The sequence below is a fragment of the Nitrospirae bacterium YQR-1 genome, from assembly GCA_039908095.1.
Taxonomy (GTDB): Bacteria; Nitrospirota; Thermodesulfovibrionia; order Thermodesulfovibrionales; family Magnetobacteriaceae; genus Magnetomonas.
Window position 1 is genome coordinate 1 of sequence record JAMOBJ010000012.1, and the last position, 87,846, is coordinate 87,846.

The 87,846-nt window shown below is 42.1% G+C and carries 75 protein-coding genes and 1 pseudogene; 29 read left to right on the forward strand and 47 right to left on the reverse strand.

Translation table 11 applies throughout. The annotated features are described in order from the left end of the window. Positions 1–136: 136 nt before the first annotated feature. A complete protein-coding gene (locus tag H7844_07590) occupies positions 137–1,783 on the reverse strand; it encodes a DUF2079 domain-containing protein (protein MEO5357144.1) in 1,647 nt (548 codons plus the stop codon). Positions 1,784–1,862: 79 nt separating this feature from the next. Here H7844_07590 and H7844_07595 point away from each other — a divergent pair, with 79 nt between their 5' ends. From H7844_07595 to H7844_07610, 4 genes are read left to right on the forward strand one after another with little or no spacing between them, the layout of a single operon-like run. After that, complete coding sequence (locus H7844_07595) at positions 1,863–3,125, forward strand: oligosaccharide flippase family protein (protein ID MEO5357145.1); 1,263 nt, start codon at positions 1,863–1,865, stop codon at positions 3,123–3,125. Position 3,126: 1 nt separating this feature from the next. After that, positions 3,127–4,353 (forward strand): glycosyltransferase, encoded by a 1,227-nt coding sequence (locus tag H7844_07600; protein ID MEO5357146.1) that lies wholly within the window; start codon positions 3,127–3,129, stop codon positions 4,351–4,353. 1 nt (position 4,354) lies between these two features. Then, positions 4,355–5,869, forward strand: coding sequence for a radical SAM protein (locus H7844_07605; protein ID MEO5357147.1), 1,515 nt, complete (start codon positions 4,355–4,357; stop codon positions 5,867–5,869). A 54-nt stretch (positions 5,870–5,923) separates the two neighbouring features. Continuing rightward, entirely contained in the window at positions 5,924–6,859 is a 936-nt protein-coding gene (locus H7844_07610) for a glycosyltransferase family 2 protein (GenBank protein MEO5357148.1), read from the forward strand. 66 nt (positions 6,860–6,925) lie between these two features. Here H7844_07610 and H7844_07615 read toward each other — a convergent pair whose 3' ends face one another. The 4 genes from H7844_07615 to H7844_07630 form a co-directional block, all read right to left on the reverse strand. Further along, positions 6,926–8,599: a response regulator gene (locus H7844_07615; GenBank protein MEO5357149.1), complete on the reverse strand. Its 1,674-nt coding sequence runs from the start codon at positions 8,597–8,599 to the stop codon at positions 6,926–6,928. A 134-nt stretch (positions 8,600–8,733) separates the two neighbouring features. Beyond that, positions 8,734–9,108, reverse strand: a complete 375-nt coding sequence (locus H7844_07620) for a very short patch repair endonuclease (GenBank protein MEO5357150.1) — start codon at positions 9,106–9,108, stop codon at positions 8,734–8,736. A gap of 35 nt (positions 9,109–9,143) precedes the next feature. Beyond that, the gene (locus H7844_07625) at positions 9,144–9,716 is read right to left on the reverse strand and encodes an HNH endonuclease (GenBank protein MEO5357151.1); all 573 of its coding nucleotides are present in this window, start codon (positions 9,714–9,716) and stop codon (positions 9,144–9,146) included. Then, positions 9,716–10,708 (reverse strand): DNA cytosine methyltransferase, encoded by a 993-nt coding sequence (locus H7844_07630; protein MEO5357152.1) that lies wholly within the window; start codon positions 10,706–10,708, stop codon positions 9,716–9,718. Before H7844_07630 ends, H7844_07625 begins: the two co-directional genes overlap by 1 nt. 445 nt (positions 10,709–11,153) lie before the next feature. On the opposite strand from H7844_07630, the pseudogene H7844_07635 reads away from it, so the two are divergent. After that, positions 11,154–11,243 (forward strand): annotated as a pseudogene (locus H7844_07635) (prepilin-type N-terminal cleavage/methylation domain-containing protein). A 598-nt stretch (positions 11,244–11,841) separates the two neighbouring features. On the opposite strand, the gene H7844_07640 reads toward H7844_07635, so the two are convergent. Then, positions 11,842–15,819 (reverse strand): response regulator, encoded by a 3,978-nt coding sequence (locus tag H7844_07640; GenBank protein ID MEO5357153.1) that lies wholly within the window; start codon positions 15,817–15,819, stop codon positions 11,842–11,844. An 89-nt stretch (positions 15,820–15,908) separates the two neighbouring features. Here H7844_07640 and H7844_07645 point away from each other — a divergent pair, with 89 nt between their 5' ends. The 3 genes from H7844_07645 to H7844_07655 all read left to right on the forward strand — a co-directional run bounded on the left by H7844_07645 (position 15,909) and on the right by H7844_07655 (position 17,531). Then, complete coding sequence (locus H7844_07645; protein ID MEO5357154.1) at positions 15,909–16,316, forward strand: bacteriohemerythrin; 408 nt, start codon at positions 15,909–15,911, stop codon at positions 16,314–16,316. 433 nt (positions 16,317–16,749) lie between these two features. After that, positions 16,750–17,214, forward strand: a complete 465-nt coding sequence (locus H7844_07650) for a hypothetical protein (protein MEO5357155.1) — start codon at positions 16,750–16,752, stop codon at positions 17,212–17,214. Next, positions 17,214–17,531: a TRL-like family protein gene (locus H7844_07655; GenBank protein ID MEO5357156.1), complete on the forward strand. Its 318-nt coding sequence runs from the start codon at positions 17,214–17,216 to the stop codon at positions 17,529–17,531. The genes H7844_07650 and H7844_07655 overlap by 1 nt, the downstream gene beginning before the upstream one ends. 125 nt (positions 17,532–17,656) lie before the next feature. Here H7844_07655 and H7844_07660 read toward each other — a convergent pair whose 3' ends face one another. After that, a complete protein-coding gene (locus tag H7844_07660; GenBank protein MEO5357157.1) occupies positions 17,657–18,574 on the reverse strand; it encodes a response regulator in 918 nt (305 codons plus the stop codon). Between the two features lie 338 nt (positions 18,575–18,912). Between H7844_07660 and H7844_07665 the strand changes: the two genes are divergently transcribed. The 10 genes from H7844_07665 (at position 18,913) to H7844_07710 (ending at position 28,597) form a co-directional block, all read left to right on the forward strand. After that, on the forward strand, positions 18,913–19,626 hold the full coding sequence (locus H7844_07665) for a PASTA domain-containing protein (GenBank protein MEO5357158.1): 714 nt from the start codon (positions 18,913–18,915) through the stop codon (positions 19,624–19,626). Continuing rightward, positions 19,626–20,285, forward strand: a complete 660-nt coding sequence (gene rpe, locus H7844_07670; protein ID MEO5357159.1) for a ribulose-phosphate 3-epimerase — start codon at positions 19,626–19,628, stop codon at positions 20,283–20,285. The genes H7844_07665 and rpe overlap by 1 nt, the downstream gene beginning before the upstream one ends. Continuing rightward, positions 20,275–21,348 (forward strand): tetratricopeptide repeat protein, encoded by a 1,074-nt coding sequence (locus H7844_07675; protein ID MEO5357160.1) that lies wholly within the window; start codon positions 20,275–20,277, stop codon positions 21,346–21,348. Before rpe ends, H7844_07675 begins: the two co-directional genes overlap by 11 nt. Positions 21,349–21,420: 72 nt before the next feature. Continuing rightward, complete coding sequence (locus tag H7844_07680; GenBank protein ID MEO5357161.1) at positions 21,421–21,924, forward strand: CDP-alcohol phosphatidyltransferase family protein; 504 nt, start codon at positions 21,421–21,423, stop codon at positions 21,922–21,924. Continuing rightward, positions 21,917–23,206 carry a DUF512 domain-containing protein gene (locus tag H7844_07685; protein MEO5357162.1) on the forward strand — a complete coding sequence of 430 codons (1,290 nt, stop codon included), beginning with the start codon at positions 21,917–21,919 and terminating at the stop codon, positions 23,204–23,206. The genes H7844_07680 and H7844_07685 overlap by 8 nt, the downstream gene beginning before the upstream one ends. 6 nt (positions 23,207–23,212) lie before the next feature. After that, entirely contained in the window at positions 23,213–24,052 is an 840-nt protein-coding gene (locus tag H7844_07690; protein ID MEO5357163.1) for a shikimate dehydrogenase, read from the forward strand. A gap of 168 nt (positions 24,053–24,220) precedes the next feature. Then, complete coding sequence (gene mdh, locus H7844_07695; GenBank protein MEO5357164.1) at positions 24,221–25,153, forward strand: malate dehydrogenase; 933 nt, start codon at positions 24,221–24,223, stop codon at positions 25,151–25,153. A 152-nt stretch (positions 25,154–25,305) separates the two neighbouring features. Beyond that, positions 25,306–26,550: a thermonuclease family protein gene (locus H7844_07700; protein ID MEO5357165.1), complete on the forward strand. Its 1,245-nt coding sequence runs from the start codon at positions 25,306–25,308 to the stop codon at positions 26,548–26,550. A gap of 98 nt (positions 26,551–26,648) precedes the next feature. Continuing rightward, positions 26,649–27,065, forward strand: a complete 417-nt coding sequence (gene ndk / locus H7844_07705) for a nucleoside-diphosphate kinase (protein ID MEO5357166.1) — start codon at positions 26,649–26,651, stop codon at positions 27,063–27,065. Positions 27,066–27,136: 71 nt separating this feature from the next. After that, complete coding sequence (locus H7844_07710) at positions 27,137–28,597, forward strand: DUF4139 domain-containing protein (protein MEO5357167.1); 1,461 nt, start codon at positions 27,137–27,139, stop codon at positions 28,595–28,597. A 233-nt stretch (positions 28,598–28,830) separates the two neighbouring features. Here the strand turns inward: H7844_07710 and H7844_07715 are convergent, their stop codons facing one another. From H7844_07715 to H7844_07770, 12 genes are all read right to left on the reverse strand, one after another. After that, the gene (locus H7844_07715; GenBank protein MEO5357168.1) at positions 28,831–29,760 is read right to left on the reverse strand and encodes a glycosyltransferase family 2 protein; all 930 of its coding nucleotides are present in this window, start codon (positions 29,758–29,760) and stop codon (positions 28,831–28,833) included. A 73-nt stretch (positions 29,761–29,833) separates the two neighbouring features. Continuing rightward, complete coding sequence (locus tag H7844_07720) at positions 29,834–30,793, reverse strand: NAD-dependent epimerase/dehydratase family protein (protein ID MEO5357169.1); 960 nt, start codon at positions 30,791–30,793, stop codon at positions 29,834–29,836. Positions 30,794–30,808: 15 nt separating this feature from the next. Next, positions 30,809–31,834: an alpha-ketoacid dehydrogenase subunit beta gene (locus tag H7844_07725; protein ID MEO5357170.1), complete on the reverse strand. Its 1,026-nt coding sequence runs from the start codon at positions 31,832–31,834 to the stop codon at positions 30,809–30,811. Then, entirely contained in the window at positions 31,834–32,820 is a 987-nt protein-coding gene (locus H7844_07730; protein ID MEO5357171.1) for a thiamine pyrophosphate-dependent dehydrogenase E1 component subunit alpha, read from the reverse strand. Before H7844_07730 ends, H7844_07725 begins: the two co-directional genes overlap by 1 nt. Before the next feature lie 19 nt (positions 32,821–32,839). After that, on the reverse strand, positions 32,840–34,477 hold the full coding sequence (rfbH, locus tag H7844_07735; protein ID MEO5357172.1) for a lipopolysaccharide biosynthesis protein RfbH: 1,638 nt from the start codon (positions 34,475–34,477) through the stop codon (positions 32,840–32,842). Positions 34,478–34,535: 58 nt separating this feature from the next. After that, entirely contained in the window at positions 34,536–35,312 is a 777-nt protein-coding gene (gene rfbF / locus H7844_07740; GenBank protein MEO5357173.1) for a glucose-1-phosphate cytidylyltransferase, read from the reverse strand. Positions 35,313–35,443: 131 nt separating this feature from the next. After that, a complete protein-coding gene (gene gatC, locus H7844_07745) occupies positions 35,444–35,731 on the reverse strand; it encodes an Asp-tRNA(Asn)/Glu-tRNA(Gln) amidotransferase subunit GatC (GenBank protein ID MEO5357174.1) in 288 nt (95 codons plus the stop codon). 13 nt (positions 35,732–35,744) lie between these two features. Next, entirely contained in the window at positions 35,745–37,856 is a 2,112-nt protein-coding gene (locus tag H7844_07750; GenBank protein ID MEO5357175.1) for a DUF3553 domain-containing protein, read from the reverse strand. Between the two features lie 67 nt (positions 37,857–37,923). Continuing rightward, positions 37,924–39,741, reverse strand: coding sequence for a glutamine--fructose-6-phosphate transaminase (isomerizing) (gene glmS, locus H7844_07755; protein MEO5357176.1), 1,818 nt, complete (start codon positions 39,739–39,741; stop codon positions 37,924–37,926). A 3-nt stretch (positions 39,742–39,744) separates the two neighbouring features. After that, positions 39,745–41,130 carry a bifunctional UDP-N-acetylglucosamine diphosphorylase/glucosamine-1-phosphate N-acetyltransferase GlmU gene (glmU, locus tag H7844_07760; GenBank protein MEO5357177.1) on the reverse strand — a complete coding sequence of 462 codons (1,386 nt, stop codon included), beginning with the start codon at positions 41,128–41,130 and terminating at the stop codon, positions 39,745–39,747. A 50-nt stretch (positions 41,131–41,180) separates the two neighbouring features. Further along, positions 41,181–42,239 carry a trypsin-like peptidase domain-containing protein gene (locus H7844_07765; GenBank protein ID MEO5357178.1) on the reverse strand — a complete coding sequence of 353 codons (1,059 nt, stop codon included), beginning with the start codon at positions 42,237–42,239 and terminating at the stop codon, positions 41,181–41,183. A gap of 27 nt (positions 42,240–42,266) precedes the next feature. Next, entirely contained in the window at positions 42,267–43,019 is a 753-nt protein-coding gene (locus tag H7844_07770) for a YebC/PmpR family DNA-binding transcriptional regulator (protein ID MEO5357179.1), read from the reverse strand. Positions 43,020–44,030: 1,011 nt separating this feature from the next. Here H7844_07770 and H7844_07775 point away from each other — a divergent pair. The 6 genes from H7844_07775 to H7844_07800 all read left to right on the forward strand — a co-directional run bounded on the left by H7844_07775 (position 44,031) and on the right by H7844_07800 (position 52,022). Next, positions 44,031–44,777 carry a methyl-accepting chemotaxis protein gene (locus H7844_07775; protein ID MEO5357180.1) on the forward strand — a complete coding sequence of 249 codons (747 nt, stop codon included), beginning with the start codon at positions 44,031–44,033 and terminating at the stop codon, positions 44,775–44,777. A 40-nt stretch (positions 44,778–44,817) separates the two neighbouring features. After that, positions 44,818–45,183: a response regulator gene (locus H7844_07780; protein ID MEO5357181.1), complete on the forward strand. Its 366-nt coding sequence runs from the start codon at positions 44,818–44,820 to the stop codon at positions 45,181–45,183. Positions 45,184–45,224: 41 nt separating this feature from the next. Next, the gene (locus H7844_07785) at positions 45,225–45,491 is read left to right on the forward strand and encodes an STAS domain-containing protein (protein MEO5357182.1); all 267 of its coding nucleotides are present in this window, start codon (positions 45,225–45,227) and stop codon (positions 45,489–45,491) included. 15 nt (positions 45,492–45,506) lie between these two features. Then, positions 45,507–47,666 (forward strand): chemotaxis protein CheA, encoded by a 2,160-nt coding sequence (locus H7844_07790; GenBank protein ID MEO5357183.1) that lies wholly within the window; start codon positions 45,507–45,509, stop codon positions 47,664–47,666. Between the two features lie 64 nt (positions 47,667–47,730). Next, the gene (locus H7844_07795) at positions 47,731–49,821 is read left to right on the forward strand and encodes a methyl-accepting chemotaxis protein (GenBank protein MEO5357184.1); all 2,091 of its coding nucleotides are present in this window, start codon (positions 47,731–47,733) and stop codon (positions 49,819–49,821) included. A gap of 128 nt (positions 49,822–49,949) precedes the next feature. Next, entirely contained in the window at positions 49,950–52,022 is a 2,073-nt protein-coding gene (locus H7844_07800) for a hypothetical protein (protein ID MEO5357185.1), read from the forward strand. A gap of 43 nt (positions 52,023–52,065) precedes the next feature. Here the strand turns inward: H7844_07800 and H7844_07805 are convergent, their stop codons facing one another. Continuing rightward, on the reverse strand, positions 52,066–52,614 hold the full coding sequence (locus tag H7844_07805; GenBank protein MEO5357186.1) for an FHA domain-containing protein: 549 nt from the start codon (positions 52,612–52,614) through the stop codon (positions 52,066–52,068). A 152-nt stretch (positions 52,615–52,766) separates the two neighbouring features. Here H7844_07805 and H7844_07810 point away from each other — a divergent pair, with 152 nt between their 5' ends. Further along, positions 52,767–53,027 carry a hypothetical protein gene (locus H7844_07810; GenBank protein ID MEO5357187.1) on the forward strand — a complete coding sequence of 87 codons (261 nt, stop codon included), beginning with the start codon at positions 52,767–52,769 and terminating at the stop codon, positions 53,025–53,027. Between the two features lie 167 nt (positions 53,028–53,194). Continuing rightward, positions 53,195–56,311, forward strand: coding sequence for an EAL domain-containing protein (locus H7844_07815; GenBank protein MEO5357188.1), 3,117 nt, complete (start codon positions 53,195–53,197; stop codon positions 56,309–56,311). A gap of 8 nt (positions 56,312–56,319) precedes the next feature. On the opposite strand, the gene H7844_07820 is transcribed toward H7844_07815, so the two are convergent. The 17 genes from H7844_07820 to H7844_07900 form a co-directional block, all read right to left on the reverse strand. Continuing rightward, positions 56,320–56,766: a hypothetical protein gene (locus H7844_07820; protein ID MEO5357189.1), complete on the reverse strand. Its 447-nt coding sequence runs from the start codon at positions 56,764–56,766 to the stop codon at positions 56,320–56,322. Between the two features lie 62 nt (positions 56,767–56,828). After that, positions 56,829–58,913, reverse strand: a complete 2,085-nt coding sequence (gene rnr, locus H7844_07825) for a ribonuclease R (protein MEO5357190.1) — start codon at positions 58,911–58,913, stop codon at positions 56,829–56,831. 41 nt (positions 58,914–58,954) lie between these two features. Then, a complete protein-coding gene (locus H7844_07830) occupies positions 58,955–59,956 on the reverse strand; it encodes a hypothetical protein (GenBank protein MEO5357191.1) in 1,002 nt (333 codons plus the stop codon). After that, on the reverse strand, positions 59,953–60,636 hold the full coding sequence (locus tag H7844_07835) for an ABC transporter ATP-binding protein (protein MEO5357192.1): 684 nt from the start codon (positions 60,634–60,636) through the stop codon (positions 59,953–59,955). Before H7844_07835 ends, H7844_07830 begins: the two co-directional genes overlap by 4 nt. 13 nt (positions 60,637–60,649) lie before the next feature. Further along, entirely contained in the window at positions 60,650–61,813 is a 1,164-nt protein-coding gene (locus tag H7844_07840; GenBank protein ID MEO5357193.1) for an ABC transporter permease, read from the reverse strand. Beyond that, positions 61,813–62,112, reverse strand: a complete 300-nt coding sequence (locus H7844_07845; protein MEO5357194.1) for a hypothetical protein — start codon at positions 62,110–62,112, stop codon at positions 61,813–61,815. The genes H7844_07840 and H7844_07845 overlap by 1 nt, the downstream gene beginning before the upstream one ends. Before the next feature lie 9 nt (positions 62,113–62,121). Beyond that, entirely contained in the window at positions 62,122–62,616 is a 495-nt protein-coding gene (locus H7844_07850) for a nitrous oxide reductase accessory protein NosL (protein MEO5357195.1), read from the reverse strand. 110 nt (positions 62,617–62,726) lie between these two features. After that, positions 62,727–63,620, reverse strand: coding sequence for a hypothetical protein (locus H7844_07855; protein ID MEO5357196.1), 894 nt, complete (start codon positions 63,618–63,620; stop codon positions 62,727–62,729). Further along, positions 63,592–64,734: a DUF354 domain-containing protein gene (locus H7844_07860; GenBank protein ID MEO5357197.1), complete on the reverse strand. Its 1,143-nt coding sequence runs from the start codon at positions 64,732–64,734 to the stop codon at positions 63,592–63,594. Before H7844_07860 ends, H7844_07855 begins: the two co-directional genes overlap by 29 nt. Then, entirely contained in the window at positions 64,727–65,818 is a 1,092-nt protein-coding gene (locus H7844_07865; GenBank protein MEO5357198.1) for a hypothetical protein, read from the reverse strand. Before H7844_07865 ends, H7844_07860 begins: the two co-directional genes overlap by 8 nt. Positions 65,819–65,837: 19 nt before the next feature. After that, positions 65,838–66,875 carry a hypothetical protein gene (locus H7844_07870; protein ID MEO5357199.1) on the reverse strand — a complete coding sequence of 346 codons (1,038 nt, stop codon included), beginning with the start codon at positions 66,873–66,875 and terminating at the stop codon, positions 65,838–65,840. Between the two features lie 7 nt (positions 66,876–66,882). Next, on the reverse strand, positions 66,883–67,923 hold the full coding sequence (locus tag H7844_07875) for a hypothetical protein (protein ID MEO5357200.1): 1,041 nt from the start codon (positions 67,921–67,923) through the stop codon (positions 66,883–66,885). 24 nt (positions 67,924–67,947) lie between these two features. Continuing rightward, the gene (locus H7844_07880; GenBank protein MEO5357201.1) at positions 67,948–70,044 is read right to left on the reverse strand and encodes a radical SAM protein; all 2,097 of its coding nucleotides are present in this window, start codon (positions 70,042–70,044) and stop codon (positions 67,948–67,950) included. A gap of 19 nt (positions 70,045–70,063) precedes the next feature. Beyond that, on the reverse strand, positions 70,064–70,738 hold the full coding sequence (locus H7844_07885; GenBank protein ID MEO5357202.1) for a hypothetical protein: 675 nt from the start codon (positions 70,736–70,738) through the stop codon (positions 70,064–70,066). A 221-nt stretch (positions 70,739–70,959) separates the two neighbouring features. Next, positions 70,960–72,825 (reverse strand): hypothetical protein, encoded by a 1,866-nt coding sequence (locus H7844_07890; GenBank protein MEO5357203.1) that lies wholly within the window; start codon positions 72,823–72,825, stop codon positions 70,960–70,962. Then, complete coding sequence (locus tag H7844_07895; GenBank protein ID MEO5357204.1) at positions 72,822–74,312, reverse strand: glycosyltransferase family 39 protein; 1,491 nt, start codon at positions 74,310–74,312, stop codon at positions 72,822–72,824. The genes H7844_07890 and H7844_07895 overlap by 4 nt, the downstream gene beginning before the upstream one ends. A gap of 269 nt (positions 74,313–74,581) precedes the next feature. Then, the gene (locus tag H7844_07900; protein MEO5357205.1) at positions 74,582–76,138 is read right to left on the reverse strand and encodes a glycosyltransferase family 39 protein; all 1,557 of its coding nucleotides are present in this window, start codon (positions 76,136–76,138) and stop codon (positions 74,582–74,584) included. A 177-nt stretch (positions 76,139–76,315) separates the two neighbouring features. Between H7844_07900 and H7844_07905 the strand changes: the two genes are divergently transcribed. Together H7844_07905 and H7844_07910 are read left to right on the forward strand one after the other, a co-directional pair. Next, the gene (locus H7844_07905; GenBank protein ID MEO5357206.1) at positions 76,316–76,582 is read left to right on the forward strand and encodes a ribbon-helix-helix domain-containing protein; all 267 of its coding nucleotides are present in this window, start codon (positions 76,316–76,318) and stop codon (positions 76,580–76,582) included. Then, a complete protein-coding gene (locus tag H7844_07910) occupies positions 76,563–76,976 on the forward strand; it encodes a putative toxin-antitoxin system toxin component, PIN family (protein MEO5357207.1) in 414 nt (137 codons plus the stop codon). Before H7844_07905 ends, H7844_07910 begins: the two co-directional genes overlap by 20 nt. A gap of 133 nt (positions 76,977–77,109) precedes the next feature. On the opposite strand, the gene ilvC is transcribed toward H7844_07910, so the two are convergent. The 10 genes from ilvC to H7844_07960 form a co-directional block, all read right to left on the reverse strand. Next, positions 77,110–78,123: a ketol-acid reductoisomerase gene (gene ilvC, locus H7844_07915; protein MEO5357208.1), complete on the reverse strand. Its 1,014-nt coding sequence runs from the start codon at positions 78,121–78,123 to the stop codon at positions 77,110–77,112. Between the two features lie 51 nt (positions 78,124–78,174). Beyond that, complete coding sequence (gene fabD, locus H7844_07920) at positions 78,175–79,107, reverse strand: ACP S-malonyltransferase (GenBank protein MEO5357209.1); 933 nt, start codon at positions 79,105–79,107, stop codon at positions 78,175–78,177. Then, the gene (locus tag H7844_07925; GenBank protein MEO5357210.1) at positions 79,107–80,309 is read right to left on the reverse strand and encodes an FAD-binding protein; all 1,203 of its coding nucleotides are present in this window, start codon (positions 80,307–80,309) and stop codon (positions 79,107–79,109) included. The genes fabD and H7844_07925 overlap by 1 nt, the downstream gene beginning before the upstream one ends. 36 nt (positions 80,310–80,345) lie before the next feature. Then, a complete protein-coding gene (locus tag H7844_07930; GenBank protein MEO5357211.1) occupies positions 80,346–81,128 on the reverse strand; it encodes an electron transfer flavoprotein subunit beta/FixA family protein in 783 nt (260 codons plus the stop codon). 177 nt (positions 81,129–81,305) lie between these two features. Next, positions 81,306–82,463: an acyl-CoA dehydrogenase family protein gene (locus tag H7844_07935; protein ID MEO5357212.1), complete on the reverse strand. Its 1,158-nt coding sequence runs from the start codon at positions 82,461–82,463 to the stop codon at positions 81,306–81,308. Between the two features lie 109 nt (positions 82,464–82,572). After that, positions 82,573–83,916 (reverse strand): TldD/PmbA family protein, encoded by a 1,344-nt coding sequence (locus H7844_07940; protein MEO5357213.1) that lies wholly within the window; start codon positions 83,914–83,916, stop codon positions 82,573–82,575. After that, positions 83,916–84,287: a 6-carboxytetrahydropterin synthase QueD gene (queD, locus tag H7844_07945; protein MEO5357214.1), complete on the reverse strand. Its 372-nt coding sequence runs from the start codon at positions 84,285–84,287 to the stop codon at positions 83,916–83,918. The genes H7844_07940 and queD overlap by 1 nt, the downstream gene beginning before the upstream one ends. A 12-nt stretch (positions 84,288–84,299) precedes the next feature. Beyond that, positions 84,300–84,815, reverse strand: coding sequence for a hypoxanthine phosphoribosyltransferase (gene hpt, locus H7844_07950; protein MEO5357215.1), 516 nt, complete (start codon positions 84,813–84,815; stop codon positions 84,300–84,302). A 17-nt stretch (positions 84,816–84,832) separates the two neighbouring features. Further along, positions 84,833–85,561, reverse strand: coding sequence for a molybdopterin-binding protein (locus H7844_07955; GenBank protein MEO5357216.1), 729 nt, complete (start codon positions 85,559–85,561; stop codon positions 84,833–84,835). Positions 85,562–85,730: 169 nt separating this feature from the next. Then, on the reverse strand, positions 85,731–86,420 hold the full coding sequence (locus tag H7844_07960) for an endonuclease V (protein MEO5357217.1): 690 nt from the start codon (positions 86,418–86,420) through the stop codon (positions 85,731–85,733). 702 nt (positions 86,421–87,122) lie between these two features. On the opposite strand from H7844_07960, the gene H7844_07965 reads away from it, so the two are divergent. Next, positions 87,123–87,752 (forward strand): N-acetylmuramoyl-L-alanine amidase, encoded by a 630-nt coding sequence (locus tag H7844_07965; protein ID MEO5357218.1) that lies wholly within the window; start codon positions 87,123–87,125, stop codon positions 87,750–87,752. Positions 87,753–87,846: the final 94 nt, after the last annotated feature.

The window sequence follows — 87,846 nt, forward strand, 5'->3', positions numbered from 1 at the left end:
GTGACTGTTTTATCATTAGCGCTGAATTGCTGCGTTGTTTTTGCCGCTATTGTGGATAAATTATTTGCCGTGCCTGAGGCTGTGCCTGTGGAGTTTGAACCTACCGTGAATGTGATAAAGTCGGGATAAAATCTGCTTATGGGCTATTACCTATGTTTTTCATAAACACATACACCTGATCAACTTCAAAAACAACTCTAAAATTTTCCGATTGTCTGAGCTTTTCAAACTCACGCATATAATCGGCGTTATTTACAGAGTCATAAAGAAAGAGGGGTCTTTTTAAATCCAGTATAATGTAGCCGGCCTGCTGCCACATGCGCGGAAAAACCTCAAGACTATCCCTGTTGGCAATATCCCCTCCATATGCATTGTTTTGGCAAACTACTTTAACATTTCCGTCTTTTGGAATTATTGCAACAGCCTTGCTGAGGGTTTCCTCATGAGGGCCGATTATATAGTTTCTTCTGTGCCATGTGTCTGACCACCCCTGTTTAAGAAAATTAAGCGAAACAGGAGAAGGGCTGTGTGCAATGTTAAACGTAGCTACCATTATTAATATAAAAAGTAATACCGAACCAGTAAAGTTTTTCCCATATCTGTCATTTAGTCCCTTCAGCGCAATTGTGAGAGAGACAAAAACCGGAGCAATATTTGCTACACTGTAATGAGAATCCAAAGATGAGTGCAAATGATTTACAGATAAAAAAGAAATAATAAAAAACGGCACAGCAGGGATAAGTTCCTTTAAACGCAAAAATGGGATAAATAAAAAAGGTAAAAATTGAAAAATTACAAAAAACACTTTCCTGTCAATAAACTTTAAAATACTGTGAAATAAAACTGAGGGATTGTGTAAAGCCTCTCCGATATATGAGAAATTATCCATAAAAGATGCAAGATTTTTTGGAAGCAGCACAAAGATATAGAACAGTGCCGCAGAGATAAGCACTAAAAAAACCATCGCAAATATAATTGCAGGGCGCCTCCCCTTTTTGTCAAAAGCAACATAAAAAGAAAAAAACAACGCACCGATTATAAAAGTCTCTTTTGTTAATGCCCCTGCTGTTATTGCAATTAAGGCTGCCGTATGTCTGCCCCTTAATGAAAACCTGTATGCCCAAAGACAGAAAAACAAGTAAAAAAAATCAGGATGAAAAACTGAAATCGTATTAAACTCCGTCTGCGGGTACAAAAAGAAAATGACTACAAGCACAATCAGCCATACCCTGTCCTCAATATACATTTTAAAAATAGAAAAAAGAGCAATGACCGAAAGTGTCATAAACAAAACCTGTGATAACACAACAATATGTACGGATGGATAAAATTTAAAAAGCAGCCCGTACATTAACAGTATCGGTTGGAAATGTCCGGCCAATGAGGCTTTTATCGCATCCGGCAGCGTGTTGGATACTGAAATTCCCCAAATTTTGTGGCCGAAAATTCCCATGTCAAAGTAATTTGTGTTAAAACTCTCAAAGCGTAAATATGCCATAACAGCAAAAACAACAAAGTACAATACACTAATAACTATGATGATTTTTTTATAATGAACAGCTGAAAACTCTTTGATCTTATCCGGCATATGCAGCCTGCCTTTAAAAGACAACAGAAAAAAAGCAAAACCGGTTAACAACCCCAGCAATGGCATAATGATATATCTGTAAAGGGCAATATTTTTATTGAAAGCCGTAGTAGGCAGATGATTTCCCTCTATCGCTATATACAATAAAGAGACATGCAAAACAACAATAGCAATAATTATCAGTGTTTTTCTCATCTTTGTAAAAAGAACTAAGAATAAAAATGTTAGTAAATAGTATAATTAAATTTGTTTGTTAATGCAATCAGGACAATCTGTGAGAAAAAACAGTTTAATAAAAAGTGGTTTGCTTATATTTACCGGCATGTCTGCCGGAAATGTTATAAATTATCTGTTTCAGGTGACAATGGGACGTGTATTGGAGGTACGCTCATTTGGCGAGATGAACGCTCTTTTTTCCATCTTTATGATTATTGGAATACCCTCTACAAGCATTACATCCTACCTTGCAGGTGTTGTTTCACGCCACCTGGCTCAAAACAACCTTACCCATATCTTAACGTATAAACGCAGGGCTTATGCATGGACGGCTGTATTTTGCATGGTTGTTTTAACGGCAGGGTGGTTATTTATGCCGCAATTTATGAATTTTACTGAAATAACACAAAAATCAGCAGTAGTATTTTTCCTGCTCTATTTGGCAATTTCCATGAGTCTGCCTGTCAATCTTGGATTTATTCAGGGTTTTAAATTTTTTTCTTTTTTCAGCATATTCTCCGGTGGATTCCCTCTGGTAAAATATGTCATATGCACAGGGCTGGTCTTATTGGGATTTGGACTGACAGGTGTAATGGCAGGAATGTTTTTCACACTGTTAATAATGACGTTTGTTTTATTTCTAAGAGTTGAAAAAGCGATTAATCCTGATCTTTGCAATACCACTTATGTGTATAAGGAGAAAACCTCAATGGACTTTTACCATATTTTTATTTCTTATCTTGCCTATGCACTACTGACCCAAACGGATATCTTTCTGGTTAAATGCTATTTCTCCTCTTATGAAACCGGCATATTCAGCTCCGCCTCCATTATCGGAAAAACCGTTTTATACATTCCTCAGGGGATAGTTTTCAGCCTGTTTCCAATCGTTGCCCACAGTAAGGCCAAAGATGAGAACACTTTGAATCATCTGGTTAAGTCTGTTATATTTACGGCTGTTCTGTGTCTGCCGTTTTTAATTGCTTTAGCTTTTTTTAGAAATCCCATAGTGTCAGTACTTTTTGGAAATAGATACATGGCCTCAGGAGAGTTGATTACTCTGTTAGCATTTGCAATGTTTCCGTTTGCCATTATTTCCGTTTGCCTAAACTACAGTCTTGCCCTTAAAAAATATCTGTTTTCATATATAATGCTGGTTATCTCTCTTGTTCAGATTTCAGCTATAGCACTATACCACACAACCCTTCTTCAGATTGCCAAAGTAATTTTGCTTTGTGGTATCAGCTGTGTTATAATTTATTTTATAGTTTTGGTTATACAATTAAAAGGAAAATCTGAACCGATAAGCGCTGATTCATAAAATGGAACTTCACACAAAATTTAACACTGTGGTTATTTCAACTTACACGTTTATTTATGATGGGATAAGAAACAGCAATTCTGGACCTGTAGTGCCGTTAATAAACTACTTTGTACCCAGAGCCGAAACACTTTACCTTCTTGAACAGCCCCTACCTGGAAGCGACTTTACAGACACCAGAGTCACGGTTTTCCACGAGGGTAAAACAGAAGAAAAAATCATAAAAAACCACTTTTCCCCATGGCGGGCACAGAAAAGGCTAAACAGTAACAAGACCTACATCGGGCTGAAAATCAGGGATGTTTTTTCAAATTTCACCTTTCTGGCAGACAATTACAAGCATTTGAAAGCAGACCTGTTTATCGGCCTTGAGTGTATTAACGCACTTTTTGGCGTCTTTTTAAAACATTTAGGGCTTGCTAAAAAAGTGGTTTATTATATCTTTGACTGGGCGCCGGATCGCTATAAAAATCCGTTAATGAACAATACATATATATGGCTGGACAAAATGGCCACATACCACTGTGATTATACATGGAACATAACCTATACCATAGAAGAGGCTAAAAAGAATATTCTCAATTTCTCTCCTAAAAAGATGTCCCGTCAGTTATATGTCCCCTATTGCGTTGACTTTGATAAGCGGCGCATACTTAAAAATGATGAGATAAACGGCAATCTGATAGTCTATGCCGGCGGGCTCATAGAGGAAAACGGCCCCCAAATTCTTATAGAAGCCTTCAGAATCATTCTGGAGAGATTCCCTGAAGCAAAACTCCTGATAATAGGAGGCGGCCATATGGAAGCAGCCCTGAGAAACAGGGTATCCGTCTGTGGCATGGATGGAAGCGTGGAAATAACAGGATATATAAAGGAAGATGAAAGAGTTACAGAGCTGCAACGTCGTGGTGCTGTGGGTGTTGCCCCATATCCCATCATAAAGGGTTCAAGAAAACCATTTGGTGATGTTATTAAAATAAGAGTCTATTTTTCATGCGGCCTGCCGGTAGTCTCAACCCCGGTGCCTCCGGTTACTAAAGAGATAGCGCAGGAGAGACTCGGACTGGTCACTGAGAATGACTCCCCTGAGTCACTTGCAGCAGCAATTTCAACTTTTCTGTCCGACAAGGACTTCCTGTACCAAACCAGAGAAAGAGTAATCGAAAAAGCAATGAAAAGCACCTGGGATGAAAACTTCAACAGTGCTTTAAAGGAAATGGAATATTAATATGCACAAGAGCAATGGATTAAAAATAATGCTTACCAATCCGGCGGTAAAAGAAAAAATAGATGATAAAAAGGAGCGTTATTTTATAAAGGCCGGCAGCCGGTGGCCGTGGAGCTACATTAAAAGAATCAACGAGGAATGCGTACCGCCTTTTCCCTTCTATCTTGCTTATTCTGCACAAATTTTAAGAAACGAAGGATTTGATGTCTATACCCTTGACGGCGTTGCACTGAACATGGAAAAGCCTGTTTTCATTGAAAAGGTACTTACGGTAGCTCCTGATGTGCTTGTCATTGAGACAGCCGCTCACGCATTCATGCACGATGTTAACCTCGCCAAAGAGTTAAAGTCTAAGCTCTCTTCCAATCTAAAGATCATTTTCACCGGCCCCCATGCCACAACTTTTGCCAATGAAATTATGTTAAATTACCCTCACATAGACATAGTACTCAGGGGCGAATACGAATTCCTGCTCCTTGAGGTCGTAAAAAGGCTGCAAAACAATGACAATTTAAGGATTGACGGCGTTGCTTACAGAGATAACGGAAATCTGGTTGTATCCGGCAAAAAGGGCTTTATTGAGGATATAAACAAACTGCCTTATCCGGCATTTGAACTCTTTCCATCTGAAGAGGCACCTGATATTACCAGGTACGGAGACGGTATATGCACTTACAAACCGGCGGTAACACTTCACTCATCAAGAGGATGCCCCTTTAAATGCAACTTCTGCCTGTGGAATCAGGTTATGTACGACAACAGGAAGTACCGTATGTTTTCTCCTGAAAGAGTTGTGGATGAGATGTGTTATGTTATAGAGAATTTTGGTGCAAAGGAGATTTATTTCGATGACGATGATTTTTGCATAAATAAAAAGCATGTTGTTGATATATGCGATGAAATCAAAGCTCGTAAGCTTAAAATAAAGTGGTCGTGCATGGGGGATGCGATAAGCACAGATGAGGAGATGTTAAAAGTTATGGCGGAGGCCGGCTGCATATTTATGAAGTTTGGGGTAGAAAGCGGTAATAAAGATATTCTGAGGCAGATGGGCAAACCGCTGGAGCCGCTCAAAGCCATACAGACGGCGGAAATCTGCAGAAAATATGGTATCATGACACACGCTACCTTTGTCTTTGGCCTTTATGGCGACACCATGGATTCGATGAGGGAAACCCTTGCACTTGCCAATAAAATCAAATTCGATTATGCTCAGGCCTCTATAGCCACACCGCTGCCAGGCACCAGACTGTATGATTTACTCATTGACAGCGGCAGGATTAAGGATATGGATTTTAATAATTTCGACGGAACCAGATCATGTGTTGTTTTATCCGAACACCTTAGCCCGCAACAGGTGGTAGCTTTCAGGAAAAAGGCTATAAAGTCAATGGTTTTGCACAAGATGGCCGACCCGATATGGTGGAGAAATTTTATCAGAAGGAATGCTATACTTTACAAAGAGTATGGTCATGAGAAGGTGTTTTCACCCATTTACACATTGTTTAACTTATAATGAAAAAGCGCTTGCCGGCAGGTGCATTAAATAATAAGAATAATAAGAAAAAATATGAAGACAATTTCAATAGTGATTCCTGTGTATTGTGAGGAAGAAAACATTAAAAAGTTTTACGACCGCATCGCAGCTATAAAAACTCCTGAGAGTTGTGAAATTATCGAATATGTTTTTGTGGATGACGGCAGCACAGATAGTACATTTATAGTTCTAAAGCATTTAGCAACATTAGACGGAAGGTTAAAAGTAATCCGGCTTTCAAGAAACTTCGGTAAGGAGACCGCTCTGACAGCAGGGGTAAAGGCGGCAAAAGGAGATGCCGTTATAACAATGGACGGAGATTTGCAGCATCCTCCTGAGTTAATTTCAGATATGGTACAAATGTGGAGAGCAGGCAAGGATGTGGTTATAGCAGTAAGAGAAACCAGCACTCACAGCTCTTTTATAAGAATGTGTGGAGCACGGATTTTTTACTGGATAATGAATAAAATATCCGCTATAGATATGGAAGCAAACAGTACTGATTTCAGGCTTATTGACAAAAAAGTGGCTGAGGCATTTTCAACGATGACCGAACAGGCACGTCTTTACAGAGGGCTTATCAACTGGCTTGGATTTGAAAAAGGATTTATCCGCTTTGAAGCCGACAAACGGCATGGCGGCTCCGTTATGTATTCGTACAGAAAACTTATCGAGCTGGCTTTAAACAGTTTCACATCATTTTCACTGTTTCCTCTTAAAATAGCAGGAATTCTTGGTATCTTAATATCCGTCTTCAGCGCTGTTTTGACGGTAATTATATTTGTAAGCAGATTTTTGTACAAATCGCAATATTTCTCACCACTATCCATCGTTGTTGTAAGCAACACTTTTCTGATAGGAGTTGTATTAATCTGTATGGGACTTATCGGAATCTACACAGGTAATATCTACAAAGAGGTTCAGAACAGGCCGCTGTTTATTGTAAAAGAAACTATCAATATGGATTAATGACTACAGCCATATGTCTTGTCTTAGTCAGTTTTGGCAGCGGCAACGTGAGGCAGCGTTAAGCTGTTAAATGGAAACGTCTGTGCCGTCTCCTTCCTGGCACTTAAACTTATTAAATCTGTCAACAAGTTGCTGGAATTTCATGTTATTGGGGTCTAAGTCGTTTATTCTCTCTATGTATTTTTCACACTTGTATAAGTAGCGGTCGTCTCTGCCGGTTTTCTGCAAGTAGTCGATTATTGCCCTGAGGGCATTTAAGTTTATAGTGAAATTTGAGGGCAGCCCGTCTGCGGCTTTTTCAAATAAACCTATTGCCTCAATAAGCATCCCCTTGTTGATTAAATCAACGCCCTTGTTATTGATTCCTATAATCTCCGCCTTCGTATCTGCTACAAAATCAACCCCCTCATCAGCCATATTTAAATCCCTGAATGTTTCCTGAACCTTACTCAATACGCTGTTGTCGGAGTGATTGTTCTTTACGACATACTTCATTAATTCCATGCCCTTGTCTTTTTCACCAAATTTAATATAGGTCTCGGCTATTTCAATAGCTAATTCCGGGGACACTTTGCAGTCAAGTTTCTTGAAAATTCTCTCAGCCTCCTTTAAAGACTCCATAGACTTACCTTGTTGGCCGGTTTCAGAGTATATGTGGCCCTCTATGAGTGTTGCCTGAAGTAACACCTCGTCAGTGCCGGCAAAGTCTGTCTTGACTTCTTCTATCATCGCAAGAGCTTTTCTTGTATCATTTTTCTTAACAAAGACCCTTGCCAGTTGTGTGTAATCGGATGATTCTTTAAAGAGAGAGGTCTTGCCTAGTTTAACGGCAGATTTAAAAGATGTCTCAGCCACATCGAAATCCTTATTTTTAAGTGCTACGTTGCCAAGCGCTCTTTGCCGGAATATTGCCCTGGGCGATATGCTTGCAGCCTCTTCTAAAAGCTCCTGAGCACCCCTTTTGTCCCCTAACTCCTCCAATGTTCTGGCAAGCCAGTCGTAGGCTGGTATAAACATATCGTTTTCATCAATAAGCGACCTGAATGTATTGCGGGCATCCATGAATCTTCTTGTGAAAAAATAAACCTTTCCCATATTAAATACCGCCCATACCAGCCTGTACTTACTTAATACCAGTAAATACACCTTCTCAGCGTTTTTGTAATCACTGCTTACCATATAGATTTCACCTTTGACTTTTAAAATATCCATGACATATTTTGGATGGTTTTTCATTAACTCGTCACACAAGGTGATTGCACCTAAGAAATCCTTATACATTATAGCTCTGTCAATATCTGCAAACAACTGTTTCCTCTCATCGGCTGCTTTAATCCGTGCTATAAGGTCCTTAGTCGTGAAAGGTTTTACCAGATACCCATCCGGCTGATAATCCATAACACCCATTACCATCTTTAAGGTATTTTCAGCTGTTATCATTATAAACATTGATGAATACCCTATTTTCTTTTTATATGTAAGCTCCTCAAATATCTGCTGACCGTCTTTTTTATTCTCACCCAGATTATAATCGCAGAGAATTATATCATATGGAACGCGGGAGATTTTACTTATTGCATCGTTTGCATCATCGGTTATATCAACTGATTTTGCACCAAGACTTAAGAGACTTCTTCTTAAACTTTCTCTGAACTCTCTGAAGTCATCTATAACAATTACTCTCTTGTCTTTTAATACAACATCTATTGCTTGTTCCCTGTTATACAACGTTTTTGTCATTAAGCTTCCCCGTCTATGACTTTTCTATTGAACAAATCCGAACGAATCGCAGAGATAATCATACTACAAACGAATACAAATTGTAAATAACCTTAAAAAACTGGTAGTGTCTCAGTTTGAATTTCTAATAGAAGTTATCCGAGGAAATCCAAGAGTTGTTGTTTTAATTCCTCATTGTCTTTAATTTTGCATTCCCATAATACCAGCACACGCCATCCCTGGAGTTTCAAAGTTGCTTCATGCTTTGCATCACGTGTTTGATTATGTACAAGTTTGGGCTGCCAATAATTGGTTTTTGATTTCGGAGTGCGTGCGTCTTTGCAATTCGGGTCTGAATGTAGATGCCAAAAACAGCCGTGTATGAAAATAACAGCGTGGCGGCTTGGAAAAACCATATCCGGCGTGCCGGGAAGGTCTTTGCGGTGAAGCCGGAAACGATAACCCATGCGATGTGCCAATCGGCGCACAATCATTTCAGGCTTTGTGTCCTTGCTCTGTATGGCACGCATGTTGTCACTGCGGCGGTCTATAGAGATTTTATCAGTCAATATTTAAGATCAAATTTCTGACGCAGCCAATCATAAACAGATCGTTGCTCCTCAATTCCCGCACGTCTAATCTGTGTTAGTAACCAAATAGTGCTTGGCTTTTCTGTCGTGATATTCTTTGCACCCTGATTGCAGGTAGAACATAGAGCTCGCAAGTTTGATAATTCGTCTTTTCCACCATGACTACGATCAACAATGTGACCGATGTGAAGTCGAGCTTTGCGGCCAGTAAAAGGATCAATATCGCCGGGTGTAAGCCCGCACATCTGGCAGGTAAAGCCGTTTCGATCGAGAACCATAGCACGCAATCGGGTTGAAATTACAGGTGAAAATACAACAATAGACTTCTCTGGCGGCTTTTCCCGTAACAGATATTGCCCTGGTTTTAAGTCGGCACTGTCGTGGTGCGAAAGAATCGGCCAGCCTTCCTGATCTCGTAACTCTCTTAATCGGCGCCCATATTGCCCCGCACCGCTTGCTGCTTGTTGTATTTCGTGGGATTCAATAACACGGCCAATGTTGGCAAGAAGAAATTGACGTATTTTTTCCTTTGATCCCATTCTTGCCATTATGCCCAGCTTTGTTGCTTAGTTTTATAAAAAACTTGCCGCGCTGTTAAACAAGCATGGATCTGAGCTGCTACAGCACAAGCAACGGGTGGGGGAAAAGCGTTTCCCACTTGCCGGTAAGCCTGTGTTTTTTTACCTGTGAAAACCCAATCATCTGGGAATCCTTGAAGCCGCGCTACCATAGGTATAGTAAGACGTGGTGTTCCCACAAAATTAACATCTGGAGGCTCATCGGCAATGCCGAGACCATCAACACTTAACGCGGACCATGCCTTCCTTGCACGTGTTGGCCCAAGATCAGGACCGCCATGTTTCTTTGATCCACCAACAATGGTTGGTGCTATCTCGTTAGCTTGCTCGCGCCACGACAATGCACCACGCCAGCAACGTGAAACCATAAGATCAAAAAGAGTCTCTCCCACTGTTAATGGTCTTTGTTTGTTCGGGGTCGGCCATTCGAAAGCATCCGCATATTTTTCAAGAATTGCAACGAAAATAACACGGGGGCGGAGCTGTGGAACACCATAATCTGAGGCATTCAAAAGCCGCCAATCTGTTTTATAGCCAAGTTTGCCAATCTGGCCGGAGACATACTTCCGGTAGTCCTCAAAGATTGAATCAAGGATACCTCGTACGTTTTCGATCATAACAGCACGTGGGCGGATTTGCTCAATCAGGCGGATAGCAGCCGGAAACAAATTGCGTTCGTCGGCCTTGCCAAGCTGTTTACCTGCTTTAGAGAATGGTGGGCACGGTAACCCACCGGCAAGAAGATCTAATTTTTCAAACGGCGATCCATCAAATGTTTCAATGTCTTGTTCAAAAACTTGCCAATAAGGACGATTTAACCTGAGAGTATTGCAACAATGCTGGTCAATCTCCACAAGTCCTTTATGTTCAAAACCGGCAAGCTCTATCCCAAGTGCCTGGCCACCACCGCCAGCGCACAACTCTAAAGAGGTAAGTGCTTTCCCTTTAATTCTGTATTTCATTAACTGAATTATGTCGAAACTTATAAACAAAGTCAAGAGTGAATTTTACATATCTTTCGTACATTTATGACAGATTGTGTCACAACTTGACACTATTTGACAGCAACTATGCCGGCCTGCCCTATATGCATCCTGATTATTTTAGATTTTCTCTCTGGCATACATTGTGCTAAATATTTATATAGTATGCTACAATGACACTCTCAATTGGTAAAATAAACGGTTCTTTAACCGTAATACCAAGTAGCAGTCAAAAGAGTAACGAGGCGGCAAGGAGAAAGCGACCTCCCCTTAACAGGGGAATCCCCTTTGGGGAGACGTCAAGGAGCTTTCGACGAAGCCAACAAAGTTAATCGAATGAATGCAACTTGGTATAAGCAGAGTTACATGTGGAGGATTTCTTATGTTTAATGCAATGGCTTATAAAAAGACATCTGAGGGCAGCATCCGGTCAGGCAAAGGCTTCACATTGATAGAACTTTTGATAGTAATTGCAATCATAGGAATATTGACGGCCATTGCTGTGCCGGCTTTTTTGGGACAGAGGGAAAAGGCCAAAGTAAGATCAACCGAGTTCGGAGCAAAGTCTGCTGCAACAGACATACAAGCATATCTTGACGCCTATGTCGCAGGTGAGCCCTACATAATAGTGTCAGACTCCAGCGGCAACGAGGGCTGTTTTCAGTCTAACGTATCATCAGCAAGCGGACATACTTGTAATACAGCATATAGTGTATCAAGTACAGGGACCTATCCTATCTACCCCAATGGTCTGTCAACTGTTATAACCCACTTTATATCACACCATACATTTAAGGGAGACAGAAGCGCCTATACCGGAAATCCTCTGTTTATCTCCAGCTCCACCATTAACAGCGGCGAGGTGCTTGTAACACCGGTAAACAGCCGTACTGTCAGCATACTTGCATATACAACAAACTTAACAAGTCCGGTGTTTAGCCAAATGGTTATTATGCGTTAATACCAAGTTGCATTCAATCGTCTAACCTCGTTGGCTTCGTCAAAAGCTCCTGGTCTCCACTAAAGGGGAGGCCGCCGCTTTCTCCCAGCCGCCTGTGTTTACTTCTGACTACAACTTGGTATGAGGCCATACAATGGCTTCAGCAAACTCTTTATAGCTCAACTCCAATAGAGGCTGATACCTCTTTCAATTTCTCAAGGGCGTCTTCAAATTCAAATCTTGAGATAAGTGCTTTTATCTGTTTAGCTACAGCCCCGGCTCCGCAAGCCGTTAGTTTTTCCGTAATACCATCCACCATGTCAGTTGCACTTGAATCGTCATCGGCAAGCAGTGCTGCAAACTTCTTTACTTCACTTGTAAATGCACTCATGTCAATTTGTGTAAGCGTACTTCCGGCAGAGACCTCTATTGATTCCTTAACGGGGGAGGACACTGCACTGGAAATTCTCAGAAGCAGGCCTTTGAGTGTTAACTCCATTGACTCTAAAGCCTGAGGGAGCTCGTCTGTCAGTCCTTTATGCAGCATTCCCTCAACAGCTGCCGCAACATCAAACATCTCATTTGCTCCGATATTGCCGGCCAATCCCTTAACAGTATGCGCCTCACGGGTTGCAGTTTCAAAATCATTGCAGGCTATAGCCGTCTTTATCCTGCTCATAACATCTGATTGTGTCTCTGCAAAACGTGTTATCAGTTTTATTAATAAACCGGCTTTCCCCCCAACACGGCTGATGGCTGTTTTTAAATCAAGGCCTGCAATATCAGGCAGGCCGTCTTCATAAGTTTTTGACAATTGTGTAATGACAGAGATATCCACTTTTGGTTTTATCCACTGTGCTAGGGTGGTAAAGAGCTGTCCCACATCTATGGGTTTTGCTATGTGGTCGTTCATACCGGAGTGTATACATTTTTCACGGTCTCCGGCCATTGCATTGGCGGTCATGGCAATTACAGGAAGATCCTTTAAACTATCATCCTGTCTGATAGAACGAGTAGCCTCAAAACCGTCCATAACCGGCATCTGGCAGTCCATCAAAACGGCGTCATACTTTTTGGCCTTTACTTTTTCCAGAGATTGCAGGCCATTTACGGCAACATCAACCCTAATTCCGGCCTCCTGAAGTATTTCAAGGGCTAATTCCTGATTAACCTCGTTGTCCTCGACAAGGAGCACGTATGCCCCGCTCAGTGATTTTTCGGCCAGCCGGTAATCAGCCTGTCGCTTATGCTTGCGGGTACCATGAACAACCTCTTTACCAAGAGCCGACAGGATGCTGTCAAGCAATGTGGAGGGACTTACCGGCTTAACCAGCAGTCCGTCAATTTTTACATCAGTTGTTTGTTGTAGCAGCTCATCACGGCTATAGGCTGTAACCATGACAAAGGCCGGCGTATTGGCTAACCTTGTATCGGAACGAATACGGCGGATTGTTTCAACTCCGTCCATCCCTGGCATGCTCCAGTCCATAAGTACAAGTCCGTATGGCATGTTTTGAAGAGCCGCCCGCTCAAGCTCAGCTATAGCCTCTGTACCGCTGCTTACGGCAGTGGATTCAAACCTCAGAGAGGTCAGCATGGTTTTGAAAATTTCCCGTGCTCTTGCATTATCATCCACAACCAGTATGTGAAGTCCTTTAGCATCTTCAGTTGTGGCTGCTAAGTGCCTTTGTGCTGACTGAAGACCAAATTTTGCGGTAAAATAAAAAGTGCTGCCGACACCGGGCTCACTCTTTACGGCAATTTGTCCGTCCATCATCTCAACCAGCCGCTTACTGATTGTAAGTCCTAAGCCGGTGCCACCGTACTTGCGGGTCGTTGAGCTGTCAGCTTGTGAAAAAGCCTTAAAAAGCTTATTTTGTTGCTCCACACTAAGCCCAACCCCTGTGTCTGCCACACCAAAGTATAAACGCACCCCATCAGGCTCATCGGCCTCTTTTGTAACACTTATAATAATCTCTCCCTTTTCAGTAAACTTGATGGCATTGTTTGTGAGATTAATTAATACCTGACCCAGTCTCAGTGAATCTCCGACAAGGGCGGTAGGAACACTGGTATCTATATTAAACAGCAGTTCAAGGCCTTTTTCCTGAGCTTTTATGATTGACAGGTCGGCCAAATGCTCTAAGACATCCTCCAAAAGAAAATCGTGCCGCTCAAACTGCATTTTACCGGCTTCAATTTTAGAAAAATCGAGAATATCGTTTATTATACCAAGCAGATTCTTTGCCGCCGATTCAACTTTTTCTATATAATTACGCTGTTTTGTGGTTAGTTCTGTTTGGAGCGCCAAATGAGACATACCGATAATGGCATTCATCGGAGTGCGAATTTCGTGGCTCATATTGGCAAGAAAATCGGATTTCATCTTTGTCGCCTCCTCGGCGATTTCTTTAGCTGCCCTTATTTCCTCCTGTGCTCTTATGAATTCAGTAATGTCCTGAGTAACTCCATACATATCGGTAGGTTTGCCATGAGCGTTTCTTATCACGTTACCAAGAGAGTGTATCCATACAACTATCCCATCAATCGGGCGTTTATAGGCATAAACGCTGTCATGGACGGGGATAATTCCGGCAACGGCGTCATTGAAATTCTTAAGCGCAGCATTAGCCGCCTCCTCATTGCCTTCCCGCACATGTAAAAACCAGTCATCCATGATATGGTAACGGAGGTCTGGGTTTGGAATATCACCGAATATGGCAGCCGCACGCTCTGATGAGTTGTACCATCCGGAGCCGTCAAGGGGAACATGCCAGTAGCCGGCTTTTGAAAGCGCTAGTGCAGTATCTGCAAGGAAATTTGCTTTATTAATTGCCATCTCGCTGCGGATACGCTCGGTAATATCCCTGAAGACAACCACTATGCCAACCATAACGCCGTTTTTATAAATCGGATTAGTAGTATATTCGACATGGAAACAGGTGCCATCCTTGCGCCACAGTACCTCATCTGTGATATTACGGCTTTTACCGTCTTGGGTAGTACGGTATATGTGGCACTCACTCCACGGATACTCAGTGCCGTCCTCGTGGGCATAGTGGACAGCGGTGTGCATCAGTTTGCCTAGGAGTTCCTCCACAGCATATCCCAGCATTGTACCGGCGGCATTGTTGGCAAAAGCTACAATACCTGAGCTGTCAAGGCCGCAAATCCCATCCTTTATTGAAGAGAGAATCAGACGGCTGCGCTCCTCGATTTGCTCCAGTGCCGCCCTGCTTTCCTCCAACTCGTTCTTGCGCGCAAGTAGTTGTTGCTCGGATGCAGCCAGTGCCTGTGTCTGTGCCTGAGTTTTTTGAAGCAATTCCTGAGTTGCAATGCTACCCGATAGAATCTCCATGTTTAAAGCCACAAGTGGAAGCAGAGTATCAAGAAAAACAATCTGTTCTTCAACAAATGCCCCAAGAGTGCCAAGCTCAATAACTGCAATTACGCTATTGCGGTGCACAACAGGAACAACTGCAACGGAGGAGACAAACAAAGCGCCAGGCCCGATGTGAGTAGATACAACCTGACCGGAGGAAAACGATAATTCTCTGGTTGCCTTATCACATGCAACTTGCCCGATTACACCCTCACCCCAAGCAAAGGAGCGCATGGCAGCGGTATCACCGCAGGCATAGCCACCCACCCATTTCAGCTCTGTGCGAGCCTCATTACTAACATAATATGCCCCATAAATAATCCCCATAACAGGGGCGATTTTTGAAGTCAGCTCATTGCCAAAATCGGCATAAGTTGTACATTTTTGAAGTGACTGAGCGATCTCTGTAACAGATTCCTTCATCCATGTTTTCTTCGCTTCTTTGATATCAATCTGCCTCAGCGCCTCAAGAGCGACGCCTATTCTGCCAAATTCATTATTTAAACCGTGATATGGAATATCATCATTTAATTTCCCTTCCGACAACCCGATAATGCTCTCATAAAACGCCTTTAGCGGGCGCTTAAGCGAACCTGTGAATAAGTATGACAGCACGATAAGTATAATGATTCCTGAGATAGCCCCAAGCTGTGGGAACCCTGAAAAACCCGTAAATAAAAAGATGGCTGTCAATATGCAGGTAAATACCATCATACGACTGGATACTGTCATGTTTTCAAAATATTTTTTTAAGTTACTATTTTTCATAGGCTTATAATAACAGCACAAAAGGTATTGCGTTATTTTACAGGCTTATATATACTAAAGTAAAGAAAGCTGCCGAGGGAGGGTATGCAATGTCATTAGTAACGTGGTCAGAGAGTTTAAGCGTACATGTAAAAGAATTTGATGGACAACATCAGAAACTTGTCCAGCTTTTAAATGATGTTTACGACGCTGTAGCCGCAAAAAAGGGTAACGATGTATTAAGAAAAGTGCTTGGTGATCTGATAGATTATACAAAGTACCATTTTGAGACTGAAGAGAAGTATATGGACACATACGGCTACCCTGAAGGTCTCAAACATAAGCAGGAGCACAAGGATTTAACAGATAAGGTGTTGGATTTCCATGGTAAGTTTGTAGCAGGTAAGGCTATTGTGGATATCCTAGTGATGAACTTCCTTCAGGAGTGGCTGGTAAAACATATCCTTGACAGCGATAAAAAATATGGCCTTTATTTAAACACCAAAGGAGTATCGTAACGAGAATAATATAAAACAAAACACCGGTGTCGGAATATTTTTATTCAACCTGAAGATGCTTCTGCGTGGAGATATTATACCAAGTAGCAGTCAAAAGAGTAACGAGGCGGCAAGGAGAAAGCGACCTCCCCTCATAGGGGAATCCCCTTTAGGGGAGACGTCAAGGAGCTTTCGACGATGCCAACAAAGTTAATCGAATGAATGCAACTTGGTATTAAGTCTGCGGGTTATTCAATATTCTATTCACTACAGCAAAACTGTAATATAGAAATATCCATAAATGTATTATGGCTAACAAAGGCAAAAAAAATAAAACTTGACATTTTTTCGGCTTTTTGGTAGTCTTACAATCGGCATTCGTAAAATTCCATTTTGATAGCGGCAAAATTCTCAGTTTATGAGATAATATAAAGTATCTTAACAGGAGGAGTTTATGTCAAAAAAAATGACAGGGCAGTTTGATGATTTGATTGAAATGGCGGCACAGTTTGTACAAAAACAAAAAGGAGTGTGGGACCACACTGCATGGACCGATTTCTTAGCCGAGGCAAAAGCAATGGGCTATGAGATAAACGATGAGTTGAAGGCCTATCTCGGTTCTTTACTTGACTCTATGAAGAAAGTTTACAATGCTGCAATTGCAACTGAAAGCATATCCAAGCTGATGACAGGGATGGCGGAAAACACAGTTGATTTCATGAAAAAAACTAAAGGTGTATGGGACCACGATGGCTGGCAGAGCTACCTTAAAGACATTCAGAAAAAGGGCCTTGATTTAAACGATGAAACAACCAAATACCTTGGTGGTGTGCTGGAGGCTTCAAAAGAACTATATACATTTCCCCCGATTGCAAACAAGATGATGGCTAAAGCTGCAAAGAAATCAAAAGAAGCTTAATGAAGTTAATCAGTGTTGTTATAGTTTGCTTGTTGCTGCCGGTTGTTTTTGCAGGGTGTGGATACATTTCCGACGGACCCTCAGGATGGGCGGTAAATAATGTGAAGATGCCTGTAGCCAAAGGCCCTGCCATCAGCGGCTATAAAGAAGGAAAAGGATGCATCTATGCTGCCTTTGGTATGATCTCTGTCGGAGATGCTTCAATAGAAAATGCTATGAGAGCCGGCGCCATAAAAGAAGTATATACCATTGATACTCTTACTCAAAGTTTTTTTGGCACTTACACCAGACAGTGCACCATTGTTATCGGCAATTAAAAAACGGCAAATATATGATGAGCCGGTTTGATACCGGAGTCTGAGAGCAAGGGTAAAGCTATTGGAGCAGGTGGTTTTTCCCTTGCGCAACGGCTCATGCTCCAAAACAGAGCTTCACGAAACACTCACTTATTTAAAACCTGGCTTCCGGATAATGATTTTTGTGCAAGAATCATTGCCTGTTCAACTATTGTCTTGCAGTTAATTGCCGGCACTTCCCCCTCATTGGTAATTTGAGCAATAATCTCTTGAGCAAGTTTAAGTTCACGGGTACGATATTTCAGTTCTCTGTCATTTTGCAGTTTTTTTATTGCCTTTTCCACTAAGAGTATCAATTGGTCAAGATCAACCGGTTTTTTTAAAAAACTCATCGCTCCATCCCGCATTGCTTGTATCGCTGAGTGCTCATCACAATGCCCTGATATTATTATTGCCTCAAAGTCATCATTGATGCTACGCATTAGATGCAATGCCTCAAGTCCGTTCATTTTTGGCATTTTAATATCTAAAAGGACTATGTCCATCTTTATAAGAGTAAAAATAGTAAGTGCAGCCTCACCGTTTGAAGCTTCCAACACTTTCCAATCCTCTTTTTCTAATACATACTTCAGCCAGGTGCGGGGTATTCCCTCATCCTCAACTAAAAGAATGTTAGGAATAAATATTTCTTTTTTCCTCATATTGATCTTTTCTTTTGCCCGCCCAAGAGCTATAGTAAGAATATTAAGGTCTATCGGTTTTTTCAAATAGTCCAAAACACCTTCACGAAGGGCTGTTATAGCTGTATCCACATCACCATGGCCGGTAAAGACAATTATCTCTGTCTCTGCGGATATTTCTCTAATCGTACGAACTACCTCCATGCCGCCTATACCCGGCATCTTAAGGTCTGTCAGCACTATTTGAGGATGTTCCATGTGAAACAGCTCCATTGCAATTAACCCATTTTCCGCCTGTATTACCTCAAACAGCTCCTTCTCAATATATTTTGCTAAATGTTTTCTGGTTGCTTCCTCATCCTCTATCAACAAAACCTTATACATTTATAACACCTCCTGCGCAACAGCGCTAAGATTGTAATTTCACAGCCGGCAGCACTATTTAAATATTGTTCCTAATAAAAACGACTTCTAATCGAAACTAAATAAACCAGCGTATTATGCTTATATTTGCAAATTAATTCAATAAAAAAAAATACTTGAAATTACAATTGTTTTGTGATAATATTATGACTTAATCTAATGTATAAAAGCAAAGTTGTAGTTAGCAGGTTGTTTGTATATAACATCTAAATAATATTTTGCACCTGCAATAGACGGCGCGTAAAAGGGTTGATTGGTAACAGAAATTTTGTATGCATTTTAGCTGAAGGATTATAACAGTGAAAGCGTTATTAAGAATGGTTTTGTTTTTTTTCTTATTTGTGATTGTCTCTCTGGTTACAGGGTATGTTACCTTTAACGCTCTTACATCAAGTAAAAGCATAACGGTACCGGACTTAACCGGTAAAAGCCTCCTGGAGGCAACAGGGATTTTAGCCGGTGTGAAGTTATTTTTAAAAATAGAAGGTGAGGACTATGACAGCAGCGTAAAGGCAGGGCAGATAATGAAGCAGAACATTCCCCCCGGCAACAAAATAAAAGAGGGCAGAACCATATCGGTGGTAATGAGTAAGGGGCAGAATTTCACGGAGTCCGACCTCAAGGGGCTTGCCCTGGATAAGGCATACGAAACAGCAGCTCATAACAAAACTAAGATAGCCCGCGTCCTTGAGGTACACTCCGATACCCATGAAAAGGGTACTGTGATTGCCCAGAGGCCGGTCTCAGAGGAAAAAGGCAATGCTGAGGTTGATCTGCTTGTAAGTGCCGGTCATTTTGTGGAAACCTATATATGTCCGGATTTTATAGGGAAAACGACCGAATTTGCCGACAAAATAGCCGGCACTATCGGTATTAAAACAGTAATTTCCGGCTCCGGCTCTAAAATTGTAAGCCAGAAACCAAACCCGGACACTATAATCAAACGAGGGGACTCTGTTTCTCTGCAAGCAGAAGAAGAGGAACAATCCAATCAGAATGAAGAGGAATTGTAATGGTATTAATAGCGCCTTCAATACTGTCTGCTAATTTTCTGGAGTTAGGCAGGGAAATACGGGATACAGAAGCGGCCGGGGCCGACTACTTCCACATAGATGTTATGGACGGCAGTTTTGTACCCAATATAACTATCGGTTACTTTGTGGTTGAGCAGGTTAAAAAGGCGGCAACCATTCCCCTTGACGTTCATCTTATGATAGAACGGCCTGACAGATATGTAAAAAACTTTATAGATGCAGGAGCGGATATTTTAACTGTACATCTTGAATCTGACAGACACCTTCACAGGACTATCGCATGGATAAAAGAGCAGGGAGTTAAGGCCGGTGTTTCCATTAACCCGGCAAGTCCAGTAAGCTTACTTAAGGATGTAATAGAGGATGTTGACCTTGTGCTCATAATGAGTGTAAATCCTGGATTTGGCGGCCAGAAGTTTATCCCCGGGACAGTTAAAAAGTTAATACAGTTAAAAGAAATGCTCAGAGAGCACGGCGTAAACCCAATAGTGGAAATAGACGGTGGAGTATCACCTAAAAACATAAAAACGGTGGTGGATGCCGGGGCTGACATGGCAGTCATGGGTTCTGCCTTTTATACATCCGGCAACTACAGTAAAACTATAGCGGAAATACGGACTTTAACCGGTGCAAAGTAAGACGGAACGATATATAGAGAAGGCTCTGATGTACAGGGATGCCTCTGAGTATAACAAAGCCATGATGGCATACGGCAGGGCACTGAAGCTGTGTAAAAATGAAGATGAGCTGAGGCTCCGGTGTCTTTCCGACCTTGCCGACTGTCAACGTATGTCGGGTAGATTTAAAAAAGCCGCAGATAGTTATAAACAAGCACGGGATTTATCAAACGCCCTCAATGATAACACAACAGCCCTGGACTGTACCGTGGGGTGGGCGCTGGCCTTAAGAGCGTGTGGATTATGGGAAGAGGCGTTTCAAAAAATAGAAGAGGCCCATAAAGGATATATCAAGGGTGGAGACAACTCCGGTATCGCCTTTTGCACATGGGCAAAAGGCGGAACTTTCAGAATTCAGGGAGATATAAAGCAAGCCGTTGAGTTATTTGAAAAAGCGAGGGGAATGTTTGAAACACTTGAGGAAACTCCCGGTGTTGGCTACTGCCATACCGGCATAGGTGGGGCAAAGCGTGTGGCAGGGGATTTTGCCGCCTCACTAGATAACTACACAGCGGCAAACTGTATCTTTAAAAAACTACACGACCGCTTTGGAGTAGCTTATTCGTACTGCGGCATTGGCAATGCCTTACGTATGACGGGGGAGTTTTCGGGAAGCAGAAAATATTTAAAAAAAGCTCTAACCATTTATAAACAAATAGATGACATTGTGAGCTCTGCATATACCCTTTGGAGCCTTGGTACACTCTCTCTGATGCAGGGAAGGCTCTCTGAGGCCGGAGTGCACTTTTGTGAGGCTCTTAAGTGTTTCAGGAAAACGTCGGATGTGCGCGGAGTGGCGTATGTTTTTTTAGGGAAATCACAGATTGAGTTAATGTATAAAAGAAAACGTCAGGCTGCTGCATATTTGAAAAAAGCGCTAAATATAACCGGTAAGTACTCATTTGGTATAGAGCACTGTCACGGGACGGCAATAATGGCTGCATTGGACGGAAATAACGGCATATGTCACAATGAACTGGGGATTTATGACATTGGCTGCTCTTTTCCTTTCAACATACCATAAAATTTTATTTATAGAATGACTACAGAGGAAAAACAAAACATAAGTGTCTTAAACGTACCGAATGTCTTGACTATGACGAGGATAGTGGCAATTCCTTTTTTTGCCGCATTGTTGATATACAGGGAATATCGGTGGGCGCTTATTATATTTGTCTTAGCCTCGATAACGGATGCGCTGGATGGGCTGATAGCACGTCTTATGAAAAAACAAACTCAGCTTGGTAAGTTTTTAGATCCGACGGCAGATAAGTTTTTGCTTGTAACCTCATATGTACTTTTTTCGTATTACGGGTGGATTCCCACATGGCTGACAATCTGTATAATAAGCAGGGACTTAATAGTGGTTGTGGGCTGGGGGCTGCTCTATATGGTACATCACGTGGTGTTTGTAAAACCGTCTGTTTTTGGTAAATCGGCAATAGCATTTCAGATGGTGTTAGTGGCGTATGTGCTGTTAAAAATAAATTTTCAGAGTTATTTTCCTAATCCAAAACTGCTTGTTATAGCAACAGCGGTACTTACAGTGGTTTCCGGACTTCATTACCTTTACAAGGGGTTTATGTATAGCAATGGGTGAATTTATTAGTAACAGAGTATCTGCAATACAGGAAGGTTCTGTGGCAGGGCTTGCCGACATAAGGGTTTCCGATGAGATAATGTCTGTAAATGGGCATAAAATTACAGATGGAATAGATCTGGCATTTTACTCTCAGGATGATAAACTTGAAATAATCTTAAAGCGGCGCAATAAAATCATGAGTAAGAATATTGAAATAGAAAATGGAACGCCTCTGGGTATTGAAATTGAGCCTTTTAAGATAAGAACGTGTAAAAACAACTGCCGGTTCTGTTTTGTTTCTCAGATGCCAAAGGGGTTTAGGAAAACTCTGTATGTTAAGGATGAGGATTTCAGGCTATCCTTTCTCTATGGCAATTACATAACACTTTCCAATCTGACGGAATATGATAAAGCCAGAATAGTGGAACAGCGTTTAAGTCCCCTCTACATATCGGTGCACACCACAAACAGTGAGTTAAGAGCCAAACTTATGGGTAATCCGGCTCTTTCTGACATAAACAGGGAGATTCAGTTTTTTGTTAAGAATAAGATTAAACTCCACGCTCAGGTAGTATTGTGCCCTGGCATAAATGACAGTGATGAGCTTGACCGGACTCTTAACGATCTGAGAAAGCACTACCCATTTGTGCTCTCCATAGCTGTAGTACCGGTAGGTTTAACAGCTTTTCACAGGAAAAAGATTTCACCGGTTACTAAAGAAGATGCTGAAAAAGCCCTCAGGATTATAACATCACATCAAAAAAAATGTATAAAAAAACACGGGGAACCCATAATATATGCTTCGGATGAGTTATACATAAAATGCGGGGAAAAGTTCCCTCCCCTTGAGCACTATGGTGATTTGCCGCAAATAGAAAATGGAGTAGGCATGGTGCCGGCATTTATTCATAAAGCCTCACGTTTCAGAACAATTAAGTCTCCATCAAAAAGGAAGTTCATCACCTATACCGGTGTTTCTTTTTATCCATACCTGAATGAGTTTGCACTTAAACTAAGAAAGAAAACAGGCATAGACTTACAGGTAATACCTGTTGAAAATCAGGTTTTCGGCAAGACAATAACAGTGTGCGGCCTCCTTACCGGTAGGGACATATTACGCTGCATGATAGACCACATAAAGGGTGATGAAACCTTGCTCATCCCTGATGTTTCTCTGAGATCAGGTAAAAACGTGTTTCTTGACGATATAACCACAGAGTTTATCTCTGAGGCATTAAATATTAAAGTCCAAACAATAGAGTCCACTTTTGAGGGACTTATATCCGCCCTTACGGAGTGAAACAGAATGATTACAGCTAAGACAAAAATCACAGGTCTTATAGGCTACCCTGTGACTCACAGTTTGTCACCATATATGCACAACGCAGCCTTCAAGCACTTGGGGCTGGATTATTGTTACTTGTGTTTTTCCGTACATCCCGACCTTCTGGCTGAAGCTGTTTATGGCGTCAGAGCAATGGACTTTGCCGGAGCTAATGTGACAGTGCCGCATAAGGAAAAAGCCATGGCTGCACTTGACGAAATAGATGAGGAGGCACGGTTTATAGGAGCAGTTAATACGATTTTAAACAAGGACGGTAAGCTAAGCGGCTACAACACAGACGGCAGGGGGTTCATGAGATCAGTTGCCGAGGCCGGAATTTCTTTAACAGGCAAAAAAGTATTTGTTGCTGGCGCAGGCGGCGCCGCTAAGGCCATAACATACTACATTGCTCAAGAGGCCCAGTCTTTAAGTATATTTGATATCGATGAGCCAAAACTAACGGCTCTTGTGAAACATCTTAAAACGGTTAATCCAAACGTCTTTGCAGAGGGAAAAAACTATAACTTAATAGAAAGCCACGACGTTATTATTAATGCAACCCCTCTTGGGCTTAAACCGGATGATCCTGCACCTTTTGACTTCTCACTCCTGAGCAGTTCTCACATAGTTTGTGATGTAATATATAAGGATACCCCACTGATTGAAAAAGCCAAAAGCCTAAACTGCCTGACTACCAACGGTCTTGGAATGCTCTTTTGGCAGGCCGTGCTGGCTTTTGAAATATGGACAAACACAACAGCCCCCGTTGAAATTATGCGAAAAGCGCTGCTTGAGGTTTATGAAAAAAACGTAGGGAAGTAAAGGAGTACCGGCCCTGTTTATCCTTTCTTTTGCCGAATCTGCCTCTTTACCGATTTATTTTTTTGGTCCCGGGATTAAATCACGGATAGAAAAATCTTTTCATACTATAGGTTATTCCGTTATAATAACAGCTATACTTATAATCTTAATAATAAAGTTGGTATAGAGATGAACGAAAGAAAAAAGAAAGTATCAGTAATAGGTGCAGGTAATGTTGGTGCAACAACGGCACAACTATTAGCGGCGGGAGGTTTTTGCGATGTTGTGCTATTTGACATTGTTGATGGAATGCCACAGGGCAAAGCTCTTGATATTGCAGAGGCGTGCCCTTTGTGGAATTCATCGGCCGCTGTGACCGGCACTAACGATTACGCAATGATTGAAGGCTCTGACATTGTTACCGTGACCGCTGGAATGGCAAGAAAACCAGGTATGTCAAGAGATGACCTGTTAAAAATTAATGCAGACATCATAAGCGGTGTTGCCGGTGAGATATTAAAACATGCCCCCGACTCAATAGTCATTGTAGTGACAAACCCAATGGATGTTATGGCGCACCTTGTGCTAAAGACAACCGGTTTTAACTCCAGCCGTGTGATGGGCATGGGGGGGGTGCTGGACGCTGCCAGGTTCTGCTCTTTTGTTGCAGCGGAACTTAAAGTATCACCTGAGGTTATAACCTCTATGTTACTGGGCGGACACGGAGATCAGATGGTGCCGCTTCCACGCTTTACCACTGTCAGAGGCATACCGGTTACAGAATTATTACCGGCTGAAAAAATAGAGGCAATTGTGGAGCGCACCAGAAACGGAGGCGCTGAAATCGTAGCGTTACTGAAAACCGGAAGTGCCTACTATGCCCCTGCAGCTTCTATATATGAGATGATTAAATCCATTGTGCTTGATGAAAAGAAAGTGCTTCCGGTTTCGTGCTGTCTTGAGGGACAATATGCAGTGGACCACGTCTATGCCGGTGTTCCCGCTGTATTAGGTAAAAGCGGGGTTGAGGCAATCATTGAACTTAACCTCAACGATGTTGAAAAAAGCGCCTTTATGAAATCAGTCAATGCCGTAAGAAATCTTGTTAATTCACTAAGTTAGTTATAATAAGTTAATTCGTTATTTAACACCTTTTATATTTGCGAGGGGTTAAAACAGAGATAAAATGAAATTAAAAGATGATGAGCTTAAAGCTTAAATGGATAGTAATGGCTAAAACTATCCATAAGATAATTCACGGTGACAGCAGACAAATGACCCTTTTGACGGACAATTCAGTCCATTTGGTCATTACATCTCCCCCGTACTGGCAATTAAAAGACTATGGAACTGATGATCAAATAGGCTTTCAAGAAAGCTATGAAAGCTATATCAACAATCTGAATCTTGTCTGGAAGGAATGTAGCAGAGTATTACACCCAGGGTGTCGGCTTTGTATTAATATCGGTGACCAATTCGCACGGTCAGTTTATTATGGGCGGTATAAAGTGATACCGATAAGAACAGAGATAATAAAATTCTGTGAAACTATTGGGTTTGACTATATGGGGGCTGTAATTTGGCAGAAAGTCACCACCTGCAATACAACCGGCGGGGCTACGATAATGGGCAGTTTCCCATATCCCAGAAATGGTATTTTGAAACTTGATTATGAGTTTATTCTGCTTTTCAAAAAACAGGGCACTGCGCCGGTTCCGACAAAGGAGCAAAAAGAACTTTCGATAATAACAAAAGATGATTGGAATACTTATTTCTCAGGGCACTGGTACTTTTCAGGGGCAAAGCAGGACAGGCACATTGCTATGTTTCCTGAAGAATTGCCGGCCAGATTGATAAAAATGTTTTCTTTTTCCGGTGAAACGGTTTTTGACCCATTTCTTGGCAGTGGTACAACTGTACTTGCCGCCCATAATCTAGGACGTAATTCAGTCGGATATGAAATCAATTCAGACTTTTTGTCAACAATTAAAGATAAGTTGAAGATTGGACAATTAAACCTTACAGATGCTGAATATATGTTTTTGGAAGATAGAGTTATAACAGACCATCATAAAGAAATTGAAAAGTTACCATATATCTTTAAGGACCCTCATAAACTAGATAAGAAGACAGACCTTAAGAAGCTTCAGTTTGGTTCAAAAATTGATAAACACAGTGGCGAAAGAGAGGCCTACTATTCTGTCGCAAGAGTGATCAGCCCAGTGTTTGTGAAGCTTAACAATGATTTGGTTGTTCGTCTTATCGGAGTAAAAGAAAAAAAGTCTGCTATTGGACAGGCTATAAAATTCCTGCTCGAAAAAACAAAGGGGCAGAAAGTGTTTATGAAGTTTGATGAGCAGAAGTATGATAAGCAAAACAACATGCTTTGCTATCTGTACCTGAGAAACAAGACCTTCATTAATGCTCATATTGTCAAAGAGGGGTTAGTTGATGTAGATGTTGATTTTCATTTTAAATACAGGGATAAATTTCTTAAGCTGAGATCGCAAAATGGCTAAAGAGTGGATACTCAACACCGCTGGGAATATGTTTCCAAAAAGGGAGTTATATATATAATTCCATAATAATTTAAATAAAAACATAAAGGAGAATACAGATGCAGAGAACGCTTTCAATAGTCAAGCCGGACGGTGTTAAGAAAAACCTGATAGGGGAAGTGATCGGAAGATTTGAAAAACAGGGCTTTAAAATAGTTGCTCTGAAGATGATTCACATGTCTAAAAAAGAGGCGGAGGGGTTTTATATAGTGCACAAAGCCAGGCCGTTTTATGGTGAATTAACAGCTTTTATGTCTGAGGGACCTGTGGTTGTTATGGTAGTTGAGGGAGATAAGGTTATAGAGAAAGTGCGTGAGTTAATGGGAGCAACCAATCCAAAAGATGCCGCACCTAATACAATCAGGGCAGATTTTGCCTCAGATGTTGAGAGAAACATAGTACATGGTTCAGATTCGGCTGAGTCGGCCTCTTTTGAAATTCCGTATTTCTTTTCCACCCTTGAGATAGCGGGTTAACAGAGATGTTCAACTCTGCTGATAAACCGTCAAAGCAACGACAGGAAAGACTCAGGGGGGCAAGCCCTCTTGTGAGAGAGAGTTGTAAATGGAGAATGAAACTCTTCTCTTACATATCTTTCATCATTATTTTAGCAACAGCGGTTTTGAGCTACGCTGAGACGGAAGTGACACGTGCGTACTCCACAGTTGAGGAACAGAAGTCTGTAGCCCTTACAGTTTATAACGTCAACCTGGGGCTAGTTAAAGAACAACGGGTATTAAAACTACCAACCGGCAGGGTGCTGTTAAGTTATATGGATGTAGCCGCTGAGATAATCCCGCAAAGTGTAAGCATTCATACCCCCTCAGGTGAGAAGGTTCTTTCCGTGCTGGAGCAGAATTATGAATATGACCTCCTTACACCTCAGAAGCTCATTGATAAGTATGTCGGCAAAGAGGTTAAGCTCTACTATAAAAACTACTACACCGACAAGGATGAGGTAGTGAAGGCCACAGTGCTTTCAAATAACGGCGGCGTGCCTGTGTATAGAATTGGGGATGAGATAACCTATGGTCATCCGGGCCGGATAATCTTTCCGAAACTGCCTGAAAATCTTATAGCCAAACCTACCCTTCAGTGGCTGTTAAATAATGATGGAGCCTCAGGCCAAAAGGTAGAGGTTACATATCTGACAAACGGTATAACCTGGCGTGCCGACTACGTGCTGCTGTTAAACGAAAAAGACAACCATGCCGGCTTAACCGGCTGGGTAACTATTGACAACAGAAGCGGCACCGACTATAACCATGCAAAGTTAAAACTCGTTGCAGGGGATGTTAACCGTGTAACGGACACGGCGCGCAGAGATGCGCTTGCTTATAAGGCGGCGGCAGCCCATGCCGAATCAGCCACTGTTTCATTTAAAGAGGAGGGATTGTTTGAGTACCACATCTATACTCTTAACACACCATCAACCATAAAGAACAATCAGATCAAGCAGATACGCCTTTTAAAGGAAGATAACCTTAGCGTACATAAGGATTTTGTTTTCCGTGGACAGCCTCATTATTTTAGAAATCTGTACAAAGATGCGCTTCCTAAAGATAAAATAGGGGTCTATATTGAAATAGATAACCGCAAGGAAAATAATCTTGGAATTCCCATCCCCAAGGGCACTGTGAGGGTTTATAAGGCTGACAGTGACGGCAGCCGTCAGTTTATCGGAGAGGACTCGATAGATCACTCACCTAAAGACGAAAAGATCAGAGTAAAAATGGGGGATGCCTTTGACATAACCGGAGTGCGTAAGCAGACCAACTGGAAAAAACTTGAGTGGGATACATATGAGGCTTCATTTGAGATAATTTTAAAAAACCATAAGAAGGAAGACGTCAGGGTACGTGTTCTTGAACCTGTTGTCGGGCAGTGGAAAGTCCTGAATAATTCCCACAATTATAAAAAAGCGGAAAGCAATCTTTTGGAGTTTGCGATAGAGGTCCCCAAAGACGGTGAGGTTAAGTTAAATTATACTGTCACTATGAGATTTTAGGGGGCAGGTAGCAACGGACAGCAAAGACTTGTGGTATTGTTGTGAAAATATTTGCGTCTTTGCCTGTCTGAAGACTACTTGGTATGGGGCATAGTGTAGTAGCTTATTCCAATTCTAATTCATTTGTCTAACTTTGTTGGCTTCGTCACAAGCTCCTCTACGTACAAAACAGTACGTCTGTGTCGCTTGTTCCTTGCCGCCTCGTTATACTTTTGAATTAGAATTGGAATTATCTAAAAATTTATACGTTGTCTTTCCACAACCAGAGGTCTTTTTCGTACCTGCATGTATATCCATCCGACATACTCACCAATTATACCAATCAAAATCAATTGTATAGACATAAAAAGGAAAAGCCCTATAACCACCGGTGCTATCCCTACACTAAAGGAATTCCAGTAAAGCAATTTGTAAACAAAGTAAAACAGAGCCACAACTAAACTACCCGTAGCCCCAAAAATGCCTAAAAAAGTGGTAATTCGCAGAGGCAACTTTGAGTGGGCTGTTATACCGGAAAGTGCAATATTAATCAGGGCAAATATATTTTCTTTGGATTTCCCCCTCTCCCTCTTGCGATGAATGTACTCTATCACAGCCGGTTCAAACCCCGTCTCCGCCACCATACCCCTGAAATACGGAATGTGGTCATCCATTTGCCGCAAAATTTCTATTACCGTTCTGTCGTATAATCCAAATCCTGTAAAAGAGTTGTATAACCTGGTTTCTGAGATTAACGCCAACAATTTATAGTAGCAATTTCTGATAAAAACCATAATGCGGGACTCTCGCCGCTCAGTCATCACCCCTATTACCATCTTGTACCCCTCTTCCCATTTCTTTATGAATTGAAGAATCATCTCGGGCGGGTCCTGTAAATCGGCTACCAGAATTATTACGGCATCTCCGGTTGTCTGCATTATTCCATGAAAACATGACCTGGATGAACCAAAGTTTCTGGTATTAACTATTACTTTTACTCTCTTGTCAGACTCAGCTATCTTCTTAAGTTCACCTACTGTCCCGTCTGTGGAGGCATTGTCTATAAATATGTGCTCATAAGTATAATCCGGCAGAGTGTCAAAAATACCCTTTACCTGAGTATAAAGCTCCCAAACATTTTCCTCCTCATTTAAACAAGGCGTCAGTATGCTTATAAGTTTCATTTTTTTCTCATCCGCTAAGCGCTCTATTATAAAATATGACGGTATCCGGCGTCAATTTTTATGGAACAACTGTTCAATCTCCGGTTAAACTCCTCAAAATATGCTCCGATTCCCGTTTGACGGCATCCATAGAACTTAGTGCAGACTTATAACCTATAGCAGCCGCATTGTTATAGGTTGAAAAGTAAATATTTTTAGCTCCGGTTGCACTAACCTGACACAACGAGGAACCGGTTTCATACTTTAATCCATATTTCTGTGAAAAATACTCAAGAATCTCTGACTTTTGTACAGGCTTTGCGCTGATTACATCCAATGCTTTATTTATTCTCCCAACTGCCATACATCTTAGTATTAATGCGAAAAGGTCCTCAGGGGCAACGTAATCGCGGACAATGTCCACAGTGTCTGTAACTAAAACCTTTTTATTCAAAACACAGTTCAGCACATCGGTTATAAAATAGCCGTCCTTGAGGTCAATAAACCTGCTGAAATAGGAAAATACCCTGAGATCAACTATGTTGAGGTTTTCAAAAGATCTGTGCTTACACTCAGTGTAGAGTTTAACAATACCATAGTAATCCCCCGGGGCAATACGATTGATACGGATACAGTACATAGTGTTTTCCTCCGAGGGTGTCGAAAAATTACCATAAACAGCCCCGCTGCTGAAATTAATATAAACAGCATCGGGAGCTCTGTCACGTAAATACTCAATTACCATATTGTCATATTGCTCGGTAATCATAAACCACTTAGTGTAATCACCCTGGAGCTTGCCCTGAGTTCCCACACCAACACAGTTTATTACAACATCATATGAACATTTTGTGAAATCACTATAACCCTCATGAATGATATAGTCCGGCTCAGCTGATTTTCCTGTAGCGTCAAGAAAGCGGCGGACTCTCTCGGATGAGCTTGTATAAAGGTGTAAAAAAAACTCTCCTCTGTGAAGACTAAGAAAACTGTGTATCAGTCCCTTTGCAATGTGTGAGGTGCCGCCCAGTATTGCAATTTCTGCTTTTTTCATTGACCGCTGCCTGTATTATAATAATTCTTTTATGGTTTTGATTATGTCGGCGGCATCAGGATAGTAGGCCTCCTCAAGCAGCCCGGATGCAGGGGTTGGCACATCAGGAAAGTTAACTCTTTTAATCGGGGCTTTTAAGTACTTAAAAGCCTTATCGGCAACCATTGCAGCAATCTCAGCCCCTGCCCCGCCATAAGGACATGATACATCAGCAACAACCAGTCTCCCGGTTTTTTTGACGGATTCGCATATCAGCTCCTCATCCAGAGGTTTTAAGCAACGGGGGTCTATCAGCTCCACCTCTATATTTTCCGCCGATAACATCCCACAAGCCCTCATAGCGTCATAAACCATGTGAGATATTGCCACTACGGTTATATCAGTGCCCTTTCTGCGCACGATACCTTGCCCGATGGGTACCTCGTATGGGTGTTCAGGCACATATCCCAGAGAATCATAAATCCATCTGTGCTCAAAAAACATCACAGGGTTGCCGTCTTTAACAGCAGAAATCAATAATCCTTTTACATCGTAGGGGGTCGCAGGCATGAGAACTTTTAACCCGGGTATTTGAGTAAAAAGACCATGCAAAGCCTGAGAATGCTGGCCGGCCGAGCCCCATCCCCTACCAATCAGACTTCTTATCACAAGGGGCACATTTACACTGCCCCCCGTCATATAGTACCACTTGGCTGCATGGTTTATGATTTGGTCCATACACATAGGCAGAAAGTCCGTTCTTATGTGCACAAACAGCGGTTTCATCCCTGCTATTGCAGCCCCTATGGCAACCCCCGTCATTGCGTTTTCCGCTATGGGTATATCCATGACTCTTTCACATCCAAACTCTTGTGCAAGCCCCGTGGTAGTCCCAAATACTCCACCAGGGTCATCCACCCCCTCACCCATTATAAAAAACGACGGGTCCTCTGAAAGCATCCATCTGAGTGCTTCCTTTACTGCATCGGCATAGGTTATAGTTCTCAGCCCTGGTATATGTTGCAGTTCTTTATTGTCTAAATGAACCTTTGTCCATGGCATTAGTTTTTATTTCCTCTATAGTAAACATCCTCGTACAACTGACTGATATCCGGAAACCGGCTTGCTTTTGTAAACTCTAAAGAGTCCTCTATTTCGTTGTTTATATGGGCTTCCATCTCACTGACCTCTTGTTCACTTATCAGTTGTTTTTTTAAAAGAAGCTTTTTGTAAAAATCAATCGGGCACTTCTCCAGCCACTCCTGCAGCTCTTCCTCAGGGCGGCAGCCTTTTTCGTAATCATACTCCGGACCGACATGACATCTCCAGCGATACGTAATACACTCTATCAGAGTTGGGCCGTCTCCGGCATTTGCTCTCTTTACAGCCTGTTCCATCTTATCGTAAACGCTTAGAACGTCGTTGCCGTCAATTTGAACACCAGCCATATTATAGTGCCTTGCAACAGCGGCTATATCAGGGTTAGCATGACGAATCTTTTGATGCGAATTGACGGCATAAAAATTATTCTCACAAACAAATATTACAGGTAGCTTCTTCAGAGATGCAAAGTTCAAACTCTCACAAAAAGTTCCCTCATCCACTGCGCCGTCTCCGAAAAAAGCTACGGAAACACGTGCTTCTTTTCTCATTTTAAATGCCAAAGCCGAGCCCACAGCCAGTGGAATTGAACCGGCCACTATTGCCGATGTACCGGCAATACCGTCTTCAAATGAGGTTATGTGCATAGAGCCGCCCTTGCCTTTTGAACATCCCGTGGCCTTTCCATACAGCTCCGCCGTCAAATAGCGTATGTCCATGCCTTTTGCTATACAGTGTCCGTGGTTTCTGTGCGTGCTGTATATGTAATCTTCCCTGTTTAAGTGTGCACATACGCCGGCTGCCACCGCCTCTTGCCCTATACACAAGTGTATCGGTGTTTGGATTTTACGCTGCGGGTACAACTGTCCGATTTTTTCCTCAAAACGCCTGATCTTTATCATTATATAGAGTAACCAGATATTTTTTGTTTTATTAATATCTAACACTATCGCTGCCTCCGGCCAATTAACCAAGCCCTGATATGAATTTTCCGAACACCTCTGTAACGTAATTAATTGAGGATGTTTTTATCCCGGGCCACAGGCCAATCCAAAAACTGTTTTTCATGACAACATCTGTATTAGGAAGCAGTTGGTGGTACTTTTCCGATAACTTCGCAGATGAGATAACCCCGGAATTCAACACTCTTAACAACACATCAGCATCTGTTAATGCCGGTTGCCTTAACAGATTTCCTGCAAATAATTCCCTTGTTCCAATTCTATGTGATTCTAAATATTTTACAAGATTTAACTTGTTACACTTCCCATTATTTTTTACGGTGACAGGAAAACCAAACCATGCTGGCTCACAGCCGAAAGTGGCCTCAGGCAGCAACAGATAATCTCCAAAGCCTGTCAAATCATCATATAATTGTTTAAAATTATTTTTTCTTTTCTCTATAAACCCAGGCAGGCGATTGAGTTGTGCAAGCCCTGTTGCGGCCTGCCAGTCTGTTATCTTAAGATTATATCCCAGATGGCTATATACGTACTTGTGGTCATATCCAACAGGCAAGCTCCCAAATCTCCGGTCAAACCTCTTCCCACATGTATTATCTCCTCCGGTAGGACACCAGCAATCTCTTCCCCAGTCCCTGAAAGAGGTAAGGATCCTGTAAATCTCCCTGTCGTTTGTGGCAACCGCCCCACCCTCTCCCATAGTGATATGGTGTGCGGGGTAAAAACTAAATGTTGATATGTGGCCAAACGTGCCGGTAAACTTACCATTATACTTAGTACCCAGGGCATCGCAGTTGTCCTCGATAAGCCATAGATTGTACTTGTTGCAGATTTCCAGCACCTTATCCAGATTAAATGCGTTGCCGAGGGTGTGGGCTAAAAAAACCGCCCTTGTCTTTTCCGATATGCAGTCCTCAATATGCGCTGCATCAATGTTATATGTCTGAAGCTCTATGTCGGCAAAAACCGGAATTAATCCATTTTGTACTATAGGGGCTGCCGTTGTCGGAAAACATGCTGCAACCGTTATTACCTCATCACCAGGCTTTAACCGCCTGTGTCCCAGCTTATGGGATGTCAGGGCCGACAGTGCCAATAAATTAGCCGATGACCCGGAGTTAACCGTAAGGACGTGGTTTACTCCTAAAAACCCGGCAAGTTTCTTCTCAAATAAATCATTAAATCTGCCCGTGGTTAACCACATATCCAGTGAAGCATCTATCATATTAAACAGCTCCGTCTCACCTAACACTTTCCCTGATGCTGAAATATAATCCGGCAGCTGCCCGCTCTCAACAGGCCTTAAAGCACTATAATGCGTTTGCGATGAGAACCTGACAAACATTCGTAAAAGCTCATCTAACAATGCCGGTTTCAATTTGCCGTATATACCGGCGATACTGTTGAGAAAAAGTGAGAAAGGTTTTGAAACCGGTATCCTCAAATTTAATGAATTTTCAAGCCCACAGTCGTCCCCTCTTATCTCAAATTCCCATTTTCCATTAACAACAGATTCCGAAGGCAATACAGGGAATCCTAAAAACTCCGTGTCATTAAGTGTATTGGCAATAATCACTGTCCTTTGATTATTCCCCCCGCCTACGTCCCTGAGAGCAACAACTGTACCTGCGTCCATTTCCATAATATCTCTACGGCGTGCTCATGTTGATATTTCGCTCTTTAATAAACGCCATAAAAAACTATTTTCCCCAGACTTTCCATAATCTGTCCCTGGAATTATACAGAGTGTCCAGTTCAATCTTATCCCTCAGGGTATCCATTGACTTCCAGAAGCCTGTGTGTTTATAGGCTGCCATTTTATTTTCCTTTATAATATTCTCAAGCGGTGTTTTTTCCCAAACAGTGTCGTCTCCGTCAATAAAATCAAAAATCTGAGGTTCCAATACAAAAAATCCTCCATTTATCCATCCACCGTCTCCCTTAATCTTTTCGGAAAAAGAATTCACCATGCTTGCGTCATCTATCTGTAACAAACCATATTTACCGACAGGCTGCACCGCAGTTACCGTAACATAGCCGGCATGGGTTTTGTGATATTCAAGGAGGGTGTTTATATTGACATCAGATACCCCGTCTCCGTATGTCAGCATAAATGTCTCATTTCCTATATACTTTTGGATGCGTTTAATTCTGCCTCCGGTCATTGTGTCCAGGCCCGTATTTATCAGGGTGATTTTCCATGGTTCAGCTGTAGAGTCAAGAATTTCGATACTGTTGTTCATCAAGTTGATAGTAATATCTGACAGATGGAGAAAATAGTTAGCAAAATACTCTTTAATTACATAACCCTTATAACCCAGACAAATAATAAAATCGTTAAAACCGTAGTGAGAATATATTTTTAAAATATGCCATAAAATGGGTTTTCCTCCAACCTCCACCATAGGTTTTGGACGAAACTCAGTCTCTTCACTGAGCCTGCTGCCAAGCCCCCCTGCCAAAATAACCACTTTCATAGCTTTTTCATCTTCAGGCGGAGAGCAGTCTCTGAGCTTTCGACGAAACCAACAAAGCTAATCGAATGAATGCAACTTGGTATTGTTCATACGAGAAGGCCATTTTCAATTCGTGGCTGATACTACACCACCTACTCTATAATTTTCGGCACTTTATAGAAATTACCGGTTCTATCCGGCGCATTAGAAAGGGCGTCCTCTAAGGCGATGGAATCTCTCTCGATGTCTTCCCGAAACACATTCATTAAGGGGATAACGTGCGAGGTGGGCTCTATGCCGTCTGTGTTGAGTTCGTTTAGTTTTTCAACATAGAGCAAGATGTCGTTTAACTGCTTTCCAAATATTTCAAGCTCATCGGCATCTAATTTCAGCCTGGAAAGCGCTGCTATGTGTTTTACGTCACCGGTTGTTATACCCAATGTTCTCCACCTCTCATATTTTCTCTAAGTTGGCAAATTTCAGCGCAAGCCTCTTTATACCAACCTGTGGGAAATTAACCGTCACTTTTACGTCATTTTCCTCGCCGTAACAGTCCCTCACCACCCCTATGCCCCACTTAGGGTGTTTCACCCTGCATCCGGAATTGTACGGAAATTCAACCGGCTCTTTTTTGCCCTCAGGGGCCTTTGCCGAGTTGCTTGCAGGGATTGCATTTTTTTCAAGCCACAGACAACAGTCCTTTGGTATGTCTTTAAGAAAACGGGACGGTTCCTGTTCCTGAAACCTTGCATAAAGCCTCCGCCTGCGTGCCCCCGTCATAAACAATATATCCTTTGCTCTTGTCATGCCCAGATAAAACAGCCTTCTCTCCTCATCAAGCTCCTCTTCTGATTCAGTGGCCTTAAAGTATGGAATCAGCCCATCCTCAAGGCCGGTTATAAACACTACAGGAAACTCCATCCCTTTTACATTGTGGAGGGTTGTCAGAGTGATGGCACTCTTAATTGCGGTGTCGTTGTTGTTTGTTGTTGATATGGCCACCATGTCGAGAAAATCCATCAGAGGCATGTTGCCGTTTGCAAACATCAACTCCGTTATCTCACTTAGCTCGTTTTCATCAAGAATTTCTATGTAACCGGTCAGTGTGCCGATTAGCTTAATGCCGTCTGAGACGGTGTGGACTTCAGAGCTGGAAAGAGTGTCAAGAAGGGAGACAAAAGATTTAAGTTTTTCTTTAACTTGTGCCGTCAACCCTTTGGCATTACAAACATTTTGCATAGAAGCATAGAGACTGATTCCCTCTTTTTTAGCTTCCTGTTCAAGTTTAGAAATGGTGTTTGCTGAAATTGACCGTGCCGGGAGGTTTATTATTCTCCTTATACTTACGTTATCATCGGAATTGACTATCAACCTCAGATACGATATTATGTCTTTGATTTCTTTTTTCTGGTAAAAGTTTGTACCGCCTAATACCCTAAAAGGAATTCTCTCATTTTTCAGGGCATCCTCTATTACTCTTGACTGCAACGGCACCCTGTACAGTATTGCTATATCTCCAAACACATAACTACCCTTGAGGTAAAGGTCCTTTATGTTTTTTGCTATATACTTAGCCTCATCCTCTTCCGAAATAAACCAGTAATGGCAGACTTTTTCACCAGCCGCCTTTTCAGTCCAAAGCGGTTTGGTTTTTCTGTTTCTGTTTTTTTCTATTATACTGTGTGATACATCAAGAATGTTCTTTGTGAAACGATATGCCTGCTCAAGGTTTATCGCCATGGCATCGGGAAAATCCTTTTCAAATCTGTTTAATATGTTCTCACTCTCAAGCCCCTTATACTTATAAGTAGTCTGGTCATCATCTCCGGCAACAAGAATATGTCTGTTTGTTTCAGATAAAACTTTTAACAAATAGTACTGGGAATAAGTCGAGTCCTGAAACTCATCAACCATGATATAGTTAAACAGGTTTGTGTATTTTTCTAAGATGTCGGGGTTTTCCTCAAATAGCTTTATAGTGTAAATAATGAGATCGTCATAATCAAGAGCACCGGACTTTGCCATTTCATCCTGGTAACGAACATATACTTTAATCAGTTTTTCATCAAAATCAAAATTATTGGTGGAGGATAAAATATCCTCAGGCATAAGCAGGGATGACTTAAAACAACTTATCTTAGAAAGCACCCCCTTATACAGAGCCTCATAGAGTTTCATATCACTAAGGATATGTCTTATCAACCTGCACTGATCATCATTGTCATAGATAACAAAATCCCCTTTTACAGATAATCTCGACCGCTCTTCTCTCAATATTCTGCTGCATTGGGAATAAAAAGTACCTATCCATGCCTCTTCCAGGTCCTCCGAGACAATGTACGATATCCGGCTTTTCATCTCATTGGCTGCCTTGATGGAGAAGGCGATGGCAAGCATGTTTTCGTACTTTTGCTTGTCTTTTTTGTACAGATGGCTGTACTTATGAGTTATGAGCTGAGTCTTACCGCTTCCGGCTCCGGCCAGCACAAGAATTGGAGACTCCATATGCTCGATAGCCGCACCCTGCTTAGGGTTTAACTTATCAACAGATAAATGCTCAAACATAAAGTCCACTCCTTGGATTATAGCAAATTAAGTAATAACTTTGCAATGTTTTATGCCGTGTCATAATCTATTCAACTGTTACACTTTTTGCAAGATTCCTCGGCTGGTCCACATCACAGCCCCGTATAACTGCTATATGATACGCAAGGAGCTGCAAGGGAGCAGTCATAAGCACAGAATTTAAACAGGTATTTGAAAATGGTACCGAGATAAAACTATCGGCCATGGCTTTAACATAAGGATCATCATAATTGGAAACAACAATGGTTCTGCCTCCTCTGGATTTAACCTCTTCAATATTATTTAAGACTTTTTCGTAAAGGGAATCCTTTGACAGAAGAATAACCACAGGGAGCCCGTCGTCTATAAGGGCAATAGGGCCGTGTTTCATCTCACCGGCAGGATAACCCTCGGCGTGGATGTATGAAATCTCTTTAAGCTTAAGTGCACCCTCAAGAGCTATCGGGTAGAGAATCCCCCGGCCTAGGAAAAGAAAGTCATTTGACTTATGGACGGAGCGTGCCAGTTTCTCAATCTCTGCATCCATGAGCAAAATGTGCTCAAACAACACAGGCAAATGAAGCAGGTCTTTTATCAATCCGGCTGTATCTGTGTGTTTAGGGGCAAGGGAAAGGGCAAAAAGATACAAGGAAACTAACTGAGTCACAAAAGCCTTAGTTGAGGCTACTCCTATTTCAGGCCCCGAATGGGTATAAAACACGTAATCGGACTCTCTTGATGCAGTGCTTCCAACGACGTTACAGATAGTTAAAGTTCTTGCTCCACACTTCTTAGCCTCTTTCAGGGCGGCAAGAGTATCCGCCGTTTCACCGGACTGGGTTATGGAAATAAACAAATCCCCCTTCCCTATTATGGGTTTGCGATACCTGAACTCCGAGGATATATCCACCTCAGTGGCAACACGCGCCAGTGACTCAATCATATACTTGCCGCAGAGACCGGCGTGCCATGATGTACCGCAGGCGCTTATAAAGACCTTTTTTATGTCTTTTAATTCAACGGCTGTCAGGCCAAACTCATAGAGGTTAACCTTAGCTGCATCGGAGTTGACCCTGCCCGTTATTGTGTCGGCAATTGCCCTGGGCTGTTCAAATATCTCTTTGAGCATAAAATGTTTGTAGCCGCCTTTTTCAGCCATTGCAGAGCTCCACGTAATTTTTACAGGCTCTCTGTGGACGGGGGCACCGTCTGAGTTAACAATTGAAGCAGCATCTTTGGTTAAAATTGCCAAATCCCCGTCTTCCATGAAAACAACGTCCCTCGTGCTGCTTAAAAAAGCCGGCACATCGGAGGCTGCAAAATACTCGCCGTCACCAAGCCCTATTACAAGCGGGCTGTCCTTACGTGCGCATACTATTTTTTCCGGTTGTCGTTCACTGAGCACACTTAGGGCGTAGGAGCCGTTTAAACGTTTTATAGATTTTCTAAGGGCATCCTCAAGTGATACATCCTTCTCATAGTAACCGTTTATAATGTGGCAGATTACCTCGGTATCGGTGTCGGATTTAAATGTAATACCCTTGTCTAAGAGTTCTTTTTTGAGTTCTATGAAGTTTTCTATAATTCCGTTGTGAACTATTGCAATAGGCCCCACTCTGTGGGGATGAGCATTATTTTCAGTCGGAGAGCCGTGAGTTGCCCATCTGGTATGCCCTATGCCCACACAGCTCTGAGGTTTTAACTGGTTAACCTTATTGACAAGCTCGTTTATTTTTCCCTTACACCGGACTATCTCCATCTTGCTCTCCGTATTTATATAGGCCAGGCCGGCAGAGTCGTATCCTCTGTATTCAAGTTTTTTCAAGCCGTCTAAAATCAGGCCGGCTGCATTGTTTTTGCCAATGTATCCTATTATTCCACACATGGATTATTCCCCTTTAGCCGGGCGCTTTTTTAACGTCCAGCCGGCAATGTGTTGCTGTTTACTACGGGCTACGGCAAGGGTATCCTCAGGCACATCTTTTGTTATTGTGGAACCGGCCCCTACCGTGGCATTTTTATTAATTGTCACAGGGGCTACAAGCTGTGTGCCGCTTCCTATGAAAACTCCGTCTTTGATGACCGTTTTGTGCTTGTTTTTACCGTCATAGTTACACGTTATCGTCCCTGCCCCAATGTTTATATCCGTACCAAGCTCAGAGTCCCCGATGTAGGTCAGATGTGAGGCTTTGGAGTTATAGCCGATTTGGGAGTTTTTTATCTCCACAAAATTCCCAATCTTACCCTTTGGGCCTATCACTGAGCCGGGCCTTATATGGGCAAACGGCCCTATGGCGGAGTCTGTGAGAATTTTTGACTTTTCCACCACAGTTGAGTCTTTAATTACAACTCCATCTTCCAGTACCGTGTCGAGAAGCCTTACATTTGGATAAATCGTACAGTTTGAGCCTATGTGAGTATCCCCCTCAATCACCACATTTGGATAAACAACAGTGTCTTTTCCTATTGTAACACCGGGGGAGATAAACACCGAATCAATATCCATAAGCGTAACTCCGTTTCCCATCCAAAGTTCCGCTATATCTCTTTGCATAACCCTCTGTGCCGTTAAAAGTTCCTGCCTTGAGTTTATTCCTAAAAACTCCTTTTCGTTATCGGCTTTAAAAGCGGCTGTCTTAAGCTTTTCCTTTATGGATAATTCCACTATGTCGGTTAAATAATACTCACCGTTTTTTTCATTTTTCCCGATTTTTTCAAGAAGCGGCATAACAGCTGAACTAATAACATAAAATCCGCTGTTTACCTCGGTAATGCTTTTAACCTCTTCTGAGGCGTCGTTGTGCTCAACAATCCGGCTGATTTCGTTATCCACCATGCTTCTTACAATACGCCCGTATGCTGCCGGCACTGAGGCATCAAAGGTAACAACTGTAAGATCATTTCCTTTATTTACATGGAATTTTATAACATTTTCTAAAGTTTTACTTTTAATAAGTGGAGTGTCTCCGGTAACAACCACTATCAGGTCATATGAGTCATTAATACTATTAACTGCTGCCTTAAGGGCATCTGCCGTACCAAGTGGTTCTTTTTGATAAACAAACTCCACTGAACCGTCTTTTGCAATGTCTTTAATTCCCTCCGTGTGGTGCGATATTACAACAACGGTTTTCTCAACATTGGACGTTTCAGACAAACAATCCATCGAGTAGCTAATCATGGGTTTACCTAAAATCCTGTGCAGCACTTTCGGCTGAGAAGAATTCATCCTCTTTCCCAGCCCGGCCGCCAAAATTACACCGCAGATTTTCATGTTTTCAACTTCTTTCCTTCTGAATTTTTGTATCGTATTTTTCAGGCATATTATTGTCTTAACTCAACACGCATCTTAAGCTCGATGATTTTAGTGTCTCTAAGGAGCTTGATGATTACAAAATCATCAGGTTTTTTAGTGGAAAGCATTTTCATTATATCTTGCATATAAGCAACCTTAACACCGTTTACCTCAAGTATTACATCACCTCCGAGATAAACAGATGTGCCACTTATATTTACCGGTCTGTTACCGCCCCTGATACCTGCCTTATAAGCAGGGCCTCCGATAACAACCTCTGAAACCAAAATACCCCTGTTTACCGGCAGTCCGACGGCTTTGGAGAGATTTTCCCAAAGTGGCAAACCCACTATCCCCATCCATGGCCTTCTTGTTCTGCCGTACTTTATTAAGTCCGGGATAAGGCCCTTAGCAGTGTTTATCGGTATGGCAAAACCTATTCCGATATTTCCGCCTGAGGGCGTAAATATAGCCGAGTTTATACCTATCATTTTTCCCTCGGTATCGAGAAGCGGGCCGCCGGAGTTTCCAGGATTTATAGGCGTATCTGTCTGTATGACGTCCTCTATGACCCGGCCATGTTCTGTAGTGAGCGGCCTGCCGGTTGCGCTGATTATGCCGGCGGTAAGTGTGGAGTTTAGTCCAAAAGGATTACCTATAGCAAAAACCCGCTGCCCCGGCTGCAAGCCCTCGGAGTTTCCAAATTCAAGTGCCTTAAAGGTAGTGGGAGTTTCAGTTAGGATTTTTATTATAGCCAGGTCGCTGTCTGCGTCGGCACCGATAAACTTAGCCTTAAATTTTTTACCGTCATTCATGACAATGGTAATGTCCGAGGTGTCTTCAACAACGTGGTAATTGGTAACAACGTAACCGTCCTGGGATATTATTGAGCCGGAACCGGAGCCTTTTTGCGGATAAACGGAAAAGAAATCTCTCATTAATGTTGTTGTGGTTATATTTACAACAGAGGGACTGGCATTTTTGAAGACGGAAATATTTATTTCTTCCTCAGGGGTAAGCTTTGCCCCTGTTGCAATACCATGAGTTAAAACAAGTACAAGAAATATAATAAGCCTTTTAATTGTCATGTGCAGGCTGTAGAGCAGTCATAATTCTCAGGAAGCATCAGCAAGAAAGCCCTCCGGCATGTCGAAGTTGGCGTAAATATTCTGAACGTCCTCAAGCTCATCAAGGGCATCCATAAGCCTTAGCAGTTGCCCTGCTGTAGCGGAATCCACGGAAACATAATTGCCGGGAACCATGGTAATATCTGAAGAGGAGACAACAATACCGGCGGAGATAACAGCACTTTTCACTGTCTCCACAGAGTCGGGAGCAGTTATTATCTCGTAGCTTTCGTCTTCCGGCTCATTTTTCATGTCCTCAGCCCCGGACTCCAGCGCTATTGTCATCAGCTGCTCTTCAGAGGCTGCCTTTTTGTCAACAACTATAGTACCCTTTTTTGAAAACATCCAGGAAACACATCCTGTTTCACCGAGATTGCCGCCGCTTTTAGTGAGAAGTCTTCTGATTTCCGCCACAGTCCTGTTTCTGTTGTCAGTCATTGCCTCAATAAGGAGAGCTACTCCCGCAGGACCGTATCCCTCATACATTATCTCCTCATACATAGTACCAGGCAGCTCACCTGTACCCTTCTGTACTGCTCTTTTTATATTATCATAGGGCATATTCTCTTCTTTAGCTTTTTCAATAGCACCGCGAAGGCGGGCATTACCGTCGGGGTCACCACCGCCTATTCTTGCCGCCACAGTTATCTCCTTTACAATTTTGGAAAAAACCTTTCCTCTTTTAGAATCCGTTGTTGCTTTTTTTCTTTTTATCTGAGCCCATTTAGAATGCCCTGCCATCATACCCCCGGTTATATATATCTATCAATATCTATCAAAGCACACCTCACATTATAATATAAGCTGCACTAAAAATTCATTATTTTTTTTCGTTTGGTTAATTAAAATAAAAATATTGGTTTCTGCTTTGAACTTGGCTACTATTTTAACCAATTGGGCTATCTTTCATGTTTCTATCATAAGTATCTCTGGCAAAAAGTTTTTGTCATCTTCTGACTGCAGCTTGGTATTAGTATGATAGTAGTTTGCTAAGAGCGATATATCACTCTAAAAAAATATGCTTTTCAGTAGTAGAAATGATATACTGAGGATAGTAAGTAAAACATTGTTTTTATAACTGTACGGGTGTATTAATAAATTTAAAAAGTATGGGGCGGAAATAGACTAATGTTAGTTACCGTTGTTTAAAATATTAAGAGCAGGGGAGCTGTTATTTTGGTTAATGATGATAAACAGACTGTTTTAAGTGCCAATCTGAATGTTTTCAGAAGGTATTTTTTGATTATACTTGTTACTGTTGTGATAGTGACTTTTATTATTACGTACTATCTGGGGCCTACATTTTCCGAATATGCCTGCAAGGCTTTGAGTATAGGCAAAACGGCGTCGGAATCCATCTTTTACACAGCCTGGTTGTTTCTTATTTTTGTTCTGATTTTTTTTGTAAGTAGTTATACTTTAAAGGCGGCCTCTAAAAGAGTACTGAAGAGGATGGAAAAGGAAACAGACAAAATTGACCACTGTTATAAGTTATTGATAGCTAAATTGAGCAGCTATTTTATCTCACAGCGACAATTAACTAGACTTACGAACGCTCAGATGGAAGACATCATAAAATCAACGGATTCTGCATCTTTTGAGATAATTGCCCATCTTAAATCTATAGACGAGTCAATATCAGAGATGCTTCAGACCCTTGCAAGGCTAAAAAGCGAGTCTGAGGAACTATCCGACGCATCCCGCACTACAATAGAGGAAAACGAAAAAACCCTCTCCACCGTACATGATTACATGACACATCGCCTTGAGGAGGCAGATAAGGACTTTGAGCTGGGCAAAGAGCTTACGGGGAAATCTAACCACATGTCCGGTCTGATAAAGCTCCTTAAAGACATCAGCGACCAGACAAACCTTCTTGCATTAAATGCAGCAATAGAGGCGGCACGTGCCGGTGAGATGGGAAGAGGGTTTGCCGTTGTTGCCGATGAGGTAAGAAAACTTTCACAAAAATCTCATGAATCCACTGCTGAGATAGGAACTGCAATAATGGACGTTGCAAAGATTATTGAGCATAGGTTTCAGGCGGAAATAAATAAACAAGTACATGAAGCAGAGCACGATCTGTTGGTAAGCTTTGTAAAAAGCCTTGATGCCATAGGGGAGAGTTACAAAAAACTCAGCAACCTTAATGACGATATAATCGGTCAGGTAGGCGGAGTTAGCAAGGTGGTGGAAATGAAAATCCTGGAGGCATTAAGCAACATCCAGTTTCAGGACATCACCCGCCAGCAGATTGAACAAATGATGAAAGGAAACGACACTATGGATAATTATATAGGCAAACTGGAGGAAATGTTAAAAACCCCATATGAGCTTTATGATAAGTTTTTTGCCGAATTTAATATTGACGATATGGTAAAGGATTATGTGATGAAAAAACAACGTGACATTCATCATGAGGTAATTCACAGTCCAAAAAAGACACATAAAAAGGAAGCTGCCTCTCAGAGCCATGAAGAGGAGGTAACGTTTTTTTAAAAAACTATGATGATAATGCTTGATAAATAACGGGGGAGATATGGGAAAGACAGTTATGCTAATTGATGATTCTGCAACCTTACGGGAGATAGTAAGTACCACTTTGAAAAAAGCAGGGTATAACGTAATAGAGGCAAAAGACGGTAAGGACGCACTAAGTAAACTAGCCGGTAAAATCCATTTAATGATCTGTGATGTCAATATGCCTAACATGGACGGAATCGCCTTTCTTAAAGAAATAAAAAAGAATGCTACTTATAAGTTCACTCCAATAATAATGTTAACGACTGAGTCTCAAGAAACCAAAAAACAGGAAGGCAAAGAGGCCGGCGCAAAGGCATGGATTGTAAAACCATTTAAGCCTGAAGTTTTACTTTCCGCCATAGAAAAACTTATATTGCCTTAAAAAAAAGTTTAACATGTGAGGAGCAAGCAGGAGGGTGTATTATGCCTTTATCATTAGAGGGTGAACTGTCTGTTGGAAGGGCTAACGAACTAAAGGAATTGTTTATAGATTATATAAAAACCACAAAAGAGGCAGAGCTCGATCTTTCCAACATATCAGAAATAGACACGGCAGGGTTTCAATTACTGGCCGCACTTAAGAATGAAAGTGACAGGATGGGGAAAAATTTTAGGATTCTCTCTCTCAGCCCCTCAGTAGAGTGTCTATTTGATTTATATAACGTCAGAGGCTTTTTTACGGAATCCTGAGAAAAGAATAAACTTATGGGACTGGATGCAGCAAGTAAAGCCTTCTTAGAAGAGGCAACGGAAATCCTTCAGGTAACGGAAGAGCAGTTACTGTCTTTAGAGGAACTTCCAGGGGATAAAGAGACCATAAACGCCCTTTTCAGAGGTGCTCACACGATTAAGGGCGGAGCCGGTATGATTGGTCTGACCGACATAGAGCGTTTTACCCATAAGGTGGAAAGCGTCCTTGAACGGTTAAGAAACGATAAAATAAAAACAGACTCCGTACTTATCAATTTACTTCTCAGAAGCCGCGACTATATCAACGAATTATTAAAGAGAACCTTAAAAGACAATAAACCTATGACTGAGGAGTTGATGAAGACGGAGCAGGAACTCCTTGACAGTCTCTCAGTATATCTTGACGATATAAAAACAGTTATAGCAACCGGGCAGGAGGCCCCGGACACAGCAACAGCGCAAACCGAACCGGCTATCTGGCATATATCTCTCAGATTCAATAAAAATCTCCTGCGAGACGCCATGGATCCACTTTCGCTCATCAATTACCTTGGCAAAATGGGTGAAATCATCAACATGACAACAATAACACAAGGCATCCCCCCTTTAGCGGAAATGGACCCCGAGGAATGTTTTACTGGTTTTGAATTGGATATAAAAACGGATAAAAACCAAAATGAAATAGCTGGTGTGTTTGAGTTTTATACAGAAGATAACGATATCAAAATAGTTCCGCCTCACAGCAAAGTAGAAACGTATATCAGTCTGATAAATAGTTTACCGGAAGATTCATGGATGCTTGGTGAGGTTCTTATAAAAAGCGGGCTTTTAACAGAGGAGGATTTAAATAAGGCTCTCAGGATACAAAGCGAGGGCGCCATGAATCCCAATAAGGGAAAGCCTCGTATTGGAGAGGTGTTGGTAGATAGCGGCGCAGTGGAGCAGAAAGTTGTTGATGTTGCACTGAATAAACAGCAAAAGGTCAGAGAATCAATTGCCACAACAGGCACTGTATCCACAGCATCTGCAACGATAAGAGTAGATGCCGATAAGCTCGATTTACTGATAAATCTGGTAGGTGAACTGGTTGTGGCCAATGGCGGAATCAGACAGCGCTCACTTGCAGTGGGTGATGGTCCGCTGATGAAAACCTCCTCGTTTATGACAAAACTTGTAAATGATATCAGAGACATGTCTATGAAGATGCGCATGATTCCCATAGGAAGCTCATTTAACCGTTTTCACCGCCTTGTAAGAGATATAAGCAAAGAGCTTGGTAAAGAGATAGAACTTGTAATAACCGGCGGCGATACGGAGCTGGATAAGACCGTAATAGAAAAGATAAGCGATCCTCTGACTCATATAGTGCGAAACTCAGTTGACCACGGCATAGAAACTATAGAGCAACGTATAAAAAACGGCAAACCCCCCAAAGGCACAATCAAGCTTAACGCCTGTTACGAGGCCGGTACAATTGTAATTGAAATAACAGATGACGGTAAAGGTCTTAACAAACAACGTATAGTTGAAAAGGCCATAGCTGCCGGCCTGATCGACACCAATAGAAATCTGCCCGATAAGGAGATATTCAACCTGATTTTTGAACCTGGTTTTTCCACAGCGGAAAGCGTATCAAAACTATCAGGGCGCGGCGTTGGCATGGATGTGGTAAAGAGAAACATTGAGGCTTTAAGAGGCTCGGTCTATATAGAGAGCGAGGAAGGTAAAGGAACGGCGATTAGAATAAACCTTCCGCTTACGCTTTCAATAATTGATGGTTTTATGGTAGGGGTCGGAGGTAAACAGTATGTAATTCCTCTGGATATGGTAGTTAAATGTTATACTGTTGATGGAAAAAATTACTCAATGCTCAAAAAAAAGGGTTATTTCGATTTTCAGGGCAAAGTGATACCTTTTATTTCAATGTGTGAAATGTTTGGACTCGATGATTCCAAATGCAGCTTTATCGTAATCGTAACTCATGGAGGGCTTAAAGCGGCTATAGGTGTAGATGAACTCTTTGGCGATATGCAAGCTGTAATAAAATCCCTGGGTAAGCTTTATAAAGATGCAAAGGGTTTTTCCGGCGCCACTATTTTGGGGGACGGCTCTGTTGCCCTCATACTGGACATTCAGGGAATATTCAAGCTGCTTGAGTCCGAAGCACGTGTTTAAGCATAGCTTGCTTTATGCAAGTTGTTTATAAATTTGACGTTTAAAGAATTTTTGGGAGGGTATTATGAACTTTCTAAAGAACCTTAGGGTTAAATCAAAACTGATAAGCGGTTTCTTTATTGTGACATTAATTACAGTTGCTATTTCTGTAATAGCTATAATCAACATGCAAAAAATGGAAAAGAATGACGTTAGAATGTATGAGAAAATTACGGTTCCATTAGCGCTCGCAGCCGAAATCAACGACAAGTTTGGAAGCGCAAGGACAAATACGATGTCTTTAGTGTATCACGAAAAACTTGAGGATAAAAAGAAGTATTTAGAAAGAATTAGTGAGAGAAAAAAGGGGCTGGACAATTTACTGCCTGAATTAGAAAAAACTCTGGAAGGTGACGGTGATAAGAAATTTTTTAAAGAATATACGGAAGGAATGAATACATTTTTAAAAACCATATTTGATATTGCTGAAATTTCAATGTCAGGAAAGCATGAAGAAGCTGTTACTAAGTTGCAAAACGAAGGTCAGCAAACAGCGCGTGCTATCCAGGATATTATAAACAAGCAAACCAGTCATAATATAAAAGAAGCTAAGAATACCGCTGATAATAATAAAAAATTTGCTACTCAAACCACTCAAATGCTTATAATCTTAACGATAATATCGTTTGTTATCTCCATGCTGTTGGGGATTTTTATTGCAGGCGGCGTAACCAGGCCATTAGGCGGCGAACCTGCCGAGATGTCAGCTATAGCTTTAAAAATTGCATCAGGAGACCTCAGCATAGATATCGCCACAGGAAGTAACAGGAATAATCTGCTTGGCTCTATGCTTTCAATGCTTGAAATTCTGAAGGGGATATTTGCCGAAATAGATAAACTTATAAATTCGGTAAAAAACGGCAATTTGTCAACAAGGGGGGAGTCGGGAAAATATCAGGGTGGATGGCAGCAGTTAATTGATGGATTAAATAGTTTGGTAGAAGCTTTTGTTAAGCCAATAAATGTAACATCCGGGTATGTGGAAAGAATCAGCATAGGGGACATTCCGCCCAAAATAAGTGACGAATATCGTGGCGATTTCAATAAAATAAAAAATAATTTGAACGTTTTGATTGACGCAGAAAACGAAATAACCGATATAACCGAGGAGCTATCGGGGGGCAATCTAATGGTGAAGGTAGCGGAGCGCTCTGAAAAAGACAGGCTGATGCAGTCTCTTTCATCCATGGTAAGCAGATTAACCGAGGTAGTGCAGGAGGTGCAGAGGGCCTCTGAACAGGTTGCATCAGGCAGCCACGAGTTAAGCGCAACAACGCAGGAGTTATCGCAAGGGGCAACTGAACAGGCAGCCTCTGTGCAGGAGATATCCTCATCCATGGAACAGATGGCCGCAAATATCAAGGCCAATGCCGATAATGCACAGCAAACGGAAAAGATGGCTGCTAAGTCCGCAGGTAATGCTAAAGACAGTGGTGATTCAGTAGCGATGACGGCAAAGGCAATGAAAGAGATAGCAGAAAAGATAACAATAATCGAGGAGATAGCAAGACAGACCAACCTGCTGGCTCTTAATGCGGCCATAGAGGCGGCGCGAGCCGGTGAGCACGGCAAAGGGTTTGCTGTTGTTGCCTCAGAGGTAAGAGAGCTTGCCGGCAGAAGTCAGGCGGCAGCCGGTGAAATCAATAATCTCGTAAAGTCAAGCGTAGATATTTCGGCAAAAGCCGGTGAGATGTTAAACGCGTTGGTTCCAGACATTCAAAAAACATCCGAGCTGGTTCATGAGATAAGTGCCTCTTCAAATGAACAGGCAACCGGGGCCGAACAGGTTAACCTGGCCATCCAGCAATTGGATAAGGTTATTCAACAGAACGCATCGTCAGCTGAGGAGATGTCCTCAACTGCGGAGCAACTGTCGGCACAGGCCGAGTTGCTTCAAACCTCTGTTGGATTTTTCAAAACTGATGACGTAGAGATTAGACGCCAAAGGCCGATACCTGCTCAGAGAAAATCCAGACCTCAACAGGGTGCTGCTGCAAAGCCAAAAGCTATAGAGCACGAACCCGGACGAAGGGGTACAATGTCACATGTTAAACCGTTTATAGACATTGGCTCATATTCAACAGAACAGGATAATAAGGACTTTGAAAAGTATTGATACTTGAGTAGGAAAAGGTAAAAATCATCCTTTTCACGCTCAGACATTTTAACCCATAATACTAAGTTGCATTTTGACAACCGCTACCGGTAAAATATGTACAATATTGCAACCAGGGGGCTTTATATATGAAAATACATAGCACAGTGGTGTTTCTTACTTTTCTCATAGCCGTCTCAGCGGTGACTTTAACGGCAGCCTCTGACAGCGACAATACATCAAAAGGTGTTACCGTCAGACAGAGTGTCCCATTTTCAAAGACAACTCTCAGTGAAATGGAAAAGGACAATAAAAAACTCTCACCAACCGAAACACAACATGAGGTGATACCCCGCAGAACACTTCCACCTCCGGTTAAAATAGACGACCACAGCACAGAGACGCCTCAGGACGATGAGCTTAAAAACATCTTTCAGGAAAATGGTTCTTCAATAACTCCGGTTAATAAGCTCCCGACACTTGGCAGCAATTTCACCGCTATGAGCGGCAGTAACTACCATCCTCCCGATACCATGGGAGCTGCCGGCCCCGGTTATCTGGTTAGTGTCGTAAACGGGGGATTTGCAATTTATACTAAATCCACCGGTGCTTTGTACAAACAAATCACCTTAAGTTCTTTTTGGTCGTCTCTGGGCTCTGCCGCAACATATACCTTTGACCCTAAAATCTTGTATGACCAGTTTGATAAGAGATTTATCATCACCTCCGCAAGCGGCACCTCATCACCAAACTCTTATGTCCTTATCGGGGTGTCGGCAACCAGCGACCCAACCGGCACATGGTATTTGTGGTCAATAGATGTAGATAAGGACAGTGGCTCCACCCAAACCAACAACTGGGGTGACTATCCACAAGTGGGCATTGATCAAAACTACGTTTACATCACAGTTAACATGTATAATACAACCAATAATTTTCAAAACATTAAGGTGCTGGCAATAGCAAAAACACAGCTTTCAGCCTCAAACTCAACTATAACATGGACAGAGCTCGTAAAACCCACAGGAACGTCTTCAGTCACAACACCGTGTCACGTCTTTGGCACCTCACAGTCTCATTATTTTCTGGGAGAGGGCTATTATTCCTCAACAAGTACTTATTTTAAGGTCTATAGCCTGAGTATGTCAGGAAGTACCGGTACGTGGAGCGACAAGGGTTACTTAAAAGTTCAGAACAAATACACTCCGTCATCATCACTGCCCTCCGCCTCCCAGTCCGGATCCTCGATAGGGCTTGACACCGGCGATACGCGTATTTTGAGTTCCGTATGCCGCAATGGTTACATCTGGGCCTCTCACACGGTAGCAGACTCCACAAATACAAGAACCGAGGCGGCATGGTACCAGATAGATCCGTCAAAGGCCGCCGCGTCATCCATCTCAGCCGGCTCCACCGTGTCTGAGGGAAGGGTTAAGGACTCATCGCTTTCATACTTCTACCCCTCCATAGCGGTTAACACCAACAATGATGTTGCTCTTGGCTTTAGCGGCTCATCAAGCTCCATCTACGGCAGCGCCTACTACACAGCTCGCAGTTCCACCGACACGGCAGGCACCATGCAAACTGTATCACTGCTTAAAGCAGGGCTTGCCGCCTATAGTTATACCACATCTACAAGCCGGTGGGGAGACTACAGTGCCACATTTCTTGACCCAACCGATGAGTCCTTCTGGACTATTCAGGAGTACGCCGTAGGCGGTAAAACATGGGGAACATGGTGGGGAAATTTTACACTCTTATCATCCACCACTACAGCACTATCCACAGTTAAGTACTATATTCCTTATTTACACACTAATACCAATAACGTAGTGTACTGCATAGCCTCAAACAGCTCCTCCGATAACTCAACCGGCTACTTTAAAGTGACATCTAATGATAATGGTACCCTGACAGGAAAGTTTAACTCTTTTTCCACTGTATTTACTGCCGGTACTACAAACATGCTGACATTTTCAGGGCAGACAGTCTATACAGGTTCAGGCTCTGATAAAATTGACTTATCTTCAGATACAGGCACATCGGCAGCATATGGCGGCACGCTCAAGTTTGACTCAACCGGCACTTCCCTCAATTGCAAAAATCTCACAATGGGATGTTTTCAGGGTACCACTACTCCAAAGAGAAACCTTGCCGGTTTTATATGTGAGGACAACAGCACGGTAGGAGCAGGAGGGCTAAACATTGTTACCGGTTTTTAATTAATCCGCTCCAGTTGTATAAGAGGTGGCACCGGTAAAATAATTATGCTTCTTTGCCGGCTCTGCTGTAGAGCCTTTTGTAAAAAACCATCTGAAATGCCACATCTCCTATAAACAGCAGGTATCCGTCTTTAAGTAGTGTTGGGCCGTATATTCTCTTATTGTTTACAAACACTCCGTTTGTTGAATTATTATCCACTATAAGAATCTCTCCTTTGTGGCATATGATTGCACAATGCTCTTTTGATACTGTGGAGTCATGAAGAACTATAGAATTTCCAGATATTCTCCCAATTGTATTTTTGCCTTCAAATAACTGGTAATCACGGTCATTATTTGTGCTGCTAATGCCTACAATCCAGCCGTACAGAGGGTGTGGGGTGCCGCCAACCAATGATGACTTATCTGTGAGGGTAACGTAGTTTGTGATGTCTGTGAGACTTTTTGTTGTAAGAAGAGAGTCATAGCTGTTTTTCTGCACTTCTGATGCTGAAGCACTTTCTTTCTGAGTACTGCTGTCACCTTTTTGGCTGTAGTACTGATATATCTTTGTCTCGTCTCTATTAAACGGCTTTTTCTTTTCCTCTCCCATAAAATATTATTTTACAGATAATGATAGTATTTAGCAAGTTTACGAATTGACTTAAATTTACTTTTGAGGTATTTTAAATGTGGTGATATATTATGGAGAGAGCATTATGAGTAGCTATAAGAAATTGTTTGCCCTGCTGTATTAGCGCTCTGATGAGCATATTTGAGATAATAATGTTAATTTGTTTTGGCTCGGCATGGCCGTGTTCAATTTATAAATCATGTAAATCAGGGAAAAATGAAGGCAAAAGTATCCACTTTTTAATTATCGTTTTTTTAGGGTATTTGTCGGGGTTTACTCATAAAGTGCTTTATTGCTTTGACTATGTCAGCTATCTATATGTTTTAAATGGTTCAATGGTACTTATAGATATTTTATTATACATTAGAAATGGCCGCCGCACCACGGCTTAAAATAATTATTTTACATAACGATAGAAAATTATTGTAAATTGTATTAAAAAAGCTGCAAAATAGCACCTATACTAAGTTGCCTTCAGCATTGGCAAATTATACAAAGAATAAATATTTATTAAGTTGTATGTATGTAATAACAATAAAAAAAGGCAAAGGGAGTAAAAGTGGAACCGGTAGAGCAGTTTTTTGGAAACAATATGGATTATGTGTATCTTGTTTATGGATTTGCCTTTATATTTACGGGCATTTCGATAGCTGTACTAACAAAAACTGAAGGGCAGTTTAAGCCGGCAAGATTCATCTGGTTATTGTCCTCATTTGCATTTCTTCATGGTATAAACGAGTGGCTTGATATGATGTCATTTATACACCCATCTCATAAATTACTAAAGACACTGAGTTTTATTTTTTTGGTTTCATCATTTTGCTTTTTGTTTGAGTTCAGCAGAAGAACTTTGAGAATCTGTGAAAATGAAACGATGAAAAGAATTTCTCAGTACTTGCAATGGTGGTTAATGCCGGTGCTAACAACAATTATATTTATTATATCGTATTATTCAGAAAATGCGCTGCAAACAGGACAGATATTGTCACGATATTTTTTAGCGCTGCCGGGCTCTATTGCCACTGCAATCGGCTTGAAGTTGTACAGTACAGAAACAGACTTAATAGAAAAGTCAAAAGCAGATAGGTACTTTTTCCTTGCTGTAACATTTTTTATAGCATATGGTTTTTTTGCAGGATTTGTTGTTCCAAAAGGCAATTTCTTTCCTTCAAATGTAATTAATACAGATAGTTTCATATCATTTATTAAAGTACCGGTACAGGTTTTGCGGGCAATCTCAGCCTTGTTTATTGCTTTTTCTGTAATTGGTATGATAAAGCTGTTTAATTATGAAGCGAGGACAAAGTTACAAGAGATAATAGAGCAATTACATATACAACAAAAGGAAATCAGTCAAAAAGCAAAAGTCCGGGAGGTGATTAATTCGATTCTGAATATCTCATTGCTGCCGGTTTCACTACAGGAGCAGTTAAACAAAATCTTAACTTTATTAATGTCAGTGTCATGGATTTCACTTAACTCAAAAGGATGTATCTATATATGCGAGGATAGTTCTGAAACCATCAAGATATCGGCACATTATAATTTCGACAGTGAGCAATTAGATACATGTTCTGATTTGCCTTTTGGCAAATGTCTATGCGGATTAGCGGCATTAAAAAGAGAGGTTGTTTTTTCATCTGACACTGATGATGAAAAACACACAATCCGATATTCAGATATGCACCCACACGGTCATTACTGTGTGCCCATACTTTCAAATGACAGATTACTGGGGGTAATCAATGTCTATGTAGATGAGGGGTATGAACGAACCTTTGAGGATGAGGATTTTTTAAGAAGCGTTGCCAGCACGATAGCCGGAATAATTTTACGCAAGGAAACTGAAGAGAAAATAGCTCAAAACTATTTGATTCAGGATGTCATAAACACTATAATGAAACTTTCAATACAAACACTTACTTTAGAGGAATATCTTGAGAGCATACTTGAACTAATAAGCACAGTTCCGTGGCTGTCCCCTAAAAAAACAGGATGTATTTTTTTGATAGAAGATAACCCTGATGAGTTGATAATGATGACTCACAGAGGCATCTCTTTTCAGTTATTAAAAAAGTGCAGCCGTGTAACTATGGGCAGCTGTCTGTGTGGGCGCGCCGCAGCCACCGGCAAGATAGTGTTTGCATCTTCTATAGATGACCGCCATGAAGTCAGTTATGACGGGATGTCAGATCATGGGCATTATTGTATTCCTGTCAAGTCAAAGGAAAAGGTAATTGGAGTAATCAACCTGTATGTAGAGCATGGACATGTACGCACTTCATTGGAAGAGAATTTTTTAGTGTCTGTTGCCAACACGTTATCCGGCATAATAGAGCGTAAACGGATGGAAGAAAAATTAGAGTATATGGCCAACTATGACACTCTGACCGGGCTTCCCAACAGGGTGTTGTTTTTTGACAGGTTACGCCAGGAGATAAAAAGTACAGTCCGTTACGGACACTTATTGGGCGTCTTGTACATTGATATAGATAATTTTAAAGATATTAATGACTCTATGGGACACGATGTCGGAGACTTATTGCTGCAAGCAGTCGCATCAAGGCTGGGTAGATGTGTGCGCAACGCCGATACTGTATCCCGTGTCAGTGGTGATGAGTTTACTGTAATTTTACCAAACATAAAAAGCGGCTTAGATGCAGAGATAATTACAAAAAAAGCATTGTCATGTTTAAGTGAGCCGTATGAAGTCAACAATAACATTTACAACATCACAGCAAGTGCAGGTATGAGTATTTACCCGACGGATGCCGGCAATGCAGAGGAGTTGTTAAAACATGCAGATACCGCCATGTATTATTCCAAAAAATCAATGAAGAGCACCGGCACAATGTTTAACAAGGAAATGGATGAATCCATAAACAAACGGTTAAAGCTGGAAAAAGAGCTGCGTTTGGCGCTTCAGCGCGGTGAATTAGTAGTGCATTACCAGCCTCAGATAGAGCTGAGCAGTGGAAAAATTGTAGGGGCTGAGGCGTTGGTACGCTGGCAACATCCGGAGATGGGCTTACTGTACCCCGATAAATTCATATCGTTGGCGGAAGATACAGGAATAATAATGGCACTTGGTGAACAGGTACTTTCCGAGAGTTGTAAACAAAATATAATCTGGCAAAAAATGAACCTGCCGCCTGTTGTTGTTGCTGTAAATGTGTCAACCACTCAGGTGTCAAGACACTATGACCTTGCCGGTGTGGTATTTCAGATATTAAACAAAACACATATGGCTCCGGCTAACCTTGAACTGGAGCTTACCGAGAGTTTTTGTATGCAAAACGTGGATACAACGATTTCAATGTTACGCAGGTTTAACTCTAGAGGTGTTAATGTTGCTATAGATGATTTCGGCACAGGTTACTCATCCTTAAGTTATCTAAAACACCTTCCGTTTAAAAAACTAAAAATTGATAAGTCATTTATTAAGGAACTAGTAATCAATCAGGATGATTTGACGATTGTTAAGACAATTATCGACATGTCGCACAATCTCAGATTACGGGTAATAGCCGAGGGTGTGGAAACACTTGAGCAATTAGAAGTTTTACGTTCACTTGGATGTGATGAGGTACAGGGGTATCTTTTTAGTAAAGCCGTACCGCCCGATGAGTTTTCTGTATTGTTAAAGAAAGAAGAGTTTTTTTGTAATATAATTTGACAGTTATATTATTTTCCCGGTGAAACATACCTTATGATTGTTCTTCTGACGTTTAAAGCTATTGCATACACAACGCCTGTGATAAAGAGAGGTATGGAGAGCAAGTTCTCACTGAGGCTCATTTCCTCCTTTGACATATCATGTGACTTGCCTATATCATTAACCATTTTTTGGTGTGATTGTCCTGCACTCTCCGAACCGCTTTGAGCCGGAGAGCCGGTTATGGTTTTAATGTTTGTATAGATTCCATTAAAATAATTTATTGTTAGTTTAGTTAAAAAGATGCGCTTAACATTTAAGTCATGTTTTAGAATCTTAAAAGCACCGGCGCTTAAGCCATTGCTTGTTAATTCAAAGAACATCTGCAATGGGCACAGATAGCTCTCAAGTGCTTTCTCTATAGCCGCAGTGCCGGTAAGCGATTTGTATAAAGATATTATAGAATTTCTTAGCAAATGTGCATCACCACTATCACCTTTATTATATTATAACATGTTATGGAGGCTGGTATAAAAAGTTAAGACAGAGTAAAAAATATCTCTCTGTCTTCCATATCCACCCTGTCAATCCGCACATTGACAGGGGTTGCTATAGAAAACACCTTCTTTTTATTCTTTCCCTTCAGAGTCAGGCTCCTTTCCTCAAAGACATAGTAGTCATCAGACATCTGAGACACTTCCACTATGCCGTCTATAAAATGGCCATCCAGTCGTACCCTTAGCCCGCGTGTACTTGTCCCGATTACCCTGCCCGAGAACTCCTCACCCACGCTGTCTTTTAAAAACCAAACTCTCAGGGCATTAATACTCTCTCTCTCGGCTTCCTCGGCAACCCTCTCCCTGTGTGAACAGTGAAAGGCCACATCGGATAGTTTTTTAGAAAAATCTTTACTGTCCTTAGAAACTCCAGATAGTGCCTCACGCAGCACCCTGTGCACTACCAGGTCGGGATACCTTCTGATGGGAGATGTAAAGTGTGTGTAACTTTTGGATGCAAGGCCAAAATGCCCCTCATTTGTTATTGAATACCGTGCCTGCTTAAGGGCTCTTAACACCAGATAGTTTATGACCTCCTTGTAAGGGCTCTCCGATGATTTTGCAATTATTTTGGGAAAATCTGAGGCACTTATCCGGTTTTTATTCCACGATATGGTACATTTGAGAACTTTTATTATTTCATCCAGTTTCCGCTGGTCAGGCTCCTCATGAATTCTGTAAACAGACGGAACTTTAAGCGATTCCAGAAAACTACTGACTGCCTCATTGGCAGCTATCATAAACTCCTCCACTATAGAGTGGGCAAAGTTCCTCTCCGTACCAACTATACTCTCAAGCGCCCCCTGCATATCAAGAATTATTTCAGGCTCAGGGAGGTCAAAATCAAGACTGCCGCGCTGTAACCTCACTTCTCTCAACAAAGTGCACAACTGCCCCATTATCTCAAACTCCGGCACCAGTGCGGCATACTTTTTTCTCCTGCGCACATCCCCATTTACCAGTATCTCCTTAACAACCGTATATGTCATCCTCTCATCACTTCTTATCACTGATGGATAAAACCGTGCGGAGGTCCTTCTGCCTGAGTCTGAGAAATCCATCTCCACTGTAAAGGTTAAACGGTCAACTTTGGGTTTGAGGCTGCATAGCTCTTCAGAAAGCCTCTTAGGAAACATAGGAATTACTCTGTCGGAAAAATACACCGATGTGCCGCGTCTGCGTGCCTCTGTGTCAAGAGCACTTTCCCACGGCACAAAATGGCTTACATCTGCTATGTGGACGTAGAGCTTATAACCCTGCGGCTGTTTTATTATTGATATGGCATCATCAAAGTCCCTTGCCCTCTCACCGTCTATCGTTACAGTTTTAAGCGTGCGTAAGTCAACACGCTCCGTTATCATATCAGATGTGATTTCATCCGGCAAAGCCTTAGCCTCATCAGTGACGGCTTTAGGAAACCTCTTTGGCAGATGAAACTCATCCACTATCATGTCTATCTCGGATTTAGGTCCGTCGGGAGCTGTCATAATTTTTATGATTTTACCCACCGGAGGACGGCTTGAATTCCCGTAGTCTGTTATTTCCGCTACTACGCTGTCTCCGGCCTTAGCACTCAGTGTGTCATGCTCAGGTATATATAAATCAAAAAAAATTGTCTTGTTCTTTGGTTTAAGGTAACAAGCATTTCCGACATAATCAATACGGCCAAAGACCTTGTCATGAACCCGCTCAACCACCCTCACTATTGAGCCCTCACGCCTCCTGCCGTCCTCAAGTCTCACCACAACGCGGTCATTGTCCATAGCGCCGTTTGTTTTCCTGCCGGGAATGAAAATGTCTCTCTCCCCGGATTTATCCACTATGACAAAACCATAGCCACCCCTGTGGGCCTCAAAAAACCCCGTGGCAAGGCCCATCTCGGTTGCAGGCCCGTAGTGGCCGTTGTTAGTCCTGACCACCACACCCGCCCTCATCAGCTCACGCAGATACTTCTTAAGCAGACGGGTCTCCTTAGTGCTTTCACTGAGACGTCTTGACAACTCTTTGAAAGACTGCGGTTTTTTCATTGATTTCAAGTACTTCTTTAGCTTTTCTCTGTCAATCATACATAACCCTAACCGGGTAATTCCTCATATGCATTTATTTTCTAAAAAGGTGTAAACGACGTAAATACCAACGGCCATGTGGATAAAACCGCAAAAATAACCAAAAAGATGATTGAGATTACAGCCCACTTCTTTTGTACTTTATCAACAACCACCGTTATGCTGGGAATATCCCTGAAAAACTCCGAAACACCTGTGGCTATGGTAAAAGACACCGCCCCTAACAGGCTTACAAACAACGGATAGCCAACGTAGTTATACTGTCCCTTTAACACATCAAACGGGCAATGATGGGTCGGAAGCTCATAGTAGTAGATGGAGATAAAGGATATTAGCGATGCTATGGAAACTATCAAATACGGTACTGAAAGACCTGCAGCTAAGTACCTAAACACCCCTGCGTTTGTTTTAACTGAGCCAATTAAAACTGAAAGCAAGCAAAGAGTTGAAATGTAAAACACATACATCATTGGCTTAACGGGGAGAGCTGCAAGGGCTGAAGCCACGGATTTCTCCTCGCCTCCAAAAAGGGAGCCACAGCAGGAAGTTATCATCTCAGGTTTCAGGCCATTAAAATATTTAAAAGTCAAAATAAATTCAAGAAGAATCAATGGCGAGACAAACACAAGAAGTATATACTTAAACTTAACAAGTGGATAGTCCTCACCCTGTTGGTCTATGTAGTTAATAAAAAGCCACACCGAGGAAATCAAAAATGTTATAATTTTAGTGTATAACACATACCACCCTACAGGGTTGGCGTTAAGAGCGCCTGTGGCACACATGGCCCCGACAAACAACTTATGTATGTCATCTGCGGTAAATATAAAAAGAAACAATGAAAGAACCTCAATAAACAGTGCCGTGTTAATAATAGTTGAAATAAGATAGGTTTTTCTTTCAAGGGACAGTTGCAATTCCGAGCTACTTGATATGTCCCAGCTTCTTACTATAGAGAGGCCGATAAATGAGGCACAAAGTGCCATAACAGCCACAACGGCTGATGAGAGCAACAGGGCAAGTACCCCGGGATGAAGTATCACTTTATAACGACCTCTTTGAGTAAACCATCTCTCATTTCCACTGTTTTCATAACATACTTTGAATCATATATCAGGGGATCATGCGAGGCGATTATAATAGTTTTACCCTCATGGTTAAGGTTGTGGATGATTTCAAGAAAATCAATGGATAACCTCGTATCCAGGTGTGCAGTGGGTTCATCGGCAAGGATGATTTCAGGGTCATTGATAAGAGCCCGTGCAATGGCTACCCGTTGCTGCTCACCTCCGGAAAGCTGCGTGATCTTAAAATCCCTCTTGTGAACCATATTTAAATGCTCCAACACTTTATTAGCGCGCTCTTTTATTTCTGAATATGGCGTTTTAGTGGGATAGAGCGGAAGCATAACGTTTTCAAGCACTGTGATACCCCTTATAAGGTTAAACTGTTGAAATATAAAGCCAAAAGTATTTCTTCTTATCTCTGTAAGAAAGCGTTCCGGCAGTTTTGCCACATCCCTCTGTCCTACTATAATTTTACCCTCGGTTGGGCGGCACATGCAGCCGATTTGGCCCAGAAGGGTGGTTTTCCCTGAGCCGCTTGGGCCCTTAAATACTACAAACTCTCCCCTGAAGACCTCAAACGATATATCCGTAAGCGCCCTCATCTCATCAGGCAGCCCCGGATTATACACTTTGGAAACCTTCTCTACTTTTACCAAAATGTCCATTGCCCTATGTCCTCATTATTGTATCAGGGTCAGTTATCGCCGCCTTCCATGAGGGCACAACCGTGCTTACCACATAAGGGACAACTGTTAGAAAAAAAATTGAAAACACATGGTATATATTAATGTATGGGATGGGTTGAAACGGCGGAAACAACACTGACCATCCCTTCAGAACCGGCCCAAAGAGCGCTGCTCCGAATAAAAACACATGTACATAAGCAAGAATTAAACCGGTTAGAAACGACAGTAGGGAGACGACCATACCCTCATGGAACTTTAACTTCAACACATCTGAGGTTTCCCATCCGATTGCTTTAAGAATACCGATTTCCCGTCTTTCCGCTGCACTCAACCCTGTTGCCTTATCCCATACAAAAATGGCAAAGGCAAGCAGAGCACCGAAAAACATAGTGACAATAATCCCACCCCGCCAGTTAAACACGTTGTCATAGGTGCGAATTATGTCGCCTTTTAGTATAACTCTGGCATCGGGCCATGTTCTTACTATCTTTGTGGCTACTGTTTGTATCTCACTATCGTTATAAACCTCTACTATCAGGTCTGTGGCACGGTCTTTGGGAATATCAAAGAAACCAATAAGGTCTTCTCTGTCCATAATAACAAGATCGTTGGTAAACATCGCCGATACGCTGTCAAAAATACCGACAACTTTAAGGGAAACACTTCTACTGTCACCGATTGCAAGAAACATATTATCATTAAAACTGAGTTTTCTGAGTTTGGCAACACCTTTACCCACAGCACACTCTCCTTTTGTTTGAGGGAGTTTACCCTCAAGGAGTTTAAGTCCGTCAAGTTCCTTTGTCAGACCGATAATCGTATAGTTGGCATGTGTCAAAGTATCGTAATAGTATCCCCAGTAGCGGGGTTGCACACTGCCGACACCGGCAATTGAGGATATCTGCTCAATATAATTAAGCGGTACGAGATCATGGCGTCCGGCAGCCAGTTTCTGGACTATTAACTCAGGAGAATCATAAAAGACATTCATAGCCTCCACCTTAAAAGCATGTGTGAGAAACAGTATGGAACTTATAATGGCAATTAATATACTAAAGACCACAATAATGGCAAGGTTTTTATACTTTTTCCTAAGCAGGGATGAAATTGCATATTCAAGGATTTTATTGTGTCCCCATGCGGCCATTATTTCTGATTCCTCTCATTAAACATCCCGGGTGGCACAATGGAACCGGCGGGGAAGTGGTCAATAGAGGACGGAAAATCCTGAAAAGCGCTGAAAAAATCCGACTGTGACGGATGCCTCGTGTACCTGGCCTCGGTCCATATAGCCACATCTGTGAGGGTCAGTTGCCGTACCAATTCCCTCTTAGCATCAAGCCGGCCTTGTAAGTGTGTGAGAGAATAAACCGAAAACACGGAAAAAGCCAGCAGTAACAGTGTTTCAAAAAACACTATAAACATAAAGACTTTTGTTTTTACCATGGTGGCAGCTTAGTGTTTCTTCATATCGTGCTTCATAGCGCCCGGGATATCTGCAGCGGTTATTTCACTGAATTTAAGTGTCTTATCACCCTTATGGTCAAGAATAAAGCCTTTTACCTTATCCTCGGAAACCGGCACAGCCTCTGCTCCCATAGGGCCCTCTACGTTACTGCCAAAGACAAAAACCACAGAGTCCGCCTTTACGGTCTTAGCACTGTAGTAATCCGTAACGTATATGTCTGATACATCTTCCTGGGTTTTATCTTTGCGGTATTTGGCAACATCGAAGTAAAATTTCAGCATATCCTTAGGGCCGTCAAAAAAAACATATGTGCCATCTTTAAAAACTACCTGAGACACCCACTTCGGAAAGGCCTTAACAAGCATACCACAAACACCACACTTATCGTTTGTGCCGGGTTTTTTAGCATCAAAGGCCAAAAGCGATGTGTTTAATCCTAAAACAAAAAAAAATGTTACAAAATAAACAAACTTCTTTAACATGTCTCCTCCTCTCATTTTTCTCTATTATTCATATCATAATGTTTAATCGTGATAACACTAACACCATTATATCAGATATTATAAAAACAAACAATACGCCTTACCTTTTCTTACAATAATACAGCATCAACAGGGACGTCATATGGGCTGCCGCCTGAGTAATCGTCTTTTTTGGCTCTTATGAATTTTGCCGCCCTGCCCTGACGGTCGTGCCTGTCTGTTATTTTATCTTGTATGATATTATATTGGTCGGGGGTGATTCTGTATTTTTCTTTGTAGAGTTTTAAGTATTCCATGTAGAGGGGGAGGTTGTCATTTATTTTGTCGGGATTTTGGTCCCACATCGAGGATGAATAAACGCGGTACCAGATACCTCTGTTGGGCAGCCATGCGTAGCCCGACTGCATACACCAGTGAAGCCACTCGTGGACGTCTCCTAAAATTGGAGCACGTGCGGATTTTTTTATACTAAATGTCAGAGATGTTTCAGCAATTGTCGCAACAGCGTGTCTAAAACTGCTCACAAGGCTCAAGCGGGCTGATTCCTTACCTGAGATCAAACACGCCCGCTTAAAAAACGGCATACGATACCCCTTCGTTCCGTCCTCATAAATCATGTCCCAATGAAATGTTACCATCGGTATTATGTGGTTTCTCAAAACGTTCAGGGCTAATCCGTAAAAAACCGGCTCCACTATGTCGTCATCACTCATTTCGTGGAAATACTCACCGTAGATTAATCCCTTCTTATAAAAAAAGTCCATAGAGCGGCTGTTCCTTTCTATATTCTCTCCCTCCATGTACTCTACTACATCATAATCAGGCAAAACGAGATTTTTGTTATTATTCAGAAACGCTTTTACTTCCTCACTAAGGACACACACTATAACCTGAGTAGTAAAGCACGCAGGGACAAAAGACAGGGAGACCTTTACGCTTTCAAGTGCTTCTTTAAGAAACGCCTTCCTGAAGGCGTTAACAAATACCGTTAAATCTTTCTTCATTATTGCTCATAAGCCATGAGACAAACCTGTCGGAAAAACAAAGCGCATTGTTTATCTGGTTTTCGTAGAACTGCTCAGAGAGCGCTTCTTTTTTCTTTCCAAAACTACTTAATGCAGTCTCTATCAGTTGAGTTTCGGAAGATACCCATTTCATAAGTCCGACATCCATAAGAAACTTATCATAGTGGCTTACAAAAGAGCGCGTTGAAACCGTGGGCGTGCCAAAAAAAGTTGACTCCACATTTATTGTACCCCCGCCCCCGATAAAGAGGTCGCAGTAAGCAAGAAGATGCTGGATTTTTATCTTACTTTGAAGCACATGGGCAAAAGGAAAAAGCGTTTTTAGATACTCAGTTTCATAACGGGGCACAATTATTATGTTTGCCCCTGTCTTTTTATATATCTCAGGCAGCGCTGTATATAACAGAGGATACTGCTTGTCAACATATGAGGCCTTGTACTCTTCCTCACGCACAACTATGGTTGGCTTTGCAGGGTTAGCCCCTATGGAGCTTAAAATTCCTTCAAATATGTTGTACTCAGGTCTGAAATCACAAAGCCAAAGGACAGGGTCAATAAACTCATAGGAAAACACCTGTGCCGGTTCAAGAGAGAATCTGGTGAATATCTCATCCGGCACCATAAAGGGTTTGAAGACCTGTGCCGAAAGCGGGAGAGTTAAACGTGCCTGAGGGAGTGCTTTCAGAAAATTGCTTGTATAATCTGAGAGCGGAATATCATAAAAATTGACAATCGGGATTTTCAGTCCAAAGGCAACCCTGTTAGCATCCACCGAGCAGAGGCAAACCAATTTTTCCACCTTCTGTGAAGAATTGTCAGTGTCGGCATCCATGCCTGCGATGGTTTCCATAAAATCAATTTGCCTCTGCAAAGATGCATGAAGCTTTCCCTTTAACTTACCGCCGCCGAATTTTCCTATGCTGTGATATTTTATTTCATACAAATTAAGCAGGTCTGTCGTTTCCGTATAATCATCTCCCTGCCGTGAAGTCACAAACGTCTCAATGCCGCGCTCTGTTAGTTTTTCGATAATCTTGCGGAAAAACATTACGCTCTTTGGGGTGGCCAGATCAATCCATATGGCCTTACCCATCAGTTTTTTCCCACCATGGAGCAAGAGGGATCAGATCATTTTCATCAAAAACAAAACCATACTTCTTATCATAATCCTTAAGGCCGTGGGCTGGTACACAGGGTTCTTTAATCTTAGCTTTCAAGGCGCAGGTATAAAGACATTTGCTTTTGCACCCGCCCTCCCCTATTGTATTAAGAACGTCTGAAGCAGCGTCTGAGTCAAGGACGGCATCCAAAGAACCAAGCTCTCTTATACTTCCCATACACAGCTCAGGCAGCCACAGCAGACACGGATACACGTTGCCATAGGGGTCAATATCAATGGAGCGGCGCCCCATGTAGCAGTCAAAATCAACCGGCTGCCCTTCCCATACAGCACGCTGCCAGTGATACTTTGAAGCATAACGGCTACTGACAAAGCCTATCTCATTAAGGCGTCTGTATATCTCCTCCCTTATCTCCTTAGGCGGTATAAAATCACTTAATGAAAGCTCACGATTTGTTAAATTATCTATGGCATTTTTAAATCTGTCCGGGTTAAACCGCCCAAATCCCATATACAGGCCAACGCCAAGGCTCTTAGCAAACTCATACACCCAGTTTATTAAATGGTAATTTTCCATGTAAATCGTAAACTGAAAACGTACGGCCATGCCGGGAATCACCCTGAGTCTCTTGGCTGTCTCAACCGCCTTTGCAAATCCGTCTTTAAATAACCTTATGTTGCCGTAGGCTTTCTCATCACCATCCAGTGAAATATCAAGCCTGTATAGTGGAAACCGAGATGTTACGTACTTTGCCACCTCCTCATGGAGGTCAGGGTACCAGCCGCTAATGGGCGTATCTATTACCGTATCGGGAAGGTACTTATGAATTGAATCAACTGCCCGTATATATGTCGGGCTCTTATGGGGCTCACCACCGGTCAGGTGTACTTTCTTTATTGAGAGGTACTTAGAAGAGAAAAGCAAATCCAGCTCATGCGATTTTAGCTCATCCTGCCGCTTGTCAGGCAGCTTCCATATGGAGCAGTACCGGCAGTGCCCGGGGCAAAACTCCGTTAAAGTATATGATATGTCATCAATGCTGTATTTGGCTTCCATTTAATTTCCTTTTAAAAATTTAATAAACAGACCCGCCTATAAAGTGGCAGTACTTACAGTTAATACCGTGTGTGCAATTTCCGGCATTTTTCGGCTCAATCCCGTCAATTTCAGTTAAATACGCTTTGGCAGCCCTGTGGCAGGGGTTTAACTTAAGGCATTCCACCAGGTGTGGTCTTTCCTTTGTAAGTGTATATAGGTGAAAGTGGGCGCCTGAGACAAGTTTTTTATTAAAACACTCCGCCACTACACGTTTAAACATCTCCACGGCCTTTTGCTCACTTATGCTTTTAATTCTGGGTATGCTGTTGTAGTAATCTGTCCAACCTCTTTTTTCCCGTATGGTTTTAAATTGTTTAAGCTCATCAATTTCCAACAAGGTTGGGATGTACTCCACCCATTTATTTGCAAAATATGTTGAATCCGCTACAAAGGTATTCCAGTAAGACGGATTCTTTCTGCGATAGTACTGGTAATTGTGAATTATCTCCAAATCCAGAGCACATGCCACCTTTTTACCACTGCGCCATGCCTGCATACAAATATCCAGGTCATGCTGGTACTTATTAAATTTGACATCAAAGTAAAAGTTCTTGCAGTCCCGTACAAAAAGGAGCGCACTACAGAGTGTGGGCATATAGGCAGCGCCGCTTTTTATCTCCTGAGGGTCAAGCATCTGGTCTGTAAATAACCACGAAAGGCCGTCAACATCAATCCATATGCCGTCATGGTTGGGCTCGCCGCTTTCAAACACATGGCGGCAACCTACAATATCTGCGGAGAGCTCATCAGAAACCTCATAAATCCTATCTAACCAGCGGGGTTCATATATTTCCACATCATCATCAATAAAGACCACGTTCATGCTACGCTCGGAAGCATATCTAAGGAGACGGTTCATTATTGTAGGGTGGTTAAAGCTGCGGTCAAAGTTATTGTCCAGCAGGATAAACTCCGCACGGCTCAAATCCGTGGCCTTAACCGACCGTACAGCACGGCGTGTTATCAGCCGGTTGTAGTTAGGGCTGCACATTGCAATAAGTGTATCTTTGTTCATTTACTCCCTATAAAAGATGGCATTTTCTGCAATCCACATACATATTACAGTTGAATTCCGATAATTTCTCATCCCCCAAACGCTCTCTTAACAGTCCCTTAGCTTTTTGATGACAGGGGTTATATTTTAGGCAGTTTTGCAGATGAGACACCCTGTCCTCAAGCAGAAATAACTGAAAATAGCTGTCCGATTTGTACTTTTCATTTATACTCTCAGTTGCTATCTTTGTAAACATTTCTACAGAGAGTTCCTTATCAACAGTTTTCAGCCTGTCGGCACGTATGAAGTAGTGCTCCCATGTCAGGTGTTTCCATGTAACGGTTTCTGCAAACTCCTTAAATCTCAGAAGCTCCGGCACTTCTATAAGCGCGGGGATGTAGGATGCCCATTTTTTTGAAAAATATCCTGAATCGTTGTGAAACGTATCCCAAAATGTCGGGACCTTTAGCTCATAGTACTTAAGGTTGTGAATAATTTTCAGGTCGATGGCGCAGGCAGCCTTTGAGCCTTGCCGCCATGCCTGAAGGCAAATATCCAGGTCGTGGTGGTACTTTCTGTAATTAACATCAAAGTAGTATTTTCCAGGATTTTTAACAAGGAGCACGGCGCTGCAGAGCCCAGGCACATAGACGGCGCCATCAATTACATACTGAGGCTCCATCACCAGGTTATAGTACATCCACGTGCCGGTCTGCTTACACACAAAAATTCCCTCGTGATTGGGCTCTCCATTTTCGTATGTATGCACTGAGCTTACAATGTCGGCGTTCATCCTCTCTGAGACTTCATGAAGACGCTCTATCCAGTTATAATCATATACCTCAATGTCATCATCAAGAAATATGACGGTTTTTCCGGCTTCAGCCCCATACCTTAACATCCTGTTCATAATCGTCGGATGATGAAACTTTCTGTCATAATTATTGTCTAAAACTATAAACTCAGCCCTTTGTAAATCAGTCTCCTTAACCGAACCGACAGCACGCATGGAAATCATACGGTTTACCGTGGGAGCACACATAACAACGATAGTATCTTTTGTTCTCATGATGCTACTGCCATATTATCATTATTATTCATCAACGATTTTCTTCTGTGTTTTGATAAACAATATCGGGTCTTTTATGAAATCCCCTGTGTAAGGAGCCATCTCATCAGTGCCAAAACGACCGGCGTACTGATTGGCAAAGCCGTCACATATAAAGCCGTAAGCACAGAAGCGGCACTTGTCGCTTTGCTCAAAAGCAGTGCGTTTAAACCTGTGGGCTTCAAAGAGGTGCATCTCCTGCTCGGTACTTATGAGCTCTCTGATTTGCACCGACGTCTTTGGAGATGGGTTTCTTGTTTTATCGGAAAACCAGCTGCAAAAATCCCATTCGTGGGGGTCATAACTGAGTTGTGAATAGTTATAGCACTTATTTTCATGGCCTTTCATCATACAAAACGGGAAATACCGGACATTAGCTTCAAGCCCTGCCTCATCACAATAATCCAAAGCCTCACGCAGATATGGGCTTATTTCACCGTGGCTTGATTGAAAATCTATGTCCATCTTAAGAGACCAACCCTCAAAGGGATTGTAACTTATGAAATTTATAACCCGTCCACCGTGCCTGTGAGTAAACATGGCTATATCTTTTAACTGAGTCTTATTTACCGCCGTCATTGTGCAGTTTACACGCCACTTAATATCATGTTTCTGGAAATTCTCAACTGCCCCAACAACGTGCTTCCAACCGTCTTTTGATTTTGTAAGAAAGTCATAAGTATCACCAAGGGCATGAACAGAACAGAGAAAATCATAGACACCGGCCTCCGTCAGCCTCAGCACAGTATCATCATTTGATAAAGCCCTCATGTTGCTGATAAGCGAGGGTTTAAGGCCGATTTCGTTACAGTACTTAACCAACTCAATGATGTGGGGGTAAATCGTGGGCTCTCCCCCTGTGATATCAACCCATTCGTTTTTGTACTCGCTCCGGTATAGAAAGGCATCAGCTTTACACTCATCAAGTGTATGCCAGTTCTTTGCAGGTGTGTGAGCATAGTAGCAGAAAATACACTTTATATTACACAGATAGCCGACATAGAGAACCGCCCTTTTGGTAAGAACACGGTCAGTAGTAGTAGTTAACTTATCAGAGGGTTTATTTTGGAGCCCTCCGGTTTCGTAATTTACCTTTTGAGATACTATGACAGTTGATACACCCTCTGAACTATGTGTTACAACACCGTCAAAGCCTATAATGGTTTTCAAATCATAATGGCTTCCAAGGACTTCCTGAAGGTACTTCCTTACCTCGACTTCTCTGCCTACCGGCGTAATCACTATGGTATCGTAGTCGTTTATTGAATCATTCAGACTATCAGGATACTTTACGGTAAGACCATAATAAGGCTTTCCACAGAGTTCTTTATTCTTATCAACGACCATCTTCAGACTTTCACCCAGAAGCGGGGCAAGGGCATTTGAGACAGTGCCTGCTCCATATAGCGCTATTTTTTTATTGTTTTTTGAGGCGGCGGCCAGTTCAAGGATACTTAGTATAAATGTGGTCATATCATGGCGTTTGTATAACGGATGTGATTTAGGAATAAACTCAGGTAAAAAATTAACTCCGGATGAAACTCTTAAAGCCGGCACCTGAGTGTTCACCGTTGTTTTTATCTCATGCGGTAGTATAGGGTAACCAAGAGTAGCCATATTTTCCAAAAAGGCCGAATCAGGACTTTGTTCCTCTTTATTCTTGCTGTTTTTAAACCACCTGCTTATATCGTATTGTTTTATATAGCAGACAACTAATTCCATATGCACTAACATAATGGGCGAAATCTTGTTGCCGCCTGAAACAGTATAAACGCCTTTAAGTGATTCATCCTCAGTGCGTCTGATTATATCCCACATAGCAGGGATACTTACGGCGTCCAAATCCGGCGCCCAAAACAAATAATCCATACCGCAATTAAAGCTCTCAAGCAAGGCTGATTTCAGGAGCTCCTGCCGGCAGCGTACGGGGTCATTGTCATAATGCCAAAAACACAGACTCTCATAGTTAAAAAAATGTGACATTCCTATATAGAGGCCGTTTATTTTGAGAATATCCTCCGCCGTTGGTTCATGGTTGAGGGGTAGAATCAGAATTATCCTTATTTCATGTGTTTTTCTCATCTTTCATCCCTGATTAGTTTTAAGATACACAGAAAGTTTTAATATCCTCATTTAAAAACAACCGGGCCTTAATGTAGTAACACCATTTGTTTCTTAAATGCTCGATGTCAGCTTCATTTAACGAGCTCTCCGATAATAGACTATCCCCGTAAGAAAGCAGAGCCTGAGAGACCGCAGTTTTCTTTCCCTGAGACCATGCCCTTACACAAATATCGGTCACATACATGTTCCCATAGAAATGCTCATCAATTTCAATTTCCTCAGGGCGTGGAATATAGACAAGGCCCGGTGTTACCGCCGGTACGTACAAAACATCCCGGCCGTCATCTTCTATTGTAATATGTGCAGCTTTATCGGTAAGTGTGTAGCCATAGATTTTATTCCGAGTATTCTCACTTATCCCAACACACCCCACAATAGATGCGCCGGAGGCCTCTGAGGTGTTGATAAGTTTTTCAAGCCAGTCGTTGTCTTTAACCAAAACACCGCTTTTTATAATAACAACCGGTCTTCCATCTGCGTAAGCCATATAGGCCTTAATACGCTTAGAATACGGTTCATCGTTTTCATATCCGCTGTCTGCTATAAACAGTTCAGTCTTAAACAGGTCGGTCTTTTTCAAATATTCAATGGTTTTTCTCGTAACAGGGTGGTTTAAGTCAAAAGTGTTTAATATAATTAAAATTTCCTTCATTTAATCGGCTCCGTTGAAAGTCTGTTCTAAGCTATATAATTTATCGGCATAAAACCCGATTCCTTTAAATGTTTGTTTTGATTGCTTATTATAGCGGAAAGTTCAGGGGCATAAATAGTAGTAAAAGATATTTAATCTGACAGGTGCAAATTCTCCCTTGCCGCCTGTGTTTACTTTTGAATTAGAATTGGAATAACAACTATTGTGTTACTAATGGCTGCTCAAAATGCAAGATGTACGGTAAAAAATTCAACTTCAATGTTGTTTTTAAAAAAAACAGGGTATGGCGTAGTGATTGCAAATTCACCGGTTGTTGTACTGCCGGAGGGGATAAAAGGGCTCAGAAAAATTCCGTTTACGGCGTTTCTGAAAACGAACCTTGATTTATCCGTACGCTTACCGTCTATGTAAACCTCAAAATACGTCATAGGTGGTTTATACGCAAGGGCAAGCAGCCTGCCTGCAAAATTGTAATCCATACGGATACGGGCAAAGACCAAAGTGTCGGAGACGTAAACCGGCATTTTAAAGGGCTCTCCCACGGAGGCGGTTAGAGAGCCGGCAGAAGTCTCCTCATATTTTTTAGGGGTGCCGTGTTTCCTTAGAATCAGAAATTTACCGTCTGAATGAACCCGGCTGTAGCGCAGCAGTATGGTTCTGAATGTTTCCGGTTCGTAAAAAACGGGTTCCTTACCATCAAGAGAGTCATTTTTATAAATTATAAATTCAGGAGCGCGGTTGCTTTTATAAAACTCCGCACCCAGCTTATCCAACTGCGATGTGTAGGCATTGTATGATTGAAATACAGGGCGCGGGCGGTAGTTTAAATCATAAAGCTCAGTAAGAGCAATGTCAAAGGGAATAATATCCACGGTGTGGCCATTTATAAGATTGATTGTCTCCGGCGATAAACTGAAAAACTGTCTCAGCATTTTCCTGTTTTTTTCTTTGGGCGCAAACTCCTTTTCATTAAAGAGAATCTCCGTAAGTGCACTCATCTGGCTTATTGTTGTGTTTAACGGAACGATGTTTTTAGGATATAAAATAATTGTAAAAATCAGGGGAAACAACAGTGAATAAATAAAAACAAATCTCTTGAAAGTCTTTCTCATGTTTTGTATTTCTGCAAAAAAGAGAATATTAATCAGGCCCCATGTAGCAAAAAAGTCTATGGCATGTAAATCGGTATGCCTCATAAAGCCATGTTTAAAGCTGCCCAGACAGAGAGCAAAACTGAAAACTAAAAAAAGAAGGCCGTTTCCGCCACCCCGTATAAAATTGTAAATTATCAGCCCAATATAAATACACCAAAACAGTATAGCTGTTAACACTTGCCACAGCTCACCTGTTACAGAGACGGCCTCTGCATAGTAAGCCGTTAATTGCATAGAGTTTTTAAAAAAAACAAACATATCGGAAAAGCTGCCGATAAGTAAGCGCCCTGAGGCAAATAGTGAAACGATATAAAGCATAACAACAAATAATGCCTCACCATAGCGTTTCATGTATAAAAGAAAACCAGTCAGTGTGGCGGCTATAAGAATTAAAAATATTCCTAATGAAATTTTTATGTATGCAAGTACCGCAAATTGCGGAATCAACAGCAACAGATACAGATATGACGGCTTTTGCCTTTTACAGTATAAATAAGAAAAAATAAATAAATAAAAATACAGATACGGCTCAATCCGGTTTTTTGCCTGAAGAAATATAAACAGTGATAACAGTACGTATAAGTAAACGGAGGTTGAGGCTTTCACCTTTTTGAGAAAGAGCAAAAGAGCGGCAAAGAACGTAATATGAACATAAAAAGTAAAAACTACAGAGCCTATCCAGTGTGCCCTGTCAATGTAAAGAGGGGATTTCAGATATCCGATGGGACCGTATGTGCTAACGATGTCTTTGCCGAAATTGTAGTTCATAAGCAGAACCTTATTGAGGCCAACCAGATAGGAATCGTCAAGCTCTGCAGTCAGTACATGGTAAAATGGTGGTAATGTTAATATAAATAAGACGGCAAACAATAGAAATATGGTGGTTTTGCCGATAAATGTGTCTGCTTCCCGGCTGTTGCCTGTTATTATCACCGTGGTTTTTTCTTAAAGACAAGAAATTGGATTTTGTTTGCAGATGTAACATATTCGTACAAGTCCGGGTCCGGGATGCTGCCGCCCACCTTTGAATTATGCACTTTAATAATAACCGGCACGTAGTTTTGCCTCAGAAATTCAGAATAGGCCCCTGTATCAAAGGACTTTCCGCCCAGGTACTCATTAATTCCGGAAACACTTTGAGTGAAAATCCAGTCAGGAAATTCTGATGGTTGCGTTTTTATGTAATTAATGTCAAGCACTTTTAATTTTGTATAAAATATTACTGGAAATTCAGAATCCTGTGCAAGGAGTGTTTGCCCCGGTTGCGCATTTTCATTCAAAAAAGCTATCAACTCCTCAGAACGGTTAACATACGGGGTGAGTCTCTCAATAAGTATATCTTTAACCGGAAAGCGCAGCTTCTGTAATTCAAGTCTCGTATGCGGGATTAGCAGATTTTTAAACGGCAACACTGCAGCGTATCCAATAACATTTGTAAAGCACAGTACACACAGCAGAGTATAACGCAGCAAGAAAGGGGTTTTTCTCAGAATTAATGCCTGCAAAATGATAAAAACAGGGATAAGTACAATTATATAGCGAATAAAAAAGAGATAAAAATTTATAGTAAAAGACAACTGAAACGGAATAATTGCAATAATAAAAAAGAGCATTTCTTTAGAGCCGGCATTAATAATAAATTCGCTTTTTCTAAAAAAGACCGGCAGCAGAAGCAACAGCAGAGGAAACATCGTCATGTTAATTTCAATGAGGTAAAAAATCAACTTTTCATAATATGAGGAAAGCCCCACAAGCCCGGCCTGATTCCATAGGGCGGCATATAGAACCCATGCAAGGGCAAAAACAGAGACAATACCGGAGGCAATGAACAAATCAAATAGAAGTCCGGGGTATTTCTTTCTAAGCATAAAAGCTGCGGCCATAGCAAGGAGCATATTGCCAGGGACAAACATGTAATTACTGTAAAACTGGGCTGTCAGAGCTATGGCCATACAGACTATGCCGACACGCTTTCTGCCTATTAGCAGATGAAAAGCGTATATAAATAAAATCTGCATAAAGATGGCAATTGTGTAGTACTTACATTGCCTGCTGTGCAGGATTAACACCTCAGATGTTATGGAAAGCAGCAGTGTTATCAGGGCCAGTTGTTTGTCTTTAAAAATATCGAGGACAACGTAAAACAAAAAAATCACGGACAGAAACCCCAACACAGCAAATGGTAGCCGTGCTGCAAACTCGTTTTTCCCAAAAACAGCAAATGATGCAGCCGTCAGGTACTCACTAAGCCACGGGGAATAAACCCAAACGGAGTCTTTATTGAGGTCGGCAGCAGAGTTAAAAAGCAGACGATTTGTGCCGTCATCCCCTCCGGGGATGCCGTACTTAAGGATATTTACAGCGAGATTTGCAGTTATTGTCTCATCTTCCCATAAAACCCTGTTGTCAAGCCTGTACAAAAAAAAAGCGCAGCAAGCAGAAATATTAAACTCAGGGAAAAAGCGGTTTTTCCGTCTGCCACCATAGCCAATTGTAATTGGTTAAAAGGGTGTTTGTCAAATGAGTAATACCGAGTTGCATTCAATCGCCTAACTTTGTTGGCTTCGTCAAAAGCTCCTTGACGTACGCTCCTCTAAAAGGGGAATCCCCTGTAAGGGGAGGTCGCGTTCTCCTTGCCGCCTCGTTATGCTTCTGACTGCAACTTGGTATAAATCGTAGCTACTACACATCAACCCTTTTTCTTATAAGCTATTAAAGGAATCTTTTCTGCAGTAGTGAAGTATTCATACATATCCGGGTCAGCGACACTACCTGCAAGCCAACTGTTATGCACCTCAATTATAACCGGCTCATAGTTTTGCTTAAGAAACTCTGAATTCTCTGCAATATTACACTTCTTGCCAGTGACGTACTCATTCATTCCTGAGACACTCTGAGGAAATATCCAGTCGGGGTTTGACGTTAACTGTCCTTTTAACTTGTGAAGATTAATCACCTTAAGTTGTGTATAAAATATCACAGGAAACTCACTGCCACAAGCCAGCAGTGATTGCCCGGGCAGTGTATTTTTATTCAGAAAAGCTATCACCTCACCACTGCGGTTAACATAGGGAGTGACTCTCTCCATAAATATATCTTTAAGCGTTACTCTCGGCCTTTGTATTTCAAAGCGGGGACGTGTAGCCATAAAAGCCTTAAACGAAATTAATCCGGTATATCCTATAAAATTTGTAAGACAAAGGATTCCGGCAATCGTATAGCGAAGCAGAGGAGGGGACCTTCTCAGTATTAACGATTGCAGGACGATAAAGACTGGAACAAGTATTATTATATAACGGAGAAAAAAAGTAAAATAATTTATAATAAATACAATTTGAAACGGTATTATGGCAAGAATAAAAAACATCATATCCCTGGAAATACTGTTAACAACAAAATCACTTTTACGGTAAAAAACAAGCAACAGAAGCAACAGCAGCAGCGGAAACATTGTCATGTTAATTTGCATGATATAAAAAAGAAGTTTTTCATAATAAGATGTAATCCCTATATATTGAGTCTGGTTCCAGAGTTTTGCATATATAACCCAAATAAGCCCGAGAGATGAAACAATTACAGCAGCAATTATTAAATCACCGAAAACTCCGGGGTATTTCTTCCTAAGGATGAAACCGGCTGTCACTGCCAACAGCAAATTACCCGGCACAAACAAGTAACTACTGTAAAACTGGCATGTAAGGGCTATAAACATATAGACAATACCGATACGTTTCCGTTGAAGCAACAGATAAAATGCAAATATAAACAATACCTGCATAAAGACTGAAACCGCATAGTACCTGCACTGCCGGCTGTGGAGAATCAACACCTCGGAAGTTACTGAAAGAAGCAGAGATAACAGTGCAAGTTGTCTGTCCTTAAAGATATCCCAGACTACATAAAAGAGAAATATTACTGATAGAAACCCCAACACAGCAAAGGGTAATCTTGCTGCAAACTCGCTCTTCCCAAATATGGCAAAAGAACCTGCCGTCAGGTATTCGCTAAGCCACGGTGATAACACCCATATAGAGTCTTCATTGAGGTCATTAGAAACATTAAAAATAAGGCGGTTTTTCCCGTCATCACCAAGTGGAATTCCGTATTTAAGTATATTAACGGCCAGATTAGCCGTTGCAGACTCATCTTCCCATAAAATCCTGCTATCAAGCCTGTATATAAAAAAAAACGCACCAATCAGAAAAATAAAGCCAAAAAAAACAGCAGCTTTTTTATCTATTTTCATTGCAAATTTTAATCACTCTCAATGGTGTTTGTCAATTGATACCAAGTTGTATTCAGAAGTAAACGCAGGCGGCTGGGAGCCGGCGACGCCTTATAGGGGTCCACTATACTGAAATTTACTTTAAATTACTAAACCAAAACTGTTATAGTTAAGAATAACTAACGCAAACTGAGGTGTATGATGAGAGTAACCAAACAAGTGACAATTTCAATTATGCCGGAGCTTTTAGAGCGTGTTGAAGTTATAGCTAAAGAAGAGCACAGAACCAGAAGTGCACTATTGAGGGAAGCGCTGAGAAGCTATTTACTAAGAAAAGAATATTTAAAGTTGTCACAATATGGTCAAATGAAAGCTAAAGAACTCGGTATTGAAACTGAGGACGATGTCGCAAGGTTGATTGAAGAATATAGAAATGAACAAATGAATGCTCAAAATAGCGATTGACACAAACATCGTAATTTCGGGAATAATCTATGGTGGTAAGCCGTATAAAATATTAGAGTTAGTGATGGATAGAGTTGTGTTAAATGTCATTTCTTCATATATTATTAAAGAAATAGAGGGAGTACTTGTAAGGAAATTTGGATGGCAACTCCAAAAGGTAAAAGATAATACTAACTGGTTGCTTGAGTTTTCAGAACTTGTTAATCCTATAGAGAGCTTAAATGTACTTAATTATGACAACGATAACAGAATCCTTGAGTGCGCTGTAGCTGGAAAAGTGCAGGCAATCGTTACAGGAGATAGAAAGCATCTATTGACGCTGAAGCAGTACGAAAATATTTTAATTTTAAATGCCGTGGATTTTTTAACATGGATAAAAAAGCACTACGAATAATTACTCGCCCCTGCCTGTACTTAACCACCCAGGCCTACACTACAAAGCGGGGGGTCAAGGGGGAATCATTTCCCCTTGCGGGTGGGATTCAAAGGGAGGGCAGCGCCCTCCCTTTACTTGCCTTTTCCCTTATCTAAGCTTTTGATTTATCTACTAACTTACCTTTTTTAAGCCAGGGCATCATAGCTCTTAATTTTTGGCCTACATCCTCTATGCTGTGCGCCTCACCTTTTTTGGTTAGTGCGTTAAAGACAGGCTTATTGGCCTTACACTCCAGCATCCACTCTTTAGCAAAGTACCCGTCCTGGATTTCGGACAGTATTTTCTTCATTTCCTTTTTCGTTTCATCAGTTATGATTCTTGGGCCGCGTGTCAGGTCGCCGTACTGAGCGGTGTTGCTTATCGAATAACGCATGTTGGCAATGCCGCCCTCGTAGATTAAATCCGTAATCAGCTTAACCTCATGCAGACATTCAAAATAGGCCATCTCAGGGGCATATCCCGCCTCAACAAGTGTTTCGTAGGCTGCCATTATCAGGGATGTTAAGCCGCCGCAGAGAACTACCTGTTCGCCGAAAAGGTCGGTTTCCGTCTCTTCTCTGAAAGAAGTCTCAATAACCCCTGCTCTGCCGCCTCCGATAGCCGATGCGTAGGCAAGAGCGATATCTTTTGTATTGCCGGCAGGGTCCTGATGTATTGCTATTAAACAAGGTACGCCGCTTCCGCGCACGTACTCACTCCTTACGAGATGACCGGGGCCCTTAGGAGCCGTCATAAACACGTTTGCATCCACCGGTGGAACAATCTGCCCAAAGTGGATGTTAAAGCCATGGGCAAAAGCCAAATATACTGATTTTTTCATGTTTGGAGCAATCTCCGCCTTATACGTGTCTCCCTGAATCTCATCGGGAAGCAGAATCATTATAACGTCTGCGATTTTTGCAGCTTCCGAGGGAATCATCACGCTAAAGCCGGCCTCCAGCGCCTTATTCCAACTGCTGCCCTTTCTGATTCCAATTGTAACGTCCATACCGCTTTCTTTCAGGTTATTGGCATGAGCATGTCCCTGGCTTCCGTAACCCATTATTACTATCTTCTTACCTTTCAGGGTACTTAGATTTGCGTCCTTGTCGTAATAAATTTTAATCATCTTAAAACAACCCTCCTGTGTATATAAACCTGCACGGTACGGCAGGCCTTAATTGTTTAACGCTGCCACGGTTCGCTCTAAAGAAACGCTGTCCTGCACATTTAATATTGTAACAGATGAATCTATCCGTTTAATCAACCCTGACAGAACCGTTATAGGGCCAACCTCTACAAAAACCTCCACACCGGTGTCAACCATCTTTTTAACTGAGTCTTCCCAAAGAAGCGGACTGTTAAGCTGCCTGATTAACGATGCTTTAATTTGGTCAGCCTTGAGCAATACCATAGCGTCTGCATTGTTAACAATTGGAATTTCAGCATTTTTAAAAGTTATACCTTCAAAGTATTTACTTAACTGCTCAGATGCGCCAACCATAAGGGTACAGTGAGAGGGAACGCTGACGGCAAGCGGTATGGCACGTTTTGCCCCTGCATCCTTAGCAAGTTTTATGGCCTCATCAACAGCATGCTTTTCGCCTGCAATCACAGTCTGCTCCGGGCAGTTATAATTAGCCGCTGCAACATAGCCGGATTTAACCTGCAAACAGATATTATCAACACTCCCTCTGTCAAGCCCCAGTATGGCTGCCATAAGGCCATGTCCTTCAGGGACGGCTTCCTGCATAAATTTCCCGCGCATTTCGGTTAACTTAACCGCCGCCGGAAGAGTCAATACACCTGCGGCAACAAGGGCCGAATACTCCCCAAGACTATGCCCCGCCAACATTTCAGGCTTTATCCCCTTTGACAACATTACTCTGTAGGCGGCAACGCTTGTTGTCAGAAGAGCCGGCTGAGTTCTGAAGGTTTTATTTAATTCATCTTTAGGACCGGTAAAACATAACTTCCCTATATCATAATTGAGAGCCTCAGAGGCTTCTTTATAGACGGCTTTTGCCTCATCAAAGTTTTCAAAGAGGTCAAGTCCCATCCCTACTCCTTGAGAACCCTGCCCGGGAAACACAACAGCTACCTTTTTCATCATCCCCTTTCCTCCTTAATCTTCTTAATCAGCATAGGTATGATTTCATACAGGTCGCCCACTATTCCATAATTGGCAATATTGAAAATCGGCGCCTCGGCGTTTTTATTTATAGCGATAATGATGTCCGATGACTGCATTCCGACCATGTGCTGCACAGCGCCTGAGATGCCACAGGCGATATAAACCTTCGGACACACCGTTTTGCCGGTCTGGCCAACCTGATGGTTATAAGGAATCCACCCCTCATCAACGGCTGCTCTGGAAGCACCCAGTGTGCCGTTTACAAGCTCTGCAAGCTCCTTTAGCATTTCAAACCCCTTAGGATTTCCTAACCCCCTGCCCCCTGAGACTATCACCTCGGCTTCCGCAATGTTTATAGTGCAAACAGAGGCCTCATTAGCGGTCTCCAACACCCTGGTTCTACACTTTGCAGTATCCGGTGCCTCAACATTGATAATTATACCTGTCCTGCATGTATCGTATGCACCTTTTTTCATAACCTTTGGGCGCACTGTAGCCATCTGGGGGCGGGTGTCCGGGCACATAATTGTCGCCATAATGTTACCGCCGAATGCCGGCCTTATGGCAAGCAGGTTTCTACCTCCCTCTTCAATTTCCAAAGATGTACAATCCGCCGTAAGCCCTGCATGAAGACGGGCCGCTACACGAGGGAAAAACGATCTTCCGATTGCAGTGGCTCCGGCTAATACGATTTCAGGCTTGTACTCTTTTATGATTTTTGAAACAAGCTCAGTATATGGTTCGTCGTTAAAATTTGTAAGTGCGGCGCTGTTGCATAGATACACCTTATCCGCTCCCCACTTGATAAGTTCCTCCGCCTCTGATTCAGCGGCACCGGGCAGTATTGCGGATAACTCAACTGAGAGCTTATCCGACAGAGAGCGCCCGGCTGAGAGAAGTTCAAACGCCACCTGAGAAACCTTCCCTCCCCTTTGCTCGGCAAACACCATCACCCCTTTGTATGCCGATATGTCCTTAACTGTATCTGCATCATCTGAGTGCGTATCCTTCACTTCCTTTATAGCGCCCTCGGGGCAGACACTCAGACAAATCCGGCATATCTGGCAGTACTCGTTAACAAAAGCCTTACCCTGCCGTAACACTATTGCCTCATACGGACAGGAGGCTATACATGTCTCACAACTGGTACATAATTCCCTGTCAACCTTTATTTGCATGTCCTCTCCACATTAGCTTAAATTTATGTTTTTTCCCTATATACATTTAATAGTCTTAAGCACACCGAGAAGCTCTGCTGCCTGCTCCTGAGGCTTACCTTCAAACAGGATACGCTCTTTTTTCATCTCCGGCGCAAAGATGTTTTTAACCTGAGTGGGGGAACCTGAAAGCCCGAGGTCTTTTTCATCCAGTTCTATATCGGCATGGGTGAGCTTTTTAATTTGGGCGTTTTTTGCACGCATCTTACCTTTCAGGGAGGCATAGCGCGGCTGGTTAAGCTCGCGCACAACGGTGAAAAGCGCAGGAACCGAGGTCTCAACAACATCATAACCGTCATCCATCATGCGCCTTACCTCAACATGAGAATCTGAGATAGAGTTAATTTTACTAATATAAGCCACGTGCGGGATGTCGAGAAACTCGGCCACAGCAGGGCCCACCTGGGCAGTGTCACCGTCAATGGCCTGTTTGCCACAAAAAATAATATCGTAACCGATTTTCTTTAAAGCACCGGAAAGAGTGTATGCGGTAGCCCACGTGTCGGAGCCTGCGAAGGCTCTGTCGGAAAGTAACACAGCCTCATCCGCTCCCATCGCAACAGCTTCCCTGAGTGCCGTCTCGGCTTGAGGAGGTCCCATTGTTAAGACCGTAACCGTGGCGTTGACCATTTCCCTTATCGAAACGGCGGCCTCAATAGCGTGTAAATCATAGGGGTTTATTATGCTCGGTACGCCGTCTCTCATAAGTGTATTAGTTTGAGGATTAATCTTAACCTCAGCCGTATCCGGCACCTGCTTAATGCACACAACAATCTTCATAATCATACCCTTCTTTTTTTATTTGTTATACCAGGTTGCCTTCAAACCGTGCTCTCCCTTAAAGGGGAATTCCCTGTAAGGGATGCGTCGCTTGTTCCTCGCCGCCGGCATTTGCTTCTGAATGCTACATGGTATTAATTCTATACTCGTAGTCATTGTAAAGTATTAATCATTGAATTATTTTATCCTCGAGAACTCCTTAATTAGGCTTTGGCAAATGACATTTCTTTGAATCTGATTAGTGCCCTCGTAGATTTGCAAAATCTTGGCATCCCGCATCATCTTCTCCACAGGGTAGTCACGCATATAGCCGGAGCCGCCCATAACCTGTAGAGCATTTGTCGTAACTTTCATACCAATATCAGTGGCAAACGTTTTAGCCATAGCAGAGGGTTTTGTAATATCCTTGGCACCACTGTCTATAAATTTTGCTACCGAATAGACAAGTGCCCTTGCGGCCTCTATCTCAATAGCCATGTCAGCAATCATGTGTTGTATTGCCTGAAAACTAATAATCGGTTTTTCAAACTGAATTCTTGTTTTAGCAAATTTCACAGCCTCCTCAAAGGCTCCCTGTGCTACTCCCAGCCCTTGTGCTCCGACCCCGATTCTTGACTGATCAAGTGTCTTCATGGCAACGATAAAGCCCATACCGTCTTTGCCCAAAATGTTTTCCTTAGGCAGGCGGCAATTGTCGAAAACAAGCTCACAGGTAATAGATGCCCGTATGCCCATCTTTTTTTCCTTTTTGCCAAATGTAAATCCCGGTGTTCCTTTCTCTACAATAAAGGCGGAAGCGCCTCTTGCTCCGCGGGCTTTATCCGTCATGGCTATAACTGTATATATCTCAGCCTCGCTGCCGTTAGTTATCCACTGCTTGGTACCGTTTAAAACATACTCATCACCGTCTTTAACGGCGGTTGTTTGAATTCCTGCGGCATCACTTCCAGCGTTAGCCTCGGTAAGGCCGAAAGCTACCAGCTTTTTACCGGATGCGATATCCGGTAAGAACTTATCCTTTTGAGCATCTGTGCCAAACAAAAGAATAGGGAAAGTGCCGAGGGCATTTGCAGCATAACTGGTGGAAACACCCAAACATGCCCGGCTTAGCTCCTCTACTGCAATGCAGAGCTCTACCGCCCCCTTTCCTAAGCCCCCGTACTGCTCCGGTACAAATAAACCAAAGAGATCGGCCTGAGCAATTATCTTCATAATATCTTTTGGGAATTCCTCTTTTTCGTCAAGCTCAGCCCGCACAGGCACTACTTTTTCCTCTGCTATCTGCCGTGCCAAGTCCCTTATCATCAACTGCTCTTCTGTAAAGAAATAATCCATTTATTCCTCCAATATCGTTTAATCAGTCCTTAACCGCATGGAGTCGCCGACTCCCTGACCACTATCTTTATCCTTAACTGCCGGTGGTCGCCTGACCACCCGGCCACCGCTACCCGCTTATATCAACATCATTTATTAATAAAGAAGGGCTGCCGTATCGCCCGTAGAATTTTACTTCACCGGCAAAAGCCTCTATGTTTTTAAAAAAATCGAGTAAATTACCACTCATCACAGCCTCCTTAACCGGAAAGGCACGGCTACCGTTTTCTATCCATATGCCGCTTACTCCCACGGAAAAATCACCGGTTATTCTGTTAGCCATATGAACTCCCATCGCATCGGTTATATAGAGGCCCGTTCCCATATCCTTAAACATTTCGTCAAGATCACTGTATTTAAACTTATCACCGGCAGGCTCTATGTAGAGGTTTGACGCTCCCACCTGAGGCAGGCCCTTTATGCCGCCCCTTGCTGCATTTCCCGTGGATTTTACATTGTCTTTCTTAGCAGTATAGAGGTTATACAAGTAACCGCTTAGGATACCGTTGCTGATGAGTACCGTCTTTTGAGAAGGAACGCCCTCACCATCAAATGGGCGTCCTGCGGAGCTCCTATGAATTGTGGCGTCATCTATTATATTGACATGCTCTGACACTACCGGCTTTGACAGTTTACCGCAGAACATGGATTTTCCCTTTTGTACATTTTCAGAGGACAATGAGGAAGCAATAAGGCTTAAAAAATCCACAGCCACGGAATTGTCCATTACAATGGCTGTTTTTAGTGATTTAAAAGGCCTTGCACCGAGGAGTTCAAGCGCTCTGAGGGCGGCAATTTTACCCACACTACAGGCGGCAGCCTTTGCCGGCAGATACCTGTTGGTTTCATAGTGCCAGCCTGATTGGGTATCACCGTTTTCCTCAGCCATAGCCATCACTGAAAAACTGCAAGATGTTGCGCTGTAGAGACCGAATAATCCGCCGGTGTTAGCTAAACACAGCTCCATGACGGTAACCTCGGCTGAGGCGTTTCTGACTCGCTTTACCTTGCCGCTCTCCTGTAGAGCCGCCCTCTCAACATCCATAGCCATAGCTATTACATCGTCCTCCTTAATCGAGACAATGTTTTTGTCATATATGTCAACATCAAAGTACTGCTGTTTAGGTGAAAATGATATATAGTCATCACTTTGAGTCCATTTAGCGGCCTCAAGGGCATAGTCAAGCACTTCAGGCCATTTTTCAAAATCCGTGGAGTATGCCAGCCCCTGTTTGTTGTCTTTAAGCACACGGATAGAAAATCCTGAGCCTTGGGAGCGTTGCAGACTTTCAACCTCAGCCTCCTTAGCCTCTGCCTCAATGCTTTTGGACCAGGCTGCAAAAACCTCACACTTTACGCCGTAGCGGCCTGTGGCGGCGTTAAGAACCTTATTAATAAATTCCGTATCCGGCATTAGTCCTCGTAATAGGTGGCGGCTGACGTTTCAGATTCCCACACAGTTACTGAAAGGAGCCGCACATGTTCTGATAATATTTTCTTCCTTAGCATATCGTAAATCCACTTTGCTATATTTTCAGAAGATGGATTTATCTGAGTAAACGGAAAAATATCATTCAGAAATGCATGGTCAAGCTGAGAGGTAACCTCATTTGTGAGTTTTTTAAGATCGTGAAAATCAATTGCGATATCTATTTCGTTAAGCTTTTCGGCCTGTACAACAACCTGCACGCGCCAGTTGTGGCCATGCAGGGCCTCACACTTACCCTTGTAGCCTCTTAACTGATGTGCTGCTGCAAAGGTTGTTTCCACTGAAAGTTCAAACATAATTCCTCGTTTCTAATGTTTTAAAATCCCAATATAGGGAAGATTTCTATAACTGTCGTTGTAATCAACGCCGTAGCCGATTACAAACTCATCAGGGATTACAAAACCGGTGTACTCAACCGGCACCTCCACAATGCGTCTGTCTTTTTTATCTAAAAGCACACAGGTTTTCAGCGACCTTGGTGATTTTTGCAGAATTCTTTCACGTATCTTGTTAAGTGATATACCGGTATCTATGATGTCTTCAATGAGAAGGACGTCCTTACCGGTGATATCCTCCCTGATGTCGGCGTGTACTGTAACCTCACCAGATGTGCTGGTGTCAACGTAACTTGAGGAAATGATAAAGTCAACCGACAGCGGGGCCTTAATATGCCTTATCAGGTCGGCAAAAAAAACGAAAGCGCCTTTTAGAATTCCTATCGCAATGAAATGCTCATTACCGAAGTCTTTGTTTATTTCTGAGGCAAGCTCCTTTACTTTATCGGCAATCTGCTCTTCAGTTAAAAAAGGTTTCAGTTTAGTCATAGTTCACCCCCTGTGTGTTACTCTATTTTAACAATCTTGTCACTGTACGGCCCACTTGTGCACATTTCAACGGCGCTGCTGACGGCACTTGCTTTCAGGGATTCAAAAGTCAGATAAACCCTATACTGATTTTCATTTACAACCGGATATGAGCCGATTTTAACGTCAGGATGCTTAGAGACAACCTCATTAATAAAAGGGGCTAACTCCGATTCGTATTCGTTGAAATATACCTTTTTTAATTCTATGGGCGGCTCGTTGAAAAAAGTTGATATAAGGTCAAACTTATCCCTGAGAAAATCGGGCAGTCCCGGAAGTATATATATGTTTTTGAACTGTATAAGAGGAAACCGGATAGACTGATGCGTAATGACAACAGCTCCCTTAGGGATCTCAGCCATTTTCAGCCTTTCCGGAGTCAGCTTATCGCCATAGCGGTCAAAGAGGAATTTATAGAGGGAGTCCTCAATAACCACCTCTGTGCCAAAGCCTTTAGCAATGCCCTCGATAGTGACGTCGTCGTGGGTTGGGCCGAGTCCGCCGGAGGTAAAGACAACATCGTAGTTGTCCGAAAACTTTTTAATCTCCTCTGCAATAACAGGCACCTCATCGGGGATAATGCAAACACGTCTTACGACAATGCCCTTTTCCCTGAGTCCTCTGGCCATATAAAAGGCGTTACACTCATCCACCTTACCGGAGAGCACCTCATCTCCTATAATCAAAATACCTGCAGTCTTAGGCATCCGTGTTTATCGCTTATCTCCTGTGCTAAATATTTACAAGGGGACACACCCCCTGACGGCTTAATGACTGATTAAAAAGACTAAACTACTGCATACTTGCATTATACTATAAAGGCATATTTATAATAAAGGGGTAGGCTGGAAAATCTACTAAGAAAACATCAGTTTTTCAGGAAGGCGTTTTCTCCGCCGTTTTCCTTAGAGCAGCCAGGTTATGGGCGCACCTTACAGGCTGTGGCAGCCGGTAGTTTGTAGTGCACCGAAGGACAATTCCGACGGAATCGTCAAAATCCACAAGGTTGCCGGGTGAGATAAAAAGCGGCTTTACGTTGTTACGGGTTCTCAGGACAGTGCCGATTCTTTTTGTACCGGCAAGAAGGTGTGATGAGTCGCCCTTTAGGGGCCCCGGGGGCTCATAGTTACCGGTGAGTCTGGACTTGGCACATCCGATTGCCGGCAAATTCATTAAAACACCGATGTGTGAGGCCAGCCCTAAGCCTCTGGGGTGTGCTATACCCTGTCCGTCAACCAGTATAATATCGGGTGGTGTAGAGAGTGCCCTCAGTGCATCAATCATAGCCGATGCCTCCCTGAATGATAAAAACCCCGGGATGTAGGGAAACTCAACTTTTCTTACCACTGTTTTTTCGTCTGTTTTCAGTAGCTGCATTTCACAGACGTCTGTAAGCTCGTACAAACAAGCAGCAGCAATAATATTTTCGTCAATAAATGCCGCATCCACACCGGCAATATATCGGGGCTTGCCACTTATGGGTTGTAACGTCAGGGATTTTGCCATTTGGGCCTGTAGTGCCGCAGCCTTTTCGAGCTGTTGCCGGTAGTACTCTGATTCTGACATCTCTGATTATATACTAAATTAACATCAAAGTTTCAGTCTTTGTCTGTACTTCGTTTTTTAACTTTCAGATAGGTAGGTGGCTCTACATTACGAATAAACAGTGTGCCAATCAAAACAAAGCTTTCTTTATAATAGGTGATCTATGCCTTTAACCGTTGATTATCATTGTCGGCAAGCTGATATTTACACTGTAACAACACTTTAACAGATTTCCCATTCAACCCATCCACTCTTATTATGCGTCATCGCCTATAAGGACTACCAGTTTTGAAAATATCTCAATTATTGGAAATGATTCCATAAAAATATGGATTCTGTTCCCACTTCAGAAAGTATCATAAAATAAATATCATTATATTTCAAGCAGTTATGATAGATATATAAATGGCATAAAAATTGCTATATAAGTACGCTGAATATCCGGTATAAATTTTATACCATATTTTAAAAGGAGAATGAATATGGTTTTTGTAAGAAATGCGTATATATGGGCAGGAAAAAGTTTTGATTCTGACTATTAAGTATAAGCTTTATGTTTGGCTTTGCAAACATAAGGCTGCTGTTTAAGTCCATACAACATATAAAAAATCTGTAAAGCCCCGACCGTATGGCGGGTTAGAAAAATCGACAACAGGAGTGTTATAAAATGATGTACAAACTAACAGTTAACAAATTTATTAAAACAATCAGGAGATAACTGCAATGAGCATTAATAAAACTTTAAGACTACAAGACAAAGAGTACATCAAAACCGAGACTAAAAAGGATTTGATTGTTGTACACCATACTGTTGGAGCTACTGCAAAAAGCACAATTGAGTACTGGGCAACTGACCCGCAACGCATTGGCACTGCATATGTTATAGAAAGAGATGGTGAAATTTTTGAGGTATTTGACTCTAAGTATTGGGCATATCATTTAGGTCTTGAGAATTCCGGTGGTTTAGTTGACAAGCGAAGCATAGGAATAGAGCTTGCCAGCGAGGGTGGTTTAATTCAGAGAAATGAAAGGCTGTATTGCTTTGGCAAAGTCTCCGACCGAACAGTGTTTAAAGATGCTTTTTATGATAACGGAACACCTTGGAGAGGTTATCGTTTTTTTGACGCATATTCTGAGGCTCAGATTACATCATTAATAGAACTAATAAATCAACTGATCGTGCAATTCAATATTCCTAAATTTACACCTGCTAATCATGTTGACACTGACGATGGTTACAGGCAATTTAAAGGGATTTTAGGACATCATCATCTCCGGCGCGATAAGTCTGATGTGCATCCCGGTTTCCCATGGCAGAAAGTTATTACATCGTGTAGCTTGCAATTAGATTAAATTGCCTTTGTAGTTAACTGCTGCTATGTTGAAATGTCAAGCCTTCTTTTTTTTCTTTTCTAAATTTTCTCCAAAAATTTAGTAGTAGAGCCTG

Coding starts and splice junctions, on each gene's coding strand:
- H7844_07590 (MEO5357144.1), bottom strand. CDS start 1,783: ATGAGAAAAACACTGATAATTATTGCTATTGTTGTTTTGCATGTCTCT.
- H7844_07600 (MEO5357146.1), top strand. CDS start 3,127: ATGGAACTTCACACAAAATTTAACACTGTGGTTATTTCAACTTACACG.
- H7844_07605 (MEO5357147.1), top strand. CDS start 4,355: ATGCACAAGAGCAATGGATTAAAAATAATGCTTACCAATCCGGCGGTA.
- H7844_07610 (MEO5357148.1), top strand. CDS start 5,924: ATGAAGACAATTTCAATAGTGATTCCTGTGTATTGTGAGGAAGAAAAC.
- H7844_07615 (MEO5357149.1), bottom strand. CDS start 8,599: ATGACAAAAACGTTGTATAACAGGGAACAAGCAATAGATGTTGTATTA.
- H7844_07620 (MEO5357150.1), bottom strand. CDS start 9,108: ATGCGTGCCATACAGAGCAAGGACACAAAGCCTGAAATGATTGTGCGC.
- H7844_07625 (MEO5357151.1), bottom strand. CDS start 9,716: ATGGCAAGAATGGGATCAAAGGAAAAAATACGTCAATTTCTTCTTGCC.
- H7844_07630 (MEO5357152.1), bottom strand. CDS start 10,708: ATGAAATACAGAATTAAAGGGAAAGCACTTACCTCTTTAGAGTTGTGC.
- H7844_07640 (MEO5357153.1), bottom strand. CDS start 15,819: ATGAAAAATAGTAACTTAAAAAAATATTTTGAAAACATGACAGTATCC.
- H7844_07645 (MEO5357154.1), top strand. CDS start 15,909: ATGTCATTAGTAACGTGGTCAGAGAGTTTAAGCGTACATGTAAAAGAA.
- H7844_07650 (MEO5357155.1), top strand. CDS start 16,750: ATGTCAAAAAAAATGACAGGGCAGTTTGATGATTTGATTGAAATGGCG.
- H7844_07655 (MEO5357156.1), top strand. CDS start 17,214: ATGAAGTTAATCAGTGTTGTTATAGTTTGCTTGTTGCTGCCGGTTGTT.
- H7844_07660 (MEO5357157.1), bottom strand. CDS start 18,574: ATGTATAAGGTTTTGTTGATAGAGGATGAGGAAGCAACCAGAAAACAT.
- rpe (MEO5357159.1), top strand. CDS start 19,626: ATGGTATTAATAGCGCCTTCAATACTGTCTGCTAATTTTCTGGAGTTA.
- H7844_07680 (MEO5357161.1), top strand. CDS start 21,421: ATGACGAGGATAGTGGCAATTCCTTTTTTTGCCGCATTGTTGATATAC.
- H7844_07685 (MEO5357162.1), top strand. CDS start 21,917: ATGGGTGAATTTATTAGTAACAGAGTATCTGCAATACAGGAAGGTTCT.
- H7844_07690 (MEO5357163.1), top strand. CDS start 23,213: ATGATTACAGCTAAGACAAAAATCACAGGTCTTATAGGCTACCCTGTG.
- mdh (MEO5357164.1), top strand. CDS start 24,221: ATGAACGAAAGAAAAAAGAAAGTATCAGTAATAGGTGCAGGTAATGTT.
- H7844_07700 (MEO5357165.1), top strand. CDS start 25,306: ATGACCCTTTTGACGGACAATTCAGTCCATTTGGTCATTACATCTCCC.
- ndk (MEO5357166.1), top strand. CDS start 26,649: ATGCAGAGAACGCTTTCAATAGTCAAGCCGGACGGTGTTAAGAAAAAC.
- H7844_07715 (MEO5357168.1), bottom strand. CDS start 29,760: ATGAAACTTATAAGCATACTGACGCCTTGTTTAAATGAGGAGGAAAAT.
- H7844_07720 (MEO5357169.1), bottom strand. CDS start 30,793: ATGAAAAAAGCAGAAATTGCAATACTGGGCGGCACCTCACACATTGCA.
- H7844_07725 (MEO5357170.1), bottom strand. CDS start 31,834: ATGCCATGGACAAAGGTTCATTTAGACAATAAAGAACTGCAACATATA.
- rfbH (MEO5357172.1), bottom strand. CDS start 34,477: ATGGAAATGGACGCAGGTACAGTTGTTGCTCTCAGGGACGTAGGCGGG.
- rfbF (MEO5357173.1), bottom strand. CDS start 35,312: ATGAAAGTGGTTATTTTGGCAGGGGGGCTTGGCAGCAGGCTCAGTGAA.
- H7844_07750 (MEO5357175.1), bottom strand. CDS start 37,856: ATGTTTGAGCATTTATCTGTTGATAAGTTAAACCCTAAGCAGGGTGCG.
- glmS (MEO5357176.1), bottom strand. CDS start 39,741: ATGTGTGGAATAATAGGATACATTGGCAAAAACAATGCAGCCGGCCTG.
- glmU (MEO5357177.1), bottom strand. CDS start 41,130: ATGAAAATCTGCGGTGTAATTTTGGCGGCCGGGCTGGGAAAGAGGATG.
- H7844_07765 (MEO5357178.1), bottom strand. CDS start 42,239: ATGACAATTAAAAGGCTTATTATATTTCTTGTACTTGTTTTAACTCAT.
- H7844_07770 (MEO5357179.1), bottom strand. CDS start 43,019: ATGGCAGGGCATTCTAAATGGGCTCAGATAAAAAGAAAAAAAGCAACA.
- H7844_07775 (MEO5357180.1), top strand. CDS start 44,031: ATGACACATCGCCTTGAGGAGGCAGATAAGGACTTTGAGCTGGGCAAA.
- H7844_07780 (MEO5357181.1), top strand. CDS start 44,818: ATGGGAAAGACAGTTATGCTAATTGATGATTCTGCAACCTTACGGGAG.
- H7844_07785 (MEO5357182.1), top strand. CDS start 45,225: ATGCCTTTATCATTAGAGGGTGAACTGTCTGTTGGAAGGGCTAACGAA.
- H7844_07790 (MEO5357183.1), top strand. CDS start 45,507: ATGGGACTGGATGCAGCAAGTAAAGCCTTCTTAGAAGAGGCAACGGAA.
- H7844_07795 (MEO5357184.1), top strand. CDS start 47,731: ATGAACTTTCTAAAGAACCTTAGGGTTAAATCAAAACTGATAAGCGGT.
- H7844_07800 (MEO5357185.1), top strand. CDS start 49,950: ATGAAAATACATAGCACAGTGGTGTTTCTTACTTTTCTCATAGCCGTC.
- H7844_07805 (MEO5357186.1), bottom strand. CDS start 52,614: ATGGGAGAGGAAAAGAAAAAGCCGTTTAATAGAGACGAGACAAAGATA.
- H7844_07810 (MEO5357187.1), top strand. CDS start 52,767: ATGAGCATATTTGAGATAATAATGTTAATTTGTTTTGGCTCGGCATGG.
- rnr (MEO5357190.1), bottom strand. CDS start 58,913: ATGATTGACAGAGAAAAGCTAAAGAAGTACTTGAAATCAATGAAAAAA.
- H7844_07840 (MEO5357193.1), bottom strand. CDS start 61,813: ATGGCCGCATGGGGACACAATAAAATCCTTGAATATGCAATTTCATCC.
- H7844_07845 (MEO5357194.1), bottom strand. CDS start 62,112: ATGGTAAAAACAAAAGTCTTTATGTTTATAGTGTTTTTTGAAACACTG.
- H7844_07850 (MEO5357195.1), bottom strand. CDS start 62,616: ATGTTAAAGAAGTTTGTTTATTTTGTAACATTTTTTTTTGTTTTAGGA.
- H7844_07855 (MEO5357196.1), bottom strand. CDS start 63,620: ATGAAGAAAGATTTAACGGTATTTGTTAACGCCTTCAGGAAGGCGTTT.
- H7844_07860 (MEO5357197.1), bottom strand. CDS start 64,734: ATGGGTAAGGCCATATGGATTGATCTGGCCACCCCAAAGAGCGTAATG.
- H7844_07865 (MEO5357198.1), bottom strand. CDS start 65,818: ATGGAAGCCAAATACAGCATTGATGACATATCATATACTTTAACGGAG.
- H7844_07870 (MEO5357199.1), bottom strand. CDS start 66,875: ATGAACAAAGATACACTTATTGCAATGTGCAGCCCTAACTACAACCGG.
- H7844_07875 (MEO5357200.1), bottom strand. CDS start 67,923: ATGAGAACAAAAGATACTATCGTTGTTATGTGTGCTCCCACGGTAAAC.
- H7844_07880 (MEO5357201.1), bottom strand. CDS start 70,044: ATGAGAAAAACACATGAAATAAGGATAATTCTGATTCTACCCCTCAAC.
- H7844_07885 (MEO5357202.1), bottom strand. CDS start 70,738: ATGAAGGAAATTTTAATTATATTAAACACTTTTGACTTAAACCACCCT.
- H7844_07900 (MEO5357205.1), bottom strand. CDS start 76,138: ATGAAAATAGATAAAAAAGCTGCTGTTTTTTTTGGCTTTATTTTTCTG.
- H7844_07905 (MEO5357206.1), top strand. CDS start 76,316: ATGATGAGAGTAACCAAACAAGTGACAATTTCAATTATGCCGGAGCTT.
- H7844_07910 (MEO5357207.1), top strand. CDS start 76,563: ATGCTCAAAATAGCGATTGACACAAACATCGTAATTTCGGGAATAATC.
- fabD (MEO5357209.1), bottom strand. CDS start 79,107: ATGAAAAAGGTAGCTGTTGTGTTTCCCGGGCAGGGTTCTCAAGGAGTA.
- H7844_07925 (MEO5357210.1), bottom strand. CDS start 80,309: ATGCAAATAAAGGTTGACAGGGAATTATGTACCAGTTGTGAGACATGT.
- H7844_07930 (MEO5357211.1), bottom strand. CDS start 81,128: ATGAAGATTGTTGTGTGCATTAAGCAGGTGCCGGATACGGCTGAGGTT.
- H7844_07935 (MEO5357212.1), bottom strand. CDS start 82,463: ATGGATTATTTCTTTACAGAAGAGCAGTTGATGATAAGGGACTTGGCA.
- H7844_07940 (MEO5357213.1), bottom strand. CDS start 83,916: ATGCCGGATACGGAATTTATTAATAAGGTTCTTAACGCCGCCACAGGC.
- queD (MEO5357214.1), bottom strand. CDS start 84,287: ATGTTTGAACTTTCAGTGGAAACAACCTTTGCAGCAGCACATCAGTTA.
- hpt (MEO5357215.1), bottom strand. CDS start 84,815: ATGACTAAACTGAAACCTTTTTTAACTGAAGAGCAGATTGCCGATAAA.
- H7844_07955 (MEO5357216.1), bottom strand. CDS start 85,561: ATGCCTAAGACTGCAGGTATTTTGATTATAGGAGATGAGGTGCTCTCC.
- H7844_07960 (MEO5357217.1), bottom strand. CDS start 86,420: ATGTCAGAATCAGAGTACTACCGGCAACAGCTCGAAAAGGCTGCGGCA.
- H7844_07965 (MEO5357218.1), top strand. CDS start 87,123: ATGAGCATTAATAAAACTTTAAGACTACAAGACAAAGAGTACATCAAA.